115 protein-coding genes and 9 tRNA genes (1 of these 124 only partly in view) are annotated in these 110,799 nt (G+C 61.1%); 40 read left to right on the forward strand and 84 right to left on the reverse strand.

All coding sequences use genetic code 11. From position 1 onward, the window contains the following. The first annotated feature begins 260 nt into the window (after window positions 1-260). Window positions 261-2,021, forward strand: coding sequence for a hypothetical protein (locus ASD01_RS16295; protein ID WP_034791011.1), 1,761 nt, complete (start codon window positions 261-263; stop codon window positions 2,019-2,021). A gap of 11 nt (window positions 2,022-2,032) precedes the next feature. Here the strand turns inward: ASD01_RS16295 and ASD01_RS16300 are convergent, their stop codons facing one another. Further along, the gene (locus ASD01_RS16300) at window positions 2,033-3,679 is read right to left on the reverse strand and encodes a Na/Pi cotransporter family protein (RefSeq protein WP_034791009.1); all 1,647 of its coding nucleotides are present in this window, start codon (window positions 3,677-3,679) and stop codon (window positions 2,033-2,035) included. A 350-nt stretch (window positions 3,680-4,029) separates the two neighbouring features. Between ASD01_RS16300 and ASD01_RS16305 the strand changes: the two genes are divergently transcribed. From ASD01_RS16305 to ASD01_RS16325, 5 genes are read left to right on the forward strand one after another with little or no spacing between them, the layout of a single operon-like run. Beyond that, complete coding sequence (locus ASD01_RS16305; RefSeq protein ID WP_060530031.1) at window positions 4,030-5,919, forward strand: peptidylprolyl isomerase; 1,890 nt, start codon at window positions 4,030-4,032, stop codon at window positions 5,917-5,919. Window positions 5,920-5,936: 17 nt separating this feature from the next. Beyond that, window positions 5,937-6,950: an anthranilate phosphoribosyltransferase gene (gene trpD, locus ASD01_RS16310; protein ID WP_034791006.1), complete on the forward strand. Its 1,014-nt coding sequence runs from the start codon at window positions 5,937-5,939 to the stop codon at window positions 6,948-6,950. A 14-nt stretch (window positions 6,951-6,964) separates the two neighbouring features. After that, the gene (gene trpC, locus ASD01_RS16315; protein WP_034791003.1) at window positions 6,965-7,780 is read left to right on the forward strand and encodes an indole-3-glycerol phosphate synthase TrpC; all 816 of its coding nucleotides are present in this window, start codon (window positions 6,965-6,967) and stop codon (window positions 7,778-7,780) included. Beyond that, complete coding sequence (moaC, locus tag ASD01_RS16320) at window positions 7,780-8,268, forward strand: cyclic pyranopterin monophosphate synthase MoaC (protein ID WP_034791001.1); 489 nt, start codon at window positions 7,780-7,782, stop codon at window positions 8,266-8,268. Before trpC ends, moaC begins: the two co-directional genes overlap by 1 nt. A 4-nt stretch (window positions 8,269-8,272) precedes the next feature. Beyond that, entirely contained in the window at window positions 8,273-9,484 is a 1,212-nt protein-coding gene (locus ASD01_RS16325; RefSeq protein ID WP_034790999.1) for a molybdopterin molybdotransferase MoeA, read from the forward strand. 269 nt (window positions 9,485-9,753) lie between these two features. Here the strand turns inward: ASD01_RS16325 and ASD01_RS16330 are convergent, their stop codons facing one another. From ASD01_RS16330 to pcsA, 8 genes are all read right to left on the reverse strand, one after another. Continuing rightward, window positions 9,754-11,046 (reverse strand): hemolysin family protein, encoded by a 1,293-nt coding sequence (locus ASD01_RS16330; protein WP_034790998.1) that lies wholly within the window; start codon window positions 11,044-11,046, stop codon window positions 9,754-9,756. A gap of 166 nt (window positions 11,047-11,212) precedes the next feature. After that, complete coding sequence (locus tag ASD01_RS16335) at window positions 11,213-11,992, reverse strand: FadR/GntR family transcriptional regulator (protein ID WP_051659212.1); 780 nt, start codon at window positions 11,990-11,992, stop codon at window positions 11,213-11,215. Window positions 11,993-12,210: 218 nt separating this feature from the next. Beyond that, the gene (locus tag ASD01_RS16340; protein WP_034791380.1) at window positions 12,211-13,281 is read right to left on the reverse strand and encodes a BMP family ABC transporter substrate-binding protein; all 1,071 of its coding nucleotides are present in this window, start codon (window positions 13,279-13,281) and stop codon (window positions 12,211-12,213) included. Between the two features lie 49 nt (window positions 13,282-13,330). Next, window positions 13,331-14,251: an ABC transporter permease gene (locus ASD01_RS16345; RefSeq protein ID WP_034790993.1), complete on the reverse strand. Its 921-nt coding sequence runs from the start codon at window positions 14,249-14,251 to the stop codon at window positions 13,331-13,333. Beyond that, entirely contained in the window at window positions 14,251-15,345 is a 1,095-nt protein-coding gene (locus ASD01_RS16350) for an ABC transporter permease (RefSeq protein WP_034790990.1), read from the reverse strand. The genes ASD01_RS16345 and ASD01_RS16350 overlap by 1 nt, the downstream gene beginning before the upstream one ends. Beyond that, on the reverse strand, window positions 15,335-16,909 hold the full coding sequence (locus ASD01_RS16355; RefSeq protein WP_060530030.1) for an ABC transporter ATP-binding protein: 1,575 nt from the start codon (window positions 16,907-16,909) through the stop codon (window positions 15,335-15,337). Before ASD01_RS16355 ends, ASD01_RS16350 begins: the two co-directional genes overlap by 11 nt. 48 nt (window positions 16,910-16,957) lie before the next feature. Beyond that, a complete protein-coding gene (locus tag ASD01_RS16360) occupies window positions 16,958-17,929 on the reverse strand; it encodes a quinone oxidoreductase family protein (RefSeq protein WP_034790985.1) in 972 nt (323 codons plus the stop codon). Between the two features lie 9 nt (window positions 17,930-17,938). After that, window positions 17,939-18,664: a phosphatidylcholine synthase gene (pcsA, locus tag ASD01_RS16365; protein ID WP_034790952.1), complete on the reverse strand. Its 726-nt coding sequence runs from the start codon at window positions 18,662-18,664 to the stop codon at window positions 17,939-17,941. 273 nt (window positions 18,665-18,937) lie between these two features. On the opposite strand from pcsA, the gene ASD01_RS16370 reads away from it, so the two are divergent. Beyond that, window positions 18,938-20,149, forward strand: coding sequence for a UbiH/UbiF family hydroxylase (locus ASD01_RS16370; protein WP_034790950.1), 1,212 nt, complete (start codon window positions 18,938-18,940; stop codon window positions 20,147-20,149). On the opposite strand, the gene ASD01_RS16375 is transcribed toward ASD01_RS16370, so the two are convergent. Beyond that, window positions 20,117-21,079: an AEC family transporter gene (locus ASD01_RS16375; RefSeq protein WP_060517046.1), complete on the reverse strand. Its 963-nt coding sequence runs from the start codon at window positions 21,077-21,079 to the stop codon at window positions 20,117-20,119. The genes ASD01_RS16370 and ASD01_RS16375 overlap by 33 nt on opposite strands. A 116-nt stretch (window positions 21,080-21,195) precedes the next feature. Beyond that, window positions 21,196-21,942: a cytochrome c biogenesis CcdA family protein gene (locus ASD01_RS16380; protein ID WP_034790946.1), complete on the reverse strand. Its 747-nt coding sequence runs from the start codon at window positions 21,940-21,942 to the stop codon at window positions 21,196-21,198. Window positions 21,943-22,133: 191 nt separating this feature from the next. On the opposite strand from ASD01_RS16380, the gene ASD01_RS16385 reads away from it, so the two are divergent. Then, window positions 22,134-22,209, forward strand: a tRNA-Lys gene (locus ASD01_RS16385). 124 nt (window positions 22,210-22,333) lie between these two features. Here ASD01_RS16385 and ASD01_RS16390 read toward each other — a convergent pair. Then, a complete protein-coding gene (locus ASD01_RS16390; protein WP_060644144.1) occupies window positions 22,334-23,092 on the reverse strand; it encodes a hypothetical protein in 759 nt (252 codons plus the stop codon). 123 nt (window positions 23,093-23,215) lie between these two features. Here ASD01_RS16390 and ASD01_RS16395 point away from each other — a divergent pair, with 123 nt between their 5' ends. Further along, window positions 23,216-23,461 carry a helix-turn-helix transcriptional regulator gene (locus tag ASD01_RS16395; protein ID WP_060644145.1) on the forward strand — a complete coding sequence of 82 codons (246 nt, stop codon included), beginning with the start codon at window positions 23,216-23,218 and terminating at the stop codon, window positions 23,459-23,461. Between the two features lie 748 nt (window positions 23,462-24,209). Here ASD01_RS16395 and ASD01_RS16400 read toward each other — a convergent pair. The 8 genes from ASD01_RS16400 to ASD01_RS16430 all read right to left on the reverse strand — a co-directional run bounded on the left by ASD01_RS16400 (window position 24,210) and on the right by ASD01_RS16430 (window position 29,321). Then, entirely contained in the window at window positions 24,210-24,629 is a 420-nt protein-coding gene (locus tag ASD01_RS16400) for a hypothetical protein (RefSeq protein WP_060644146.1), read from the reverse strand. 91 nt (window positions 24,630-24,720) lie between these two features. Beyond that, window positions 24,721-25,635 (reverse strand): non-homologous end-joining DNA ligase, encoded by a 915-nt coding sequence (ligD, locus tag ASD01_RS16405; protein WP_458574499.1) that lies wholly within the window; start codon window positions 25,633-25,635, stop codon window positions 24,721-24,723. Window positions 25,636-25,829: 194 nt separating this feature from the next. Further along, complete coding sequence (locus ASD01_RS16410) at window positions 25,830-26,018, reverse strand: hypothetical protein (RefSeq protein WP_060644148.1); 189 nt, start codon at window positions 26,016-26,018, stop codon at window positions 25,830-25,832. A gap of 4 nt (window positions 26,019-26,022) precedes the next feature. Continuing rightward, window positions 26,023-26,316 carry a hypothetical protein gene (locus ASD01_RS16415; RefSeq protein ID WP_060644149.1) on the reverse strand — a complete coding sequence of 98 codons (294 nt, stop codon included), beginning with the start codon at window positions 26,314-26,316 and terminating at the stop codon, window positions 26,023-26,025. Window positions 26,317-27,693: 1,377 nt separating this feature from the next. After that, complete coding sequence (locus ASD01_RS35610) at window positions 27,694-28,059, reverse strand: DUF1515 family protein (RefSeq protein WP_244495246.1); 366 nt, start codon at window positions 28,057-28,059, stop codon at window positions 27,694-27,696. Between the two features lie 12 nt (window positions 28,060-28,071). After that, on the reverse strand, window positions 28,072-28,305 hold the full coding sequence (locus ASD01_RS36765; RefSeq protein ID WP_156623657.1) for a hypothetical protein: 234 nt from the start codon (window positions 28,303-28,305) through the stop codon (window positions 28,072-28,074). Next, window positions 28,196-28,432, reverse strand: a complete 237-nt coding sequence (locus tag ASD01_RS16425; RefSeq protein WP_060644150.1) for a hypothetical protein — start codon at window positions 28,430-28,432, stop codon at window positions 28,196-28,198. Before ASD01_RS16425 ends, ASD01_RS36765 begins: the two co-directional genes overlap by 110 nt. 1 nt (window position 28,433) lies before the next feature. Next, the gene (locus ASD01_RS16430; RefSeq protein ID WP_063979517.1) at window positions 28,434-29,321 is read right to left on the reverse strand and encodes a hypothetical protein; all 888 of its coding nucleotides are present in this window, start codon (window positions 29,319-29,321) and stop codon (window positions 28,434-28,436) included. Window positions 29,322-29,572: 251 nt separating this feature from the next. Here ASD01_RS16430 and ASD01_RS16440 point away from each other — a divergent pair, with 251 nt between their 5' ends. Beyond that, complete coding sequence (locus tag ASD01_RS16440; protein WP_060518410.1) at window positions 29,573-29,827, forward strand: hypothetical protein; 255 nt, start codon at window positions 29,573-29,575, stop codon at window positions 29,825-29,827. A 6-nt stretch (window positions 29,828-29,833) separates the two neighbouring features. Here the strand turns inward: ASD01_RS16440 and ASD01_RS16445 are convergent, their stop codons facing one another. Beyond that, window positions 29,834-30,244, reverse strand: coding sequence for an NUDIX hydrolase (locus tag ASD01_RS16445; RefSeq protein ID WP_244495247.1), 411 nt, complete (start codon window positions 30,242-30,244; stop codon window positions 29,834-29,836). A gap of 431 nt (window positions 30,245-30,675) precedes the next feature. Between ASD01_RS16445 and ASD01_RS16450 the strand changes: the two genes are divergently transcribed. Continuing rightward, the gene (locus ASD01_RS16450) at window positions 30,676-31,146 is read left to right on the forward strand and encodes a hypothetical protein (RefSeq protein ID WP_156623658.1); all 471 of its coding nucleotides are present in this window, start codon (window positions 30,676-30,678) and stop codon (window positions 31,144-31,146) included. A gap of 240 nt (window positions 31,147-31,386) precedes the next feature. On the opposite strand, the gene ASD01_RS36770 is transcribed toward ASD01_RS16450, so the two are convergent. The 32 genes from ASD01_RS36770 to ASD01_RS16610 form a co-directional block, all read right to left on the reverse strand. Continuing rightward, complete coding sequence (locus ASD01_RS36770) at window positions 31,387-31,830, reverse strand: hypothetical protein (protein WP_244495248.1); 444 nt, start codon at window positions 31,828-31,830, stop codon at window positions 31,387-31,389. Beyond that, window positions 31,830-33,269, reverse strand: a complete 1,440-nt coding sequence (locus tag ASD01_RS36775) for a hypothetical protein (protein ID WP_244495249.1) — start codon at window positions 33,267-33,269, stop codon at window positions 31,830-31,832. Before ASD01_RS36775 ends, ASD01_RS36770 begins: the two co-directional genes overlap by 1 nt. A 212-nt stretch (window positions 33,270-33,481) precedes the next feature. Further along, on the reverse strand, window positions 33,482-33,847 hold the full coding sequence (locus ASD01_RS36015; protein WP_162251002.1) for a hypothetical protein: 366 nt from the start codon (window positions 33,845-33,847) through the stop codon (window positions 33,482-33,484). 497 nt (window positions 33,848-34,344) lie between these two features. After that, on the reverse strand, window positions 34,345-36,393 hold the full coding sequence (locus tag ASD01_RS16480; protein WP_060644158.1) for a hypothetical protein: 2,049 nt from the start codon (window positions 36,391-36,393) through the stop codon (window positions 34,345-34,347). Then, on the reverse strand, window positions 36,393-38,717 hold the full coding sequence (locus ASD01_RS36020) for a hypothetical protein (protein WP_060644159.1): 2,325 nt from the start codon (window positions 38,715-38,717) through the stop codon (window positions 36,393-36,395). Before ASD01_RS36020 ends, ASD01_RS16480 begins: the two co-directional genes overlap by 1 nt. Then, complete coding sequence (locus tag ASD01_RS16490; RefSeq protein WP_244495250.1) at window positions 38,717-38,989, reverse strand: hypothetical protein; 273 nt, start codon at window positions 38,987-38,989, stop codon at window positions 38,717-38,719. Before ASD01_RS16490 ends, ASD01_RS36020 begins: the two co-directional genes overlap by 1 nt. After that, window positions 38,986-40,578: a tail fiber domain-containing protein gene (locus tag ASD01_RS16495; RefSeq protein WP_060644160.1), complete on the reverse strand. Its 1,593-nt coding sequence runs from the start codon at window positions 40,576-40,578 to the stop codon at window positions 38,986-38,988. The genes ASD01_RS16490 and ASD01_RS16495 overlap by 4 nt, the downstream gene beginning before the upstream one ends. A 3-nt stretch (window positions 40,579-40,581) precedes the next feature. Then, window positions 40,582-41,031, reverse strand: coding sequence for a GNAT family N-acetyltransferase (locus ASD01_RS16500; protein WP_060644161.1), 450 nt, complete (start codon window positions 41,029-41,031; stop codon window positions 40,582-40,584). Continuing rightward, window positions 41,028-42,638 carry a hypothetical protein gene (locus tag ASD01_RS16505; RefSeq protein ID WP_458574501.1) on the reverse strand — a complete coding sequence of 537 codons (1,611 nt, stop codon included), beginning with the start codon at window positions 42,636-42,638 and terminating at the stop codon, window positions 41,028-41,030. Before ASD01_RS16505 ends, ASD01_RS16500 begins: the two co-directional genes overlap by 4 nt. Before the next feature lie 2 nt (window positions 42,639-42,640). Further along, complete coding sequence (locus tag ASD01_RS16510) at window positions 42,641-43,243, reverse strand: phage adaptor protein (protein WP_060644163.1); 603 nt, start codon at window positions 43,241-43,243, stop codon at window positions 42,641-42,643. Continuing rightward, on the reverse strand, window positions 43,240-43,842 hold the full coding sequence (locus ASD01_RS16515; protein WP_060644164.1) for a phage adaptor protein: 603 nt from the start codon (window positions 43,840-43,842) through the stop codon (window positions 43,240-43,242). Before ASD01_RS16515 ends, ASD01_RS16510 begins: the two co-directional genes overlap by 4 nt. Further along, complete coding sequence (locus tag ASD01_RS35630) at window positions 43,839-44,012, reverse strand: hypothetical protein (protein WP_156623660.1); 174 nt, start codon at window positions 44,010-44,012, stop codon at window positions 43,839-43,841. Before ASD01_RS35630 ends, ASD01_RS16515 begins: the two co-directional genes overlap by 4 nt. Then, window positions 44,009-44,332 carry a hypothetical protein gene (locus tag ASD01_RS16520; RefSeq protein ID WP_060644165.1) on the reverse strand — a complete coding sequence of 108 codons (324 nt, stop codon included), beginning with the start codon at window positions 44,330-44,332 and terminating at the stop codon, window positions 44,009-44,011. Before ASD01_RS16520 ends, ASD01_RS35630 begins: the two co-directional genes overlap by 4 nt. Beyond that, entirely contained in the window at window positions 44,329-44,529 is a 201-nt protein-coding gene (locus ASD01_RS16525) for a hypothetical protein (protein ID WP_060644166.1), read from the reverse strand. Before ASD01_RS16525 ends, ASD01_RS16520 begins: the two co-directional genes overlap by 4 nt. A 78-nt stretch (window positions 44,530-44,607) precedes the next feature. Further along, window positions 44,608-45,603 carry a DUF5309 domain-containing protein gene (locus ASD01_RS16530; RefSeq protein WP_060644167.1) on the reverse strand — a complete coding sequence of 332 codons (996 nt, stop codon included), beginning with the start codon at window positions 45,601-45,603 and terminating at the stop codon, window positions 44,608-44,610. 24 nt (window positions 45,604-45,627) lie between these two features. Further along, window positions 45,628-46,599: a hypothetical protein gene (locus tag ASD01_RS16535; protein ID WP_060644168.1), complete on the reverse strand. Its 972-nt coding sequence runs from the start codon at window positions 46,597-46,599 to the stop codon at window positions 45,628-45,630. Window positions 46,600-46,631: 32 nt separating this feature from the next. After that, window positions 46,632-46,874 (reverse strand): hypothetical protein, encoded by a 243-nt coding sequence (locus ASD01_RS16540; protein WP_060644169.1) that lies wholly within the window; start codon window positions 46,872-46,874, stop codon window positions 46,632-46,634. After that, the gene (locus ASD01_RS16545; protein ID WP_060644170.1) at window positions 46,871-48,928 is read right to left on the reverse strand and encodes a portal protein; all 2,058 of its coding nucleotides are present in this window, start codon (window positions 48,926-48,928) and stop codon (window positions 46,871-46,873) included. Before ASD01_RS16545 ends, ASD01_RS16540 begins: the two co-directional genes overlap by 4 nt. Continuing rightward, window positions 48,928-50,346: a terminase large subunit domain-containing protein gene (locus ASD01_RS16550; protein WP_060644171.1), complete on the reverse strand. Its 1,419-nt coding sequence runs from the start codon at window positions 50,344-50,346 to the stop codon at window positions 48,928-48,930. Before ASD01_RS16550 ends, ASD01_RS16545 begins: the two co-directional genes overlap by 1 nt. Next, window positions 50,249-50,800, reverse strand: a complete 552-nt coding sequence (locus tag ASD01_RS16555) for a terminase small subunit-like protein (RefSeq protein ID WP_063979518.1) — start codon at window positions 50,798-50,800, stop codon at window positions 50,249-50,251. The genes ASD01_RS16550 and ASD01_RS16555 overlap by 98 nt, the downstream gene beginning before the upstream one ends. A gap of 326 nt (window positions 50,801-51,126) precedes the next feature. Next, window positions 51,127-52,092 (reverse strand): hypothetical protein, encoded by a 966-nt coding sequence (locus tag ASD01_RS16560; RefSeq protein WP_060644172.1) that lies wholly within the window; start codon window positions 52,090-52,092, stop codon window positions 51,127-51,129. Then, window positions 52,092-52,697, reverse strand: coding sequence for a DUF6932 family protein (locus ASD01_RS16565; protein ID WP_244495253.1), 606 nt, complete (start codon window positions 52,695-52,697; stop codon window positions 52,092-52,094). The genes ASD01_RS16560 and ASD01_RS16565 overlap by 1 nt, the downstream gene beginning before the upstream one ends. 406 nt (window positions 52,698-53,103) lie before the next feature. After that, a complete protein-coding gene (locus ASD01_RS16570; protein ID WP_156623661.1) occupies window positions 53,104-53,424 on the reverse strand; it encodes a hypothetical protein in 321 nt (106 codons plus the stop codon). Window positions 53,425-53,579: 155 nt separating this feature from the next. Continuing rightward, window positions 53,580-54,008 carry a hypothetical protein gene (locus tag ASD01_RS16575; RefSeq protein ID WP_060644174.1) on the reverse strand — a complete coding sequence of 143 codons (429 nt, stop codon included), beginning with the start codon at window positions 54,006-54,008 and terminating at the stop codon, window positions 53,580-53,582. Window positions 54,009-54,010: 2 nt separating this feature from the next. After that, on the reverse strand, window positions 54,011-54,283 hold the full coding sequence (locus ASD01_RS36780; RefSeq protein ID WP_348272350.1) for an RNase H family protein: 273 nt from the start codon (window positions 54,281-54,283) through the stop codon (window positions 54,011-54,013). Further along, window positions 54,169-54,600 (reverse strand): ribonuclease H family protein, encoded by a 432-nt coding sequence (locus ASD01_RS16580; protein ID WP_060644175.1) that lies wholly within the window; start codon window positions 54,598-54,600, stop codon window positions 54,169-54,171. Before ASD01_RS16580 ends, ASD01_RS36780 begins: the two co-directional genes overlap by 115 nt. Next, window positions 54,593-54,886: a hypothetical protein gene (locus ASD01_RS16585; RefSeq protein WP_060644176.1), complete on the reverse strand. Its 294-nt coding sequence runs from the start codon at window positions 54,884-54,886 to the stop codon at window positions 54,593-54,595. The genes ASD01_RS16580 and ASD01_RS16585 overlap by 8 nt, the downstream gene beginning before the upstream one ends. Continuing rightward, window positions 54,883-55,173, reverse strand: coding sequence for a winged helix domain-containing protein (locus ASD01_RS36785; protein ID WP_244495254.1), 291 nt, complete (start codon window positions 55,171-55,173; stop codon window positions 54,883-54,885). The genes ASD01_RS16585 and ASD01_RS36785 overlap by 4 nt, the downstream gene beginning before the upstream one ends. Before the next feature lie 144 nt (window positions 55,174-55,317). Further along, a complete protein-coding gene (locus ASD01_RS16595; RefSeq protein WP_060644178.1) occupies window positions 55,318-55,500 on the reverse strand; it encodes a hypothetical protein in 183 nt (60 codons plus the stop codon). Between the two features lie 506 nt (window positions 55,501-56,006). Further along, a complete protein-coding gene (locus tag ASD01_RS16600; RefSeq protein WP_060644179.1) occupies window positions 56,007-57,035 on the reverse strand; it encodes a hypothetical protein in 1,029 nt (342 codons plus the stop codon). Window positions 57,036-57,130: 95 nt separating this feature from the next. Then, complete coding sequence (locus tag ASD01_RS16605; RefSeq protein WP_060644180.1) at window positions 57,131-57,355, reverse strand: helix-turn-helix transcriptional regulator; 225 nt, start codon at window positions 57,353-57,355, stop codon at window positions 57,131-57,133. A gap of 122 nt (window positions 57,356-57,477) precedes the next feature. Then, the gene (locus ASD01_RS16610) at window positions 57,478-58,662 is read right to left on the reverse strand and encodes a tyrosine-type recombinase/integrase (protein WP_060644181.1); all 1,185 of its coding nucleotides are present in this window, start codon (window positions 58,660-58,662) and stop codon (window positions 57,478-57,480) included. A 443-nt stretch (window positions 58,663-59,105) separates the two neighbouring features. Between ASD01_RS16610 and ASD01_RS16615 the strand changes: the two genes are divergently transcribed. Further along, complete coding sequence (locus tag ASD01_RS16615; protein ID WP_034790944.1) at window positions 59,106-59,360, forward strand: YMGG-like glycine zipper-containing protein; 255 nt, start codon at window positions 59,106-59,108, stop codon at window positions 59,358-59,360. A 155-nt stretch (window positions 59,361-59,515) separates the two neighbouring features. Further along, window positions 59,516-59,779 (forward strand): hypothetical protein, encoded by a 264-nt coding sequence (locus ASD01_RS16620; RefSeq protein WP_034790942.1) that lies wholly within the window; start codon window positions 59,516-59,518, stop codon window positions 59,777-59,779. Between the two features lie 217 nt (window positions 59,780-59,996). On the opposite strand, the gene ASD01_RS16625 is transcribed toward ASD01_RS16620, so the two are convergent. After that, window positions 59,997-60,977, reverse strand: a complete 981-nt coding sequence (locus tag ASD01_RS16625; protein ID WP_034790940.1) for a GlxA family transcriptional regulator — start codon at window positions 60,975-60,977, stop codon at window positions 59,997-59,999. Between ASD01_RS16625 and ASD01_RS36025 the strand changes: the two genes are divergently transcribed. From ASD01_RS36025 to ASD01_RS16640, 4 genes are all read left to right on the forward strand, one after another. Then, on the forward strand, window positions 60,907-61,173 hold the full coding sequence (locus tag ASD01_RS36025; RefSeq protein WP_162250998.1) for a hypothetical protein: 267 nt from the start codon (window positions 60,907-60,909) through the stop codon (window positions 61,171-61,173). The genes ASD01_RS16625 and ASD01_RS36025 overlap by 71 nt on opposite strands. Before the next feature lie 193 nt (window positions 61,174-61,366). Further along, on the forward strand, window positions 61,367-62,071 hold the full coding sequence (locus tag ASD01_RS16630) for a class I SAM-dependent methyltransferase (protein ID WP_064816993.1): 705 nt from the start codon (window positions 61,367-61,369) through the stop codon (window positions 62,069-62,071). Between the two features lie 64 nt (window positions 62,072-62,135). Then, window positions 62,136-62,885 (forward strand): FkbM family methyltransferase, encoded by a 750-nt coding sequence (locus ASD01_RS16635; RefSeq protein ID WP_034790938.1) that lies wholly within the window; start codon window positions 62,136-62,138, stop codon window positions 62,883-62,885. A 75-nt stretch (window positions 62,886-62,960) separates the two neighbouring features. After that, a complete protein-coding gene (locus ASD01_RS16640) occupies window positions 62,961-63,809 on the forward strand; it encodes a glycosyltransferase family 2 protein (protein WP_034790936.1) in 849 nt (282 codons plus the stop codon). 233 nt (window positions 63,810-64,042) lie between these two features. Here the strand turns inward: ASD01_RS16640 and ASD01_RS16645 are convergent. Together ASD01_RS16645 and ASD01_RS16650 are read right to left on the reverse strand one after the other, a co-directional pair. Next, window positions 64,043-64,119 (reverse strand) — tRNA-Arg (locus tag ASD01_RS16645). A gap of 37 nt (window positions 64,120-64,156) precedes the next feature. After that, window positions 64,157-64,462 carry an ETC complex I subunit gene (locus ASD01_RS16650; protein ID WP_034791376.1) on the reverse strand — a complete coding sequence of 102 codons (306 nt, stop codon included), beginning with the start codon at window positions 64,460-64,462 and terminating at the stop codon, window positions 64,157-64,159. 225 nt (window positions 64,463-64,687) lie between these two features. Between ASD01_RS16650 and ASD01_RS16655 the strand changes: the two genes are divergently transcribed. The 3 genes from ASD01_RS16655 to ASD01_RS16665 all read left to right on the forward strand — a co-directional run bounded on the left by ASD01_RS16655 (window position 64,688) and on the right by ASD01_RS16665 (window position 67,276). Beyond that, window positions 64,688-64,764: transfer RNA gene (locus ASD01_RS16655), tRNA-Pro, on the forward strand. Between the two features lie 235 nt (window positions 64,765-64,999). Next, window positions 65,000-66,181 (forward strand): GGDEF domain-containing protein, encoded by a 1,182-nt coding sequence (locus tag ASD01_RS16660; protein WP_063979519.1) that lies wholly within the window; start codon window positions 65,000-65,002, stop codon window positions 66,179-66,181. A gap of 582 nt (window positions 66,182-66,763) precedes the next feature. Continuing rightward, entirely contained in the window at window positions 66,764-67,276 is a 513-nt protein-coding gene (locus tag ASD01_RS16665) for a DUF1062 domain-containing protein (protein ID WP_234852466.1), read from the forward strand. Window positions 67,277-67,341: 65 nt separating this feature from the next. Here ASD01_RS16665 and ASD01_RS16670 read toward each other — a convergent pair whose 3' ends face one another. From ASD01_RS16670 to ASD01_RS16680, 3 genes are all read right to left on the reverse strand, one after another. Further along, the gene (locus ASD01_RS16670; protein ID WP_034790908.1) at window positions 67,342-67,995 is read right to left on the reverse strand and encodes an outer membrane protein; all 654 of its coding nucleotides are present in this window, start codon (window positions 67,993-67,995) and stop codon (window positions 67,342-67,344) included. Between the two features lie 163 nt (window positions 67,996-68,158). Further along, window positions 68,159-68,644, reverse strand: a complete 486-nt coding sequence (locus ASD01_RS16675; RefSeq protein ID WP_034790906.1) for a DUF192 domain-containing protein — start codon at window positions 68,642-68,644, stop codon at window positions 68,159-68,161. Continuing rightward, entirely contained in the window at window positions 68,644-69,222 is a 579-nt protein-coding gene (locus ASD01_RS16680; RefSeq protein ID WP_034790903.1) for a cold-shock protein, read from the reverse strand. The genes ASD01_RS16675 and ASD01_RS16680 overlap by 1 nt, the downstream gene beginning before the upstream one ends. A 196-nt stretch (window positions 69,223-69,418) precedes the next feature. Between ASD01_RS16680 and ASD01_RS16685 the strand changes: the two genes are divergently transcribed. From ASD01_RS16685 to ASD01_RS36385, 10 genes are all read left to right on the forward strand, one after another. Next, complete coding sequence (locus ASD01_RS16685) at window positions 69,419-69,859, forward strand: VOC family protein (protein WP_034790901.1); 441 nt, start codon at window positions 69,419-69,421, stop codon at window positions 69,857-69,859. Window positions 69,860-70,257: 398 nt separating this feature from the next. Further along, window positions 70,258-71,601 carry a YcbK family protein gene (locus tag ASD01_RS16690; protein ID WP_034790899.1) on the forward strand — a complete coding sequence of 448 codons (1,344 nt, stop codon included), beginning with the start codon at window positions 70,258-70,260 and terminating at the stop codon, window positions 71,599-71,601. 136 nt (window positions 71,602-71,737) lie between these two features. Then, window positions 71,738-71,812, forward strand: a tRNA-Glu gene (locus ASD01_RS16695). Window positions 71,813-71,844: 32 nt separating this feature from the next. Next, a tRNA-Glu gene (locus tag ASD01_RS16700) sits at window positions 71,845-71,919 on the forward strand. Window positions 71,920-72,193: 274 nt separating this feature from the next. Beyond that, window positions 72,194-72,268: transfer RNA gene (locus ASD01_RS16705), tRNA-Glu, on the forward strand. Window positions 72,269-72,567: 299 nt separating this feature from the next. After that, window positions 72,568-72,642: transfer RNA gene (locus ASD01_RS16710), tRNA-Glu, on the forward strand. A 138-nt stretch (window positions 72,643-72,780) separates the two neighbouring features. Further along, window positions 72,781-72,855, forward strand: a tRNA-Glu gene (locus ASD01_RS16715). Between the two features lie 379 nt (window positions 72,856-73,234). After that, on the forward strand, window positions 73,235-73,570 hold the full coding sequence (locus ASD01_RS16720; protein ID WP_127889031.1) for a hypothetical protein: 336 nt from the start codon (window positions 73,235-73,237) through the stop codon (window positions 73,568-73,570). Between the two features lie 14 nt (window positions 73,571-73,584). Then, complete coding sequence (locus tag ASD01_RS16725) at window positions 73,585-74,025, forward strand: hypothetical protein (protein WP_064816991.1); 441 nt, start codon at window positions 73,585-73,587, stop codon at window positions 74,023-74,025. A 12-nt stretch (window positions 74,026-74,037) separates the two neighbouring features. Continuing rightward, on the forward strand, window positions 74,038-74,364 hold the full coding sequence (locus ASD01_RS36385) for a hypothetical protein (protein ID WP_034796549.1): 327 nt from the start codon (window positions 74,038-74,040) through the stop codon (window positions 74,362-74,364). A 43-nt stretch (window positions 74,365-74,407) separates the two neighbouring features. On the opposite strand, the gene recJ is transcribed toward ASD01_RS36385, so the two are convergent. The 4 genes from recJ to ASD01_RS16750 all read right to left on the reverse strand — a co-directional run bounded on the left by recJ (window position 74,408) and on the right by ASD01_RS16750 (window position 79,507). Beyond that, window positions 74,408-76,210 carry a single-stranded-DNA-specific exonuclease RecJ gene (gene recJ / locus ASD01_RS16735; protein ID WP_060530028.1) on the reverse strand — a complete coding sequence of 601 codons (1,803 nt, stop codon included), beginning with the start codon at window positions 76,208-76,210 and terminating at the stop codon, window positions 74,408-74,410. 233 nt (window positions 76,211-76,443) lie between these two features. Beyond that, a complete protein-coding gene (locus tag ASD01_RS16740; RefSeq protein WP_034796566.1) occupies window positions 76,444-77,766 on the reverse strand; it encodes a homoserine dehydrogenase in 1,323 nt (440 codons plus the stop codon). Between the two features lie 88 nt (window positions 77,767-77,854). Beyond that, window positions 77,855-79,072, reverse strand: a complete 1,218-nt coding sequence (locus ASD01_RS16745; protein WP_034796568.1) for an LL-diaminopimelate aminotransferase — start codon at window positions 79,070-79,072, stop codon at window positions 77,855-77,857. Window positions 79,073-79,198: 126 nt separating this feature from the next. Then, window positions 79,199-79,507, reverse strand: coding sequence for a hypothetical protein (locus ASD01_RS16750; RefSeq protein ID WP_034796570.1), 309 nt, complete (start codon window positions 79,505-79,507; stop codon window positions 79,199-79,201). Between the two features lie 109 nt (window positions 79,508-79,616). Here ASD01_RS16750 and phaC point away from each other — a divergent pair, with 109 nt between their 5' ends. The 4 genes from phaC to radC are packed head-to-tail and all read left to right on the forward strand — an operon-like array spanning window position 79,617 to window position 83,849. Further along, complete coding sequence (phaC, locus tag ASD01_RS16755; protein ID WP_034796579.1) at window positions 79,617-81,455, forward strand: poly(3-hydroxyalkanoate) polymerase subunit PhaC; 1,839 nt, start codon at window positions 79,617-79,619, stop codon at window positions 81,453-81,455. A 19-nt stretch (window positions 81,456-81,474) separates the two neighbouring features. Then, a complete protein-coding gene (gene sfsA, locus ASD01_RS16760; RefSeq protein ID WP_034796581.1) occupies window positions 81,475-82,194 on the forward strand; it encodes a DNA/RNA nuclease SfsA in 720 nt (239 codons plus the stop codon). 30 nt (window positions 82,195-82,224) lie between these two features. Next, complete coding sequence (map, locus tag ASD01_RS16765) at window positions 82,225-83,064, forward strand: type I methionyl aminopeptidase (RefSeq protein WP_034796583.1); 840 nt, start codon at window positions 82,225-82,227, stop codon at window positions 83,062-83,064. Beyond that, on the forward strand, window positions 83,061-83,849 hold the full coding sequence (gene radC, locus ASD01_RS16770) for a RadC family protein (RefSeq protein WP_034796585.1): 789 nt from the start codon (window positions 83,061-83,063) through the stop codon (window positions 83,847-83,849). Before map ends, radC begins: the two co-directional genes overlap by 4 nt. Window positions 83,850-83,933: 84 nt before the next feature. On the opposite strand, the gene ASD01_RS16775 is transcribed toward radC, so the two are convergent. Then, on the reverse strand, window positions 83,934-85,112 hold the full coding sequence (locus ASD01_RS16775) for a zinc-binding metallopeptidase family protein (protein ID WP_034796587.1): 1,179 nt from the start codon (window positions 85,110-85,112) through the stop codon (window positions 83,934-83,936). 51 nt (window positions 85,113-85,163) lie between these two features. Then, window positions 85,164-86,153: a magnesium and cobalt transport protein CorA gene (locus tag ASD01_RS16780; RefSeq protein ID WP_226020709.1), complete on the reverse strand. Its 990-nt coding sequence runs from the start codon at window positions 86,151-86,153 to the stop codon at window positions 85,164-85,166. Window positions 86,154-86,410: 257 nt separating this feature from the next. Here ASD01_RS16780 and sthA point away from each other — a divergent pair, with 257 nt between their 5' ends. Then, window positions 86,411-87,826 (forward strand): Si-specific NAD(P)(+) transhydrogenase, encoded by a 1,416-nt coding sequence (sthA, locus tag ASD01_RS16785; protein ID WP_034796590.1) that lies wholly within the window; start codon window positions 86,411-86,413, stop codon window positions 87,824-87,826. A 190-nt stretch (window positions 87,827-88,016) separates the two neighbouring features. After that, window positions 88,017-88,817 carry an endonuclease/exonuclease/phosphatase family protein gene (locus tag ASD01_RS16790; RefSeq protein WP_060530026.1) on the forward strand — a complete coding sequence of 267 codons (801 nt, stop codon included), beginning with the start codon at window positions 88,017-88,019 and terminating at the stop codon, window positions 88,815-88,817. 152 nt (window positions 88,818-88,969) lie between these two features. On the opposite strand, the gene tig is transcribed toward ASD01_RS16790, so the two are convergent. The 4 genes from tig to ASD01_RS16810 all read right to left on the reverse strand — a co-directional run bounded on the left by tig (window position 88,970) and on the right by ASD01_RS16810 (window position 92,583). Beyond that, window positions 88,970-90,448, reverse strand: coding sequence for a trigger factor (tig, locus tag ASD01_RS16795; protein WP_034796594.1), 1,479 nt, complete (start codon window positions 90,446-90,448; stop codon window positions 88,970-88,972). A gap of 179 nt (window positions 90,449-90,627) precedes the next feature. Continuing rightward, window positions 90,628-90,712, reverse strand: a tRNA-Leu gene (locus ASD01_RS16800). A gap of 183 nt (window positions 90,713-90,895) precedes the next feature. Beyond that, complete coding sequence (locus ASD01_RS16805; protein WP_034796596.1) at window positions 90,896-91,477, reverse strand: GDYXXLXY domain-containing protein; 582 nt, start codon at window positions 91,475-91,477, stop codon at window positions 90,896-90,898. Next, complete coding sequence (locus ASD01_RS16810) at window positions 91,474-92,583, reverse strand: DUF2157 domain-containing protein (protein WP_034796598.1); 1,110 nt, start codon at window positions 92,581-92,583, stop codon at window positions 91,474-91,476. The genes ASD01_RS16805 and ASD01_RS16810 overlap by 4 nt, the downstream gene beginning before the upstream one ends. Window positions 92,584-93,515: 932 nt before the next feature. Between ASD01_RS16810 and ASD01_RS34760 the strand changes: the two genes are divergently transcribed. The 3 genes from ASD01_RS34760 to trmFO all read left to right on the forward strand — a co-directional run bounded on the left by ASD01_RS34760 (window position 93,516) and on the right by trmFO (window position 95,755). Then, entirely contained in the window at window positions 93,516-93,659 is a 144-nt protein-coding gene (locus ASD01_RS34760) for a DUF1127 domain-containing protein (protein WP_064816990.1), read from the forward strand. A gap of 433 nt (window positions 93,660-94,092) precedes the next feature. Continuing rightward, window positions 94,093-94,236, forward strand: a complete 144-nt coding sequence (locus ASD01_RS34765) for a DUF1127 domain-containing protein (RefSeq protein ID WP_064816989.1) — start codon at window positions 94,093-94,095, stop codon at window positions 94,234-94,236. A gap of 100 nt (window positions 94,237-94,336) precedes the next feature. Beyond that, window positions 94,337-95,755: a methylenetetrahydrofolate--tRNA-(uracil(54)-C(5))-methyltransferase (FADH(2)-oxidizing) TrmFO gene (trmFO, locus tag ASD01_RS16815; RefSeq protein ID WP_034796601.1), complete on the forward strand. Its 1,419-nt coding sequence runs from the start codon at window positions 94,337-94,339 to the stop codon at window positions 95,753-95,755. An 86-nt stretch (window positions 95,756-95,841) separates the two neighbouring features. Here trmFO and ASD01_RS16820 read toward each other — a convergent pair whose 3' ends face one another. The 5 genes from ASD01_RS16820 to yajC form a co-directional block, all read right to left on the reverse strand. Next, complete coding sequence (locus ASD01_RS16820; RefSeq protein ID WP_034796603.1) at window positions 95,842-96,309, reverse strand: hypothetical protein; 468 nt, start codon at window positions 96,307-96,309, stop codon at window positions 95,842-95,844. A 130-nt stretch (window positions 96,310-96,439) separates the two neighbouring features. Continuing rightward, window positions 96,440-97,282: a phytoene/squalene synthase family protein gene (locus tag ASD01_RS16825; protein WP_060644184.1), complete on the reverse strand. Its 843-nt coding sequence runs from the start codon at window positions 97,280-97,282 to the stop codon at window positions 96,440-96,442. 20 nt (window positions 97,283-97,302) lie between these two features. Beyond that, window positions 97,303-97,689: an Mth938-like domain-containing protein gene (locus tag ASD01_RS16830; RefSeq protein WP_034796607.1), complete on the reverse strand. Its 387-nt coding sequence runs from the start codon at window positions 97,687-97,689 to the stop codon at window positions 97,303-97,305. Window position 97,690: 1 nt separating this feature from the next. After that, complete coding sequence (gene secDF, locus ASD01_RS16835) at window positions 97,691-100,261, reverse strand: protein translocase subunit SecDF (protein WP_034796609.1); 2,571 nt, start codon at window positions 100,259-100,261, stop codon at window positions 97,691-97,693. Between the two features lie 45 nt (window positions 100,262-100,306). Continuing rightward, window positions 100,307-100,642 (reverse strand): preprotein translocase subunit YajC, encoded by a 336-nt coding sequence (gene yajC, locus ASD01_RS16840; protein ID WP_034796611.1) that lies wholly within the window; start codon window positions 100,640-100,642, stop codon window positions 100,307-100,309. Window positions 100,643-100,944: 302 nt separating this feature from the next. On the opposite strand from yajC, the gene ASD01_RS16845 reads away from it, so the two are divergent. Beyond that, entirely contained in the window at window positions 100,945-101,814 is an 870-nt protein-coding gene (locus ASD01_RS16845) for an ATP-binding protein (RefSeq protein WP_034796613.1), read from the forward strand. A 116-nt stretch (window positions 101,815-101,930) separates the two neighbouring features. Here ASD01_RS16845 and ASD01_RS16850 read toward each other — a convergent pair whose 3' ends face one another. From ASD01_RS16850 to scpB, 10 genes are all read right to left on the reverse strand, one after another. Then, window positions 101,931-103,484 carry a LysM peptidoglycan-binding domain-containing M23 family metallopeptidase gene (locus ASD01_RS16850; protein ID WP_034796615.1) on the reverse strand — a complete coding sequence of 518 codons (1,554 nt, stop codon included), beginning with the start codon at window positions 103,482-103,484 and terminating at the stop codon, window positions 101,931-101,933. Window positions 103,485-103,671: 187 nt separating this feature from the next. Further along, complete coding sequence (locus ASD01_RS16855) at window positions 103,672-104,316, reverse strand: hypothetical protein (protein WP_034796617.1); 645 nt, start codon at window positions 104,314-104,316, stop codon at window positions 103,672-103,674. Between the two features lie 216 nt (window positions 104,317-104,532). Then, window positions 104,533-105,186: a protein-L-isoaspartate(D-aspartate) O-methyltransferase gene (locus tag ASD01_RS16860; RefSeq protein ID WP_034796623.1), complete on the reverse strand. Its 654-nt coding sequence runs from the start codon at window positions 105,184-105,186 to the stop codon at window positions 104,533-104,535. Further along, window positions 105,183-105,953, reverse strand: a complete 771-nt coding sequence (surE, locus tag ASD01_RS16865) for a 5'/3'-nucleotidase SurE (protein ID WP_034796625.1) — start codon at window positions 105,951-105,953, stop codon at window positions 105,183-105,185. The genes ASD01_RS16860 and surE overlap by 4 nt, the downstream gene beginning before the upstream one ends. A gap of 26 nt (window positions 105,954-105,979) precedes the next feature. Continuing rightward, a complete protein-coding gene (serS, locus tag ASD01_RS16870; protein WP_034796627.1) occupies window positions 105,980-107,263 on the reverse strand; it encodes a serine--tRNA ligase in 1,284 nt (427 codons plus the stop codon). 46 nt (window positions 107,264-107,309) lie between these two features. Then, a complete protein-coding gene (tatC, locus tag ASD01_RS16875; RefSeq protein WP_034796629.1) occupies window positions 107,310-108,152 on the reverse strand; it encodes a twin-arginine translocase subunit TatC in 843 nt (280 codons plus the stop codon). After that, window positions 108,149-108,865 carry a Sec-independent protein translocase protein TatB gene (gene tatB / locus ASD01_RS16880; protein ID WP_034796640.1) on the reverse strand — a complete coding sequence of 239 codons (717 nt, stop codon included), beginning with the start codon at window positions 108,863-108,865 and terminating at the stop codon, window positions 108,149-108,151. The genes tatC and tatB overlap by 4 nt, the downstream gene beginning before the upstream one ends. A gap of 74 nt (window positions 108,866-108,939) precedes the next feature. Then, entirely contained in the window at window positions 108,940-109,146 is a 207-nt protein-coding gene (locus ASD01_RS16885; protein WP_034796642.1) for a twin-arginine translocase TatA/TatE family subunit, read from the reverse strand. Window positions 109,147-109,237: 91 nt separating this feature from the next. Beyond that, a complete protein-coding gene (locus ASD01_RS16890; RefSeq protein WP_060644185.1) occupies window positions 109,238-110,350 on the reverse strand; it encodes an ABC transporter ATP-binding protein in 1,113 nt (370 codons plus the stop codon). 82 nt (window positions 110,351-110,432) lie between these two features. Further along, window positions 110,433-110,799: the 3' portion of an SMC-Scp complex subunit ScpB gene (gene scpB / locus ASD01_RS16895; protein ID WP_034796646.1), read on the reverse strand. Its footprint extends 362 nt past the window's final position; the window shows 367 of its 729 coding nt (coding positions 363-729); the start codon falls outside the window, past its right edge; its stop codon occupies window positions 110,433-110,435.

The raw sequence follows: 110,799 nt of genomic DNA on the forward strand, positions 1-110,799 counted from the left end.
AGGCACGTCCGTTCCATATATCTCTCCTTGGTCTCTTCCAGGCTCACGCCCACTGCACAATTCCTTAGATCGGAATCGGCTCAAGTACAAAATCGCCTTTCGATTCGGCGCGGTGCTAGCAGCAACATATTGCGAGAAGCATAATTCTCACAATCACGTCGCATTAACCGGCTTAAAACCGGATGATGGCATAAGAAGGCGCGGAGCCTGTGTCAGCAAAACCGTGCGGGTGCATCGCTCCTTCGGGGGATCAAGCCGCAATGCACAGCCGCACTGACATCGACACACCGGCAAAGTCTACCGGCGCGGTCATTCCTCTCGCGCGATCTCCGCTTCTGTTGCTTGCCCTTGTGCTCGGTGTGCTCGCGGTTCTGCTCAGCTTCACGATCCCGCAGCCGATCGGTCCGATGTTCTGGGACCACTATCTCTATCTCGATGCCGCCAATCGTATCCGCGACGGCCAGATCCCGTCGGTCGATTTCTTCACCCCCGTCGGCGCCCTCGGCTACTATCTCTTCGCCGCCCTGCAGGGCATCTTTCCGAACGGCCAGCCGCTGCTCCTGGCGAGCTGGTGCCTGCTTCTCGTCAGTGGGCCGCTGATCGCGCTGGTGGTCACCGATGTCCAGAAGCGTTCGACGGCAGTCGCCTATGCGATCCTGCTGCCGTTCCTGGTGTTTTCGGTGCTGCCGTTCAACACCGGCGACTTCTACCCCTATCCCGGGTCCGACGGTTTCGGCATCTACAACCGCCAGGTCTGCCAGCTTCTCTATGTACTCGCAGCCGCACTTGTCCACGTACGCGATCGTCGGCTGCTCGTCGCGACGGTCGCCGGCGCCATGGCGGCACTGTTCTTCGTCAAGATCACCGGCGCGGTTGCCGGCACGCTCATGTGCCTCATGGCCTTTGCTGCGGGGCGCCTGCCGTTCCGGTCGGCTATCATGGCGGGGCTCGTGGTCATCGCCATCCTTGCGAGCGTCGAACTCGCCCGCGGCGGCGTCTCTGCCTATCTTGCCGATATCCTGGCGCTGCTTTCCGTCAATGACGGCAGCTTGCTGCCGCGGCTGCTGCAGGCCGCCTCCCTCAATGCCGGTCTGCTGATCCCGGCGGGATTGCTGTGCCTGGTGCTCCTCGGCACGCAGCTTGCGCCCTTCGCCCAGTCGCTGCGCCAGCTTGGAAAAGGCCCGTCAATGGCGGCTCTCTGCCGAAGTTTCGACCAGCCGTTTTTCTGGCTTGCAGCCTTCGTTCTTGCCGGTATCGTCTTTGAGAGCCAGAACACCGGCAGTCAGGCGTTCATCTTCCTGCTGCCGCTGCTCTTCAAGCTCGCGATCGATGAGGTCGCAGCCGCCAAAACACGGCCTGTCGCAGTTGCCGTCGCTGTTCTCGCCCTCGCGGCAGCCCTGCCGCCGGCCACAGCCGTCGTGCAAAAAAGCACCCGCGCATGGATCGGGGCTGTCAACAACGTGCCGTTGGAAAGCCGCAACCTCAAAACCATGGGCGCCGTCAATGTACGGCCCATCCTGGCACTGCGCGCCGAGCGTCTGCGCATCCTCTACGCGACCGAGCGTCCCGCATTCGACGCCTTCGCCAAAACTGGCGAGTTGCCGTCGTTCCTGCTCTACAGCGACTTCGATTTTCAGACGGGATGGCTGATGAATGTCGACGAAGCGATCGACGCGTTGACGGCCTACGAGGCTTCGAGCGGCGTACGCTTCCGGACGATCTTCAACGTCGACTTCACCAATCCCTTTCCGTGGCTGATGGACCGCAGCGCCCCGCTGCATGTCGCGATCGGCGCAGATCCCTTCCGCGCCATTCCGCCGCCGGATGAAAATGTTCGCGCCGCCCTCGATGCGGTCGACGTCGCGCTGGTGCCGACCTGCCCGGTGACCAATGTCAACCAGACGCTGCTGTCGCTTTATCTGCCGAGCCTTGAAACGGCTCACAGCCGGATCACGCTGACAAGCTGCTACGACGCCTTTGTCCGAAACAGCCTGAAGCCCGCTGCCAACACCGGCGGCTGATCGACGCGACGCTAGGCGCCCGGCCGCAAGCGGCTCTCGCTCAACAGCCCATTTTCCTCAAGGATGGGATAGGCGACGGAAGCGATATGCGCGTTGACGCGCTTCAGATCCCGGAGCATGTCGAGATGCAGGGAGCTCGTCTGCAGGCTCTGGACCAGCCCGTCGCGCAGCCGCTCGATATGGCGCTCCGCCGAGCGTTTCTCCATGTGACGCACGTTGACCTTCACCTCGATGAGCTGCTTGGCGAGATCGGCATTGCGGGTGACGAAGATGGTCTGGGCGACTCGCAGATTGTCGATCGTCAGGTTGAAGAGGCTCTTGAGCTCCTGATAGCCCTCCTCCGAGAACTTCAGGCCGTTACTGACCTTCTTGGTGATCTGCTCGCACAGCCCCTTCTCGATGATGTCGCCCATATGCTCGAGATTGATGGCGTAGTCGATGATGACGATCGAGCGGCGGCCGTCTTCGGCGCTCAGGCCATCGCGGCCCAAGCGCGACAGGAAGATCTTGACCTCCTGCTGCAGCTGATCGACCTGTTTTTCGAACTTGCCGATATCGCGAATATCCGAGAGGTCATTGTTGTTGAAGGCGTTCGCGGCACGCATCAGCATCGCCTCGACCAGATCGCCGACGCGCAAGACCTCGCGGGTGGCTCCCGAAAGCGCCATGACCGGCGTATTCAGCGTCGTCTCATCGAGATAACGCGGGCCGGTCTCCTCGGCCTCTCCATCCGGAATGAACCGGGCCATCAGCTGCGACAGCAAACCGGCAAAGGGCCAGGCAAGAATGGCGACCGCGAGGTTGAAGGCCAGATGAATGTCGACCGGCAGGTTCTGGCGCGGCAGCGGCAGGCTCTGCAGAAACTCCACGCTCATGCCTGTCAGCGGAAGCGCGATCAGGCAGCCAATGGCGCGAACGACAAGGTTGCCTATGGTGACGCGGCGCGCCGACGGGGCGGAACCGAGCGTTGCCATGACAGGCGGAACGGCGCCACCGAGATTGGCGCCAAGCACGAGTGCCACCGTCAACCCGACGCTGAGGATGCCCGTCGTCGAGAGTGACAGCACCAGCATCACCACAGCCAGACTGGACGACGACGCAAAGGCAAGTCCCGCGGCAATGAGAAGCGCTACGGGCCAGGCGCTGTCGAGCATCGAGAGGAAGGCCCCAAGGGCCGGACTGTCACGCATCGGCTCCGTCGCCGCGCCCAAAAGATGTAACGACAGGAGCATGAGGCCGATGCCAACGAAAGCAGCACCCAGACCCTGGCGCGCGTTCGACCGGCTTGCGCGGTGCAAGACCACGCCGATGAGAATGACGAGCGGCGACAGCCATTCTATTCCGGTCGCCACGATCCAGGCCGTCATCGCCGTGCCGAGATTGGCGCCAAGCAGCACGATCTGCGCCATGCGCGAGCGGATGAGCCCCTTTTCCACGAAGGATGCGGTCATCAATGCGGTGGCCGTGGAACTTTGCAGCGCAAGCGTCGCGACAAGTCCGGTCACGAAGGAGCGGAGAGAGCCGTCGGTTCCCTGGGCAAGGCCGGCGCGCAGCCGAGCCCCGAAGGCACGGGTCACCCCGTCCTTGACGAGGGACAGGCCGAAGAGAAGCAGTGCCACTGCTCCAAACAGGTTTACCATCACGATTGTCGACTGCATGGAATCTTTCCCGCGGAAGCTCCAAAGAATCGCTCCGCCCCTGCAACAGAACCACAGAACCGCGGCATGTTCGAGCCAATGTGACAGATAATTTTCGGTTGCCGGCTAACGAATCCGACATCGAGTTGATCACCCGCGCCGGTCCGATCGACGGACGCCGCCCGCCTCATCCAGGCAGCTCGCGCAGCTGTCGCGGCAGCCATTGAAAACCAGACGGTTGCTCCGGGCGGTCGATCCCGTTGCATGGGCGCAATTTGCGGCAAACAACCCTTCATTTCCTGTTTCGTTTGTTTTAAGGAACGAATTCGTTTGGCCGATGGCCACCGCATTGCAACGAGGTTTCTGCCCCCATGCTCGAATTTCTGAGAAGCGCCGCCCAGACCTGGGTCGTCAAAGGCCTGCTAATCGTTCTCGTTCTGTCGTTCATGGTGTGGGGCGGCTCATCGTTGACGATGACGAACCAGTCGGATGCGGTGGTGGTCGTCGGTGACGTCAAGGTCAAGCCACCGGAATTCCGGCTCGCCTACGAGACGATGCTGGCACAGGCTTCCCGCCAGCTCGGCACGCGGCTGACGCCGCAGCAGGCGCGCGCCTTCGGCATCGAGCAGCGGGTCTACTCGCAGATCGTCGCCGGCGCGGCTCTCGACCAGCTCGCCAACGACATGAATCTCGGCCTGTCGCAGGATCGGCTCGCAAAACTGATCGCCGACGATCCGGCATTCCACAGCGTCAACGGCCAGTTCGACCGACTGACGTTCTCGAGCGTGCTGCGCAATGCGGGCCTGCGCGAACAGGATTACATCAACAGCCAGAGCCAGACGGCGATCCGCTCGCAGATCGTCGACGCGCTGTCTGATGGCTATGTCGCTCCGAAGGTTCTCACCGACGCGATCGGCGCCTACCGGCACGAGAAGCGCACGATCGATTACCTGCTGCTCTCGAACGCAAATATCGATCCGGTCAAGGTGCCGGGCGACGACGTGCTTTCTCCCTGGTACGACAGCCGCAAGGCAAACTACCGTGCGCCGGAATATCGCAAGGTCACCTATGTGAAGCTCGAGCCGACTGACGTTGCAGACCCGACCGTTGTCACCGACGACGAAATCCGCGCCGAATACGAACGCCGCAAGGAAAGCTTCCGCAGCGCTGCTGCGCGGACAATCGAACAGCTCTCCTTCACGTCGCGTGAAGCGGCTGACGCTGCGTCGGCAAAGCTTGCTGCCGGCACCAGCTTCGACGATCTCGTAAAGGCCGAAGGCAAGTCTTCTGCCGACGTACTTCTCGGCGAGTTCACGAGGGATCGCGTTCCCGACGCCAAGATCGGCGAAGCAGCATTCGCACTTCAGGCCGACGGCGTGACGCCGGTTGTCGACGGTGCCTTCGGGCCGGTCATCCTGCGCGTGACGAACATCCGCCCGGAAACCGTCCGCAGCCTCGACGAAGTGAAGGAAGAACTGCGCAAGGACATCGCCCTTTCCACAGCGGGCGAAGAAGTCATGCGCCTGCACGACAAGATCGAAGACGAGCGCGCTTCCGGCGCGCCGATCAAGGAAGTCGCCGACCAGCTCAAGCTGAAGCTCGTAACCGTCGATGCGGTGGACGCGACCGGCAAGGACAAGAACGGCGATGACGTCGCCGGCCTGCCGGAACAGGCAGCCCTTCTCCAGGAAGTCTTCAAGGCCGACGTCGGTGCTGAAACCCTGCCGGTGAACGTCGGCCGTGAAGGCTATGTCTGGTTCGACCTCGATGAAGTCATCCCGGCGCGCGATCGCACGCTGGACGAAGCCCGCGACGAAATCGGCGCCGACTGGATGGCTGAGCAGCAGCGCGCAGCACTTGCCACGAAGGCCGGCGAACTGAAGCAGCGCGTCGAGCAGGGCGCAAAGCTTGCCGACGTCGCGACAGAACTTGGCCTCGTCGTCGAAACCAAGGCCGGCCTGACGCGCGCGACCGCAGATGCTGCCCTTAGCCCGGCAGCCGTCGCTGCCGCCTTCTCCGGCGCGAACGGCCACGTCACCAACGCTCCCGGAATCGGCGGCGAAGGGCAGATCCTCCTGCAGGTCACCTCGGTTGACACCGCCGGCCCGGCAGACGTGCTGCAGGACGACAGCCGCCAGATCGAGGCCCTCGCCCGTGTCAGCGGCGAGGACATCCTGGACCAGATGGTCGCCACGCTGCAGGCCGCCTACGGCGTTTCGATCAACCAGACGCTCGCTGAAACCGCCATTGCGCAACGATAGGCCCAAGGAAACCATCGATGAGTGATCTGAAGCCATTCGTCGCCAAGGTCGCCGCCCGCGAGGCGCTGAACCGCGAAGACGCACGTGCCGCCTTCGAAATCATCATGTCGGGTGCCGCAACGCCGTCGCAGATCGGCGGCTTCCTGATGGCATTGCGGGTGCGCGGCGAAACCGTCGATGAAATCGTCGGCGCGGTGGGCGCGATGCGTGCCCGCATGCTGCCGGTCGATGCGCCAGCGGATGCGGTCGATATCGTTGGAACCGGTGGCGACGGCGCCGGCACCTACAACATCTCGACTCTTGCCTCGCTGATCGTCGCCGGCGCCGGCGTGCCTGTTGCCAAGCACGGCAACCGCGCGCTGAGCTCGAAGTCAGGCACGGCCGACGCGCTCTCCTGCCTCGGCGTCAAGCTCGACATCGGTCCGGACGCCATATCGAAATGCATCCGCGAGGCCGGTGTCGGCTTCATGTTCGCCCAGCAGCACCATTCCGCCATGCGCCATGTCGGCCCGACGCGGGTGGAGCTCGGAACGCGCACGATCTTCAACCTGCTCGGTCCGCTTTCCAACCCCGCAGGCGTCAAGCGCCAGCTCGTCGGCGTCTACGCGCCGCAATGGGTGCAGCCGCTGGCCGAAGTGCTGCGTGATCTCGGCTCGGACAATGTCTGGGTCGTTCACGGCGATGGCCTCGACGAGATCACGACGACCGGCACGACCGAGGTCGCAGCACTCAAGGACGGCAAGATTTCCACCTTCACCCTGACGCCCGCCGATTTCGGCCTTCAGACGGTGACGATCGATGCGCTCAAGGGCGGCGACGGCGCGTACAATGCGGTCGCGCTCCAGGCAGTGCTCGATGGTGCCGAGAACCCCTACCGGGACATTTCCCTTGCCAATGCGGCCGCATCGCTGATGATAGCCGGACGGGCAAAGGACCTCACCGAAGGCATGGCGCTTGGGCGCCAGTCGCTTTCAAGCGGCAGCGCCAAGACCGCGCTGCAGCGCCTGATCAGCGTATCGAACGCGGCCTGAGGAAGGATCAGCACATGACGGATATCCTGCGCAAGATCGAAGCCTACAAGCGCGACGAGATCGCCGCTGCCAAGTCGAACGTTTCGCTCGACGAACTCAAGGCGCGTATCGCTGATCTGGCCACCCCGCGCGGCTTTCATGCGGCGCTCGCCGCACGCAAGGCCGCCGGCACGTTCGGACTGATCGCCGAAATCAAGAAGGCAAGCCCGTCGAAGGGACTGATCCGCCCGGATTTCGATCCGCCGGCGCTCGCCAAGGCCTATGAAGCCGGTGGAGCGGCCTGTCTGTCGGTGCTGACGGACGCCCCGAGCTTTCAGGGTGCGCCTGCCTTTCTCGAAGCGGCGCGTGCGGCCTGCGCCCTGCCGGCGCTGCGCAAGGACTTCATGTTCGACACCTACCAGGTGTTCGAGGCGCGCGCCTGGGGCGCCGACTGCATCCTTCTCATCATGGCTTCGCTCAGCGACGACGACGCCCGCCGACTCGAAGACGCATCCCTCGAGCTTGGCATGGACGTGCTGATCGAGGTGCACGACGCCGAAGAGATGGAACGGGCACTGAAGCTCACCTCGCCGCTCGTCGGCATCAACAACCGCAACCTCAGGACCTTCGAGGTTGATCTCTCGGTTTCCGAGCAGCTTGCGGGAATGGTGCCTGCCGACCGTCTGCTCGTCGGCGAAAGCGGCATCTTCACGCATGCGGATTGCCAGCGGCTGGAAAAGAGCGGCATCACCACCTTCCTCGTCGGCGAGAGCCTGATGCGCAAGAGCGACGTCGAATCGGCAACGCGCACGCTCCTGACCGGCGCTACGACCACGCTGGCGGCCGAGTGATGAGCAAGCCGACGCTCACGCATATCGGTGGCAGCGGCGAAGCGAACATGGTGGATGTCGGCGACAAGGCCGAGACGATACGCATCGCTGTCGCCGAAGGCCATGTGCGCATGAAGGCCGAAACGCTGACACTCATTCTCGAAGGCGACGCCAAGAAGGGCGATGTCATCGGTACGGCGCGGCTTGCCGGCATCATGGCCGCCAAGCAGACGGCCAACCTCATTCCACTCTGCCACCCGTTGATGCTGACCAAGGTAACCGTCGATATCACGCCGGACCCGGCGCTTCCCGGCCTCCGGGTCGAGGCGCTTGCCAAGCTGACGGGACGCACCGGCGTCGAGATGGAGGCGCTGACGGCCGTGAGCGTCGCCTGCCTTACGATCTACGACATGGCGAAGGCGGCCGATCGCGAGATGGAAATCGGTGGCATCCAGCTGGTCAGCAAGTCCGGCGGGCGATCCGGCGACTATCGACGCGAAGGGAACTGAGGCCATGGCGTTGCTGTCCGTCGAAGACGCGCTCGAGCGGATCCTATATGGCGCCACGCCACCGCAATTGACAGAGCTCGTCGGTCTCCATGACGGGCCCGGCCGCGTGCTGTCTCAGGATATTCCGGCTCGCGTCACCCATCCGGCCTTCGACAATTCGGCGATGGATGGCTACGCTGTGCGCCACCGGGACATTGAGACCATCGGCGCCGAACTGACCGTGATCGGCCAGTCGGCTGCGGGCCATGGCTTCAAGGGCGAGATGAAAGCGGGCGAAGCCGTGCGCATCTTCACCGGTGCGCCGGTGCCATTGGGCGCCGATACGGTGATCATCCAGGAGGATACCGAGCGGTTGCCGGGCAACCGGATCCGCACCAAATTCGTGCCCGGCAAGGGGCGGCATATTCGAACAGCCGGCCAGGATTTTATCGCCGGCGAAGCGGCACTTTCGGCGGGCGACGTGCTCGACGCCGGACGCTTGACGCTCGCTGCGGGGATGAACCATGCGAGCCTGCCGGTCTTCAAGCGCCCGCGGATCGCAATCCTCGCCACGGGCGACGAGCTGGTGGCTCCGGGCAACAAGCCGGGCGACGATCAGATCATCGCCTCCAACAGCTTCGGCGTCGCGGCGATCGCGCGCGACAACGGCGCCGAGGTCATCGATCTCGGCATCGTCCGCGACGATCGGGACGCCATCAGTGCCGAGGTCAGACGGGCGCAGGGCGCCGATGTCGACGTGATCGTCACGCTCGGCGGCGCTTCGGTCGGTGACCATGACCTGGTGCAATCGACGCTCATTGCCTGCGGCATGACGCTCGACTTCTGGCGCATCGCCATGCGGCCGGGAAAGCCGCTCATGGTGGGCCAGCTCGGAACGGCCACGGTGCTGGGCCTGCCGGGCAATCCGGTCTCCAGCCTCGTCTGCGCCCTGCTCTTCCTCGAGCCGCTGACCCGTAAGCTCGCCCGCTTACCATCGCGCGACCGCATAACGACCGCGCGGCTTGCAGGCCAGCTTCCGGGCAACGACGTCAGGCAGGACTATGTGCGCGCGCGCCTTACGCGGGACAGCGACGGCACGTTGGTCGCCCATCCCTTCTCGCGGCAGGATTCGTCGATGATGAAGGTTTTCGCGCAGTCGGATTGCCTGATCGTGCGGCCGCCGCACGCGGCCGAAGCCCCCGCGGGCACAACCTGCCACATTCTCAGGCTTCGCTGAACGAACCAAGCGCGAGCCACCTTCGAGCGCAAAAGCAGGCCGGGCAGAACCCGACCTTTTTCCCGTTCATGGCGGGGCCTCTCGATAATCCGTAGTCGGGCGACCTCAGCGATGATCACGTGGCCTCGTCATAGAGCGCCACCAATTCGGCGCCGTGACACGGACCCTCAAGTTTTGTGACGAAGCACTTTGTGACGATGTAAGCGGCCGCATGCGCAGTCACCGCTCTTGCCGCATCAGGCCGGGGTGCGCACCTGGCCGCGCATGGATCAGTTGCCCGTCTCGTCCGAGCGGCTGACGAGGATCTTGTCGATGCGGCGTGCGTCCATGTCGACCACTTCGAAGCGGTAGCCATGGGCAATCGCGACATCGCCCTCCTCCGGCGTCTTGCGCAACTGCTGCACCAGGAAGCCGGCGATGGTCTCGAAGTTGCCGTCGGCGTCGATTCCCTCGATGCCGATCGTCAGGTGGATTTCGTCGATCGGCGTGCGGCCGTCGACAAGGTAGCTTCCGTCTTCGCGCTGGCGGATCAACGCATGCTCGATGTCGTCGTAGTTCGACGGCAGCACGCCGACGATCGCCTCGAGAATGTCGGCGATGGTGATAATGCCCTCAGTGCTTCCATATTCGTCGACGATCATCGCCATGTTGATGCTTGACGACTTGAAGGCTTCCAGTGCCTTTAGGCACGACGCCGTCTCCGGCAAGGTGTGGATTTCCTTGATGTATCTACGCACGTCGAACGGACCGGAGGTCGGCGCGTTCAGGATTTCCTTGGCGAGAACCGCGCCGAGAACGTCGCCGCTCGGGCCATCGACCACCGGATAGCGGGAATGGCCGAACTGATCGATCTTACGACCGACCGTTTCCAGGCTGTCATTGACGTCGATGAAGCTCACCTCGGTCCTGTGGGTCATGATCGACTTCACGTTGCGGTCGCCGAGGCGGATGATTCGCCGAAGCATCTCGTGCTCGGACTTTTCGATGGCGCCGCTTTCGACGCCTTCGGCCATGATCGCGTGGACTTCCTCTTCCGTCACATGATCAGGATCGTCAGGACGGATGCCGAGGAGACGCATGGCAAGCGACGCCGCGGTCTCGAAGAGATAGACGACCGGCGCGGTGATCCGCGACAAGAAGTGCATCGGGCGCGCGACGAACATCGCCAGCGCCTCGGAATTTTTCAGCGCCAGCTGCTTCGGAATGAGCTCGCCGATAACCACGGACAGGAAGGTGATGAGGGTAACGACGAGTACGAGGGCAACCGTGTTGCCGTAAGGATTGATCCAAGCGACCTCATCGAGCAGCGGTGCAAATTTCGCAGCGATTGTCGCGCCACCGTATGCGCCGGCTAAGGTGCCGACGAGCGTGATGCCGACCTGTACGGTGGAAAGAAACTTGCCGGGATCTTCAGCGAGCCTCAGCGCCACTTCGGCGCGGGCATTTCCCTGTTTTGCCATCTGGCGAAGCATTGGCTTGCTTGCCGAGACGATTGCCATTTCCGAGAGAGCAAAAAATGCATTGATCAAAAGCAGGACGAAAATGACAAAAAACTCGGACATGGTCTCCAGATCACCGTTGACGAAAGCCGCTCCACAAGGAGCGAGCCCTCACCAAATAAGGCCAGCGCGCGATCCGAGCAAGCACAAGCAATGAAATCGCTGCAATCTTCTGAACATTGGAAGGGCCGAGCGCTGTTTTGTTGAACAATCTCGACCGGTGGCAGCCTCAACTGCGACTTTGCAGCGCGCTGCGAACGCGCTCGCGCCCGATCTTGATCACGTTTTCCATGGCAAGACGTGCGCCGACCTCGTCGCGCCTGCCGATCTCCTCAACGATACGGATGTGGTTGCGGGCAACCTCGTCTATGCCGCCCTTTTCGGCGACCGGAGAGCTCAGCTTGAAGACACCGACCAGCGCCGCTTCGATCAGCCCGCCGACCGTGCGCATGAATGGGTTGCCGGAGGCCTCGGCGACAGCCAGGTGGAACTTCAGGTCGGCGCTTGCGAGGCTCTCGGCGCTATGCCCCTCCTCGCCCATCGCAACCGCGAGCCGCATCATGCGGCTGATTTCGGCCTCCGACGCGTTTCGCGCCGCAAGTGCTGCCGCATGCGGCTCGAAGGCCAGGCGCACTTCGCTGAGGTGATAGAGGAAGTCCTCGTCGACACCGCATTCGAAGTGCCAAGTCAGGATGTCGTTGTCGAACAGGTTCCAGTCGTTGCGCGGCGTCACGCGGGTGCCGATGCGGGCACGCGGCACGACCAGCCCCTTGGCGGCCAGCGTCTTCATGGCTTCGCGCAGAACAGTTCGGGATACCTTGAAGCGTGCCGCAAGTTCCGGATCACCCGGAAGAATGGAGCCGACCGGAAATTCGCCGGATATGATTGCCTTGCCTAGTTGATCGACAACATGTGCGTGGCTCGTGCGCTTGCGCGAGCCGGACACGACGGTTTCCAGCAAACTCCTGTTCAATCCATCTCCTCCAGGCACTCCCCTGCCTGATTTCATACGGCGCGACGCGCCACAAGGCCTTCGTGCGGAGCACGGGGGGCCCCCTAAACCTGCGCAAATGAATGTAGTTTGAACAGTCGATTCCGAAAAGCCCCAGGGTGGCCGCAAAACCGTAAACCGCGCACCGCCGAACGATGAAACAACCCTTACGCGTTTTCCAAACGACAAACCCCGCCGAAATGGCGGGGTTTGCATTCTGTTTCGTAGGCTCCTGCTTACTTCGGCAGCTGGTCGTCGACACCTTCGACGTAGAAGTTCATGCCAAGCAGCGTGCCGTCGTCAGACGTCGCCCCTGCAGCAAGCCACTCGCTGCCGTCCTGCTTTTTCAGCGGGCCGGTGAAGGGCTTCAGTTCGCCCGACTTGATCTTGGCTTCGGCGTCCTCAGCGAGCTTCTTCACGTCGTCAGGCATGTTGGTGTAGGGCGCCATCGTCAAGATGCCGTCCTTCAGGCCGTCCCAGCTCGACGTCGTTTCCCACTTGCCATCGAGGAAGGCCTGCGTGCGCTTGATGTAGTAGGCGCCCCAGGTATCGACGATCGCCGTCAGCTGCGTTTCCGGGCCGGCCTTGATCATGTCGGAGGCCTGGCCGAAGGCCTTGATGCCACGCTCGGCGGCAACCTGCATCGGTGCCGTCGTGTCGGTGTGCTGCGTCAGGATATCGACGCCCTGGTCGACCAATGCCTTGGCAGCATCGGCTTCCTTGCCGGGGTCGAACCAGGTGTTTGCCCAAACGACCTTGATCTTGAAGTCCGGGTTGACCGAGCGCGCGCCGATGATGAAGGAGTTGATGCCCATCACCACTTCCGGGATCGGGAAGGAGGCGATGTAGCCGGCGACGCCCTTTTGCGACATCTTGGCGGCGATCACGCCCTGGATGTAGCGGCCTTCATAGAAGCGGCTGTTGTAGGTCGCGACGTTCGGCGCGGTCTTGTAGCCGGTCGCATGCTCGAACTTCACGTCCGGGAACTTCTGCGCGATCTTGATCGTCGCGTCCATGAAGCCGAAGGACGTCGTGAAGATCAGGCCGCAGCCCGAGCGTGCGAGACGCTCGATCGCGCGCTCGGCATCCGGGCCCTCCGGCACGCTTTCGAGATACTGCGTCTCGATCTTGTCGCCGAGCGCCTTTTCCAGCTCCTGGCGGCCGATGTCGTGCGCCTGGGTCCAGCCGCCGTCGGTCTTGGCACCGACGTAGACGAAGCAGACCTTGGCCTTCTCCTGGGCGCTTGCACCGGTGGCAAAGCCGATCGCTGCCGCGGAGCTTGCGAGAACGAGCAGTAGTTTTTTCATTTTCTTGACCTCTGTCGGTTTGAGAAACGTCAGTATGAAATGCTTGCAATCATCGGTCCGGCACAAACGGTTTGCCGAGCGATGCCGGCGTATTGATCAGGGTCATGCGCCGGTTATGCGAAATGAGAATGAGGACGACGATCGTCGCGACATAGGGGAGCGACGAAAGGAGCTGCGAGGGAATGCCGAGGCCGAAGGCCTGCGCATGCAACTGGCTGATCGATACGGCACCGAAGAGATAGCCACCGGCCACCAGCCGCCAGGGGCGCCAGGACGAAAAGACCACCAGCGCCAGTGCGATCCAGCCGCGACCGGCCGACATGTTTTCCACCCATTGCGGCGTGTAGACGAGCGACAGCTGCGCGCCGGCAAGCCCGGCACAGGCGCCGCCGAACATCACGGCGAGATAGCGGGTGCGAATGACGTTGACGCCAAGCGCGTGCGCGGAGGCGTGGCTATCGCCGACGGCGCGAAGCTTGAGGCCAGCACGGCTCTTGAACAGGAACCAATGCACGCCCGCGACGATCGCGATCGAAAGATAGAAAATGATATCCTGCCGAAAGAGCAGCGGCCCGATATAGGGGATATCCGCGAGAAGCGGTATCGCGATCGGCTGCAGCTTGACGCCCTGCATGCCGAGGAAACTCTCGCCCATCATGCCGGAGACGCCGATGCCGAGCAGGGTCAAAGCCAGGCCCGTCGCCACCTGGTTTGCTACCAGGCTCAGCGTGAGGAAGGCAAAGAGCTGCGAGAACAGTGCGCCGCAGGCGATGCCGGCAAGCATGCCCAGATAGGGCGAACCGGTAATCTGGGTAATCGCGAAGGCGGAGACCGACCCCATGATCATCATGCCCTCGACGCCGAGGTTCAGCACGCCGGACCGTTCGGTCACCAGTTCGCCGATCGCGGCCAACACCAGGGGCGTTGCGGCAGTGATGACGCTCAGAAGGATCGCTTCGACGATACCCATCAGCGGCTCCCCTCGCTATTGGTCGCGGTCAACCGGTCGAAGACCAGCTTGATGCGATAGTGGATGAGCGTGTCACAGGAGAGCACGAAGAAGAGCAGGAGACCCTGGAAGACGCGCGTCACCTTCTCGGAAACGCCGATCGACAGCTGCGCCGCCTCACCGCCGAGATAGGTGAGCGCCAGCACCAGGCCGGCGGCGACGATGCCAAGCGGATTGAGGCGGCCGAGGAACGCAACGATGATGGCGGTGAAGCCGTAGCCGGGCGAGATGACCGGGCGCAGCTGCTGGATCGCGCCACTGACTTCGGAGATGCCGGCCAGACCGGCAAAAGCGCCCGAAAGCAGCATCGAAAACCAGATCATCTTGCGCGAGGAGAAACCGGCGAAGCGCCCTGCCCGCTCCGATTGGCCAAGCACGGAAATCTCGAAGCCCTTCAGCGTGTAACGCATCATGAACCAGACGAGGATCGCCGCTATGATGGCGAAGGCGAAGCCCCAGTGGGTGCGTCCCGAGGCAAGCATTTCCGGCAGGATCGCATCGACGGCGAAGGTGCGCGTCTCCGGAAAGTTCATGCCGCCTGGATTGCGCCAGGGTCCACGCACCAGCCAATCGAGGAAGAGCTGGGCGACATAGACCAGCATCAGGCTCGTCAGGATCTCGTTGGTGTTCATATGCGCCTTTAGGAAGGCGGGGATGGCGGCAAACAGCGCACCACCGAGCATGCCCATCAGCATCATTAGCGGCAGCACCAGCGGCGACTGCCAGTCATAACAGACCACCGGCAGGATCGAGCCGGCGATCGCGCCCATGATAAACTGGCCCTCGGCGCCGATGTTCCAGTTGTTGGAGCGGAAACAGACCGAAAGCCCGACGGCAATCAGGATCAGGGGCGCTGCCTTGATTGCCAGCTCGTGCAGCGACCAGACCTCGCTCAAGGGCTCGACGAAAAAGCTGTAGAGCGCCATGACCGGATTCTTGCCGAGAAGCGCAAACATGATGCCGCCGAAGACGATCGTCAGCAGGAAGGCGATGAACGGCGACAGGATCGAAAACAGCGTCGAGACCTTGGCGCGCTTTTCCAGTTCAATGCGCATGTGCGGCCTCCGTGCCTTCCGTCTTGCCGTACATGCCGCCCATCAGCAGGCCGATCTTTTCGCGTGAAAGCTCTTTTGCCGGATAGGGATCGGATAGCTTTCCGTCGCTGATGACGGCGATCTCCGTCGCCACTTCGAAGATTTCGTCGAGGTCCTGGCTGATGACGAGAACGGCAGAGCCGGCCTTGGCGAGGTCGACGAGCGCCTGGCGGATGCGGCTCGCAGCACCCGCATCGACGCCCCAAGTGGGCTGATTGACGACGAGCACGCTCGGCTGACGGTCGAGCTCACGCCCGACGATGAACTTCTGCAGGTTGCCGCCGGAAAGCGAGCCGGCCGGCGGATCCTCACCACTCTTGCGCACGTCCATCGCCTCGGAGATGCGCTTCGTGGCGCTCGTCACCGCATCGCGACGGATGATCTTGAGGAAGCCGCCGCCGAGAAACGCCTTGGCGTCCGAGCGGCTGCGGGCAAGCACGAGATTGTCCGAAAGCGGCAACGCCGATACCGCGGCATGGCCGTGGCGCTCCTCGGGAACGAAGCCCGCGCCCATCAGGCGGCGCGCATTGATGTTGCGGTTGCCGACCGGCTTCTGGCGGATCTGCACCGCATTATCGTCGGCAACCGGGTACTCGCCCGAGAGCGCATCGAACAGTTCGCCCTGGCCGTTGCCGGCAACACCGGCAATCGCCAGCACCTCGCCGGCATGCACCTTGAGACAGATGTTCTTCAGCGAAACGGCAAAGGGCGTGCGCGCCGGCACGGTCAAGTGCCGCGCTTCCAGATGCACCTGGCCCTTGGCGCTGGTGCCTTCGGCCGTCACCGCCGCGACGTCACCGCCAACCATCATGCGCGCCAGCGACGACGGGGTTTCCGCCTTCGGGTCGCAGGCGCCCGTTACCTTGCCGTGACGCAACACCGTGGCGCGGTCGCAGATGCGCTGCACCTCTTCCAGTCGGTGGCTGATATAGAGAACCGAGCGCCCCTCCGCCTTCAACTTGTAGAGCGTTTCGAACAGGCGGTCGGCTTCCTGCGGCATCAACACCGAGGTCGGCTCGTCGAGGATGATGAGGCGCGGGTTCTGCAAGAGCGCGCGCACGATCTCGATGCGCTGGCGCTCGCCGACCGAGAGATCCGCCACATGCGCCTTGGGGTCGAGCGGAAGGCCGTACGCATGCGACAGGCGCGACGCCTCTTCCGCTACCCTCGCCAGCGAGATGTTCGCATCCATGGAAAGCGCGATGTTCTCGGCGACCGTCAGCGCCTCGAACAGCGAAAAATGCTGGAAAACCATGCCGATGCCGAGCCTGCGTGCAGCCGCGGGATTGGCGATGCGCACGCTCTGGCCCTGCCAGAGGATCTCGCCGGCCGTCGGCGCCAATACGCCGAACAGCATCTTCACCAAGGTCGATTTTCCGGCGCCGTTTTCGCCGAGAAGGGCGTGAATTTCGCCCGGTTCAATCTGCAGATTGATCCCATTGCAGGCCGCGAAGCTGCCAAACAATTTCGTCAGGTTGCTCACAGCCAATAGATGACCGTTCGCCGCTACTCCCTCAACAGGCACGCTGCCCTCTTTCCCCTCTGTTGATCCGCGTCCGCCTTAAGGCTTCGATCACGGAATCAGCAGTGTTGTTCCACTTGTTTTTCTTGTCTCGAGATCCGTATGCGCTCGCCCCGCATCGGCAAGCGGATAAGTCTGATTTATATTGATACGCACTTTGTTGCTTTGCACAATATCAAACAGGGAATTTGCACACGCTTCCAGCGCAGGCCGCGTGGCAACGTAACCAAAGAGTGTCGGACGCGTCGCAAACAGCGACCCCTTCTGCGCCAGGATGCCGATGCTAAAAGCCTCCACTGGACCGGACGAATTGCCGAAGCTGACCCAGAGGCCGCGCGGCTTGATGCAATCCAACGACGCCGGATAGGTGTCGCGCCCGACGGAATCGTAGACGACATCAACGCCCCGGCCGTCGGTCAATTCCTTGACCCGCGCGACGAAATTGTCGCTGCGGTAGTTGATCACGTGGTCGTAGCCATGCGCCAGCGCCAGATCCATCTTGTCCTGCGAGCCCGCTGTGCCAATAACGGTCGCGCCAAGCGCCTTCGCCCATTGGCCGGCAATCAGCCCGACGCCGCCGGCTGCGGCATGGAAGAGAATCGTCGTGCCCGGACCGACCTGATAGGTCTGGTTGAGCAAGTATTGTGCCGTCATGCCTTTCAGCATCATCGCAGCCGCAGTCTCGAGGCTGATGCCGTCGGGCACCTTCACCAACTGCGCAGCATCGACGTTGCGCTCGCTCGCATAGGCACCATCGGCCGAGGCATAGGCGACGCGATCACCGACGGAAAACAGGCTGACTCCGTCGCCAACCGCAGTGACGATGCCGGCACCTTCCTTGCCCGGCACGAAGGGCAAAGCCGACTTGTAGAGGCCGGTGCGGAAGTAGACGTCGATGAAATTGAGGCCGACGGCCACCTGCCGGATCTGTACCTCACCCGGCCCCGGCGGCGAGAGTGTCACGCCTTCGAGCTTCAGGACCTCCGGTCCTCCGAGTTCGCGTACCACAATCGCCTGTGCCATTGCCTGCTCCTATTTCCGGCCGAGACTTGGGAAAATCTGCAGCACGAAGCCAATCACGTAGAGATAGATGCCTGTGACGACGAAGCCGGTCACGACCCATGCCGGCGTCGCAAAATGCAGGAGCAGCGCATAGATGCCGAGCGCCGACCACAAGAGGAAGATGCCGAGGTTCAGCGGTCGCAAGCGCTGGACGCGAACCGGATGAAGGAAGTTGATCGGCAGGAAGGTCAAGACCACCGACACGAAAACGACGATCGACGCGGTCAGCTCGCTCGCCTGAATGACGAACAATGTGAAGACGACCATGTTCCAGACGACGGGGAAACCGGAGAAAAAGTATTCGTCCGTCTTCATGCCCATATCGGCATAGTAGATCGCGCTCGAAACCACGATCGCGCCGGCCGCCACGAAGGACCAGGGCTCGCCGATCATGCCGCTCTGGTAGAGCGCAAAGGCAGGCAACAGCACATAGGTCACATAGTCGATGACGTTGTCGAGCGTATCGCCCGACCAGTTGGGCAGCACTTCCTTGACGCGCACCTTGCGCGCGATCGGCCCGTCGATGCCGTCGACGAGCAGCGCCAGCCCCAGCCACCAGAACATGTCGACGAAGCGATGCTCGGCCGCAGCCACGACACCCAGGAAGGCGAGAAACGACCCCGAGGCGGTCAAGATATGCACGGAAAAGGCGCGAATCTCGGCGTAGGGAACTCGTCTATAGTTAAAGAACTTCATCTGCGGATGCCGCCCACCCCTGCTGTTTTCCCCGTGCGGGCCTTGACCCGCCTCGACCGCTGTGCGGCGCGTTGCCCGTAATATGCACCCTTTGCAACGCATCGCCACTAAAATTCAAGTATTACAGCCTCCCCTCGCCCCATTGTCCTGTGGACACCTGCAAATTGCTTCTGCGCTGATTCTACCCATTTATTTCGCATGCGCCGGCGACTAGAGGTATGATCGAGGCTGGGCCAAGACGCCTCACAGCTTGCGCGAAAGGGCTTTTGCATCATGGACCACTTCGACATCGCCATTATCGGTGCGGGCCTTGCCGGATCGCTTGCGGCCATCGCGCTTGCCGATGCGGGCTACCGCGTGGCCTTGATCGGACCGGAGCCGGCGGTTGCCGACGGACGCACCACCGCGCTGATGGACCAATCGATCGAGTATCTGAAGACGCTCAACCTTTGGGAAAAGGTCGAGCCGCTGACGGCTCCGCTTTCGACCATGCGTATCCTCGACGGCACCAACCGGTTGCTGCGGGCGCCACCGGTCAACTTCCGTGCCTCGGAAGTCGGGCTCGACGCCTTCGGCTACAATATCCCCAACGCGCCCTTCATCGATATTCTCTGCCACCGCGCCGAAGAGAGCCCGACGCTGACACGCATCACCACGTCGGCGATCGGCTTTGAACTTTCGGACGCTGTCGCAACGATCGAGCTTGCAAACGGCAGCCAATGCAGCGCCTATCTCCTCGTCGGCGCCGATGGTCGTCGGTCGCCGGTGCGCGAAGCGGCGAAGATCTCCGTCAGCACCTGGTCCTATCCGCAGACGGCGGTCGTCTTGAACTTTGCGCACGAGCTGCCGCACCAGAACATCTCGACCGAATTCCACACCGAAAGCGGTCCCTTCACGCAAGTGCCCCTGCCGGGCAACCGCTCCAGCCTGGTCTGGGTCCGCAAACCCGAGGATGCCGCACAAACGCTGACGCTGGATCTTGCGGCACTCTCCCGCGCCGTCGAAGACCGGATGCAATCAATCCTCGGCAAGGTAACCGTCGAGGGCACGCCGCAATCCTTCCCGCTCTCGGGCATGACCGCCCAGCGCTTCGGCAAGGGCCGCGTCGTGCTCCTCGGCGAAGCAGCGCACGCCTTCCCGCCGATCGGCGCTCAGGGGCTCAACCTTAGCCTCCGCGATGTGATGACGCTCGTCGATATCATCGGCGTATCCAGCGGCGAGCCGCTTGCCGGCGATATCGGTGACCGCTTCGACAGCCGCCGCCGGCCGGACATCATCAGCCGCACGGCAAGTGTGGATCTGCTCAACCGCTCGCTGCTCTCCGGCTTCCTGCCAGTGCAGGCGCTGCGCGCACTGGGGCTGCACGTACTTTCCGCCGTTGGGCCGCTCCGCAGCCTGCTGATGCGCGAAGGCGTGCACCCCGGCAGCGCGCTCAATGCCTTCAAGGAAGGCTTAAGGGAAAAGATCGGGCGGAAGAGCGCCTGAACGGATCAGGTAAAGCAGGCCGGTCACCGTTGCGACTGACAGTGTCGTAGTGATGAGGATCGTGGCCGAGGCTCGCTCCTGCCACACACCATATTGATGGCCGATAACGAAAACGTTCGTCGCCGTCGGAAGCGCTGCGAGCAGTACCGCCGTCTGCACCCAGACCGGATCATAGTTCCCCGTCAGGCTCATTGCCGTGAACATGACGAGCGGATGCAAGAGCAGTTTCGCCGGGACGATGTAGCCGATCTCGACGGGAATGCGCTTGATTGGGCGCAGCGCCAGCGTCACCCCCATGGCAAAGAGCGCGCAGGGCGCCGCACACTGGGCGAGATAATCGATCAGCCGCTGAACCGGAACTGGCGGCTGCACGGCGAAAAAGGCGGCGACCACACCGGCAAGTGTGGCCAGGATGAACGGGTGCAGAATGATCTTGCGCGCGACGCTGGCTGCAAGCGCCAGCGGCTTTTCCTGCCGGCCGCCTGATATCGCCATCATCGCCGGTGCGACCGCGAAATGCGCGGCGTTTTCGAAGCTGAAGATCAGCGCCACCGGTACGGCAGCGGCATCGCCCAACGCCAGGAGCGCAAGGCCAGGCCCCATGTAGCCGATATTGCCATAAGCAGCGCCAAAACCCTGGATCGTCGCCTCGGCAATGGAGTTGCGCCTGACATAGACCCCGATGAGGAAGATCAGCGAAAAGACGATGTAGGTCGCACCGACGGTGGTCAGGATGAAGTCGGCACGCGCCAGCTGTTCAATCGGCGTGCGCGAGACGAGCTTGAAGAACAGCGCCGGCAGCGCGAGGTAGATGATGAAGGTGTTCAGCCACCCCATCGCCTCGCCCGGATGGTGGACGAAGCGCGCCGTCAGATAACCGAGGAAGATCAGGCCGAAGAACGGCAGCACCAGGCCCGCGATTTCCGTCATCTTGTCCCTCGCATCCTTCACCTTCCCGCGCCGACGCCCGCACGCCTAGCGCACGAACCGGCCTGACGATTAGGCCGGTTAAGCCGAAAAGTGATTCTAAAATACGAGGGTATGCCCTAGCCGATTTTCATCAGGATCGGGAAGGTCGTCTGGAACCAGATGGCGACGGAACTGATGAAGCCGAAGAGAAAAGCCAGGCCCGCCAGCACCAGAAGGCCGCCCATCAGCTTCTCGACCAGACCGAGATGGCGACGGAAGCGGAAGAGGAAGCGCATGAAGGAGCCGGAAAACGCAGCCGCGATCCAGAACGGCACGGCAAGGCCCAGCGAATAGATCGCCAGCAACATTGCGCCGTCGGACACGGTGTCACGTGCGGCAGCAACGCCGAGGATCGTGCCGAGTACCGGGCCGATGCAGGGCGTCCAGCCGAAGGCAAAGGCAAGACCCATGATGTAGGCGCCCGAGAGCGTCGCCGGCTTGCCGCCGCCCTGGAATCGCGCTTCCCGCGCGAGCAGCCCGATCTTGAACACGCCAAGGAAATGCAGGCCCATGATGATGATGATCACGCCGCCGACGCGCGACAGCAGGTCCATATGCTGCCGAAGCAGCATGCCGATCGACGAGGCCCCCGCCCCGAGCGCCACGAAGACGGTGGCAAAACCGAGCGTGAACAACAGGGCTGCCGGCAAGACAGCGCGTCTCGTGCTGCCGATGGTCGCCGCATCACCGCTGCGGAACTGATCGACCGAGACGCCCGCCATATAGCAGAGATAGGGCGGTACGAGCGGCAGAACGCAGGGAGAAAGGAACGAAAGGGCGCCGGCAAGGACGGCGGTCCAGATGGAAATATCGGCGATCGACAACGGCAACAACTCCGGCACGCGGCATTTGGGCCATTCCTTAGCCGCAGGATCATGATGATACCAATCACCTTTTGGCGATCATTGCGCCATGCACCGTTTCTTCACAAAACCCGCAATTTTTCGGTTGACCGGGGGGAAACACGCGTGCATATGTCCGGCCACTTCCGCCGGGCTTCACCGCCGCGGCCAGGGAGCGCGTAGCTCAGCCGGTAGAGCAACTGACTTTTAATCAGTAGGTCCAGGGTTCGAATCCCTGCGCGCTCACCAAATCCATGAGAAAAATCAAACACTTAATCTCCACCGCTACTGACGTTGCGGCTTTTGCGAGGTAAGGGTTCCGCATGGGTACTGCGGGGAAGTGAATGGCGTTGCCGCACTAGCCGGCCCTTGCTCATGCGCCCGCATAGTCTCCCGCCTCGCGAATGATTCGAAACGTGCTTGGTTTCAGGCGCAATTTGTACGCTACCCTGCCCTTCCAACGGCTCTCGGCACGGTAATAGAAGCCAGGTACGGTCTTGTAGTCATGCCGCTCAAGCCAAAGTATCGGTCGGCGCCCCTTAGCATCCTCGATCTCGTAAAACCCTGGTCCGGTATATCCGACAGCCTCCAACGGAGCACGCACATAGACGCAAACCAACCGGTCATTATGCATCGCTGCTGAAACTCCGCCATGTTTGGCTTCAAGGCAGGCAATGAGTTCCGCCTTGGCTGCCTCGATCCGGTGCTCCAAGTTTTCGCTAGGCAAGGGCTCGATTTCCGCAGGCAATCCAGTCCGCGCCCGCAATGCATTCACGTTCGCCTCTGCGAGCCGCCAGTGCGCAATCACCTCCTCGCGTGTCTCGTCTCGAAACTCGGCAGGGCAATTGTCGTAGGAGCGTAGAATGTCTTCCAGAGTGGTGTCGTGGAATCGACGATAGCTGCCTCGGCCAGTGGGCACGACCGGATTTGCTGTGCGGCCTAGCCCGTCGAAAGCAAACCCGCAGCAGTACTCCATCTTCTCCGACGGGTAGATCACCGCATGGCAGTTCAGGTCGTAGTCGTTCAAGGCACGAGAAAGCTCATGGGCGAGGCGGTTCACAATTGCGGCGGGCAGTTCGTCTTGGAATTTGGGCAAGCCTTCGACGGCTGCCTGAACGGGAGTGTTCGGCATGTCAGATCCTAATTTAGGTTTCAGAACTAGGTAACTATGTTTAGTAACCTAAACCTTCCTTGCACCTTGTCAACACCTATCTAGTTCTGATACCTAATTATATGGTTTCAGAGAGGATTTCAGATGCTTACAACGGGGAATCAGCTCAAGGCTGCGAGGGCTTTAGCGGGGCTTGAGCAAAAGGATGTGGCCGAGAAAGCGGGAGTGAACGTGAACACCATCCGCAATATGGAGGCTGCCGGCGCCGGGCAGATAGCCGGGCGTGCGCAGAACGTGCAGAATGTCCAGCGGGTCCTAGAGCAGGAAGGGATTGAGTTTCTAAACCACGGTCAGCCCGGTGTGAGGCTGGTGGGAAAACGGAACGGCTGAAACTGGCTAGCGGGTGAGGAACGAATTTTTATATCTCGTCAAGCCACTCAATTGATACTCGTCCCTGCAGGACATTCAACGCCCGACCGATCGCCTTGTAATTAGGCCCATTACACTGCCTGCACCCATGTGCGAAATATCCTCTGGTCTTGGCTTCTCGATCGAGGTCAACGAGGGACCATCCTATGGAGAAGCATTTTTCAAGAATTTGATCGACCGCCGGGTGGCCAGTAGGTTTGTACGGTGGCTTCTCGCGTCGAAAATTGTGACGCCAGGCCGCATGCTGAATGCTGCTCCACGTCGCATGCGGAAATGTCGCGCAGATTTCTTCCTTTGAACATCGCGGGTACATGCGACGAAGTTTCGAAATCTCTGCCGCTGTCCACCAGTGAAGCTGCCTAGTAAGTCTCTGTTTACGGCGCTGATTCTCAATGGCCTTGATGGTGCGATGCGGCAACCTCTCGTGTGCCTGTTGGTTGCTAGGGAATTGGCGAAGGATTTGTATCTCCGCTTCAGTCCACAGGATGCTTCCGCTCATTGTAACGCCCTCTCGCCTCATCCTGCGTCGGGCACGTTCAGCGCTTGCTGCATTCCGGGCGTAGTAGGCTAGCGACATCCCGCACCTCCGAGCGGGGATTTCAGTCGAGACTGCCGACGGGCGCCAATCACAACTTTACTTTTCCAAGGTTTCCACAGCGCGAGAACGCAGCGAGGCTTTTCCTGGCTTCCGGCTAACTACGTCGCGGACTCACTGTTTCGCAGGAGGATGCGCCCGGACGTTTTCTTCTGCGGCCAAAACTTCCTTCATGAGGCGGTATTCATGGGCGCCGCCATACAGCAAGCTTATTGCTCCTATTCCAGGGACGAGGCACAGAACGTAGCAAAGCCATGACATGTTTGGTGACAAATTAAGCGTTGTGGGAGCTATGGCGAGTAACACCCCGAAAACGATGCACGCTATTCCCGTTGCCACGGTCATTGGGAGCCAATCGTTCTTCATAATTAATCTGCGGTGCCTGATGCTCAACGCCTGGTCACCGCTGCGCCCGAGCAAGACCGCATCGCGTCGCTCATTAATGGCTTGAGATGCAGAAACAGTGACATTCGTGGCGACCCACAAGGCCGCAACAAGTGCAAATAAGGGTTGCGCATCCAAAACCGACGTCATGTTTCTCACCCCACCATGACTACAAAGGTGGAGAAGGATAACACAACAACTGCGGCTCACAATTGAGGCTTAGAGCAGCATGATGCCCTGGCTAACGTTCAGGCGTCGCGATTGATTCATAGACTTGGAACGGTCCTTCCATTTCGCGTATGCCTTTGAACGAGGGATGCCGCAGCTTGCCGTCCTGTGTCCATGTTCGGTATTCGACCTCGGCAACGAAAATAGGTTCCGAGAACACAGCGCCCTTCCGCTTCAGCGCCACCGGCGGACGGCTAGCCGGCATCGTGTCGAGCAGTTGGCGTAGCTGCACCGATTCCTTGTTGCTCCACCCGGTCCCGCACCCGCCAACATAGACGAGACCGTCGCCCTTCCTCGCAGCCAGCAGTAGCCGGCCGATCGCGCCAGGCATCGTGGACGGCTCATATCCGACGATCACAAACCAGTCGCGCCGCGCGCATTTGATCTTCAGCCATTCCGGACGGCGGCCCGATCGATATGGCGCGTCCCGCCGCTTGGCGATGATGCCTTCGAGGCCGTGTTCGCATGCGACCCGGAAGAACTCGGCGCCGTCGGCGTGCACCTCCTCGGAGAAGCGGATCGCACCAGTCCTGCCGGCGACGATCGGTTCGAGCAGTTGCCGGCGTTCGACAAGCGGCATCATCCGGAGGTCTTGGCCGTCGAGGTAGAGAAGGTCAAAGGCATAGAAGATGATCTCGCCGGCATCGTGCAGGCTTGGCTTTCTCCCGACCGCGCGCTGTAGAAGCCCGAAATCAGAGCGGCCCTGGTCGTCGAGAACGACCGCCTCGCCGTCGATGATCATGGTGGCATGGCCGAGCTCGCGCGCCTCAGCGACGATGGAGCCGAACTTCTTGGACCAGTCATAACCGCCGCGCGTGATTGCCCTCACCTCGCCGGGCTCGACATGGACAGCCAGGCGGTACCCGTCCCACTTTACCTCAAAGGCCCATTCCGGACCTTTCGGCGGCTTGTCGACCAGGGTTGCCACGCAAGGATCGACGCGCCGCGGCATCGGCTCGGACAGTGTCGCGGGAACAGATTTCTTTCTGAGCGTTTTAGCCATGACGAATTAACGCATGAAACAGCGAAAACGTCTAAGCTGGGGTACCGGAGGAAGATAATGCCGAAGTCATCGATTTTTGCGTCGCCGAAGCGGGAAGGCTCATACCCTTGGATTGCCAGTTAGCGCTTGAGGAAATCTTCCAGGCGGTGGTCGAGGAAGCTGAGGACGCCGGCTGGTCTGAGCGAGAAGTCTGCGACGCTGTAATCGAACTCGCGCACAACCACTGGCTCGCGCTCGACGCCAAAGATACGATGTTCGAAGATGCCGTCGGCGTGATCCTTCGAAAGCCGAAGGCACCCCCGCTTCATTGACCTATTCGCCCTGCATCCGTCGCAGGCACCAATCCCAATAGGTCTCGACCATCTCGGTGGCCTCTCGCGCAGTATCGCAATACCCTTGGTTCGGCGTGGGTGGCGATCCTCTAAAGGTCCGGGGGACAGACCCCGCCCAGTTCCAGCGCCCAGCCGTCGGACCGCCGGTCTCTTTCCGGATGCGGCCTATGTAGCCGATACCGTCGAAGCCCAGCCAATCGAAATCGGTCGGCGGGTCGTTGGCGTCCAGTTCGGTGCGGCGCCACTGGTAGCGGGGCTGGTAGAATTCGGTCATGGTTTCCTGCGCGGCGTGCTAGGAAATGGTGCCCTCCGTGACGCTTTGCAGATTTTTCGCCAGGATGCGCCGCCCATTCCCATTATTCGCAGGGCGTCTATCGTGGGAACGCCTTTCATGTCCTCGACGGTCGTATACCCTCGCCGATGGAGCTCATCGAGGAGCCTAGGCCTCAGCCCGATATCTGAAAGCTTCGTGGTCATGCCCGTATAAAAGCAGGCTTCTGCACGCCGCGCAATTTGTAGGATTCGCCATAAAAGCGCGGAACCGTCACCTCGATGGCGGGTTTACAGAACGAGCCCAGCTATCCACCCCTGCGAGGGCTCGTTGGACAGTGAACTCTCTTGGCCCCGCTGGTTGCACTTTGGGGCCAATTTTTTTGAGGAAAAGCGTCTTTCCCGCCCACCCACAATCTGGCATTTTGCGCGGCCGAGAGGGGGAAGCTCATGTCCTACGATTGGGAACGCGCCAGACGGCAACGGTTTAGGCACGCTCGGGTTTGGCTTCTGATTGCTTTGACAGCTTGGCTTATCGCCCTCGCGTTAACGCCATAGCTGGAGCGAACCTATGTTCCCATCGCCTGCATTGTGGCTAATGGATTAGCTCCGGTGAGCTGTGCGGGTCGCTCCTGCCGGGATTGGCCGGGCACCCGCATTATTCAGTGATGGTGTTCCGAAAGATAGGATCCCCCGCGGCGGCATCAAAGCCGTTTGCGCCCCCAAATTGATTACGCGAGACTAACCCTTTCGCATGATTGCGATCGATCAGCATTTTTGCGACGATACAACCGTGATCGCGCAACAGAAATAATCCATGGTTGTATTCTCATTGCCGCGCGATCACTGAATAATGTACGCATTGCGTTTTTTATGGTTTGACGACCTTCCACGATGAGGCCCCGCATCCCCTGCGGGGCTTCATTCGTTTGAGCGCGTGCGAGTAGATGACGCACACACTTTTTCGTGGCTCGTTGGTTGCAATTTGCGGCCATTTTTTTGCAGAGACGGAACTCAGAACCGCCGCTTGCGTTTCTGGCTTTGTGAAACCCTTTCCCCGATCAGGGTGACACCTTCACAATCCCTCCGGAAGTGAAGCCTGCTCAGTGCCGATGGCCTCGTCGCCGCCCGACGGGGCCATTTCTTTTACGGTAGAGACGGAACTTAATTTAGCATCGGCAGTTTTTTAGCAATGATCCTCCCCGGGATCATAGCCGGGCTTCACAGGGAAGTCAGTTTCTCGCGTGAAGCTTCTCTTGATGATGACGCATACTCATTGGCCCCGACGCCCCATCGGGGCCATTCTTTTGTCTGGCACCAAATCCAGCGAAGCACCTTCGTCCTGTGGGAACCCCTCGCTCTAGCTAGCAGCCCAGCGCCGCTATCCCTTCCCGATAATCACGAACACAATTCGCCTGATAGCCTCAGCGAAGCTCACGCCCAGCGCCATCGCGGCTATCCCCGTGACGCCGAGCGCGCCGATGCCCATCAGCTTCCACCGCTTCACGTCGTCGGTCACCGGCTTCATTTCGGCAACGTTCGAATCGATGGTCGATACCGATGCCTCCAGGTCGCCGACGCGGTCGACGAGCTGATCCATGCGTTGATGCACGGCGGCCCGGCTCGTCGCCGCCTTATCCTCTGCCCGCACAGACCCCTCCTCCAATCGCCGGATCGATTCCTGCAGACCCCGCATGCCCGCGACCAATTCCCCAAGCTGGCGGTGAACCGCCGCATCGATTTCCATTGGTGCCATACCCTAGCGCCCTTCCCCGTGCCGTTCGCATTCCGCCTTCGTCCAGATCGCCGCCGCGCAGATGCCGACGGCGGTTCGGTCTATTTTCCGCTGATCTTCGGTCGTCGCCCCTCGCGCGCCGATCAGATCAGTTCCAACGACCCGCCTGAGACCGTCGACACTTGCCGGCGCCGTAATCCCACACGCCGCCCCGATCGAGGCATAGGTCAAAATCGCTGCGAGCATTGCTCGCTGCATCACCGCTCGCATTGTTCTGCCTTTCAATCTTGGTGGTGAGGGACCGCGCGCCGTCCTCGCGGATCTCGGCGACCAGCCACACGATGCCGGCGAGCACGAGCCCGCCGGCGATGATACGCGGCCACATGTCAGCGGGCCGGCGCGCGGTTCACCGACCAGCGGCCGGTGAGGAACATGACAGCCGCGATCGAGCCGATAACGATCAGGAGCGCAGCGATACCGAAGGCATAGGGATTGTTGACGCCGAGCACCGCCGAAAGGCCGGCGCCACCGAAGAGCCCGCCAACAGTCGTGACCGCCGTGCCACTCCTCTCGGCCGGCACATCGTCCGCCTTCGCCGCTTCCGTCTTCACGTCGGGCAGCTCGGCCGGCGTTCGCGCCGCCTCGAGCGCGTCGAGGAAGTTGCGATAATAGCCCGCGATCAGCTTCGCCTTGTCGGTTCCGTTGACGATCTTGCGGGCGCCGACGGGATCGTTGTCGACTTGGTTGAAATAGTCGGCGAGCTTCATGCCGGTGAACATGCCGCCGATCATGCCGTCAAACAGGATGCGGATGGCGGTTACCATCTCGGCCGCCTTCTCCGGCGTCTTGGCGAGGCCGAACTTGTCATAGTTCTCCTTGCCGGTGATCTGCGGCAGGCCCCGGCCGCGATAGCGCCAGCCGTCGTCAGGCCCGGTATTGCCCATCCGGCCGCCATAGACCTTGTTGGCCAGCTTGCGCGGGTTTCGGGCGAAGGGCTTGGCGCCGGCGACGGTCGGGAACCGGGACGGCCAGACCTCGGCCAGGCGCGCGGCCGAATAATTGAGGTTCTCGGTCACCGGCTGCATGGTGCCCCCGGTCTCGTGAAAGACGGTCGCCAGCATGTAGGCAAGCCACCGGTTGTCGATCACCTTGCCGGTCGACTGGCGCCGATCCCACTCGTCGAGGATGGCATTCATGCCGTCGATCTGGGATTGCATAAGGCGGCCGCCAAAAGGCGCGCGCCTCGCATAGGCGAGGAACGTCGTTCTGTTCATCGGGTTTTCCTTCGGTTGGGGGAGTGATAGATAGTTGTGATGTGCGCGCGGAGGGAGCCGTGGATTGCTCAAACAGCTTCGAAATTCAGTGCCTGACGTGCAGCGGGCGCGAGAGGGTTACTTTCGCTCAGATGGAGACCAGGGAGCTGGTTCAGTGCCCCCATTGCGGCACTACCCGCAGCATGCAAAAAGAAGACATTCTGGAAATCTGTCATGACGCGACAAAAATGACGCGACAAAGGCTGTGACAAATGTCGTTGGTCAAGCTCGGACGGGCGCGGCTCTCCCTGGTCTTGCCTCATCACCGTGAACAGTTGCGAGCCGCCAGGAACCCGACGCTTTACGATCTGTTCGAGTCCTACGCGTTGGCCGCGCAGACCCTCGACAATCTGCTGAAGGAGCACCCCCGCCGCGAGGAATTGATCAACGAGTATCAGGCGCTGTGCCTGGACATGCAGTCCGAAGTCGTATCACTCCTGGACCGGATTGAATTGCAAAGTCACTAAGGAACTCTACCGCGCGAGGCCGGCCACGCGGCTCAACAATCCCTTGAGTTCGGGCTCAGCAACCATCGATGCCGCCTCCGCCGGCGCCATCCAGGCAAGCTTCCGCTGCCGGCGCTCGGGAAATCGCTTCTTGGTCCGCTTCACTTGCACGAGATGAACTTCGACCACGGACGGCAGCTTACTGCCATCATCCAGCGCTTTGATGTAGGTGTAGTAGCCAAAGGCACTCTTCTTGGCGCGGCCCTTGACGCCAGCCTCTTCCCAAGCCTCGCGCTCCGCGACCTCGTGAGGTGAAAGCCCCTTGATCGGCCACCCTTTGGGGATGGTCCAGCGTCCGGTCTCTCGGGTTGTGATCAATAGGACTTCATATTCATCAGGATGTTCCCCACGCACACAAAGCGCACCGAACTGCTCCACGGCACCCCCGCTAAGGATGGTCTGCACGTGGCGCGTGAGGCGTGAGAGATGGGACAGCGCTCTCTTCATTCGCAGAAATTTGGAGCGAAGTTCGATTCCCGGCAAGTGGGTGAGACATCGATAGCGTAAGGAAATGCTAAATTATCAAGGTTTGCCGCTGTCGCTACCTCAACCTTGGCACTCAACACCCTGATCCTGATGGGTCTCGGTTTACTTAAGCATCCACCTGCGCATTTACCCTTCCTCAGACATCCTCGCTCGGCATAGTGCCGGCTGGGACCGACGGCCGCCAAGGGATCGCGCGCCTCGCATAGGGAAAAGCGCATTGGCCGAATACGGCAGGTTGCGGAAAAGATTCGCCAAGCGTGCCTTAGCGGCGCATAATCCGTCCATCGCTGGACGGTAGCGCCGCGAGTGGAGAGGTTGGCGCCTTGCTTGATCAAACTCGATCCGGATGCATTCTTCCTGAAGGCTTGGCAGCCATCGCCACGGCCTTTGAAAAGGTCGTCAACGCGCGCAACATCGGTCGCGATAGCGACGAGGCAGACTACCTCGCGCGTCGTGCCATCAGCCTCTACATGGACGGCACTCGGAACGAATGGGAGCTCGAATTCCGCCTAAGAAATTCCTGCCGGCAGTTTTCCGAGTACACGACGCGGCATACCGCTAGCAGCACCCAGGTTGTGGATCTGCTACCCCACTTGTCGACCTGGGCGAGAAGCCTCACGTCATCCCCAGAGGATGCAATCAAGCTGACCGAACGAACGCTTCAACATGCGATCGACCATATGGCCGAGTTTGTTGAAACCTCGGATGTGCGGGGATGGCTGGTTCGGATTATGGTGCAGCTTCGCCTGGGTCACAGCGGACGCCACCAACGAAGGTCACCTGATGGGCTATGACTGGAATGGCGCTCGCGGGCGCCGTATGAAGATTGCGCGGATCGGAACGGCCGTCGCGCTAGCGGCTCTCCTGGTATCGGTCGCGACCCAGATCGTGACGCAATCGATCTAGAAAAGGCTCCGGATCGAAACCAGTAACGATCCAGAGCCTTCCGTCTGAGCGTTCGACTTCTACAGACGCCGGAATCCAAAGCGTATTTGATCACAGATTGCAACCAAACCATCGCTTCGAGCCACAGGTTAGAGCGTGATGGCAGCCGTCCACATGGCGTCGATCTGGACGTCTGTGAGGCCGAGCGCGCCGCCAACGGTCGCGATCAGCGGGTGTGTCCGGTCAAAGGTGGTGGCGTATTCCCATTCGATCTGGGCTTTATCCTTGTCGGCACCGGCCGGCAAAGCATCGATGACTGCGGAGACTTGTGAAAGTGAAAAACCGCTGGTGACGAGTCCCAGACGTAGCTGACGGGCTGTCAGCGGAGCCATTGCCCCCCTGATCGACTCGATCGAAGGGGGCGTGTAAGGTGCAACCACCCCTTCACTGGCGATTGAGAAGAGTTGGCAACCATGCTCCTCAGGATCAGTAGGGGCGGCGGTGAATGGCTGCCACCCAAATTCGGGGTGGTTGATCTCCATATCAATCGCAGAGTTATCGGGGCGGCTGTAATAAGCGTCACGAAATTCCATCACGAAATCCTCAACCAAATAGCAAATGAACCAGTGCTGGTCGCACCAGCGCTGATGGCACCCATGCACCTCCAAGTCCCCGACAGAGCGACACCGTTGGTAGCGGAAATGCCACTCGCAGGTTCAAGGTTAGCGCCGGAGATGGTTGCTCCGAAAGCGTACCCGTTGGTGTTGCCGACGCGTTGTGCCCACACATACGTACCGATCCCGCCGGCCCCGAGGGAAGCCGCGCCGCCGCCCCAATCGACATCATGAGTGTGCGACGTGGTCGTGACCGCATTGGCAGAGGTAGCGGTTAGCGTTCCAGGCGTCCCAAGCGTCAACGTCCTATCGGCGGCCAGGGTGCCACCGCCCGTGAGGCCGTTACCGGCGATAACCTGCCGAGTTGGATTGACCGGGGTATACCCATAGATGCCATTAAGATCGGCAGCCGTCAGGACCAGTTCGTGAGTATGGCTAGTGGCGGTGACGCTGTTCGTCGAGGCGTTGGTGACCGAAGTCGGCGTTCCGAGGGTGAGCGTGCGGCTGGCGGCCAGTGTACCACCTCCCGTAATCCCGTTGCCGGCAACGATGCTGATCCCGTTGTTTGCCGGCGTGTAGCCGTAGAGCGCGGTGATGTCGGCGGCCGCAAGGTTCCCGGTGTGCCAAACAGCGTAGTTGCTGGCGCCGACGATGTAGCGAAAGGCGTCTACACCACCGTTGTTGGACAGGACGACAGAGAGCGCGCCACCCGTGGCAACATCGTTCTGCATCCGCATACCCAGGGTGAGCCCGGCACCGTCCGTATGCTGAACGTATCCCTGCCTGGCATTGATCGTGCCCCCCTTCCAAAATGAGAGGTACGGGTCGTCTGTGTCGCTCGCTGACACGAGCCGGATCTCTTCGCCGCCGCCGGTCAAGGTCAGGCGGCCAGACATATTCACGGCGCCAAGGTTGTAAGTTGCCGCGTTCATGATGGCGTCGGCAACGGTCCCGGTAGTCAGGTTCGAAGCGTTGTTCGCGCCGAGGGTTGCCCGCGCGGTGGCCGCATCAGCATCGTCGAGCAGAGTCTTGATGAACGTCGACACTCCGAGTGTCGTCAGCGCCGTCGAAGCGTTCGCGTCGTCCAGAAGCGTGCGGGCAAAGGGGGTCAACGCCGTGGTCGCATATGTGTCCAGCGCCGTCGTATAGAGCATCTGATCTGCGGCCGTCGTCAGACCAGAGATCGACTGAAGACCGGCATCATACGCCTGGACGTTCGTCCCGATCGCAACGCCGAGCGCCGTGCGCGCGCCGCTTGCCGTGGTCGAGCCGGTACCGCCAGCGGTGATCGGACGCGCCGCATTAGCATCTGCCGTCAGGTCGTCGATGAACGTATTGTAAGGCACGCTCTGGATGGTCGTGTTCGGCGTGCCTTTGGTGCCGGCGGGAGGGCTGTAGACGCCACCTGTTCTAGGCATGAGCATTCTCCATAGAAAAAGGCTCCCGGAGAGGGAGCCTTGCAAGTTCTGGGGATTTCGGTTTCATTCCCTTGGGCTAATAAAAGGGGCAAAGTGTCGATGGACCTGGGTGATGAGATTGAGCGGGGCGTTCAAATGGTCATGGCCGAATACGCTGTGACACGCGAGGAAGCGATAAAGCGCATCCTTCGCGACTGGCTTGTCGGCGGAGGCTATATCCCTCTCGACTCCACCGCAGATTGATCCAATGATGCCGCGTATCGGGCGTAGTGCTCGGTCAAGAGGGGGGAATTCTTTTGAGAAAAACCGGCACAATCCTTTTGGGCACCGATCAGATCGAGGTTTTTGACGATGGCGAGCCCGCAGTCTTTGTTGACCTGATCTCCGAATGTTCCATTCACAACGGCATAGCGCGCATAGGCCTGGTTCAGGTCGCCAACGACTTGGGCGGAGTTGCCGAAGCCAAGGTGTGCGCTCGTTTTAGAATGAATCTCGCCACGGCCGCCGACTTGCGCAATTTTCTGACCAATCTTCTCGACGGCAACGCCGAGGCGAAAGAGAAGGCGAACTGAGCCCATCTTCATTTCCTCCGGTTCTCGTGTATGTTGTGGGGATGCCCCGGGTTGCTTTCCAATTGGCCTGCGTCGCCGCAACTGCGCTGGTGTACTTCGCCTTTCACGAGGCCTTCCGCGCGCTAAAAGCTTGGTTCGGCCCCGGCTTTCCGGTCGGGTTTATCTGTGGCGCGGTTCTGGTTGTCGTCCTGTGGGCAATAAGCGGGCGCTTCGACGGCTGAACGGGGCCCGATCGAGCTTCATGCATCCGAGGATTGAGGAACGCGCGTTCTCGTGTATTTTAGGGCTATGCAGATCGACCACAACCCGAACGAACCGTCCCATGCCGCGCTGAAAATCATCGGCGTGCTTACGGCTGTGATCGTCCTGGCTGTGGCTGTTCCGGTAACCTTCGGGGTTCGCTGGGTTGCCGAATTGCTTCCCGCTGAAGCGGTTGGAGCTTTCGGGATAGCGTTTATGGTCTTTGCGGCTGGTTTTTTCGCTGGCCGTTGGGACGCTGCCCGTCAGTTCCGCACCCCTGGTAGAGACGAATAGCCCGCCAAACCACCAGCTTTTGCCAAGGCTCGCACGGTCGAAGCCCGCTGCTGGTCGATCACGTTCTTCTCCCCGCGCCGAAGGATCGCCTCGACGATCTGGTCTCGGGTCGAGCCGGTGGCGACGCTGAGGCGGCCAATATCTTCGGCCAGCTTGCCGGCGTTCGTCTCTGCATTCCCCTGCACCACCCTTTTCATGATCGACTTGAACAGCTTCGCCGCCGTCCCCGACAGGGTGGCATCCGAGGGGATCTCCTGCCCCTTAGAGACCTCGTCGAGGAACTGATTGAAGCGTGAGCCCATGGCAGTGTCTGAGCCGCGCGTGACGCGGTTTGCGGTATCAGCGAAGACGTTTTCACGATCGATCGCGTTCAGAACATTGTCGGCTCGGTCCTGGCCGAACAGCATGCCCAGCTTCTCCCGGTTCCAGTCCCCCTCGCCTCGAACCGTCTTGCGCAGCGCGTTGAGGTCATTGGCCTCCGTACCGATTGCCCGATAAACCTCGCCGAGGGAGCTTTGCTGCATGCGAAGCGGTACGCCCGACGGCCCGACCATTTCGCCTTGAGGCACGGCACCCTGACGAAGCGCGTCGTCGAGTTCCGACGGGCGCATCGCGGTGGCGCCGTTGTTCAGGATCGAGCGCCCCTCGCCCAACGCGTCGCGCTGGCGTGCGATTTCCGCAAACTGACCATCAACCTCCTTGATCCGTGGCACCGACGCGCGCAGACCATCGTCGATCATCTGGCGGGCCTCGGTCAGGGCCGAAATCACCTTCGGGTTTTGCTCGGTTTCGAGGATGCCGTCGATCGCCTGCCGGGTTTCGAAGGCGATTGCGGGATCAGTTGTGACCATGTCCTGCCCATTGACGTTGAGCATCTGCCGCACGTTTCGCAACTGACGCTGTGCCGGCCCGCGCAGGCGCTGAATTTCGTCATCGAGCGTGTCGGTGATCGGCGTAAAATCATAGTTCGACCGTTCCGCCATCGCGGGGCCGTAGCGACGACGCACCTGGTTCTGTTCGCTGGCAAGTGAGCGATCGACGCGCGACGGAATCGGATCGGGACCGAGATTGTCGGTGACATCTCCCCGCAAACGCGTATTCGCCATGGCGCTACGCTCGTTGAGAGGGTCGACGATCAAGCCACGGGTGCCCGGGCGAGCGGCGGCACCGCGGGCGACACCAAGCCATTCTGGCGAAACGTCGGCCAGCATCGCTTGTGGGCCGAGCTGTTCGAGGGAATCGCGGTACCGCGCGACCTTCGTCGGATCTGACAATTCGTCGACGACATAGCGCCGCGCCTGGTCGGTGACAGTCGAAAGCGCGTCGTTGCTTTCACCGAGGATCTTGCTGGCGATCGAGGACGCGAGCTTGTTGGCGCCAGCTGCGAGAGGCAACATGGCAACGCCTGTCCCCACACCCACACCGGTTTCAAAGGCTGCCTGTTTGGCCCTTTCTTTCATCCCACCTTCGCCCGCGCCGAAGCCTTGCACCGCGCCAGTGCCGCCACCGGCAACGCCAGCAGAGACAACACGCGAGCCAACAGACGCACCGGTATTGCCGAGCGCGTAGTTGCCTATGACGGGAGCCGCCCGGAGCAGCGCACCGGCAGACCCGACGCCCCCCGCGATCTGCAGGCCGGTCGAGAGCTTCGGGTTATCGGTGTCGTACTCGTCGTCTTTGCGGCGCTGGATGTCGAGCGCCTGATCGTAGCGTTCCCCCCACGACTTCCCCGGCAGCTTTTCGTAACTATCGGGCAAGAAGGGATCGACCAGGGGCGCTAGCGTGGCGTTCGTCGCGGCGTCGAGCTCGTCGAGATAGGAGCCGATACCGAGCGTGCCGCGCGCCATGGCTCGCATGGCACCATCAACGCCGCCAGATCGCGCGGGAGCGTTGCCCTTGCCACCGGCTGCGATCTGCGCCGCGATTTCGTTGACGGTGGCCTCCTGCTCCTCCGGCGACAGCGTCTTAAAGCTATCGTCGACCTTGACCTTGACGCCATTCACCGTAAGCGTACCCATTATTCTTCGTAGCCCCAGTTGACGCCGGTCCGGGTTTTCTTCGTCCCCTCGTTTGGAGTCGGTCCGTCCGGAATTTTGTAGTTTTCGAGCGGGTTATTCAGCTCGCGGATGCGCTTGCGGCCTTCCGCCGGCTCGATCTCCCGATCGGCTACGGCATCGGCAATAGCGCCCATCTGCTGCTCATACTCGGCGATACCGCGCATGGTCTGGAAAATCAGCTCGTTGCCGCCTGGCTGATTGAGGACGCGAGGAAGCGATGCCCGAAACATCCGGATATCAGCATCGGACATCGGGCCGGAGCCGGGTGCGCGTTGCTCTGGAACCATTTTCTCAAGCAGCGCCGAGGCTGCCTGAATATCGCTGGTTCCTTCACCAATCGCGACGCCCCAATCGCCAGCAAGCTTCTTGAACCCGCCCTCGATGCCCTGCGGCATGTTGGCGAACAGCCCTTCCAGCCGGTTGATCTGCCCTATGCGAGCCCGTGCCTGCATACCGGTCTCGGATAGTGCCGCGAAGGTTTCGGCGTTCTTCTTATCCAGGTTCTCATAGAACTTGTCGCTTTCGCCGACGGTGACGTTGGTGGTCCCGGCACCGGCCTTGCGCTGCGCCTGCTCCCATTCGAGCGGACCCAGGGGTGTGCGCCCGTTCTTGACCTCGAAATCGCGATAGTACTCGTAGTTCTGCCGGTCCGCCGTCGGCTTCTGCGCGTCAGGATATTCGGCAATGACCTGCCCGGTCTGGTTGTCGACGAGCCGACCGTTGACGACAGAGGTTTCGCGTTTGTGGGGGGCATCCAGGTCTCGCTGAAGCTTGCGCATTTCGAGCTGCCGCATCGGATCGTTGGCCAGCATCTGCTGCTCGATCATCGAACGGGCCACGGCCTTCATTTCCGGGGTCGCGAAGTCATTCGTCAGCAGCTCGTAGAGGCGCGGATCGACGCCATTACCCGACTGGGCGACTTGCGTCGGCTGCTGGCCTGCCGCCTGCGCCTGGGCGATCTGCTGCGGCGTCGCTGGTGCACCTGCGTTCAGAGCGTCCATGATGCCCCCTTGTGCGCTGGCAAGCTGCTGTGAGCCTGCGAACTGGGGCGGGATCTGCATGTTGTCGATGGGTTGAGAGTTCGGAGGGACCGGGTTTGCCCCAACGTTGACCGGCTGGGGCAGAGCCGCAACGCCCATGTCGTCGGCTTCCTTGCCCGGGAACGAGGCGCTGACCTGGCGCCCCGGGAAGCGCGCGGCGTATTCGGGCGTCTGTTCGAAGGCCGCGACCTCATCGGAGAGCGACGCCCCGGCCTGGTTGGCGGCCGCAGCGGACTGCATCGCAGGGTCCACAAAGGGGGAAACGAACGGATTTGCCGCCGGCATGTTGCCGCCTGCCATCGCCGTCACTGCCTCGGCGGCATTCCGCGGCGCATTCGCCTCTACCGTCGAACGAGCGCCACCAGCCGACCGCGCATCCGGAGAGAACGTCGGCTTACGGGTTTCGACCGACAGGCCCTTATCGTCGTAGTAGGCCATCGGTTCGCCAACGGTCGCGCCGCCGCCCTGGCCGAGCAAGGCAAGCGCCTTCTGACGATGTCCCGCCATCTGATTGTTGACTTTGTCGGCCACCGTACCGGGAGCCCCGCCATTGTTGGCGTCCGAAGCACCATAGCGGCCGACGCCGCCGGCATTGATGGCGGAATAGATGTCCAGCATGCCCATGCCTGGCTTCACACCAGCGTTGCGCAGGTAGCTGACAACGGCACCGTTCTCGCCGAGTTGCGAACCAACGGGGTTGTTCCAGTCGACGCCGTTTTCGACAGCCTGCGTCTCGCCGAACTGGATGAGGCCGCGGTGCTGGCCGTGCTGCGTGGTCGGGCCACGCTTCAGAGGGTCGAAGGTGCCGGCGGTCTCGTAGGAGATGGCCGTCGCCAGGTCGACCGGATCGATGCCGAGCGCGTTGGCCGACGAAATGATGCCGCTGCGGATCTCGTCATTGCCGACGGTGGCAACGGGCATACTCCCCTTGCTGTCCACCTTCGGCATGTTGCCGCCCATGGCGCCAGGCTTGACGCTGGGTGCGCTCGCCGTCGATCGGGTGGGCGTACCGAGGATCGAGTTGTAGAGGGTCGAGGCGGCGTCGCTGCCAGCCTTCTGCGCCTTGTCGGTGCGATAGCGGCCGATACCCACGCCGATGCCGCTCAACAGCGCGCCGATGCCCTCGGCGGCCGTCTTCGGCTGCTGCCCCATGATCTGACGCGCCAGCATGTCCTGAATATCGCGTTTGCGAGCGAGAGACTGCGCAGTCTCGCCGGTGTCGCCACCGAACAAAAATCCGACCATTACGAGAGCCCTCCATTTCGGCCCATGGTGAAGAAGTTAGCGAGGCCAGTCAGCGGCGAGGTTTTGCCGCCGCCCGGGGCCACCGGAAAGGCCGCATTACGCTTTGCGGCGCCCGCAGCAATCCCGGTCATGAGCGCGCCGACGCCCTCGGCGGTGTTCTGGGGCATCGGCTGCCCCATGATCTTCGCTTGCAGTTGCTCGGCAAGCTGCTGCCGGTTCTGGGTGGTGTCAGGCCTGCGCATGCCGGCGTAGAAGGAAAACGGATTGTTCATGCGAGTTTCCTTTTTCCCGCCGAGAAAAGGGCGCCGTAGTCGACACGGCGGAGACCGTCGTCACCTCGGATGACGACCTCGGGGCGGATCTTTTCGACCTCCTGCGCCATGACACCGATGCGCTTCGGAGCGTTCTTGCCTTCGCCTTTGTAGCGGTACTCATAGAGGCCGCCGACCTTCTTGATGTCCTTCTTGGCCCGCTCGTCCGATAGCGCCGCGAAGCCTGCAAGCCCGCCGAGGATCGACCCGATACCGGCCTGCTTCTGATTGTAGGCGCCCATCTTGTTGGCGTAGTCCTGCTGCACCAGGCCGGCGTAATCGACGTTGGGGATGCTCACGCCCTGCGTCGGCACGAAATTCGGCTGGCTGACCTGGGCACCGGAAAGCAGGCTCGAAATCTCGTTAATCGGCTGATTTCGGGCGGCGTAGAGCTCGTTCAGATATTGCGATCGAGCATTGTTCTGCGCCGTCATCTGCGCCTGCTGGGCGTTGAACGTCTGGTCCTTCAGCGCATTGTTCGCCGCCGTCGTCGTGTTCTGGTTCTGGTACATCTGCTGCTTTGCATCGTTGCCGAAACCAGCCGCCGCCAGGCCCTGCTGAAAGTTCTGGTTCTGGGCGGCGTTGTTCGCTTCCAGCTGTGCCGCGTTCTGTCCGAACTGCTGCTGCTGCGCGGCATTCGACAACTGCATGTTGCTGGCATTCTGGCCGTACTGCTGGGCCTGTGCCTGGTTGGTGAACCCCGCGGCCGCGAGCGCCTGGTTGAAGTTCTGCTGTTGCGCCGAGTTCTGAAACGTCGCCTGATCCCGAGCGAGGCCGGCAAGGCGGGATTGCTCCTGACCGGCGTTCAGGATGGCGCCAAGGCGGGCGTCGTTCTCCTGCCTCGTCGCGGAGTCGATCGCGCGGTTATAGGCCTCAGAGCCCGGCTGAAGCCCCTGGTTCGCCAACTGCGTTTCGAGCGCCGAACGGCTCTGCGCAAGCTGTGGGTTCATCCGCTCCATCAGCGCGTTTTCATAGCGCGAGGTGTCGGCGCTATAATCGTAGCTGTTGGTGATGTTGCCGGTGTCTCCGATCGAGGTCTTGATCGGGCCGGCGTTGGCGACATCCCTCTGAATGTTTCCTGCGCCAGCAATCGACGATTGGACGTTTCCAGCGTTCGGCAGCGTCGTCTGCAGCATTGGGCCGGCCCCGTAGCCGGCGTATTGCGGCAGCCCGATCTTCGACGGATCGCCGGCCGCCGGCGCCTTGGAGGTATCGACGGGCTTGCCGAGCAGATCGTTCAGCTTCGCAGACTGACCAGAGGCCAAGGTCGCAAGGTTCAGTTCTGCCTTGTCGGTCTGGTTTTTGATTGCCTGCTGACCCGCAGACAGCGTTTGCGTCGCCGTATAGGTCGGAAGATCATAGACCTTACCGCTCGTGGGATCGGTCCACTGTTTCGTGCCGGTCTGGTTGTAGGTCAGGGCGCCGTCGGGCGTCACCTGGTTGACGTTGCCGAGCGTCTGGTTCGCAATCGCCGTGCCGATGTTCGTGCCGGTCTGCGCGGCCGCGGTCTGTGCCGGATCAGGTGCCTTCGGTGCTTTGGGCTTGCCCATGATTTACCTCCGATTGACGGGATGTGCCCGCCAGTCTTCATCTGTGAAAGTGAACAGGATTTCCGCCTCGTCCCGGCCGCGCAGCCGGGGAATCCGGTGAGATGCGAATCCGAAGCGCTCGGCAATTTCGATCATGACCGCGTTGCGCTCAGACACCCGCAAAACGACCATCTGGCAGCCGAGCTGATCGAACGGATAGCCAAACATCCCTTTCAGCATCGGTCGGGTCAGCCAGCGCCGGCAGATCGAAGCAGCCGATAGCTCGATGACACCAGCCTCCGGATTGTAGTTATGGAAAACGACACCGGCCGCGAGCCGATCGGCGTCGATGAGCCCGAGCGATGTGAAATTCTCCCATCCACGTTCGCAGCCGGGAATGTTGGCGGCCACAAACGACCCGATCGCCCGGTTTATCTCCGGCGCGCTTTCGCCTCCCCAGAGAAGGAATGTCATGCGCTGGCCTCGCCTGCGGTCACCTGCAGCGTCGCGAGGTCGATTTCAAGGTCGAGTTTCACCGCACCGCCCGAAGTGATGACACAGCCGACGGCAAGCATGTCGCCAGTGGCGCGGACGTTCTGGCGGGAATCGTATCTGATGAGTTCAGACACGCCGTCCCATACCGCCACGTCCCAAAGACCGACGTCCCATTCCGAAGAGTTTATGTTCCCTTCGGTGACGTCCGAGAACGACGGCGTGGACCGGTCCAGATCGCCGCGTGCGAACAGCCTCACCTTCGGCTTCGACTTACCTCGGAAATACATGTGCGCCATCGAAGCCGCTGCGCGCTGCCCGAACTGACCTGCCGGCGAGAACTGCGAAAGATAGGTGGCGCTGAAGGTGAGCCCGTCATCCGTCCCGGTGATATCGCCTTGCCAGAAATAGCCGTCGAGGGCGCCGAAGAAGATGCCGCCCTGAAGCGTTGCATAGCAGAGCGCTTTCCAGTTGCTGATGGTCGACCAACGCCCCGTCAGGACGTTGAGAACGAATGTAGTATCGCTGACGACTGTGTTTTCCGGAAAGCTGACAAAGACGAGGTTCTGCTCCGGCCACTGGGTGAGCGTCCAGCCACCGCCTGTCGCGTTCGCCGCCTTCTTCCACTCGTCCTCGATCGGGCGCGAGACCGAGACAAGGCTCAGGGCCTGCCGATCGCGCTGGAATACCTGCGATATCGGCGTGAGGCCGTCGCTGGTCGCAACGAGCACGTCACCTCCTGCGCGGATCCACGCATTCTTTCCGAGCGGCTTCCCGATCTGGTACACGCCTCTGAGACCGAACGTCGACGCGCTAGCTGGATCTTCGCCAGCATAAACCGCAACCTCACCCTCGGTCGAGATGAACGCGCACATATCCGAAAGGCCGTCGCCACTTTCTAGCGACCATGAGAAGCCCATCAGTAGCGAGCCACCCTTTTTCATGACGCCGCCGAGCGGAAACACGACTGCGGCGCCGCCGATCGCGTTGACCGGCAGATAATAGGCGTCGAGCGTTGCATTCTTCAGCAAGAACTGGCGATTCTTGAACAGCCAGCCGTAATTGAGCTGCGCCATCGTTGTCGCGTCCGAGAACGTGATCGCCGGCGACGTCGACCAGGTGCTCCCGTTGTAGACCTGTCGATCATTCACCCCGTTGAAGCAGATGAGGTTCGAGGTGCCGGCGTTGGTATGCTGGAAGGTGCACCAATCCCCGCCTGCGAACCCGCTCACTGCTGCGGCCGTCGTGGCCGGAGGTACAGCAGGCGAGGACATGTCGTAGATGGCGCTATTCGTAGCAACGAACAGCTTTTCGGTCGTGCCGTACTTATACTTGAAGGCGCTCTTGATATCGCCCAGGTCAGCCGCAAGCCCCTTCTTAACCGAGCCGCCCCGGATCTTGCACCCGGTAAGCGTCGGCAAGAAATTGCGCATGACCAGTGCAGAGCCGGGTTGCTGGCTTGCAACGTCAGCGGTCGTCACCAAGCCGAGCTTGGGCGCTGGATAGGTGATCGGCGCGGAGGCCTGCTGCTTGCCGATCGAAACAGCGCCCCTATTGCTCTGTCCGATGCGGGCAGGACGAAGGGCCATCTTCATGCGACACCTCGATCGGCGTTGATTTCCTGCAGAAGGTCGGCCTCGAACTCAGCGAGGTTATCCTCGTAGGGAAGGCCTTTCTGTCGTTTCCAGCGCCAGATGATGCCTTTGACGAGCAGACGCTCCGGAAACAGAGGCGTGTCATCGTCGGCCGTCAGGGTGGCCTGGGGGCCTTCCGGATCGTGCATCACCCAGAATTTCGACAGGTACTCAATCACGGCACCCACGGCCAATGCGGCCGGCGAAAACAGGATCTGCTGGCCTCGAATGAAGAAATACGGCTGCGCGGACGGGATGCCGGCGATGACAGCCCATTGCGAGCTGTTGGTGATCGGCCGGAAGAATTCACCTGCGGCGGTGCGGACGGCACCACCGGGCGTCATGCGCTGATAATCCTCGGGCAGGTTCTCCGGAGAGGCCGCGGCCGTGTGCGTCGAAATCATGCGCTGCCAATCAGCGCGGCGTGCAATCTCATCACCGGCTTCCTGGGCGAGCGCGACCATCGTTTGCGCGTTCGGATCGACCGAACCATAGACGCTTTCGAACTGGTCGAGCGCGACGACGTCGCAAACTTCGTTAATGGCGGAAAGCAGGGTCATGGGGTCGGGCCTCCGACGACGACTTGGGCATTGCCCCAGCGAGAGCGCTCATCGCCGATCTTGAGACCGGAGAGAGCCTGCATTTTCAGTTGCAGCGCTGCTCCTGCCTTGTCGGCGTCCCGCTCCCAGATCGCGATTTCCTCAACCAGCGAATAGAGGTAGGCGTCGGGTGCGTTCTCAAGCAGCCAGTTCGTTGGATTCGCGGGCGTGAGCGGCGGGATCTTGCCGTAATAGGTGACGGTGAGACTGCCATCGCCGACAGGCCGAACATTGATCGTGCTCCCGACGATGGCGTACTCAGTCGGGATGCCGGCGCGTCCCATATAGCTGTCGGTGAGTTGCTGCAGGGCCACGGCGCGGATCGGAACACCGTTTGCGTTTTTGACTTCCCGCGCCTCAAGAAAGTCGGTCGGCAACGGGCCGGCTCCGTTCGTCAGAGCGACAGTATCGACCAGTTCCATACCGGCCACGCGAAGGAAGCGGTTTAGCTTCAGCTCTGCGAGGCCCAGGAACCGCGGAAACAGATGCGCGACGTCATTGCGGCCGCTGTACTCGCCGGCATCGACGAGCAGCGAGGCATAGTCTGCGATGGCGTTCATAGGGGAACCTTTCGGTACCGCTCGGCAGCGGCGAACAGACGTGAGCGGTCGATGATGCGCGCAATCTGCTCATTCGCCTCCCGGTGCGCCTCCGGGCTTTCCTCAGCGCTGGGCCGGCTCGCCTCGATGGCTTTCACCTGCCCTTTCACCCGATCGTATTCGACGCTCATAGGTGGCCTTCCTTCGTCCGCCAGGCGCGGTTGTCGGAACTGTTGAGGAACCGCTTCACATAGCGGTCGTCCCCCTCGCTGTGGGCCTGCACGAGACCGCTATCGTGGGCGATGTTCAGCGGGATGGACGCGACCCGGTGCCAGTCGCCGCGCCAAGCTTTTTCGGCGCTGTTGCGGACGTCCTGATTTTCGCTGATCAGGTTGTCGACGGGGTAGTCGACGCGAAAAACGTCTTTCTCCCCGTCGAACAGATGCCAGGTCGAGCGGCCCGTCATCGCGTCGTGATGGTAGAGCGTCCACGCTCCGTCACGAACGATCATTTGGAATCACCGGGGAGCGGGTCATTCCGCTTTGCCTTGCCCTCCGCGATGAGCTGCTTGGCGAAATCGAGGGGAAGTTCGATCTCGTCGCCCTTCGGCAGGCGCTGGCCTTCTTCGTCCCAGACGTCGCGCAACAGCTTGAGGGGGACGAGCTTCTTGTCTTTCGCGGCGTCGGCCGCCTTGTTCTGGTCGGTCATTTCCGTTTTGCTCCTGGAACGCGAAAAGGCGAGCCGAAGCCCGCCCTTTCGCAGATGACGATGATGGTGACGACGCGATTAGCTCGCGGCGGTCAGGCCGAAGAGGTCTGCAGCAACGCCGAGGCCCTTCTCGTTGTGCACCTTGAGGGTGCCCTCACCGATGATCACGCCCTTGTCGGCGTCACCGGTTTTCGCGACGTCCTTGTCTTCCTGGATCTTGCGAAGCCAGAGGAAGGACAGCATGTCCGGATCGATGAAGAAGGCATTGCGCGCCTGAGCGGCCGCACCTGCCTGCACTCGGTTCGGATGGATCATCACCGTGCCGAACGGCCCCTCATAATAGTCAGCCGTCGCAACGATGGTGTTGCGCTCGCCGCCCTTGGAGACAGCGTAGCGGAACGGGGCAACGTTGGCGTCCGACATGAACGTGACGAACACGCTCTTGACGTAGGGCGAGGCAGAGACGTGACGGAAGTTCGCCCCATTCTGGTAGCCCTGCTGCATGACGCTGTCCAAGATGGCCTTGGTAAACGCACGCTGCGTGCCGTTGGTCGGCGCGACCGTGAGGCCGGTCGGAGTATCGAAACCGCCGTTGGCGCCACCGGCACCGCGGGAGACGTTCGATTCGATCCAGGTGTTCAGAGAGCCGAACTCGCGCGTCGCACCGCCAACAGAGGCGTTGGTGTCGACGATGGCGAACTCGACGTCCTTGCGGATCTCGACGCCCTTCTTCAGCTTCTGGTACTTGCGCTTCTGGACGTTCCCGGCCTCGGAAACGACTTCCTGGGTGGCCGAAATGATCCAGTCCTTGCGCAGGATCTGGGTGTAGTTGCCCAGACGCTCCGGCGGGGTGATCGCGCCGAAGGTGTATTCGTCACCTTCGGTCTTGATGTTGGCGCCCGGAGTAGCAAGCTCGTCCGTCTCCCATTCAGGGTGCACCGATTTGGTGGTGCCCTTTTCGATCAGGGAGTAGATCGGCGTATCTTCCGGCGTGATGCGCGACACCACATCGGACAGTTCTTCGCGGTTGCCCACGGCCTGGTTGGTCGTGAACGTGTTGGCTACTGCGGCCATGTTCGTATTCCTTCGATTTCGGGGTTAATCGAAGTCGATCGACATTGCGTCCTTGATCGACCCGGTTTTCGACAACCGCTGCATCGCTTCCTTGCTCTTGCGCACCTGCTGGCCGGCCCCACCACTCGGACGAGGGGTCGCCGTGGCGGGAGGGGCTGCCGTGACCTTCGTCAGCGCCTTGGCGCGGGCCTGCTCTGCCTGCATCCCGATCCGGGCATAGTAGGCAAGCCCGAACAGCCGGTGATCCGAAACGCTCTTCAGCTCGGTGTCTGAGAAACCAAGCTCTCGGGCCGCCGAAAACGCCTGATCGAAGAAAGCCTTACGGCCGTCGTCTTTCGCCGTCTGCGGGAACAGCCCTGCGAGCTTTTCACTCTCAGCTTGAAGCGTCTCCTCGGTCATGGACAACGAAAGCTCGCCGGCAACCGCCGTCGAATCGTTCGCCAGCTCGATGATCTGGTTGATGTTTGCCAATCCGTCTTCATACGCCGCTCTCTGGCGGGTGTATTCGGCGGGGTTCTGATACGCCAACTGACGCGGCGGCTCAGGCGGCAAACGGTCCGCAAGATAGGAAGCGATACCCTTGACCGTGTTGGTCACGCGGGTCGTCATTGCATCAAGAGCCCGGCCCTTGTTGGCGGTCTCCTGTGTTTTGTAACGGTAATCGCGCTCCCGCATGTACCCGAGCTTGAGCTCGGAAAACGGCACCTGCTCGCCACCTTTCAGGGTCACGATCTGGTTGTCGGCTACGTTGGCCGCATCGCCATTCTCGGCATCGGCTGGCTCGTCACCTTCAGCGTTCTCTGCGGTCTCGCCGGCCTCTTGACCTTCGATGGTCTCAGCCGTCTCGCCTTCGATCCCTTCCGTTCCTTGTCCCGGGTTGGCCGGCTTGTCGTCTTCGCCAGGCTCCCAGAAGTCCAGATTGTCGGGGTTGTCGATGTCGGTCGAGGGTTGCACGGTTTCGTTCCCGGCCGCGGCCAGGTTGACGCTCTCGCTCATGTTGGGGTGCTTTCTAAGGTTTGGCCCGGGCCCTATGCCATGGCGCCTCTTCCGTCAGCCTTGGCTTGATCCTCGGCGGCGAGGAACTTGAGCTTGCTACGGAAATTTCGGATGGCCCGCGCTTCGGCCGCAAAGGCGGCGCGGGTCTCGTGATCGATGACCGGGGCGTTGATGCACCCGTTGATAGCTGCGGCTTCCAGATCGCCCATCAGGACATGGAAGAGCGGATTGGCGAGCATTTCGCGGGCTGCTGCCTGCTTCTCTTCCTGCTTCATCCTGGTTGCCCTCCGATCTGGGCGCTCGGGACGCGTTGCCCGAGCATTGCCTGCGCCATCGCCTGGTCACGCTTCAGCTTGATCTCCTGATCGATCTGGTAGCGCTTGATGTCGCTGTCGGCCTGGATCTTCGCCATGTCGACTTGCGTTTGTGCAGCCAGCTTCTGCCGATCGGTCTCGGCCTGAAGCTTCGCCTTCTCCATGTCGGCCTGCGCCTGAGCCTGAACCTTCTGCATCTCCGGGTCAGGCTTCGCCGCATCGGCAGCCAGGCGCTTCTGAAGCTCTTCCGGGTCTGGTTTCGTGAAATAGAGATCCGGCGACTTGAGACCGGCAGCCTCTACCGTCTTCGAGATCGAGTTATAGAGATTGTCGGGCGACACATAAGGGTTGTTGACCGGGCCCAGCGTCGAAAGCAGCTTCTCCTGCAACTGCTGGATCATCTGAACCATCAGCATGTCGCGCTCTCGCGTGCCGGCGCCGAGGCCGGTGTTCACGGTGGCGTCCATGGCCGCATTCCAATGGCAAGGATCGAAGGTCACCCACTGACCGCGGAGACGCACCGTGCGCGGTCGGTCCTGGTGCTTGATGGTGAGCCGCAATAGGCCCTGAAACACCCGCTTCAGTCCCTGCGCGAAGGTGCGCACCATCAGTTCGGTCTGGCCGATGCCGGCAGCCTCGATCATTGACGAGGCCTTGGCGGTCATGTTCTGCAGCGCATCGGGGGCCATCCCACTCGACGCGTCGGAAATGCCGGTGCGGTCGGTCGCCTCCTGGTCGAGATAGCCGAGCATGTTGAACGACTTGTCGGCGACCACCGGCACCGTGTTGTAACCTATGGCGTTCCCGACGGCAGTACCCTGGCTGACGCGGATGGGCTGGCCAAATTTCGGGTTCAGCACCGCTTCTGGGTTCTCGATCGTGCCTTCCTGGACGATCGGCTGAAGGTTGTTCTGCCAATAGAGATTATCGAGCGTCTGACGGAGCAACACCGTCTTGATGCGCTGGATTTCGGCCATGTCGTCGGTGACCGAGTTGCCCTCGCGCTGATGCGGCCGGCGCTCAGTGATCAGGTCAGCGAACGGGATTTCGTCCCACTCCTCATTCTCGAGAAGGTTCTTCTCAGCGGTACCGCCGGCGAAGACCATGCGCCGCAGTTCGGCTATGCCGTCGTCGTCGGCGTCGATCCGGACATAGAGCTCGTAATAGTCGACCTCCTGAGAGGCCTTGTCCGCCTGGTCGTCAGCGTCCACGACATCACGGCGGCGCGCAAACTCCTCGGTTTCCTTCTCGTTGTCCTTGGTCGTCGTTGGCAGATCGTCGATGATCGCCCGGTCGTAACCCATGGCGACAAGGTCGGACCGGCGCATTTTCATGCTGATACCGGTGCAAAGACTGTCGTCGATCGACATGGCGTCGGGGTGGACCAAGAACTCCTCAAGTGGCACCGCGGCGAGCCGGGTGCATCCCTTCTCAACGGTTCTCCGGATCTTCAAATCATAGAGGGTGGTCGGAACCGGGCCTTCCGGCGTCTCGATCACCTCTACCTTCTGCCCCTGCTCCAAGACATCGACGTCATCGCCGCTTACGAGTTGCACCATCGAAGCCTCATCAAGGCCGGTGTGCCGTGAGACCTCGACCATCCGCTTCTTCTCGTACCACCAGCGGATCACGCCGTTGCGCAGCTTCAGCGCGTCGTGCGCTGCATCCTGCACTGCGACGTAGCCGTTGCTCTCCGGGAAGACGATGTAATTGATGTAGTCGGTTGCCTGTTCGGCGCCGGCCTCGTCGCCCTGATTCACCGGCTCATATTCAACGACCTTGTCATTGCCGAGGATCGTGCGGGTCAGCGACGGCAACACCTTCTTGATCGCAGATCGCACGTCGCGCGAGACGACTTTCGATCGATTTGCATCGGCCGGAACGTCTTTCATGACGCCATCATAATATTCCATCGCCTTGATGCGGTCGCCCGACAGTTGGTCGCGGAAGCTCTCGCAATCCTTGACCAGTTGGGAGACTTGAGAGGCGATTTGCCCGTCTGTGAGTGCAGCCATCAAACAACCTTCCGATCAGTGAATGCCCAGCCGGTGTTCGACGGTTTCACCTTGGCAAAGCGCTTCATCATCAGCGCGTAACGAGACGCTGAAATCACGTCGTCGCGCTCTTTCACGATTTTCCCGTCTCTCCGGTGGTAGAGCCGGAACTCCTCGAAGAACTCGCTACAGGTCGAAAACACCTTGAAGCGGCCCGTCTGCATCCGCTGCAGCATGTCCGAGATGCCGGCCTCAACGCCGTTCGTGCCGTCCTCGAAGGTGGCCCGGTCCGGCAGCATCTTGAGGCCCTGCCCCCGATACTGGACGGCTAGTTGCTCGCCACTGCCCTTGTCGTGTTGCAATCCATCGTGCGGCCACGACCACGGCAACCAATCGCCCCACGGCTTCAGGGCAGCCGCATGAATGATAGGCGTTGCTTCCCGCTCCCGGTAAACCTTGGTCACATAGAACACGTCGGCGTCGCGGTCCCATGCGCAGCCAGCACCGGCAAAGGGGTGATCCCACCCGAAATCGAGGCCACCGATCTGTACCCAGTGCTTCGGGATCTCGAACGGCGCGACGGTGATGCTCTCCTCCGAAACTGGGAAGATGCGGCCTGAGCCGAGCGACGGGACACCCTTTGTGCGAGCCTCGCGTTCGTGCGCCGGATAGCTGGCAATGATGCGGGCCCGCTCCTCCGGGCTGTAGTGCTCCGCGTCGTCGATCGTCATGGTGATGACGGTGCGGTATTTGGCGCCCTCGTCGTCACCTGGCATGATGAACCTCGCAACAACCGTGCTCATGCCCTTGAGAGGCGTGAATGTGACGGCGACAGAGCCGCCTGTCGCATTGGTTCGGGTGATGCCCTCTAGATAAACGTCCTCGGGCGGCTCCTCGTCGAACCAGACATAATCAACGGTGTTGGCCTGCCACTTGCTGCGGCCCTGGTCATAGCCTTTGAGCAAGAGCGTCGATGCTCCGCCTGATGCATGCCGAACTGTGACGCTATCGAGCGTGCCAGAGACGCCAGCGCGGCGCGTGGTGTCCAGAATTGCGGCCGTCGGAATATACCCAGTGCCCCAATCCTCTTCATTAAGCGGCGGCCCGATCAGAAGGCGCTGAACGCCGTCGCGCGTCAGTTCATAGGATTCAGAACCGGCGAGCATCGTGATGGGGCTGTCCCATCGACGACCAGGCCACCAGTCGGGGTATTGACCGGTGAGGTGCATCGCCGCCTCGGCCGCGCCTGACAGCGTCTTACCGAGCTGGTTGCCTGCCATGAACAGACGCTCGCGGTAGGCGGCGCCGGACTTGTGGAACTCGATCTGTTTCGAATACGGCCTATACGTCTTCAGGCGATTCTGACGGGTCCGCCGGTCCTGTTCCGCCAGCAGCGCCGCCAGCTCCTGCTTTTCCGAGTAGCTGAGCGATTCGAGCATTCAACCTTTCCTCGGGCATCGCTTCGAGGCTGCCAGACACATTCAGGTCGAGCTTTTCGCCGTACTTCTTCGGCCGTAGCTTGCCCGCCATCCACTTCCGAGCCTCGATACGGAGCTGTGAACGCCTGACGGCCTCCCCGTTCTCTCGCCAACCGATGTTCCCGCCCTCGCTGTCGAGCTTCTCCATCCAGTCGTTTCGAGCGTCATCGGCGATCGAGAGAATGTCGTCGAAGATGGCATCGGCCTGAGCCTCGCGCGCGCGGGCGTATTGGTCCGAGAATGCTTCGTTCTCGCTCAACCACTTGAAGACCGTTGACTTCGAGGGGAATCCATCATCGTCGCAGATCGACCGAAGGCTCTCACCGTTGGAGATTCGGTCGCAAATCAGGCCTGCCATTTCATCGGTGAAGAGGCTGGGCCTGCCTACCGCGGCTGGCGTGGTAGCGTTGGCCATCTAACCTTGCTTTCTTTATTGGGATGCGCGAGCTTTGGCGCAAATTCACAAGTGAGGGATTTATGGACGAACGCGAGCATTATGCCCTGGGCTTGATTTGTCCGAAATGTGGGGCGGCTGGAGTAGCGCAGTGCTCAGAGAGCGAAGCCGAAGATAGTGGTCCTGATTTCAAGGTGCATACGTTGCCCGCCGGCTTTGCCTACTCGAAGGAATCGTCATTCCCACAGACGGCCGAAATCTCTTGCTGCGTCTGCAAAGCGGTCGTGAATCGGCCGTCCGCGTAACAACCGCTTAGCGCCATCCGGGCGGGTGTCGTCTCACGAGATCTAGAAGCGACCGAACATCTCGTTTTCAATTCGAGGTTCGAGGTTTTCCAGCATCACCTGCTCGCGCAGGAGCTTGCTGTTCCGGAAAGTGCGAGTGTAACGAAGGAACGCCGTCACCGGCTTCAGCAGAAGCTGCTCCTTAAACGCTTGGTCAGCGACGTATTTCGCAACGAGATCATCTGTTGCAGATCCCTTTAAAACGCCATCCTGCCCATCCACTTCGAGTTCGAAATCGTGGGAATCCGGAAGTACACCCAATAGAACGCCGTCAAGCGTGACGCTCTCCTCTTGAACGTCCACTTCAGTGAACCGATCGGACAGACGATTGACGTCCTCAAGACCCAGCGCGAGCTTATGTTCCGACCCGACAATTTTTGCCGTCGCACCGGCATCCTTCAGGACCTTAGCGAACTTCTGCACGGCACTCACGAGTCTGGGCGCTGCGGTGTCAATGGCGGAATTGAAGTCTTCATCCGAGGCTGTGTTCAAGCTTGCCAAAAACTCCGTCGCGCGTTCAACGGCGTTCTTGAGCGGCGTGTTGAACATGTCCGTTTGAGGCGGTGACAGTTCTTCAAGGATGAAACCCATAGAGCCACGAACGATATCGCGGATATAGAGCTTCGACCGCCCCGCGCCCTTGATCTTGCCCTTCGTAGCAATCTGCTGATCGCTCAGCGTTGCCATCGAGGCGGCGATGATTTTTTGATAGATTGCGAGGACATCTGTGGAGAAGTCGAGCCGGATATCCCCTTGGCCGACCACCGGAAGACCATCGAATATCAGGGCAACGCTTGCGCTTGTCGCGGCGCTTACTCGCATCTCCTCGATTTGCCGGCTAATTTCCGCAAGCCTTTGTTCCCACATGAGGCGTGCAGTACCCCACGGACTGGCCGGCAAGCTTTCAAGCTGCCGCTGCGCAAAAACCCTGTCAGCTTCAAGCGCCTCAATCGACAATAGGTTTGGCATCACTGCTCCCCTAGCAAAGTGAGAGCGCTCGCGTCCTGGATTGGGTCTAGCACGACCGCGACAAATCCCTTCCACGCATATGTATCGCGCTGATGGGAGAACAAACTATACCAGTACATGACGTTTTTGAGCAGACCGAGAAGCTGGAACTCTTCGACCAGAGCGGCATAGGTATCCAGACGGAAGCGGTCTTTGTTTCGCGGCTGGTTCTGAATTTCGTCTGCCCAAAACTGAAAGCCACCCTGCTGCCACGATGGCGGATCCTGCATGTACTGCGCCGGCACATGGAGGAGCGAGAAAACATCAATGTCGCCCGGTTCGCGGCGGCTATGCCTCTCCACATCCTCTACAAAACTGCCGTCAAGAAACTGCAGCCCGGATGTGTAGCCTCCGGCCGATATCAACTGTCGGTAAGCGATGAGATTTCTCAGCAATTGCCTCCGATGAGGCGTGGTGCCGAATGCCTGGACCAACTCTGTCATACTGACGATATAGGGCGAGCGATCCATATCGGTCGGATCGGTGCCAGCGACCGGCGGCAAGATGCCGTTTGAGTTAAAAGAAGGTAAAGGCATCATTCCCCCGTTGCCCGCGCATCCTAGCATCGCGTTCACGGGTAAATTTTCCACTTACGCAGAGTTGCGAAACAGTTAACTTTCTACTCTGCGCCTCAAAGCATCCGGGAAAACCAGCACGAGTGGCCGCGATGGTTGGCGGGCTAGTTCGATCGACATCCAACAAAAAAGGCCGGGGCGAAACCGCACCGACCTTCCTCATCATCACCTTCTCACCAGTGCCAGTACATCCGTGGTCAATGGCATCGGGTCATGGCGGCTTTCGCGAGCGGCAGAAGTTTTCCAGCGCTCATCAGCGAAGCCGATGCCCGTCCTATACGGACCGATTGTGTCCGAAACAAGTTGCCGGAGAAAATAGCAGCAGGCGCAACTCTGACGTTGGAAAGACTCTACCGGGGTTTCGCGTCGAAAGTCAATTCGTTTCGGTATCGAAACATTACTTGTACCCAAAGCACTTCGCACAGGCGACCAAATCCTGCTCCAGGACCGGTGCGACGTCCCGTTCGCTAATCTCGAACTTCAGTCCGATCTGCTTGGCGGTGAGGCCCTGAGCGCAATAGGCGGTCAAACGCGCAGAAACGAGCGCGCCGAGAACTGCAGCGGCTCCCTTTAGCTCCTCCATCGCTTCGAGACGCTTCTCAGGGATGCCCTTCCAGCCGGCGCCGATGGTCCCGTTAAGGTCCGGAGACGACGCCGAGGCGGTTCCCGCCTGCTCCCAGAGCCGCGCGTAGTGCGAGCCAGCGTGGTAGAGATACATTCCCGGCCCTCCTCGCCCATAACGCCACTCGAACGTACCTGGCATCGCTCGGACGCTCTGCTTCGTCGTGCGGTTCGACGACACGCGCACGGAGACCTTGCAGACCTTCGCGCCATCGAAACCGGGTTTCGTGAACTTCTTTGCCGCTGACTGCTTCAAATCTTGAAATCCTTCAACCTGTCCATGATCTCGGTTTTTGCCGGTCGCTGGCGGGCGTTGCCTTTACCGTCCGAGCGATTTGCGTAACGTGAGTGTGCGCCGAACGTCAGTTCCCGGCAGGTAAAGCCCTTCGCCCGCAAACTCTTCACCTCGGCGCGGCACTCACTCTCATCGAGGCGATTCTTGAACAGCTCGCATCGGCCGTTTTCGAGCCGGTTGATCCGCCAGTTGAGGTGGATCATGTCCGGAATGCGATAGAACTCGTAGCTGACTATTACGGGCTTGGGCCGGAAGTTGAGCTTGATTTGCGGGGCCGCCTTCTGACGTTCGGTCTGCTTCTCCAGCCGTTCTACGTTGTCCCTGCCGAGCAGGTTTTGCATCCAGCGTCGTTGCGTGGCCTCGTCGGCCTCTTCGAATTGCGTCATCGTCACCTCGCCATGATGCTGCGATATTGAGCGTCGAGGTCTCCCGCTGAATGCGGGAGTGCATTCTTCACGTCGAGCAGTCTCTGACGTCCAACGAGCGACAGTTCGTCCGCCCTCTCATTACCGACGATGCCGGCATGCCCTTTGCACCAACGGATGGTTATCTGTTCTGAGTCCGAGAGAGCTGCGTCTCGGCATTGAGGAGTATTCGGTTTTTCGGGTCGGCATTCGGTCCGCCGCGCTGCCACCCGTTCTTTTTCCAGCCGTGGCGCCACTCGTTCGCGCCTTTGACGCAATACATGCTGTCGCACCAAATCGTCACCGGCCCATTCAGGGCCTTCGCGGCCCCGATACCCCTCAGGAGCCCTGTAAGCTCCATCCGGTTATTTGTAGTGTCGGCGTCCCCGCCGTGTTCCGAAGACAACTCCACGCCGTCCCTGAAGACGGCCACGCCCCAGCCACCGGGGCCGGGATTAGGCTCACATGCGCCATCGGCGAACACGTGCAGACCTGAGGCGAAGGCAGTGTGGTCAATCTCATAGGCCGGCGCGACTGCTGAGCGCGATTTCTTGAACTTTCGCCATTTAGTCATCGGAGACCTCGCTACGCTTCCTGATGATGGCTCTCCGCTCCGGAGTCATCCGGACGTATGCGGGCCGCCAGTTCATCGGCTTTTCGAAAATTCGCGCTGGAGGGTCTTCGCGATACCAATGCCCATCAGGGTCGAGGAAGTATTTCGTGTCTTCTGGCGAGTGATGGCCGCCGAGGTCGTTAAAAAGCAGATTGCAGATGAGCCCGTCTGGCTTGGCCTCACGCATCGGCCGCCACGGGTTCTCGCGGTCATGCGCTTCGCGCGCTTTGCGTTCAGCTACTGTCATGCGGCTACTCTCTCGCTTGCATCGAGGACAGTCAGATCTGACCGCAAAATGTAGCGAGCATGGATTCCAGGGAATGGCCCGTCGTGCCGTTCGTCGGTCGTTTCGATCGCGATCCCGTAGCCGCGGAGCTTCCAAATATAGTGGGACCAGCGTGGCCCGGGCTGGTCGATCGGAGTGCAGCCTCGTTCACCCGCATCAATAAGATTCTTCAGAGCCCAATACTCTCGGCCGACCACAGTGATTGGGAGCCCGTGCGGTTGCCCCTTATCAAGTAGCTGGACACGCATAGAAAGGCATGGTTTAGCTGACTTCGTCATCGACGGTCTCTTTGCTGTTGATGATTGGAGGAGATGCGAAAGCGTCTTCAAATCGGGCAGCGGGAACTTCTGAGTTTGGCGACCGGAGTTCCTGCTGCTGTTTTTCGTTCCCGCTCATGCTGACCCAGCCGCGCGTTCGCGCTCCCAGTCCATGAGCTTTTGTTCGTCGAACAGCTTTCGCCTCTTCACGATCAAAGGTTTTGGGAAGTTCAGTTTTTTATCTTGCTGATAACGCCACAAAGTCATTTCGCTTATCTTGTAACGCTCACGCACTTGTACGGCAGTTAAGTAGCTCATCTCGCTTACTATCCTTTGTGGTTGGCAACCAAATCAATAAGTTAGACTATCACAAGTCTTCAGATTGATGAATCCCGGTCAAGCCCAAAAAGCGAAAAATCCCTAAGATTCCAACGGCTTTGTCGGTTATGTCCCGGTTTTTTCGGGCAAGGGCCGGTTGTGATCTCATTCAAAGTAGCTGTGCCGCGTCTCGGCGGCGAAAGTGATAGGGGCTGCGCGCCATAGCTGCTCACCAAAAATCACCGCGGCGATGGTCGTTCAGTTCCGCGGGGGCGGCTGCAAGGTTACCCCTTCTCTTCCTTCCTCCTCTTCCTTCCTCCCTCGACTTCGCCAAAAAATTTTTTTTCTGGCTTCGCCAAAAATTTTTTCCACCCCCTTTATCAGTAGATTCTGACCTCCAAACGAGATGAGGGAGACAGGGCAGAGGCAGGAAGGAAGAGGAGGGGAATAGCATATGTAAGTCGTTATTGCGTTATCCCTTTGATATAACAAGGCAATTTCGGCCATTATGCGTGCTGCACCCGAAGGCTTTCGTAACCGGCTTCGTAGGCCACCCGAAGCATGACCTCTTCGAGCATTCCTGCCTTTGATTCCTGCACTAAGAAGCTGTCGTGGACGGGCAGGACGACCACACCTGCCATCATCATTACATGCATGACTGTCTCGGCCAGATCACTGTCCAGCCGCATTAACTCTGCGCCCTTGTCACTGTGAAATGCAGGAGCAATTCCGACGTGTCTCGCCTTGATAGCAGCCGTCAGATCTGATGCCAGCGAGAAAGCCTCTTGTGAGCCTGGTCGTGTAAGCAACGCCATCTGATCGTGCCGCGCTATCGCCGCCCTCGCATCGTGCTCTTTTTTCGCGTTGATGAGGATGAGGAAGGCAACCTTCACAAGCGATCGGGGCCACCCATTCATAGAGTAGCAGTCCTCTGGCATCTGAGCGCCAGCCTGCGCGTAAAGGAGGGCTGGGTGGAGCGTCTTGTAGTCGATCTCGACGACCGGCTCTCCGCCAATTCGTATCTGTTTTCTTGCGTCTTTGCTCATGGACTGCCAGCTGCCTCCGAGTGCATAAAACCTACCGCCCCTGTTGAAGCTCTTGTTGAAGATTCTGACCATGGCATCAGGGATGATGCCGGTGAACATCGTGGCCCGAATGGCCTCATTCATAGCCGCCAATTTGAGGCGCATCTTCCGGATCTCACAGCTCTCCCGGTAGTCGGTCGATCTGCCGTCAGCATCTCTTAGTATGATGATCTCTGGAGGTGGGAGGGCTTCAAGATTTGTGCCCTTATTGAGGATGGCGGATACACGCTCGACCGTCTCTGGTGTTGCGGTAAGGGAGCTCTGCCAGCCCATATGGCCCGGCTGCACCTTGTGATGGAGGGCGAGGCCTTGACCCGCAATGTAGTCCGCGGCCTGCGTCACCTTGGCGTATGTGAATATCTTGGAGCGATATCGTGCCGTGGTGTTGTAGTGGTTTTTATTCCGAGAATAAGAGACCGGCCCCCGGGCGGTCGTAAGTGACAGTAGCATTGAGGCTACTGTTTCGCTCCCCCCAAACTCGTCGCGAAGCGCCGCCCAGTGCGGACGGTGATCCCAATTTAGGAAAAGCGGAGAATGAAGGCCGCTCAGGCGACGGCCTCCCGATCACGAATCGAAATCCTTTGATTGATCCACTCGTCGATTTCGTTGGATACGAAGGCCTTCCGAACACCATCGTCGCTAAGCTTGACAGGTTTGGGAAAGTCACCCGCTTTCACTTTCAGCCAAAGGGTTGAGCGGGACAGTGACGTCAACGAACACACGTCACGGATACTGATTAGACGCCTACCAGTGATAACCTGCTGCTTCATTTTGCCCACTTTTAGGTAAAATTAACCATGCTTCAAAATATACTAGAAAGCGAATCACAATGCCACGTGTCAATCGCGTTTATTGTAACTTACTGCGTCTTATTCACAGCAAGGATGTTCCTTTACGTTCCCGATATGAGCTTATTTAGTTCTTTTGCCCAAAGAGCTAACGCGGCCCGCTTTTCCGGCTCGTAGGTGGCCCGATTGTAGACCCCTGCAACACCCGCCTTGAACCCACTGATGTGGTTCAAAACCGCCTCAACGATGTGTGGCGCCACCCCAGCGCCTGCCATTCCAGTAGCGACTGTTCGGCGTATGTCGTGCGGCGTCCAATGCCCCTTCGCGACTTGCAGCTTTAAGCGAACTGCCTGCGCTATCGCATTGCTCTGAATTGGTTCTCCCGTCCGCGTGAATAGCGCTGCCTTGGGATCGTCGTCATCTGCAGCGTCAAATGCCGGCCTCACGACATCCATTGCTGCTGGAGATAATGGAACAAGATGTGTGAGCCCATTCTTGGTGCGTTCGCCCGGGATGGTCCAAGTGGCCGCATCGACATCAAGTTCTGATTTTCGAATGCCGCATACCTCACCTGAGCGTTGACCCGTTAAGAAGAGCAAACGTACTACATCCGCAGTGGCCGGGTTCAGCGTTGCGACTTGAAGCGCACTCCAGATGGATCTGATCTCTTGAGTGTCCAGCACGCGGTCACGCCGGACAGCCTTCGATCGAGGCTTAATGCCGGCAGCAGGAGACGTTTCGAGGTAGTCACCGTCCACAGCCCAGTTGAACATTTTCCGCACAACCGCAAGGATATTCGTTGACTGAGCGCCATGCCCCTCTTCTGCCTTGGCTTCGACGATATCCAGGATATCCCGGCGCTTAACAGCCACGGCTTTCATCTTACCGATCGAGGGATACACTTCCGCCTTCAGCAGCCGCTCATCCTGTTCCCACGTCTTCTTCTGTCGCTTGGCATACTTATCAAGATAGGCTTTACCTAACTCCTCGACTGTAATCGCTTCCCTTAGGGCGTGCCGTTTGTTTGCCGGGTCGATGCCATCAGAAGCGCCAGCCATCGCCTTTAGCGCCTTGCTACGCGCTGCCTCCAGATCGACTGCAGGATAACGACCGATCTTCACACGTTGCTTGGCCCCGTCGCTTTGGCGCGTGTATAGAAGGTTCCAAGTTTTGGTACCCGTGGGAGACGCGCGAAGCGACAGCCCCTGAACTAGCGTATCGTGGAAGTCTGTGCGCTCCTCGACTTTGATGGTATCAATAAACCGGGTAGTGAGCTTGACCTTCGCCATACGAAACCTACTGAGAAAATCATTGAGACTTTCATTTGGGTACCGTATGGGTACTGCTAAGTCAAAACTCGTTGAGACATCTGCATACGATATGAAACAACGAGGCCCAACAAACTCAAGGATTTCGCGCTTCTGATATTGTCCATACTGTTCGATAATGTCTTACGAGAACCCACTTTTAATCAGTAGGTCCAGGGTTCGAATCCCTGCGCGCTCACCACGCAAACCCCATTGAAATCAATCGCTTGCTGGTGTCCTTGGACATCAAAATGCATCGCCATGCGAGCCCATTCTCTACACTTTTTGGAGCGAACCCCGCCGTATCTTCGCCTGTTGCATTCCGTGCTATCGACAATTCGACGCGTTGAGTAGATGCTGAGGCTCACGCTGAGGATGCAAGGCGGTGAACTGCCCAGTTTGGTATCGAGCAAAGGGGTGAAGGCATGAGAAAGCTTGTCATTGCGGTTTTGATGATTGGTACGCTTGCTTCCTGCACGCAGACCGAGAAAGGCACGGCGATCGGCGCCGGCACCGGTGCGATCATTGGTGGCGCGGTCAGCGACAGCTGGGGCGGCGCGGCAATCGGCGCGGTCGCCGGTGGCGTTATCGGCAACCTGATCGGACGCTCCCAGGAGCGCCAGGGCTATTGCATCTATCGCGACCGCTATGGCCGCCGCTACGAAGCCCGCTGCCGGTAACAGCAAGACCATTGGCCAAGGTGACAGGCGCATCCCCGGTCCAAACCTTCGTGGAGGCCGGCGAATGCGCCTGTGTGCCCGGCTGAAGCTGCGAGCAATATCGTCGAGGCCGAACATGGCAGGACGTCCTCAAGCAAGCGTGTTACACTTCAGACATGACTGACGAAGAACAGAACTACGAGTTTTCGGAATTATCCGGCCAATTCAGTGACGATGGCGTCGTCGTGGAATTGCGGATCTACCGGGAGGCGGGCACGAATCGCGACTGGACCCTCGAGGTCATTGACGAGGAGGGCTTCTCTACGACATGGGAGGAGCCCTTCCCGACCGACAGGGAAGCTTTCGAGGAGTTTATCGCAACGGTCCAGCGCGACGGCATCCAAGCCTTTACCGACGAGCCGCCACAAACGGTTCATTAGGGCATAATGACCCCGCGACTGCGCCCGGCCGGATGCGGCCCGGCGACGCCGGGCGTGCGGAACGACGTCGCACTCCATGCATGATGGGGACGCATCAGCGGGTGCCGTCTGCGCGGTTGCCTCAAAACACGCGAACAATCCGGATCGGCTATGCCGTGAGCAATTCGCGGGCCCCTCACCCCGGCCTTCCCAATAGTCGCGTGCCTGACGGCGCTGCCTATGCTTCCGCTCCTCTGCGGGCCAGTCGCATCTTCAGCGGGCTCATTCCATACTCGCGGCTATAGGCGCGCGAAAATGCAGACAGGCTGTCGAAACCGCATCGAAGGGCAATCTCGCGGATCGGGCTAGCGGAGTCGCGCACCAGCCGATGGGCGAACTGAAGACGCAGGCGTAGGTAATAGGCGCCGGGACTCGTCGATAGTCCGCGCACAAACAGCAACTCCAGCTTGCGCTGCGAGATCGACAGCCGCTTCGTCAACGCGGCGATCGTCAAGGGACGCTCCAGCGTGCGTTCCATCAGGCGGATGGCCTCGGCGAGCTTCGGGTCGCGCGTCTCGATCCTCCCGAGCGAAACATAGGGCTGCACGTCGGCTGCACTATGCGTCTGGTCGTAGACGAAGATGCTGGCGACATCGAGCGCCAGTGCAGACCCTAGCCGCTGGGTGATCCAGTGCAGCATCATGTCGAAGGTCGGCGAAGCGCCGCCCGAGGTCCAGAACTTGCCGTCGATGACGAACCGGTCGCCAAGCACCGTCAACTCCGGAAAGGCCTGGCTGAAATCCTCAAGCTCCTCCCAATGCGCTGTCGCCTTGCGGCCATTGAGCAGACCGCTGCGGCCGAGCAACCAGCAGCCCGATTCGATGCCGGCGACGATATCGAAATGGCGCGAGCACTCCTGCAATGCACCGATGAATTTCTTGCCGGCGTGACGATCAAGGTTGAAGCCGCCGATCACCAGCAGCGCGTCGCCGGCAAGCGGCGGGCGAAGCGTGCCCTCGACCGCAATCGGCACGCCGCAGGTCAGGACCACCGGCTTGCCATCGGCCGAGAGCAGCCGCCAACGAAACACCTCGCGCCCCGAGATACGGTTTGCGGCGCGCATCGGGTCCAGCACGGAGGCAAGCGACATGATCGACGACTCCGGCAGGATAACGACGGAAACTTCGATCACAGATTGTAGACGTCCATCGGAAGGCATGCGGGAAATGTCAAATTTCAAGCGGGAAATGTCAATTCCAATGCTGCCTTTCGGGCATTATCAGACCGTATCGATCTCCCTACGCGCGGCGCTGCAGCCCCGCGCAGAGACGTTCCCCTTTCCGCCTTTTGCCGGAACGGGCCGGTCGGAAACCATCCGCCGGCCCGTTTTTTTATGTGATTTTGCGGAATCGTAAGCGCCACTGCCCCGGCGTCTAGCGCTTCGGCAAGCCGACGAAGGGACGCGTTGCTCGGGAGGAAACGGCGTTACACCTGCAGCTCAGGCTGTGCGCCTGCCGAACTTCGACGCTCGCCGGATCCGCGTTTCAACCGCTTGCGCTAACAAAACATATAAGCCATTAAGCATGTCCGCAACTGAGGGAGACTATGATGCTGGGCGCGATGAAGAACTTCGTAAAAGCGACAAAGCTCATCGGCCGCATTCCAAAGATCGAGCAGAAACTCGACCTGCTTCTTTGGGAAACTCCGGATATCCCGCGCGACTTCTTCCCGAAGTTCGTCGAAAGCGCGAGGCAGATGGGCTGGTTGGAGAGTGCAAAACAGCACAAGCCGATGACCGCCGACGGAGAACCATGCCCCTGGTACACCTACCCGATGTTGCATTTTCTCGGCACCCGGCAACTGACTGACTTACGCGTTTTCGAGTATGGCAGCGGCAACTCCACGCTTTGGTGGAGCCGCAAGGCGAAGTCGGTGGTCAGCGTCGAACATGACCGCGACTGGTTCGAGCTGATCTCCAAGCAATCGCCGGCCAATGTAACTTACAACTATCGCGAATTGGTAGAGGGGGGCGACTACTCCACCGAGGTGACGCGCCACCAGGACACCGCGTTCGACGTTGTTGTCATAGACGGCCGCGATCGCGTGAATTGTGCCAAGGCGACGATGAACCTGAAGCAGAGGCCGTCCGCAATCATCTGGGACAACAGCGAACGCGAGAGGTACCAGGAGGGATACGACCTGCTGATCAACAACGGCTATCGCCGCCTCGACTTCGACGGCTTCGGACCGGTGAACGGCCGGCCATGGCGGACGTCCGTGTTCTACATGCCGGACAACTGCCTCAAAATCTAAGCCAGTACGACATCAACTTGGCCAGGCGTTTCGTCTGGAGAAAATTGCAATTGCCGAGGGGACTATGACCAAGGGAAAGCTGTTCAATCGGGTGCTTCGCTCAGCCGCCTCGATGCTAACGCGACAAGGTTTCCATGTTTCCGAGGAGCGTTACTCTGCTGCATACCTGAAGCGCTACGGGTTCGATATCAATACATTCATCGACGTCGGCGTTTATCAAGGCAGCCCGGTGTTCTACGAACTGTTCAAGGACAAAAAGTTCGTCCTGGTCGATCCGCAGCCAGATACGATGGAGAAGGCCGCAGACAGCGTAAAGGGCCTGAATTTTGACTACATTCAATCGGGCGCAGGCTCTGCCAAGGGCGTAGCAACCCTTTCCCTGGAAGGCCCCTCCTCAAGCCTGATGAAACGCAGGGACTGGAAGCGGCAGCCGGAAAAGACGGTCGAGATACAGATTTCACCCCTCGACGAACTTCTGGAAAACAAGGGCTACAAAGGCCCATTCGGATTGAAGGTGGACACCGAAGGCTTTGACCTTGATGTTCTGAAGGGAGCCGAGAAAACGCTTCGGGAGACGCAGTTCGTCTTCACAGAGGCAAGCCTTCGTCGCCGGTTTGAAGGTAGCTATCGGTTTTCGGAACTTGTCGCATACATGGCAGAGCAAGGCTTCGAAGTCGCCGATGTCATCCCCCACCGATCGCACAATCGCCTTGTCGACGTGCTCTTCGTGCGCTCAGACAGTTCATATCTGGAACCGAATGCCGTTCCTGTCCGCATGGTCGGTTCGTCGGGCAAAACAAACAATCAGAGTTAGCCTTCATCCGGAAACATGCCGGCGATGACGGGACTGCCGCTGAACCAGCACAGATCGCAATAGGAACAGGCATCGATGCGCGTAACACTTGCGATATGTTGCTACAACGCCGAAGAGACGATCGAGCGGACGCTCTTATCCGCCAGGCAACTGGACTGGGATGACCTGGAGATCCTGGTCTGTGACGACCTCTCCACCGATCGCTCCGCTGCCATCGTGCAGACCGTCAGCCAGCAGGATTCGCGGGTAAGACTGGTTAGCCATAGTAACAACAAGGGCAACGCTGGCGCGCGCAATACGCTCGCACGCGAAGCAACCGGCGAAATCCTAGCGTTCCTCGATTCGGACGACGAAAATGCACCAGAGCGTTTGAAGGTCCAGATCGCAAAGCTGCTTGCGGCGGAAGAACGGCATGCGGCTCCTATCTCGGTCTATTGCAGGAGGCGCGTGATCTCCGACGGCAAGACGAGGAGCCTCAGCGCCATGGGCACCGCGCAGCCAGTGGGTGGCGACGCGGTCGCGCTCCATCTCCTCTGCGACGATCCCCTCCCCGGCGACGGAAGGGTCGGCACCTGCACCATGCTCACCCGCGTGTCGACCTTGCGCAAGTTCGCCTTCGACGAGGATTTCCGCAGGGCCGTCGATCGCGAATGGGCTATTCGCTTTGCCTTGGAAGGCGGACTGATCGTTGGTTGCGAAGAAAGCCTGGTCACGCAACATCTCAGTCTCACAGACGCAAAGCGGGCTCGACAGAACGATGCACGACGTCAAGTGGTGCAGAAATTCCGGTCCTACCTGCAAGGAAAGCGCTCGTATCTCTACGCACTGACGATCCATCGTCCGGGCCGCATGTTCACCAAGGGCCACAGGCTCTTGTTCAAGCCTGTTACCGCGCTTCTTTCCTGCTTCCGGAAACGAGCGTAGCTTTCCTCGAGTGGTGCGGCGCGAATCGCCGGACTTATCCGCCGAGTGGTGGCGTACTAGAGATCTGCCGCTCATGGCGGACGAACAGATCTACCGGGAGACAATGGGCCAGCGACGGCGCCGTTTCGCGGATGGAGAGATCACCTGGCCGACGAATTCTGCTGTCGGCAAAGGGAAGCTGTAATCGAGCTTCTTTCAAGCCCCCAAAACAGCTGCTAAGTTCTTGAAATTATTGGCGACCCCTGCAGGATTCGAACCTGCGACAACCTGCTTAGAAGGCAGGTGCTCTATCCAACTGAGCTAAGGGGCCGTCCCGGGCTGTGCCCGTCGAATGCGGCTGAAGGACCTTAGTGGGTCCAGGGCTGCATCCGGTTGAAACGGAAGTTGTCCGGATAGGACACGCTCTTGCGGGTCGCTTCCTTCGGCGCGATGACGCGGTATTCGATGCCGTTTCGCTCGGCGTATGCGATCGCCTGCTCGGCGTTTTCGAAGGTCAGCCGCAGCTGCTGCTTCATGTCGCCCGAGCTGGTGTAGCCCATGATCGGGTCGATGGTGCGCGGCTTTTCCTGATCGAACTCCAGCACCCACAGATTCGTCTTGGCCTTGCCAGACTGCATGGCGGTCTTTGCTGGACGATAGATCTTTGCGGACATGGTTTCGAACGGCTCCATACTTTCGCTGGCAACATTCACGGGCGCCAGCATTCCGTCTTCCCATAACGCAGAATGATTTAAAACGGAATGACTTTTGGCCGGATAAATTTGGCTTTCAGTAGGAGATGAGCGAACTTGTGGGTTTGTCCCAGTCTAAGATGAGGCATTGGGAAATTTTGCTGTTGCAGCCCTGCTGCGAAGCGTGTATCTCCGGCGCCGTTGGCACGGAGTGTAGCGCAGTCTGGTAGCGCATCTGGTTTGGGACCAGAGGGTCGGGAGTTCGAATCTCTCCACTCCGACCATTCATTGAGGCGGAAGCGTCATTCTCCTTTTTTTCAATCTGTTCGTGATCGCAGATCTGCAGGCTAACATCGCCGTAGATCACTCGATTGCGTTGGCAAACGATCGAATCGTCCCGAGTTGGGACAAGAATGCCTATTTGTCATACGAATTTAGGAATCGCTAAATCCATTGTGGATAGAGCGAACCGGCGCGCTTTCGTGCCCTGCGCGCCCCCAAGCCCGCCCGAGCGATCCAATGACTGCCCGACTCGACCTTGCCACCGTTCTGTTGCTTCACAAGTCGTCTTTCCTGATCGGCGCCTTCTGCTTCCTCTATGCGCGCTGGCAATCGCCGCGGGACGAAGGGCTTGGTATCCTGGCGAGCGGCTTCCTCTTCCTGGCGCTCGCCTCGACGCTCGCGGGCTATGGCGAGCAAAAGCTGTTGCCGCCCACTCTGTGGAGGCTTTCCAGCTTCACGCTCGGGATCGGCGGATATGCCCTGTTCTGGATCGGCGTGCGCCGCCTCAGCGGCGGCCGGCGCCGTCTGGCGGACTGGCTGGCGCTACTTGTGCCGCTTGCCGGCGCGCTCATCGGTCTCGCCACGGATTTCCATGTCGTCAACGTCGTCAGGGCCAGCGTCTTCAACGCCGCCGCCTTTCTTTTCCTCGCGGCTTCGGCTGTCGCCGTCATCGCCGATCGCTCGAACGAGTCGCTGCCGGCACGCGCCATGCTGGCGGCCGCCATGGCCGTCGGGGCCGGCCTTTGCCTTGCGGTGGTCATTGGCCTCCTCAAGCCCGGCATCGTGCCGATCACCACGACCTACCCCTTCTTTCTCTCGATCATCTGCCATTTCGCCATCGCACTCTTCGCCCTCGTGCTCGTCAAGGAGCGGGCGGAAGCGGAGCTGCGCCGGTCTGCCGATACCGATGCGCTGACCGGCGTCGGCAACCGGCGCTGGTTTCTGGCGCAACTGCCTCAGGCGAGCTGGCAGGGCGATTGCCTCCTCGTCATGGACCTGGACCATTTCAAGCGTATCAACGACCGCTACGGTCATCATACGGGTGATCAGGTGCTCGTCGCCTTCGCCGATCTGGTCAGGAAGAACCTGCGCAGGGGCGACAGCTTCGCGCGTCTCGGAGGCGAGGAATTCGGGCTCTATCTCCCGCGGACAAGCGAGACACAGGCGTTTGCAATCGCCGAAAGGCTACGCCGCGCCGTGGAAGAACTGCGGGTCGTGAGCAACGGGCAAAGCGTAGCAGTCAGCATCAGCATCGGGGTTGCCACCGCCAGCGGCACGGAGCGTTCCTGGGAGGAATTGTTCAATAGGGCAGATGCGGCGCTCTACGCGGCCAAACGAGGCGGGCGTAACCGTGTCGCGTCCGATGCGGAGCTTGCGGATTCGAAGCCGCTTGCGGTGAGCCTTCACCGCGCCGGCTAATCAGGCGATGCTTCGCCGCAGACCACCTTCAAAAAAGAGAAGCGGATCCAAGCATTTCCGATCCGCTTCAGATTGGAGGTGTAAGGCGTATTTTACCGCAATGCGCCGAATTCGCTTGTGGCCAAATTTCGCCTAGCGCGCCATCGCACGCCACCTTGACGCGAGCCTGTGGCAGCGTTGCACTTTTCGCCATCCGCGCAAGCGTGTAGGACGTTCAGGCAGCCACTATTGCGCTGGCTCTCCTGGAGTTTCGCTTTGCCTTTGTAAAATCCGGTCTCGCTAGTTTCACCCCGTACGCCCGATAGCACTCCAGCTGTCGGATAGAATTCTCATGCGTTCGTTGAGGTGGCGGTTCGAGACCGGAATGGCATTGCCGATCTCAAGCCCGACGTAACTTCGTCAGGCGGAACCATCACGTCCAACAGCTGCCAGACCGCGTCCCCGGAACGGGTACTCAAACCGTCGTCTCGATGGACTTCCAATTGGAAGAACCACATCGAACCCCAATCCGCCCCCCGCCCCTGGCTTGCCTGCAACCGCTGCGGCGGCCACCGCCCCTTCGTATGCAGCGGCAAGACACGGTTGAACGCCAACGGGCGGCGGCTCGACGCCTGGCTGATCTATCGCTGCGCCGTCTGCGAAGACACCTGGAACCGTCCGATCTTCGAGCGGCGGAATGTCGCCAGCGTCGCCCCGGATGTGCTCGCAGCGCTTCAAAGCAACGATCCCGTCTGGGTCCGACAGGCGGCGTTCGACATCGAAGGTCTTCGCCAATGCACGGACCGGATCGAGGATTTGGCCGATTCTAACGTGGAACGGCACGTATTGGGTGGGAGTGCGGGTTGCGCACGGCTTGAGATTGTCCTTGTCGTGCGCCAGGCAAGCAGCCTGCGCGTCGACCGCCTGCTATCGGCGGAACTCGCGCTTTCACGCGCCAGACTGAGCAAGCTCGAAACCAAAGGGCGACTCACGCTTCTGCCCGAGTCGCGGAAGGCCCTGCAACGCCCGATCAGAGACGGCAGCCGCATCGTCCTCGATCTTACGGCGGAAGATGACCGGGCCGAGATTGCCCGGCGTGCCCGCGGCGGCCCGTAGTTGAAAGGATACCGCGGAGCGTCCGGCAGCATGCCGGCGCGCTCCGCGATGCCAATGGTTGCTGGTCAGAACTTTACGCCGACACCAACGGTGAACTGGTGCTGGTCGAGATCGACATTGACGCCGCCGAAGTCCTTGTCGCCGTAGTCGTTGTAGCGGTACTCGGCGCGGCCGAAGACGCTGTCGGTGAACGAATAGTCGACACCGGCACCGATCGTCCAACCGTTGAAGGTTTCCTTTTCCTTCGATGCGCCGGGCACATCGACGAAGCCGCGGGTCACCGCCCAGCCGCCGGCGCCATAGAGCAGCGCCTTGTCATTCAGCAGGTAGCCGACCCGGCCGCGTATTGCGCCGGAAACGTCGGTACCAACTTCGGTCGAGGTTCCGCCGACGTCGAACGTCTTGTCGTTCCAATTGTAGTTGACGTCACCCTCGATGCCGTAAACCCAGTCGCCCTGCTGAAAGTTGAAACCGGCAAAGGCGCCGAGCAATCCGCCATTGAAGTCTTCTGAAGCGCTGCCGCCAGGCGCACTGAAATCGCCATTGAGCCACCCGCCGCCGCCCTGGAGGCCGACATAACCGCCGGTCCAGACGAATCCCGGCGATGGTTGCGCGACCGGTGCCGGCGGCTGGCTCAGATCGGCTGCCAAGTCCGCTGCCATCGCTGTTTGCGCAACGGCGCAGGCCGCTACCATTGCAACAAGCACACTCCGGATCATCACGGCTGCCTCCTGTTGTCGCCAGAAGAATATTAGCAACTCGTTAACGCGCAGTCTGCCCGAAAGGCTCCATGATCTCAACCATGAAACCCGTGGGGTTCAGACACATAATTTAGGAAATGATCGGGCAAGGACAAGGCGGACCGCGAAGTGGCCCCGGCGTCTACGGCTTCGAAGACGGCATGCGGGCACCTTCCAGCCGGTCTCCGGGCCGGATATTCAGCCGCTTGACCGCGCCGGCATTGAGCTCAAGCACGAAAGCCACCGGTTCTTTCGAATCAATGATCGCTTCCGAAAAAGGCACGGCGCCTTCATGGATCGTGCGCACAACGCCCTTGTTGTCGATGAACAGCATATCGAGCGACAAATGGGTGTTCTTCATCCACATCATCACGCGGCGTGTCTCGCCAAAATCGAACAGCATGCCGTGATCCGGCGCCATGGAGGTACGAAACATCAGGCCCTGCTCACGCTGGGCCGGATCGAGGGCCAGTTCGACCGTCAGTTCGTGCACAGCCTTGTCCGCGGTGACCAGGCGCATCTTGTCCGTTGTGAACTGAACGTCGGCGAAAGACGATACCGTCAGGGCAAGCAACAAAAAAAGCGCCAGGAAGGCGCTTTTTCCGACAAGGTTTCGAGCCGCGACCATCAGTGCGCCCGGCTCGTCGGCGACGGTCCATCCGGATGTATCTCAGCGGCCATCAGGCCCTTTTCGCCATCGCCGAACCGGACGAGCACCACCTGGCCTGGCCGCAGTTCCGTCAGGCCGAAACGCCTGAGCGTTTCCATATGGACGAAGATATCTTCGGTTCCCTCGCCGCGGGTCAGGAAGCCGAAGCCCTTGGTGCGGTTAAACCACTTGACGAGAACGCGCTCAAGGCCGCTGGTCGGCGTTACCTGCACGTGGGTTCGGACCGGCGGCAGCTGCGACGGATGCACCGCCGTGGATTGGTCCATCGATAGGATACGGAACGCCTGGTAACCGCGGTCCCGCTTCTGGATGAGAGCAACGACCCGCGCACCCTCAAGAACCGTCTGGTAGCCGTCGCGGCGCAGGCAGGTCACGTGCACCAGCACATCCTGCATGCCGTTGTCGGGAACGATGAAGCCGAAGCCCTTGGCGACGTCGAACCACTTGATCACGCCGGTGATTTCGATGAGGTCGAGAGCGTCGCTGCCAAAGTCGTCACCATGCATGACGTCTTTTGAAGATGTCCTATCCGCCATTCTCTCCCAGCCCCTCGTTTACGCGCGACTACCGATACGGTTAACTGATTCTTATTGACCAGAATAACATCGTCCCGCCGCGGATACGCAAGACCCTCGGCATATTTTGGCCGAGAACTAATATGGGGACGCAGCCTTGCCTCTGGCTTGCTGACGGACCAGTATACGCCATCTTCTGCAAAACAGGGACATTGCAATGCGCTATCTGCACACGATGGTTCGCGTCAAGAATCTGGACGAGGCCTTGAACTTCTACGGCAAGATTTTCGGCCTGACGGAGATCCGCCGCTACGAAAATGAAAAGGGCCGGTTCACGCTGGTGTTTCTGGCCGCTCCCGGCGACATCGATCGCGCCCGCGGCGAACTCTCTCCCTGCCTCGAGCTCACCTACAACTGGGATACGGAAGATTATACGGGCGGGCGCAACTTCGGGCACCTCGCCTACGAAGTCGACGACATCTACGGTTTCTGCCAGCACCTGATGGAGAACGGCGTGACCATCAACCGGCCGCCGCGCGACGGCCACATGGCGTTCGTGCGCTCTCCCGACGGCATTTCGATCGAGATCCTGCAGAAAGGCGAAAACCGGCCGCCGCAGGAACCTTGGGCGTCGATGGCCAATACGGGCGTCTGGTAAGCTCCGCACAATTCTCGCCAACGAAGATGGCCCCGTGCTGTCGGTGAAATCCGGCGGGCATGGCCGAGCCGTCGATCAGCAGCAGCTATGAATGATCCAGGGCCCGGTCTATCCGGGCCTTTGCATGTTGGAAACATGCGGGCTCAAGGTTAGCGCCGGTTTACAAATCGCGTATCGTTGAGTACTTTTTCGCGCGAAACGTTGATGCCGGGTCCTATCCGCGATGTCTCGTGGCGGCGACCCCCTTTTGTACTTGGCCTGATCTTTTCCCGTGGCGCTCATTCCGATCGCCGCGAGAAGCATGAGTTTGTTTGTTCTGAGCGATGTTTCGGAACTGAGACTTAATGCATGACAAGGCGAGGCTTCGTCGGTCATGCACGGAGAGCGGGGATAGGACGTTGCAACATCCGGACACGAAGGGCGCGGTGCTCGTCACCATAGCGCGGGCGGCAGCGTTATCCGTATCGCTGCTGGCCTTGAGCGGCTGCATGTCGGCGGTCGGGGAAAACGATGCCGCGACCGCGCTGAAGGCCGAGGGGCAGGCAGCCCCTGTGCAAACCGCCGAATCGGAGGCCACAGTCCAGGATGGACAGGTGGTCGCGCTCGGCAGCAATCCGCAGGCGCAACAGGCAGCCGGCAATGCCACAGTTCCCCACGATGGCGGACAGCCGCAATCGCTGACGATGCAGGGCACCGGCCTGCGCGCCGCCTCCTCAAGCATCTATGGCCAGGCACCTGCCGCACAGGCAACGACGACCGTCCAGCCGCAGACGACGGGAACTGTTCCGCTCCCCGCCGGCCAGCCCGGCATGAACGCAACCAACAACAGTCTTTTCAGCGGCACCCAGCGACAGCCGCTGCCGGTAATAGCGCCGCAACAGGGGGCCGCCAACACGGCCAACGACGTCGTGACGGACGCCGCTGTCGCCGCCTATGCTCCCTCTCCCGCGCAGGACGCCACCCTTCCTGTTGCCGTTCCGGTGCCGCTGAGCGCCGAGGCTGCCGCCAGCGGCCAGACCTCTTCGACGCCACAGGCGGTGGCCAATGCCGACGCCACACCAGCAGCGACCGAGGTCGCCGCCGCGCAGCAGGCAGCACCAGAAGCCACGCCAGCAGACGATAACAAGGACACGTCCAAAACCTGGACGCTCGCGGCCCTTTTTGCCGGCAAGCGCAAGGAGAAGCCGCAGCAGGCGGCACTTCGCTCGGCTCCGCCGGCGGAAAAGAAGACGATTACCACCAGCAATGCGAGCCAGCCGCAAACGGCCTCCCTCGCCTACACGCTTCCGGGCGTCAAACTGAACTCGCTCTACAACTACGAGCACGAAGAGCACCTCGGCGATGACGACGACGGCGCACCGGTTCAGGTCGCCTCGCTCTCGGGGCTCGCTCGACTGGCGCCGAGCGGGCTCATTCTGCAGACCGAGAAAGTCGATGCCGGCTGTTTCAAGCCCGAGCTCATGCAGATGCTGAAGAAGGTGGAAACGCATTACGGCAAGCAGGTCATGGTGACCTCGGGCCTCAGGCCGATCAAGGTCAACCGCGCCAAGCAATCGCTGCATACACGCTGCGAGGCGGCTGACATTCAGGTTCAGGGCGTCAGCAAGTGGGATCTCGCCGAATTCCTGCGTAGCGTCCCCGGCCGCGGCGGCGTCGGCACCTATTGCCACACGGAGTCGGTCCATATCGATATCGGCGCACAGCGGGACTGGAACTGGCGCTGCCGGCGCGCCAAGGGCTGAAGGCAAGCATTTGTTTCCATGGAGGATTCGACGAGAAGCCTCCTTTGCTTCCGGCCTGTGGAATTTTTACAGAAATATGAAGATTGCCGCTTGCGGTTCTGAAATCCTCTGGCTATAAGGCGCCCACACAGCGAGTGCGCCCTTCGTCTATCGGTTAGGACACCAGATTTTCATTCTGGGAAGAGGGGTTCGACTCCCCTAGGGCGTGCCACTGTGTTGATCTTCTTCTCCNACACAGCGAGTGCGCCCTTCGTCTATCGGTTAGGACACCAGATTTTCATTCTGGGAAGAGGGGTTCGACTCCCCTAGGGCGTGCCACTGTGTTGATCTCCTTCTCCCGAAAAATCGACGTTTTAAGCATCTGAAGCAGCAACTCCGCTGCACCGTACGCATCTCCGATTCCAGCTCTTTGACCGCCGAATTTTTCTCACCGATTTTAACAGGGAAAGCACAAAAAAACTGAGATTGGCGCTTGCGGTATCCAGAGTCGCTGGCTATAAGGCGCCCACACAGCGAGTGCGCCCTTCGTCTATCGGTTAGGACACCAGATTTTCATTCTGGGAAGAGGGGTTCGACTCCCCACACAGCGAGTGCGCCCTTCGTCTATCGGTTAGGACACCAGATTTTCATTCTGGGAAGAGGGGTTCGACTCCCCTAGGGCGTGCCACTGTGTTGATCTTCTCCCCAAATGAAAATCGATTTTCTGTTGTTGGAACAGCGATTTACCGCGCGTTTCGACACCTAAATTTCCGCCTCGTGCCGCCATGAATCTTTCTTGGTATTTTGAACAGGAAAATCACAACATTCCTGAGATTGGCGCTTGCTCTATTCAGAGTCGCTGGCTATAAGGCGCCCACACAGCGAGTGCGCCCTTCGTCTATCGGTTAGGACACCAGATTTTCATTCTGGGAAGAGGGGTTCGACTCCCNCCAGAGTCGCTGGCTATAAGGCGCCCACACAGCGAGTGCGCCCTTCGTCTATCGGTTAGGACACCAGATTTTCATTCTGGGAAGAGGGGTTCGACTCCCCTAGGGCGTGCCACTGTGTTGAACCTCCCCTACATCGAAAGCCTTGTTCCATCGGCTGACGGATCGCCTTCGATTCTTCTCGTCGTTTTCGTCGAACAGGACTAGGATAGCGCGTTGCGCAGCAACCGCTTGCGCTCAATCGAATAGAGATGCGCCCATCGTCTAGCGGTCAGGACGCCGCCCTCTCACGGCGGCAACACGGGTTCGATTCCCGTTGGGCGTGCCAAGGCCGGTTCGGCAAATTCCCGATTGCTATTGCTGGCGAATGCGGGTGCCCACACTGATGCACGTCTCACGTAATTCCCAAGCGCATACTGGTGTTTCGCAGATATCCTTTGGAAGAGACAGCGACGTGAGCGGCAACAGGATCGTGGCCGGTTTCCGCACACCAGGGGTATGTGCGTAGCTTTCCAAAGCAGGGACTCCTGCAACGGCGCGGTCGCAGGGGCCGTTCTGTTGCATCGGTGGCGACTCGCGTTCTCGACCACGCGCGGCAGCCTTCACCGCCTGATTTCTGATGCGGCTACAGATGTCAAAACCCGGACTCGACGAAATATTGCAGTTCTGCTTTGAGTTTACAGCTCAACAGAATGAGGCGCACTCGGGTGTCGGAAAATCAGTTTGACGTCGTATTGGAGAGACTGACGGATCAAGCAGTCGGCCGGCTTCTCAAGTCCGATACCTTCGATGCGTCGGCATTTGACGCTCTGGAAGACCATATCTGGCAAAAGGCAGAAGGACTGCAGAGCGAATACGCAATCTCTAAACAGATTCTGCTCAGCCTTCGATCTGCTGGCGACGCCATCCGAAGCCGTGCGAAATATCTTCCTGCTCTTCAGGAGCAACTTCAACGCGCCGACGATTTCGACCTGATTCTTGATCGTTTGATCGCTGGGGAAACACGCTCCGATCGCAAGTCGGGCGTTCCTCGAATCAGTTGAACGGGAATCTAGTTTTGTTTCGCGTCATTGCTGCGGGGCTCGCCGCAATCACAATTTCGTCCTATCCCGGATCGCCTGCGGCCGCTCGTTCCAACGTGATTTCTGGCGAGCAGACGCTGACGCCTGCAGACTTGGTACCGAGTCCGGTGTTCAAGCTGGGGATGCCAATTGAAGAGTTAGAAACGTTGCTCGCGCGGGATTTCAAAGACTGGGAACGCTCCGAAACGACGCGAAGCCTGAACAATCGCAAAGACCCGAAGCTCCCAGCTTATGCCAAAGCACGCTATCTGCAGCGCATACACATTACCCGACTGGACCAGCAGCAGGGTTTCCGTCGTACCTACTCGCTCACACTGAATTCACCACTCAGCGGCAGTCGCCTCTACTCCGTGGTTTACAATGTTGAAGCCTTGCGACCGTTCAATGATCTCGGATCTTTGAGCGCTGTGGTTTAGTACCTAAGTGCCATGTGGGGCAGCGCCCATCGCGGCTCGCACAAGGGAGAGTTCGCACCCCTCAGCTATCTATTTGATCGACAAGGAGAACTTGTTCGCGACGGCGGTGCAAGTTGCGCCCCCCTTTATCCTGCCCTTGTCAGGCTGGACGAAAAGACGCCCGACGAGGTCGAAAGAGTTATCGCGATGATCGACGCAACGAACTGTGGCGGCAACAAGAGCGTGCATTTTCGCCTGCAAGCCGATGGCGACACCGTCGTCGAAACGACGTTGTTCAACACCATCCTCGCTGTGAATCCTCGAGATGTTTTGAAGCGTGTGCGGTACGGTCAGCCATAACACGGCCCAGCGAAATATCTGTCAGCACACTTCGCGACGGGTGCTACAGCGCCTTTGCCGCGTCCGTGACGCGCAGCTGTACCCGTCGCTGGCCCTGCCACAGATCGGCGGACACCGATCCCGCGACGTGGATGGATGTTCCGCGGCTCGACAGCAGGAAGTCGCCGAGCGGTGTCTCGGTCGCCCGGAAAGCAATACCGTCAAGGCGGCTGCCGTCCTGCCCCTCCAGCGTCACCTTGATGTGGTTGGCGCCGACCTGCCTGCTATCGCGCAGGCGATGCTGCGGGAAGGCGAAGACCGGTTGCGGGTGGGCCGAGCCGTAGGGGCCGGCCTGCTCCAGGAGATCGATGAGTTCCAGGGTCGCGCCAGAGGCTGCAAGCGCGCCGTCGACCTTGAGCGTCTGGATGGCGACGAGTTCGCGCACCGCCGCTTCCGCGCGTCCCTCGAAAAACTGCCTGAGCTTGCCGAGTTTCGCGCGCTCGACGGTGAGACCGGCAGCCATGGCATGGCCGCCACCCTTTACCAGCAGGCCACCATCGACGGCGGCCCGAACCATCTTGCCCATGTCGAAGCCGTTGATCGAGCGGCCGGAGCCGGTGCCGCGGCCGTTCGGATCGAAAGCGATGGCAAAAGTCGGTCGGCGGAATTTTTCCTTGATGCGGGCGGCGAGCAGTCCGACGATGCCCGGGTGCCAGTTTTCGCGCGCGGTAACGATCACCGAAGCGCCCTCGCCCGTGCCGTATTCGGCCAGAACCTCAGCCTCCGCCTCGGCCAGCATGATGGCTTCCATCGCCTGCCGCTCGCGATTGAGCTCATCGAGCTGCGCGGCGATCTTCTCTGCCTCGGCCGCATCCTCCATCGCCAGCAGGCGGCTGCCGAGCGCAGCATCGCCAATGCGTCCGCCGGCATTGATTCTCGGGCCGACGAGAAAGCCCAGGTGATAGGGCGTGACCGGGCCGCCGATCGCAGCTTTCCGCAGCAGTGCCGAAAGCCCGACATTGCCCATGTGACGCGCCGCGATCAGTCCCTTGACGACATAGGCGCGGTTGAGCCCTTTGAGCGGCACCACGTCACAGACCGTCGCCAGAGCCACCAGATCGAGCTGGGACAGCAGGTCGAACGAAGAAACGCGGCTGTCGCCGGCGTTGCGCAAAACGCGCAAGGTATTGACGAGAACCAGATAAACGACACCGGCAGCACAAAGATGCCCCTGCCCCGAAAGATCGTCCTCCCGATTGGGATTGACGAGCGCATGGCAGGGCGGCAGCGCCGAGCCGACCTGATGGTGGTCGATGACGACGACATCGACGCCGCGTTTATCGGCAACGGCGAGCGCCTCATGGCTGGTCGAGCCGCAGTCGACGGTGACGATGAGATCGGCGCCCTTGTCGATCAGCTGCTCGATTGCCGTCGGGTTCGGGCCATACCCCTCGAAGATCCGATCGGGAATGTAGATTTCCGCGTCGACGCCGAAATGGCGCAGGAAACGCGCCATCAAAGCCGAAGACGCGGCACCGTCGACGTCATAGTCACCGAAGATCACCGTCTTTTCACGGCGCTTGATGGCGGCCGCCAGACGCTCTGCAGCCTTGCGGCAATCGGTAAGCGTGTCCGGGTCCGGCATAAGCGAGCGAAGCGTCGGATCAAGGAAGCTTGCGGCATCGTCGAGTACGACGCCGCGGCCGGCAAGGACGCGACCGAGCAGATCGGAGTAGCCGTGAACCTGGCTAATGGCGAGCGCGCGGTTCTGGCCCGCCTGGTCGAGGCGCGACACCCATCGCTGGCCGCTGACCGACTGCTCGACATTCAGAAAGGCCCGCTGTACCGGATCCACCAATTCTTCCATGCTCGTCCATCCGCTTGGCGCTTCATTCCTCTTAGCGCATAACCCTGGAAATCGTGACCGTTTTTGGAACGGCATACACAGAGATCCACGTTTCGTAGGGGGTTGGGCCGCCGCAGGCGCCCAATTCCCAAAAAAGAAGCCTCGCCGGCTTGCTTGCGCGGCGAGGCTTCTAATTTGTTGGCGACAAACGGCACTGCGCACCGTCATGCCGAACGGCCCGAGGTCCTTCGCCGTCAGTTTGCCTTCGGGCGTTCGATGCGAATGACCTGCGGCTCGCCGACGAGGTAGCCCTCGCCCTTGATCGCCTTGATCGCATCGCGAACGGAGTGCTCCGATGTCGCGTGCGTGACCAAGATGATCGTCTGCGGCTCGCCCGTGTCCATCAGATGCTTCGAATGCTGCATGATCGATTCCAGCGAGATGCCGTTGTCGGCCATGCGGGTCGCGATGCTGGCGAAGACGCCGGTGCGGTCAACGACCTTCAGGCGGATGAAGTAGCCGCCCTCGTGGCTCTGGATCTGCGCGCGCTTATAGGGCAGCAGCGCATTGGTCGGACGGCCGAAGGCCGGAACGTGCTGGGCGCCCGGGCGGCTCTTGGCAATGTCAGCGATATCGCCGAGCACGGCCGACGCCGTCGCGTTGCCGCCGGCACCCGGGCCGACCATCAGGAGCTCGCCGAGAATGTCGGATTCGATCGCAACGGCATTGGTCACGCCATCGACCTGGGCGATGACGGAATCGTAAGGCACCATCGTCGGGTGGACGCGCTGCTCGATGCCGCTTTCGGTGCGCTGGGCGACACCGAGGAGCTTGATGCGGTAACCGAGATCGGCGGCTGCATGAATGTCGTCGATCGAGATATTGGTGATGCCTTCGAGGTAGATGTCGTCGGCAGCGATCGCCGTACCGAATGCAAGGCTCGTCAGGATCGACAGCTTGTGCGCCGTGTCGTTGCCCTCAATGTCGAAGGCCGGATCGGCTTCGGCATAGCCGAGGCGCTGCGCCTCCTTGAGGCAGGCTTCGAAGGAAAGCTGTTCCTTCTCCATCTTCGTCAGGATGTAGTTGCAGGTGCCGTTCATGATCCCATAGACGCGCGAGATCGTATTGCCGGTCATGGATTCGCGCAGCGCCTTGATGACGGGGATACCGCCGGCAACAGCCGCTTCGTAGTTGAGCAGCGCGCCCTTCTCCTCGGCGATCTTTGCAAGTTCGATGCCATGGGCAGCCAGCAGCGCCTTGTTGGCGGTCACCACATGAATGCCGCGCTGCAGCGCCGCCTTGACGGCCGAATAGGCGGGATCGCCGGCACCGCCCATCAGTTCGACGAAAACGTCGATATCGGCGTCACGCGCAAGCGAAATGGCATCGTCGAACCAGGCGGTCTTCGAAAGATCGACGCCGCGGTCCCTGTTGCGGTCGCGCGCCGTTACGGCCGTGGTCTCGATTGCCCGTCCGCACGTTGTCGCAAGCATCTCGTGACGATCCTGGAGGATTCGCACGAGCGAGGCACCGACGGTACCCAAGCCCGCAATGCCGATTTTGAGGGCATCTGCCATAGCCATTTCCTAACATGTAGAGGGCGCGCCGCGAGAACAGCGGGGCCAGTGTGGAAGGAGGCGCGCGTCAAGCACGCCTCCCGACTTCTTACCTATGAGCGTTGAGCGAGATGACGTTGTGCATCGTCTCGTCGGCGGTCGACAGGAATTTCTTGATGTTGCGCGCCGCCTGGCGGATGCGGTGCTCGTTCTCGACGAGAGCGAGGCGCACATAGTCGTCGCCCTGTTCGCCGAAGCCGATGCCCGGAGCGACCGCGACATCCGCCTTCTCGACGAGGAGCTTGGAGAATTCGAGCGAGCCCAGATGACGGAACTTCTCCGGGATCTTTGCCCAGGCAAACATCGTCGCTGCCGGCGGCGGCACTTCGAAGCCGGCCTTGCCGAAGCTGTCGACCATGACGTCGCGGCGGCGCTTGTAGATATTGCGCACTTCGGCGATGTCGCTGCCGTCGCCGTTCAGCGCCTGGGTGGCGGCCACCTGGATCGGCGTGAAGGCGCCATAGTCGAGGTAGGATTTCACGCGTGTCAGGGCTGCGATCAGCCGCTCGTTGCCGACGGCAAAGCCCATGCGCCAGCCCGGCATTGAGAAGGTCTTCGACATCGAGGTGAACTCGACCGTGCAGTCGATCGCGCCCGGAACTTCCAGCACCGACGGCGGCGGCGCGTCGTTGAAGTAGATCTCCGAATAGGCAAGGTCCGAAAGCACGATGATGTCGTGCTTTTTCGCAAACGCGATCACGTCCTTATAGAAGTCGAGCGTCGCAACCTGCGCCGTCGGGTTCGACGGATAGTTGAGGATCAGCGCCAGTGGCTTGGGGATTGAATGGCGAACGGCGCGTTCCAGCGGTCCGAAGAAGGTTTCGTCCGGCTCGACCGAGATCGAGCGGATGACGCCGCCGGCCATCAGGAAGCCGAAGGCGTGGATCGGATAGGTGGGGTTCGGGCACAGAATGACGTCGCCAGGTGCGGTGATCGCCTGCGCCATGTTGGCGAAGCCTTCCTTGGAGCCAAGGGTAGCGACGACCTGGGTATCCGGGTTGAGCTTGACGCCGAAGCGGCGGGCGTAATAGGCGGCCTGGGCACGACGCAGCCCGGGAATGCCCTTCGACGACGAATAACGATGCGTGCGCGGGTCCTGAACGGCCTCGCAGAGCTTGTCGACAATCGACTGTGGTGTGGGTAGATCCGGATTGCCCATGCCGAGGTCGATGATGTCAGCACCGGCCGCTCGCGCGCTTGCTTTCAAACGGTTGACCTGTTCGAAAACATAGGGCGGCAAACGCCGGACTTTGTGAAACTCTTCCATCTCCAAACCTCGTTTGGCGCACGCTCCCGCCAGCGGCTCAAGCCTTTGCGAAACCGTGCGCTGTGGTGAACGGCCGTCCATGCGGCCATTGAACGCTTTGCGTCCAAATCACCGGAAAGGCAAGCGCTAATTCTGGATCTCTTTCAGCGCGTCGGCGCCGTGCTGTTCGGCCAGCGCGCGCATTTCTTTCAGGCGACGCTGATACTCGGCTTCGGAGATCGCGCCGGACTTGCGTGCAGCGCCGAGAGAGCTCAGGCGCGCCTGCATGCTTGCAGCTTCATCGTTGGTCATCTGCGACGTTGCGGCCGGCTTCTGGCCGTAAACCGACGGATAGTTCTCGAAGTTGGTCCCCTGGCTGTTGCAGCCTGCAAGCGTGCCTAGCAGAACGATCCCGGCAACCCAGGTGATGGAACGCTGTTTTCCGACGGCAAGCATACTGGAGACGACCTCTATTTTGATGGCGCGACGATGCGCTAGCCCTTGTAATCATTTTCGGGCAGAATGTAAAAATACAAAACAAACAAGATGCTGTGGAGGACGCCGGGTGACAGCAGAGAGGAATGCGGAAGGCAAGGACGGCTACGCAGGCTTCGATCCCAAATCCGTCGAACCTTATATCGTCAAGGATCCGGAAAGCCTCGCAGTCAACCTCGCCCGCGCCATGGAACAGCTTGGCAAAGCGGCTTCCGCCTGGCTGGCGCCGCGGGAATCGGGCCAGAAGTCCGATACCTTCGCCGAACCCGTCACCGACATGGTTAAGACGCTGTCCAAGGTCTCGGAGTACTGGCTTTCCGATCCGCGCCGCACGCTCGAAGCGCAGACTCACCTGATGGGCAGCTTCTTCGAGATCTGGTCGCGCACGCTGCACCGGATGTCCGGCGAAGAGACGGCGGAGCCGGCCGCCCTCCAGCGCAACGACAAGAGATTTACCGACGAGGACTGGGTGAAGAACCCGTTCTTCGACTTCATTCGCCAGGCCTATTTCGTAACGTCGGACTGGGCCGAGCGCATGGTCGAGGACGCCGAGGGGCTCGACGACCACACGAAACACAAGGCTGCTTTCTACGTTCGCCAGGTTTCCAGCGCGCTGTCTCCGACCAACTTCGTCACCACCAATCCGCAGCTCTACCGCGAGACGGTTGCCTCAAGCGGCGCCAATCTGGTCAAGGGCATGCAGATGTTTGCCGAGGACATCGCCGCCGGTCGCGGCGACCTCAAGCTCCGGCAGACGGACACCAGCAAGTTTGCGATCGGCGAGAATATCGCGATGACGCCGGGCAAGGTCATCGCCCAGAGCGACGTCTGCCAGGTGCTGCAATATGAGGCGACGACGGAAACCGTGCTGAAGCGGCCGTTGCTGATCTGCCCGCCCTGGATCAACAAATTCTACGTGCTCGATCTCAACCCGCAGAAATCCTTCATCAAATGGGCGGTCGATCAGGGACACACGGTCTTCGTCATCTCCTGGGTGAACCCGGACGAACGGCACGCGACCAAGGACTGGGAAGCCTATGCCCGCGAAGGCATCGGCTTTGCGCTCGATATCGTCGAGCAGGCCACCGGTGAGCGGGAAGTCAACGCCATCGGCTATTGCGTCGGCGGCACCCTGCTTGCCGCGACGCTCGCATTGCATGCGGCCGAGGGCGACGATCGCATCCGCTCGGCGACACTGTTCACGACGCAGGTCGATTTCACTCACGCTGGCGACCTCAAGGTCTTCGTCGACGAGGACCAGATAAGCCAGATCGAACAGAACATGAGCGTGACCGGCTATCTCGACGGCTCGAAGATGGCGACCGCCTTCAACATGCTGCGCGCCTCGGAGCTGATCTGGCCCTACTTCGTCAACAACTACCTCAAGGGCCAGGAACCCCTGCCCTTCGACCTGCTCTACTGGAACTCCGATTCGACGCGGATGCCGGCCGCCAACCATTCCTTCTATCTGCGCAACTGCTACCTCGATAACAAGCTTTCGAAGGGCGAGATGGTTCTTGCCGGCAAGCAGGTATCGCTCGGCGACGTGAAGATCCCGATCTACAATCTCGCGACCAAGGAAGACCACATCGCCCCGCCGCGCTCTGTATTTCTCGGCAGCGCTTCGTTCGGCGGCAAGGTCACCTATGTTCTCTCGGGTTCGGGCCACATTGCTGGCGTCGTCAATCCGCCGGACAAGGGCAAGTATCAGTTCTGGACCGGAGGCGCCCCCACGGGTGACTTCGACGATTGGTTCAAGGCCGCCAAGGAAACACCGGGATCCTGGTGGCCGCATTGGCACCAATGGATCGAGAAACTCGACAAGCGACGCGTTGCGCCCCGCAAGCCGGGCGGTCCGCTGAACTCGCTCGAGGAAGCGCCGGGCTCCTACGTACGCGCCCGCGCCTGAATCATTCGCAGGACCTGCCTTGATCTTCGATCCTCCGCTGACGACCGCAACCCTTGTGCAGCGCTACAAGCGCTTTCTCTTCGACGCCCTGTTGCCTGATGGCACGGCCATGACCGGATCCTGCCCCAACACGGGATCGATGCGCGGGCTGACGACACCCGGTTCACGCATCTGGATGTCAGAACACGACAGCCCGACGCGGAAGTACCGCCAGATGCTGGAAATCGTCGAAGCCGACGGAACGATGGTCGGCATCAATACCGGCCTGCCCAACCGGCTTGCGGAAGAAGCCATCCGGCTGGGGCTCGTTTCCGACCTGCATACCTATGAGCATAGTGCACGCGAGCAGAAATACGGACGCAACTCGCGCATCGACATTCTCCTCAGCGATCCCGAGCGCGGCCGTGCCTATGTCGAGGTCAAGAACGTGCATTTCAGCCGCTCGCCCGGTCTTTCCGAATTTCCTGACAGTCCGACCACGCGGGGGGCGAAACATCTCGACGAACTCGGTGATATGGTTGAGGCCGGTCACCGCGCGGTGATGATCTATCTCGTGCAGCGCGACGATTGTGACCGGTTGAGGATCTGCCGCGAGTTCGATCCCGCCTATGCGCGCGCATTCGACCGCGCGATGTCACGTGGGGTTGAGGCCTATGCGGTCAAATGTCAGGTTTCGCCAACGCAAATCCGCCCAACTGGATTGATGACAGTGGACGAAGCGGCCCTCGCTGCTCTATGAAATCCGACTGGAACAACTGAAAGCTTTGGAATGGTGACTTACATCGAGGCAGGGTCTGCGCCCTACAAGAACACCGGCGTAATCCGGCTCTATGGACCGGAAGGTTTCGAGGGCATGCGAAAGGCCTGCCAGGTGACTGCGCGTTGTCTGGACGAGCTCGTCTCGCGGGTACAGCCGGGCGTCACCACCGACGAGATCGACCGGTTCGTCTTCGAGTTCGGCATGGACAATGGCGCGCTGCCGGCGACGCTCAACTATCGCGGCTACACGAAATCGTCCTGCACCTCGATCAACCACGTCGTCTGCCACGGCATCCCGAACGACAAGCCGCTGCGCGAGGGCGATATCGTCAACATCGACGTCACCTACGTCGTCGATGGCTGGCATGGCGATTCGAGCCGGATGTATCCGGTCGGCGAGATCAAGCGCGCGGCCGAGCGACTGCTCGACGTCACCCACGAGAGCCTGATGCGCGGCATAGCCGCCGTGCGCCCCGGCGCCCGCACCGGCGCCATCGGTGAAGCGATCCAGGTCTATGCCGAAGCGGAGCGCTGCTCCGTCGTGCGCGATTTCTGCGGCCACGGCGTCGGCAAGCTCTTCCACGACGCGCCGAACATCCTGCACTACGGCCGCGCCAATGAAGGGCCGGAACTGCGCGAGGGCATGATCTTCACCATCGAGCCGATGATCAATCTCGGCCGCCCGCATGTGAAGGTGCTCTCGGACGGCTGGACCGCCGTGACCCGCGACCGGTCGCTGTCGGCGCAATACGAGCACACGGTCGGCGTCACCGCCGATGGCTGCGAGATCTTCACGCTTTCGCCCGCCGGGCTGTTCAAGCCCGGCGTCAGCACGCTCGGCGCCGCATGACGAAACGCTCGATCTCCCCTGACGGCGATTTTGTGCCATCGGCGGACGAGAGGACGTTTTTTCCGCAATTGCAGTTAGATAACTCGCCGGCCGCCAAGAAGGCGCCGGCACTCGAGGCGCACTATCACGGTCATCGCGATCGCCTCAGGGCGCGCTACCGCGAAAGCGGCGATGCCGCACTCGCCGACTACGAAATCCTGGAAATGTTGCTGTTTCGGCTGATCCCACGCAAGGATACCAAGCCGATCGCCAAGGCTCTGCTCGCGCGCTTCGGCACGCTCGCCGGTGTCTTCGGCGCCCCGATCGCGCTGTTGCAGGAGGTGAGCGGTATCGGCGAGGCCGTCGCCCTCGACCTCAAGCTGATCTCCACAATTGGTCACCGCACGCTGAAGAGCGAACTTCGCCAGAAGCAGCTTCTCTCGTCCTGGAGCGCCGTCATCGACTATTGCCACGCGGCGATGGCCTACGAGACGAAGGAACAGTTCCGCATCCTGTTCCTCGACAAGCGCAACACGCTGATTGCCGACGAGGTGCAGCAGAAAGGTACGATCGACCACACGCCGGTCTACCCGCGTGAAGTGGTCAAGCGCGCGCTGGAACTCTCGGCCACCGCGATCATCCTGGTCCACAACCATCCATCCGGCGATCCGACCCCGTCGCGCGCCGATATCGACATGACGAAGCTGATCGTCGAAACGGCGAAACCGCTGGGGATCGCCGTGCACGACCACATCATCATCGGCAAGGACGGCCACGTGAGCCTGAAAGGGCTGCGGCTGTTCTGAGCGCGCTGGCACCCAGCCGTTTCGCGCGGCGGAGGTAGCAGCCCGGTGGTGACGCCGCCCTGCCGCAAACAGTGGCGAAGGCGTTTACCCCAAAAAGCCGGCTTCGACAGACTCCGTCCCCGCCGAGCGTGAAGCCTCGACGACCATATGCACGAACTGCAGTTTCGCCACTGACGGTTTCGACATTACGAAGGGGTAGAAGTCCGGCTGGCCCATGCTGCGCGCCAACTCGTTAAGCACCATCGTCATTTCGATCCAGGAGTTCAACAGCGACAGAAACCCGTCGGCGCCGGTGTCGTCGGGCGCATACAAGGCGTCGCGCTCGAATGGCTCGACAATCGCTTCAAGATCCTCTGCATCGAGCCCAAAGCCGAGTGCCGTGCCCAGGCTATCGATCATATGCAGGTAATGCGCCCAAGTTTCGGCCCAGTCTTCCCAGGGATGTGTGGAAGCATAGGAACTGATGTACCGATCGGCCCAGTCTGGGGGTGCGCCATTGTCATAGTTCGCCTTCAATGCCGCCGCGTAATCGGCCCGCTCATCGCCGAACAGCGTGCGAAACGGCTCCAGCCAGGGTCCGTTGAAAACGAGCCGGTTCCAGTAGTAGTGACCGACCTCATGTCGAAGATGGCCCAGCAGCGTCCGATAGGGCTCGTAGAATTCGAGCCGCATCTTCTCACGCTGGACCGAATCCGCCTCCTCGATGTTGACCGTAATCAAACCGTCGGCATGCCCGGTCAGCACGCGCGGCCCGTTCGGTGGCGAACGCAGGAAATCGAACATCAGACCGTGTTTCTCGTCCTCGTCGACCTTGGACTTCACGGGCAAGCCGAGTGCCAGCAACTGCGACACGAGCCGTCGCTTCGCCACCTCAAGCAGACCCCAGTAGCTGGCATTGTCCTCGCGATCGAGATTCGGAATTGTCCGGTTCAGCCGGCAGGCGATGCAAAGTTCCCCCGGCTCGCTGGCCATCAGCATCCAGTTGCACTGCGCCGGCGTGTCACGGTTGCCGCAATACTTCAGCAACGGCCGTTCCTCGCCTGCGGCCCAGATACCTGGCTGTGGGCCGGGGTCGAGCGGCAGCAGCGCATCTTCACCTGGCAGATATCCGAGTGGCGCCTGGCAGCTGTTACAAAACATGTTGCCGAAAAACACGTGACTGCCACAGCGACACACAAAGGTGCGCGAGTACCGCTTGGGTACGTCGCGGTGTTTCCAGTTCGTACCGATCAGGTCGCCGAGCGTTTGCAGAAGGGTTGCCACCACATCCTCCGAGTTCGGGAATTGGTAAGGTCTGCCGGTCAGTGCTCCGGCCTAAAGCCATTTCGCGCGGCGGAAGAACCGGTAGAGCGTGCCGCAAAGACCGATGATCACTGCCAGGACGACGAAGTAGCCGTAGCGGAACTTCAGTTCCGGCATGTCGTCGAAGTTCATGCCGTAAATGCCGGCGATCGCCGTTGGCACCGCGAGGATCGCGGCCCAGGACGCGAGCTTGCGCGAGATTTCCGTCTGCTCGGATTGACCGACCATCAGGCTCGCCTCGAAGGTGAAGGCAAGAACCTCACGCAAAGCGTCGATATCCTCCTGAACGCGGCGCACGTGGTCCGTAACGTCGCGGAAGAGCGGCTGCAGTGCTGCATCCATGCCCGGTAGATCGATGTGCTCATGCCGTCGGCAGACGTCGACCAGCGGCACGACCGCGTTTCGCAGGCGCAAGAGATTGCGCCGCAGCAGATAGAGGCGTTCGATGTCGCCCTTGACCAGCCGCTCGCGCAGCAGCCGGTCTTCCAGTTCCTCGACCTCTTCGTGGATCGCCTCGATCACCGGCATGTAGTTGTCGACGATGAAATCGAGGATCGAATAGAGGATGTAGTTTTCGCCGTGGGCCAAGGCTGCAGGAGATGCTTCGCAGCGTTGGCGCACGGCCATGTAGGAGGTCGACGCGCCGTGCCGGACCGAGATGACGTAACCGCGCCCAACGAACAGATGCGTCTCGCCGAAGGCGATCTCGTCGCCAACCATATGCGCGGTGCGGGCGACGACGAAGATCGAGTCGCCATAGATCTCCAGTTTCGGCCGCTGGTGCGCCTTGCAGGCGTCCTCGATCGCCAGGTCATGCAGATCGAATTCCTGCTGGATCTGCCGCAAGAGTTCGGCATCGGGCTCATGCAGGCCGATCCAGATCACTGTGCCCGGGCGATCGCGCCACTTGCCTGCGTCTTCGATGCGGATATCGCGGACGCGCACGCCGTTCTCGTAGACCGCGGCCGCTACGACGCCCGGCTGCGGCTGCGAATGCGGCATGACGCCCTCAGCGCCAGACTGTGGCAAAGCCCTGTTCGTCAGCTCCAATCCCATCGTCAGCCTCCCAGGCAAATACGACACCGACGGGCTCCGCATGTCGTAACGAAGCCAAGCATACGCGCGCTCCCTTATATATTCTCATCCGACTGTTTCGGCTATGAAAACCACTTCATCAAACCGTGCCATTGACGGTATAGAGGCTTGCGAGCGAGAGTTTTCGCAACGCACAACGATTCCACCTTCTAACGGAAACGCCTATGAACCAGTTCGATCTCATCGTTGTCGGAAGCGGACCTGCCGGCCGCCGCGGCGCCATCCAGGCAGCCAAGCTCGGCAAGAAGGTCCTCGTCATCGAACAGGGAAAACGCGTTGGCGGCGTTTCGGTTCACACCGGTACGATTCCCTCCAAGACGCTGCGCGAAACGGCGCTCAATCTTTCGGGCTGGCGCGAGCGCGGCTTTTACGGGCGCTCCTATCGCGTCAAGCAGGAGATCAGCGCCGATGACCTCCGGCAGCGGCTGATCATCACCCTCAATCATGAAGTCGAGGTTCTCGAACATCAGTTCGCGCGCAACCGCGTGCAGCAGATGCGCGGGAAAGCCAGCTTCGTCAATCCGACCACGCTCGAAGTCGTCAAGGACGACGGCGAGACCATGCTCGTGTCCGGCACCAGCATCATGCTTGCCGTCGGTACCAAGCCCTTCCGCCCGGATTACATGCCGTTCGACGGCAAGACTGTGCTCGACAGCGATGAACTGCTCGATATCGAGACCCTGCCGCGCTCCATGGTGGTGATCGGCGCCGGCGTCGTCGGCATCGAATACGCGACGATCTTCAGCGCGCTCGACACCCAGGTGACGGTGATCGATCCGAAGACGACGATGCTCGATTTCATCGACAAGGAAATCGTCGAAGACTTCATCTACCAGTTGCGCGACCGCAACATGAAACTGCACCTCGGGCAGAAGGCCGACACGGTGGAGCGGCTCGACGATGGTAAGGTGCTGCTGACGCTCGACAACGGCCGCAAGATCACAACCGACATGGTGCTCTTTGCCGCGGGCCGCATGGGCGCCACCGATACGCTGAACCTGCCCGCAGCCGGGCTCGAAGCCGACAACCGAGGGCGCCTCAAGGTCAATCCCGAGACGTTCCAGACCTCCGTGCCCAACATCTATGCCGCCGGCGACGTCGTCGGCTTCCCGAGCCTCGCCTCAACCTCGATGGAACAGGGGCGCATCGCCGCCCGGGTCGCCATCGGCGCGATCGCGATGGAGCCGCAGAAATACTTCCCCTACGGCATCTACGCCGTGCCTGAGATCTCCACCTGCGGTCTCTCGGAAGAAGAGGTCAAGGAACGCGGCATCCCCTACGAATGCGGCATCGCCCGCTTCCGCGAGACCTCGCGCGGCCACATCATGGGGCTCGATTCCGGCCTGTTGAAGATGATCTTCTCGCTGAAGACCCGCCGCCTGCTCGGCGTGCATATCATCGGCGAAGGCGCGACAGAACTAGTGCATATCGGCCAGGCCGTGCTGAACCTCAAGGGCACGGTCGAGTACTTCGTCGAAAACACCTTCAACTACCCGACGCTGGCCGAGGCCTACAAGATCGCCGGCCTCGACGCCTGGAACCGTATGGGCGAGATCAAGCAGGAAGCGCCGAAAGCGTAAGCATCCAGCGACAGAGCTGACCGCCGTCAACGCTGACGGCGGCGGCCACGTGCCTGGAGGGCAACGATTTTGGTTCCGCGTTGCCGAACCGATCTCTCCGGGTTTGCCATCCCGCAGACCGCATCCGAAGTGCGCAGGACGCCGGCGAATCGGCTAGCTTCACCTCTCCCGATCAAGAGAGCCGAACACCATGCGCATCCTTTCGCTCAATGCCTGGGGCGGCAAGCTCCATTCGCCCTTGATGAAATATCTCGCCGATGTCGACGCCGATGTCCTGTGCCTGCAGGAGGTCGCACGATCACCGACGACCGAGGCCGAATGGCTGAGCTATCGCGATGCGGATGTGGAACTGCCGCAACGCGCCAACCTCTTCGACGAGATCGCCGCAGTACTACCGGGACATGATGGATTCTTCTGCCCGACCGCGCGAGGGACGCTCTTTTCTGGAGACACGCCCGTGGCATCGGAATTCGGTCTGGCAACATTCGTTCGGCGGGGCTATTCCGTCATCGGCCAGGCCCTCGGTTTTGTGCATGGCAGTTTTTCGCCCGACAGCTGGGGGCCGCATCCGCGTGCGCGCAACGCCCATTGCATTCGCCTGTTCGATCACGACGCCGGCACTCCCATCACCATCGCGCAGATGCACGGCCTGCGGGAGGTCGGCGGCAAGAACGACAGTCCAGCACGCCGCGCGCAGGCGGAGGCGCTGGTAGGTCTCGTCCACCAGGTCTGGCCCGGAGACGAGCGGCTTGTCGTGTGCGGTGATTTCAATGTGCTCCCCGACAGCCAAACGTTTCAGACGCTCGGCCAGTTGGGGCTCGTCGACCTCGTCGTTTCCCGCGGCCACACGGACACGCGCACGTCGCACTATCTAAAGAGCGGCCGCTTTGCCGATTACATGCTGGCAAACGGTGCAGTCAGCGTCGCTCGCTTCGATGTCGTCGCAGAGCCCGAAGTCTCCGACCATCGCGCCCTCCTCCTCGACGCTTAGCGCGCCGCGGGTTTCACTGAGCCACGAAGTCCGCTCTGGCTGAATCAAGCAGCATGCTCTCGGCCAGCGCTGGACGAAGAGCTCGCCTCCCGCAACGAAAAAGGCCCTGCCGCAAGCGGCAGGGCCTTTCGATTCCTAAGGCTTCGATCCGATTACTCGGCGCTGTCGTCAGCGGCCTTCTTCTTGGCCGGAGCCTTCTTCTTCGGAGCAGCGGCTTCTTCGCCTTCCGTGGCTTCAGCCTTGGCGGCGGCCTTCTTCTTGGCCGGAGCCTTCTTGGCAGCCTTGCCTTCAGTCTCTTCGTCGTCAGCCGTCAGCTCTTCCTTGGAAACCGTCTTGTCGGTTACCGAGATTTCGCCGAGCAGGTGGTCGACGACCTTTTCTTCGAACAGCGGAGCGCGCAGCGAAGCAGCAGCGCCGGGGGTGTTCTTGAAGTAGTCGAGGATCTGCTTCTCCTGGCCCGGGAACTGGCGGAGCTGTTCGAACAGCGAACGCTGCAGTTCGTCGTCGCTGACCTGAACGCCGGCCTTTTCACCGATTTCCGAGAGAACGAGGCCGAGGCGAACGCGACGCTCAGCGAGCTTGCGGTATTCAGCGCGGGCTTCTTCTTCGGTGGTTTCTTCGTCAGCGAAGGTCTTGCCGGCCTGCTGCAGGTCGGTGTTGATCTGGCGCCAGATGTTTTCGAATTCGGCCTCGACGAGGCGCTCCGGCGTTTCGAACTGGTAGAGTTCGTCGAGCTGGTCGAGGATCTGACGCTTGACCTTCTGACGGGTCAGGTTGCCGTACTGGCTTTCGATCTGGCCGCGGACGATTTCCTTCAGCTTGTCAGCCGATTCGAGGCCGAGCTTGGTGGCCAGTTCGTCGTTGATTTCGATGTCCTGGGCGCCAGCCACGTCCTTGACGGTGATGTCGAAGGTGGCTTCCTTGCCAGCAAGGTTTGCAGCCGGGTATTCAGCCGGGAAAGTCACGGTGATGACCTTCTCGTCGCCAGCCTTCAGGCCAACGAGCTGCTCTTCGAAGCCCGGGATGAAACGGTTGGAACCGAGAACCAGCTCAGCGTCCTCGTCCTTGCCGCCGTCGAAGGCGACGCCGTCGACCTTGCCGAGGTAATCGATGGTGACGCGGTCGCCGTTGGCGGCCTTGCCCTTCTTCGATTCGTAGCTGCGGGCGCTTTCGGCGATCTTCAGGATCTGCTCGTTGACTTCGTCTTCAGCGATCTCGACGACTTCGCGGGTCACCTTGATGCCGCTGACGTCCTTGAGTTCGATCGCCGGGATGATTTCGTAGGCAACGGTGAACTCGAGGTCGGCCTGAGCGTTGAGGATCTTGTCGGCTTCGGCCTCGTCCTCGGTCATCGCGATTTCCGGCTGGGTGGCCGACTTTTCGCCACGGCCCGACAGGATCTCGGTCGGCTTGTCGCGAACGATCTCGTTGACCAGGTCAGCCATGATCGACTTGCCGTAGACCTTCTTCAGATGCGCAACCGGCACCTTGCCGGGACGGAAGCCGTTGATCTTCACACGGTCCTTCACTTCGGCCAGACGCTCGTTCATCCGAGCTTCCATGTCCTTGGCCGGGATAACGACCTTGAGTTCGCGCTTCAGCCCTTGAGCGAGCGTTTCGATAACCTGCATGTTCAAACCTTCATTTCACGTTGACTGTGCTCTTCCCCTTCGAAAGGTCTGGCGAGCACGTGAGCCGATCCATTTGCCGGGAGTGGCTTTACGCAGTTCTGCAACCGTTTTGCAAGCAAAATGGCACTCCAGCCCCCCTCATCCTCGCAGAATCCGGACTTTGGGCGCGATCGCTGATCTGGTGCGGGTAGAGAGACTTGAACTCCCACGCCTTACGGCACCAGAACCTAAATCTGGCGTGTCTACCAATTTCACCATACCCGCGTTCAGACAATCGCACCGCCTGACCGTATTCCCGCAAGACCAACCAGCGGAATACCGCGGATAGAATGGGCATGCTGAAAGTTCAGGGCTTTCCCGAGCGCGGCGTCTCTATATCACTCGTTTTCGCGGGATCAAAGGGAAAATGCGGGAATTCCACGACCAAGCCGGTTGGCACGGCGTGCCTCAATAGAGAGGCTCCTCGTAGACCGGGCTGCCATTGACTGCGATCTCGCGGATCTGGGCCTTTCCCTTGGCGTCCACGCGGATATTGACGGAGAGCGCCTCGGCGTTGCGCGCCTCCTCCAGCGTCCGCCCCTCGCCTTCCGGCACATAGAAACGCTCGATCCCGTATTCTACATTGACGGACGAGAGCGCAGACGAGGGATAGTAGGTAAATGGCAGAGAGCGAAGGACGACGCTGTCGCCGGCAGGGCTAAGCGGCGCGAAGGACGCTTCGGTCGCCGCCCAAAAGCCGTCGAGCTGCCTTTCCAGCCGAACGTAGACCTTAGCCTCTTCCGACTGCTTCGGTGTATCGCCCTTGAACAATTCCGGCTGGAGCCTTGAAATGTCGTAGCTCAAGATCACGTAGTCGCCCCGAAGCAGATCGCGGGGATCGACAGGCACGGTCTTCAACAGCACGTCACGGCCGCTTCTGAGGATCGAGGCCCTGCTCTCGATCATATAGCCAAGTGCCGCCGTCTGTACGCCCGCAACCAGCAGGGCCGCCAGCAATGGGTTCAACCAACGGGTCTTTGCGGTGGTCATCGTGGCGCCTCCGTCCCGCGCGCATTCGCCAAGTGCCCCTCGATGCGGATGACGAGCCAGGCGATGCCGGCAACCACCAATCCGGAGATCAGGAAGAAACCGGAGGTGCCGAGCATGGAGCCGAGGGTTTCGAAGGCGAGATAGAGAAGCTCACCGGCAAAGGCGACGTAGCCGAGATAGCGCACGGCGCCGTTCTGCGCCCCGGCAAGCGCGATCCCAAGGAGGGCCACCAGCAGCGTGCCCGCCCCGGTCGCGACCTCCGTTGTCACTCCGACGGCTTCGAATTGAAGAGCGGTAAAACCGAGCAAGGCGAGCGCGAAGGAATAGAAAGCGGGTGCCGAACCGGCATCGACCGCCAGGGCGCGAAGCGGAGAGCCTGGCAGCGTCGCCGCCAGAAAGGCCACGAGGCCGAACGCCGCAAGGCCACCTGCAAAGGCAAGCGACGCGTTGTCGAGGTAAAGCCAGGCCAGCCACGACAGGACCAGCAGATAGGCGAGATGACGGGCCCGGTCGGCGGCCGTGAAGCGCACCAGCAGAACGACGATCACCGCGAGCGCCGGAACGGACCACACGCGCCAGTCCGGCGTGGCGCCGAACCCATTGTCCTGCAGCACCGTTCCGAAATAGAACCAGGCAAGCCCACCCGCAACTGCGGTCATTGCTGCTGAGCGAAATGCCAGGGCAGTGAGGACGGCGCCGGCAAACCACAGCAACGCGGCATCGGCCGCGTCACCCGACAGGTGATACATCTGCCCGATCAGCGCGATGCCGCCCCCAAAGGCGGCCACCCCCAGAACGAGGGCCGCTGCGGCAAGCGTCGTGCGGCCGGTCTGGGTCAGCCAGGCAGCGGCGAAATGAAAGCCCCAGACCAGAGCGACGATGCCGGCCACCCGCGCAAGGCGTGGCAGCGCCTCCCAGTTGGCGGCGACAAGCAGCAGGATTGAGGCGGACAACAGGAGTGCGGCGAGAATGAGCAGGACGCGCCCTGCCCGGAACGTGGACTCGCGACCGTCATATTCGGCCAGCATTGCGCGTGCTGCATTCTCCTGCAGCAGCCCCTTATCCATCCAGTGCTTGAAGTCTCGTTCGAGACGCGCGCGGTACATCCTGCCCCCAGCCTAGAATCCGATGCTTGAAATGGTCCGGTTCAGCTCCCAACTAATCACGTATCGGCGCGGAAACACAATCGCTCACTCGCGACTGCGCACCAAACCGATGAGGACGAACGAACGGCTTGCGCAATGCGCATATCTTCCATGCAGATATTGCACTGCACAAATCGATTTAAAGGTCCTATATTCAAAACATCAAAGGCGAACGAAGGCATGAAGCCAGACGGTCGCCAGCGGAAATGGCCAGCCGCCTCAGTTTGCTGAGAAAGGCCCGGGTAAAACCGACGGAATTCGGACGAGCGCACTCCTCCTCCCAGCGCTCTTCCGATCAGATTGGCAACACTCCTCCTCCCAGTTGCCAATCACCCCTAATGACGCTCGCTGGACCTCCTCCCCCAGCGGGCGTTATTCTTTTCAGCCTCCTCTCCACAAAGAAGCCTGCGTCTGCGCACCTGCACAATATTCGTGCATAAATTCGCTGCGCTCGCCCCGCGCCATGCACTGGATGCATAGGTGCCATTCTGGAACAGCGCTACCCTTCCACCCGCCTGCGTACTATCTTCAACTCATCGATCGGGGCGGCGCACTCCTCCTCCCAGCGCCCCTCGATTTGGATCGGCGACACTCCTCCTCCCGGTTGCCGATCGGAACAAAGCGACGCTCGCTGGATCTCCTCCCCCAGCGGGCGTTGTTTGTTTTTGGCCCTCACATTTCGGGCAGCTTTCCAGCCACGACAACTCGATTGCGCCGCGCGTTTTAGGCGCCAGCCGCGAACACGCCATCGCGTAGAGGCTTGCACGGCCTGCATGGGTGCGATGCAGCATTGTCTCTGTAACTTCTGCTCAAAAAGATTATATTTCAGAGCATCAGATGACGGCCAGCAAGAGAGATGAGCGCTGGCACACGACCCTAGAAAGGATAGGATCATGAACCTCGCACGTTCTTTCAACAATTGGCGCAAGTATCGTCAGACCTGCAACGAACTCGGCCGTATGACCGACCGCGAACTGTCTGACCTCGGCATCGGCCGTGGCGACATCCCGTACGTTGCTCGCCAGGCGATCAAGTAATTCAGGCAGCGCGTCAAGCGCAACCGACCTCCAAGTAAGACGCCCTCCGGTTCATTCCGGGGGGCGTTTTCTTTTGTCGCAGCGAGTACGATCCAGGTGACGCCTTCGCACTTGCGAGAGGCACCGGATGCTTCGCCATCTGCGACTGCCCATGCGGCCGAACCGCGTCCATCGACAGACGCTGCGTCCTTGCTCAGCATCGGCTCGTAAGTCCCTTTGAAAACAATCGCTTATCAACGGGCAATTAAGATTTTAATCAATCATTAATCGATGCCGCCTTTTGAAGCGGTGCCCATCTATGCGGCGATGCACTGCACAAATGCATAGCAGCTGCATTTTCTTTGCACTCCACCTTCTAATTAGACAAGCGTATAAGAACCTCAACGACGCAGACAGATGGCTGTCGCGACAACCTGATTTTGAGGAAATGACCATGAACCCGATTCGTATCGCAAAAAGCTGGATCAACTACCGCCGCACCGTCAGCGAGCTCGGCAACCTGTCGAACCACGCTCTCAATGACATCGGCATCACCCGTTACGACATCCGCAACATTGCGGCCCGTTCCTTCCGTTAATCGGAACGAACGACCAGGACTTCCAAGACGGCGCCTTCAGGGCGCCGTTTTCGTTTATAGGCGTTGGAACGAAAGGCCGAGCCGTGATAGGAAGCCGGCCATGAGCAAAGACACTTCTTCCCACTCCCCCATCCACGTCATCGGCGGCGGCCTTGCCGGATCGGAAGCCGCCTGGCAGATCGCCGAAGCCGGCGTACCGGTCATCCTGCATGAGATGCGCGGCGTGCGCGGCACTGACGCGCACAAGACCGACGGCCTTGCCGAACTCGTCTGTTCCAATTCCTTCCGCTCGGATGACGCGACCAGCAACGCGGTTGGCGTGCTGCATGCGGAAATGCGCCTTGCCGGCTCGCTGATCATGAAATCCGCCGACGCCAACCAGGTGCCTGCGGGCGGTGCGCTTGCGGTCGACCGTGACGGCTTCTCCGACGCGGTCAGCGCGGCGATCGCCGCTCATCCGCTGATCACGGTGGTGCGCGAAGAAGTCACCGGTCTGCCGCCGAAAGATTGGGATCTCGCCGTCATCGCGACCGGCCCGCTGACCGCACCCGGTCTTGCCGAAGCGATCCGCGCGGAAACGGGCGCCGATGCGCTCGCCTTCTTCGACGCCATCGCGCCGATCGTCTATACCGAGACGATCGACATGGACATCTGCTGGTTTCAGTCGCGCTACGACAAGGTCGGCCCCGGCGGAACCGGTAAGGACTATATCAACTGCCCGATGACCGAGGAGCAGTACAATGCCTTCGTCGATGCGTTGATCGCCGGCGACAAGACCGGCTTCAAGGAATGGGAAGGCACGCCCTATTTCGACGGCTGCCTGCCGATCGAGGTGATGGCGGAACGCGGCCGCGAGACGCTGCGCCACGGGCCTATGAAGCCGATGGGCCTCACCAATGCCCATAACCCCACCGTCAAGCCCTATGCCGTCGTACAGCTGCGCCAGGACAATGCGCTCGGCACGCTCTACAACATGGTCGGCTTCCAGACGAAGCTGAAGTATGGCGCTCAGGCCGAAGTCTTCCGCATGATTCCCGGCCTCGAGAATGCCGAATTCGCCCGTCTCGGCGGCCTGCACCGCAACACCTACATCAACTCGCCGACACTGCTCGACGGAACGCTGACGCTGAAGTCGCGGCCGGGCCTGCGCTTTGCCGGACAGATCACCGGCTGCGAAGGTTATGTCGAAAGCGCCAGCATTGGCCTGCTCGCTGGCCGCTTCGCCGCTGCCGAACGCAAGGGCGAGACTTTGGCGACCCCGCCGGCGACCACCGCCTTCGGCGCATTGCTCAACCACATCACCGGCGGCCACATCGTTTCCGACGATGAACCGGGCAAGCGCTCTTTCCAGCCGATGAACGTCAATTTCGGCCTGTTCCCGCCGCTCGATCCGGGCGCGATCACCAAGCCGGAAGGCGTCAAGCGCTTCCGTGGTAAGGAAAAGGCAGTCGCCAAGAAGCAGGCGACGGCGTCGCGCGCGCTCGCTGATTGCGCCGCCTGGCTCGGCAAGTCCGCCTGACAGGCGGACGCGCATTTGTTCCACGACAAAAGGCCCGCCTGCAGTGATGCAAGCGGGCCTTTTCTTATGGAAGAACGCGGTGAGAGCTACTCGGTCGCCTGTGCCGTATGCGGCGGCTCGGCGGCGGGCTGCTCGAACTCCGATTTCGGACTGAAGCTGCCGAGCAGCCAGAGCGAAACCTCGGCCGCCTCGCCGGCGCTCTGAAACTCGAAGTCGTTGTCGAGATAAGCAAAATCGGGGAAATGCACGATGAGGCCGCGGCCGGTCTCGGAGCTATTGACCCGAACCTTTCCGGGCTGGATCACGTGGCAGACATAGTGGGTGCCGTGCGACTGGATGAAGCCCGCCTTGCCGTCATGCAGCCGCAGGAAGATCGCCGTGCGGTCCGCCGTCGAGTGCAGCGCCCGGATCGCCTCGTCCGGAAAGGCACGCCCGAACTCCACCATCGCAGAGCCGGCATCGGGATTGTCCCAGTCCCGCTCGGCGCGGGCGTTCATCCACATGTAGAATGCGCCGACCAAGACGATGACGGCGATGAGCAATAACCAAAGCATCCGCGGGCGCTCCCCTTCGCTCGGCATGACGCCGATAAAGCGCTTCTATACGCTGCGAGGCTTGCGCCAATTTGTCGTCACGGCGTGTGCGTCCGCGCCAAAGCCCCGAGCAGACCGAACCTCTGACGTATCAGAAGCGGCGGCGCCGTGCCGCACGCCACATCCACCATTGCCGTTGCCATTGGGCCGGGCGGATGGGCTTCTGCAGAAGCCCGGCGCCCGCAGCCTCCGCGCGGTTGAGGATAGGCTCGACAAGCGCAAGCGGTATGAAGGCGGGGAAATTCGACGGCGCGATCGCTGCCATCTGCGCACGCGCCCTGGCGAGATGATCTCGCCCGAAGCCCGCGAAGGCCCGGATCGCCTGGCTGATCGCGGCGCTGTCTTGGCCGGCGATCAGCGTTTCGCGATCGAGACCGGTGGCGCGCAGCAGTTCGGCCGGCAGGTAGACCTGGCCACGGCGCAAATGCAGCGGCAACAGCATGAGGAGGCCCGCGACCGTCTGCGCGACACCGCCGTGACCGGCGACTTCGGCCGATTTCGCGGCATTCTCTGGATCAAGGACCAGGGATGAGAGCTGGATCAGCGCCGAGGCGGTCTCGCCGGCATAGCCCTCGAGCGCCGAACGGTCTTCCATCGGATCGTCGTAGAGATCGAAGATCCGGGCATCGATCATGTTCTCGAACACGGAGACCGGCAGCCGATGCGCGCGAATGCAGCCAAGGAGCGCTTCAGCGAGCGGATGCCCTTCTCCGGTCGACGCGTCGTTGCCGATGAGGTCCCGCCACCATTGCATGCGGATCTCACCGGGGATCGGCTCGTGCACGAGATCGCGGATGCGGGCGATCTCCCCACTGAAGGCATAGAGTGCGGCAAGCGCGGGCTGCTTGTCGGCAGGCGCAAGCAGGCAGGCGAGATAGCGGTCGCGGTCCGTGTCCCGCAGGTCAGCCAGAATCTGGGCAGAATTGTCGTGCACGTCGTCTTCCCCAAGCCCGATCAGACCGCGATCAGTGCGACGGCGACTGCGCGCGATTCGGCCAGCATCACATTGTAGGTGCGGACAGCGGCCCCGGTGCTCATGGGATCCGACGATATGTTGGCGGCGCGTAAAGCTGTCTTCACATCGGCCGGCAGCGGGCGAATGTCCTTGCCGGTGCCGACCAGCAGCACCTCAATGTCCTTCGCCTCATCAACGACCTTGTAGAACTTCTCGACCGTCAGCGCATCGCCCTCCGCGACGTCCCATGCATAGACGCCCGAGGGCAGCATCAGGATCGAGCCACGATGCGACATGTCTGCGAAGCGAAAGCCACCATTGCCGTAGGCATCGATGGGCGCACGTCCCGGAAAATGGGCTTCGCGAATTTCAATTCCCTTTGGCATTTCAAACAGCACCCTTTGCCGCGCCCGCCGCACCCGTATCCGCGCCGGAGGCGTTCTCGTCCCCCGGAATGTGGTCGGTGCGCTTTCTGAAGAGGATGAGGATCGGCCCGGCGATGTAAATGGACGAGATCGTTCCGACGATAACGCCAAACAGCATTGTAACACTGAAGGCGCGGATAAGGCCGCCACCGAAGAGATAAAGCGCTGTCAGTGCCAGAACGGTCGTCAGCGCTGTCAGGATGGTGCGCGACAGTGTCTGGTTGATCGACGTATCGATCAGCACCGACAACGGCATGCGCTTGTAGCGTGCAAGGTTTTCGCGGATGCGATCGTAGATGACGACCGTGTCGTTCAGCGAGTAGCCGACGATCGTCAGAACCGCGGCAATGCTGCCGAGATTGAACTCGATGCCGGTCAGCACGAGGAAACCGATCGTCAGCAGGACGTCGTGCGTCGTGGCAATGATCGCGCCGACGGCGAAGCGCCACTCGAAGCGCAGCCACACATAGAGCAGGATAGCCAGGAACGAAACAGCAAGCCCGATAGTGCCGGCGCGTGTGAGTTCGCCGGATACGACGGGGCCGACCACCTCGACGCGGCGGAAATCATACTCGTCCGAAAGTTCCGACCGGATGACGCCGGCGGCCGTCTGCTCGGCGTTGTCTCCCGCCTCCTGCGACGGTACCCGCACCAGAACGTCCTCGCCCGAGCCGAGCTGCTGCACCTGGACCTCGCCGAAATTCAGCTCGTCGAGGCGCGCCCGAAGATCGGCGACATCGACCGGTCCGCCTTTGGAATGCAGCTCGATGATCGAGCCGCCCTTGAAGTCGACGCCGAGATTGAGCCCGATGCCGGCAAGCAGCAGGACGGAGGCGAGCGACAGCGCCGCCATCAGGATGAAGACCGGGTTGCGGATCCGCATGAAGCGGATATCCAGGTCGCTGAAGCGGCCGGTCCGAATACCCTTCGGCAAGCGTTCCGACTTCCATTGGCGCAGCCAGCGCTTCACGATCAGGCGGGTGACCGTGTAAGCGGTGAAGAGCGTCGTCACGCTACCGATCGCAAGCGTAACGGCAAAGCCGCGCACCGATCCGGAGCCAAGATAAAAGAGGATGGCGCTCGCAATCAGCATCGTCAGGTTGGCATCGAAGATGCTGCTGAAGACACGCGAAAAGGCGTTGTTGATGGTGCGCCGCAGCGGCTCGGCGCCGCGAACCTCTTCACGCAGGCGCTCGTAGATCAGCACGTTCGAATCCACGGCCACGCCGATCGTCAGAATGATGCCGGCAATGCCCGGAAGGGTCAGCGTCGCGCCCGAAAGGGAAAGCGCCGCGATAATCAGGACAATGTTCAGGGCGAGCGCAATGACCGCAAAGACGCCGAAGACGCCGTAGAAAAAGATCATCGATGCGGCGACTGCGACAGCCGCAACCAGACCCGCCTTCAGGCCGTCTGCGATGGCGTCGCCACCGACGCCGGGGCCGACCGTTCGCTCTTCGACGAAGGTCAGGGGCGTCGCGAGCGGCCCTGTGCGCACGAGAGCGGCAAGGTCGGTCGCACCTTCGGTCGGCAGGTCTGCGGAGATGCGCAAGGTGTCGCTGTTGACAGCCTCCGACAGCTTGAGCGTCGCGATGACCTGTCCATCGAGAACGATCGCTGCATCCTTTGGCGGCTGCTGCGCCGCAAGGGCGGCAACACGCTGCTGCGAAGCGGTATCGATCTTGATGGCGACCGACGCGCTTTCGCCGGAAGCATCAGGTTCCGGCTGGGCTGCAACAAAATTCGCCGCTGCAAGCAGCGGTGCCTTTTCGACGAGATAGGGCACTGGCGGGTCGTCGAAGGAATATAGGACTTCCGTGCCGGACGGAGGCTGGCCCTCCACGGCGCGTTGCACGGGCACGGAGGTATCCAGCATCCGCAGGGCCAGGTTGGCCCTTTGGCTGAGCAGATCCTTCAACCGCTGCGGATCGCCGAGGCCAGGCACCTGCACGATCAGCCGGTCATCGCCACGGCGCTGGATCAGCGGCTCGATGGCGCCAACTTCGGCGACGCGGCGGCGCACGACGTCGATGGACTGCGCCACGGCCAGCGAGAGCCGGTAGTCGATGCCTTCGTCCGTGAGGCGCAGGCGAACCAGTTCATCCGGTTCTGCACTGTCGAACACGACCTCGGAAATCGGCTCGGAGCCGAACCCCCCGATATCGACGGGCGCCGTCAGCGGCCTCAGCCGCTCGCGAGCGGCAGAGAGTTGCGACCGGTCGCGAACGCGGAAGGCGATCGACTGGCCTTCGCCGGAAAGGCCGATATAGGCGATGTCGGCATCGCGCAGCGATTTGCCGACCTCGTTGGCGATCGTCTCGAGCCGTTCAGCGACGATGTCGCTGCGCGCCGCCCGCAGCATGAAATGGGAGCCACCCTGGAGATCGAGCCCGAGCGCCACCTGGCGATGGGGCAGCCAAGACGGAAGTTCGGCTGCCTCTTCCCGGCTTAGAACGTTCGGCAGCGCAAAGGCGATGCCGGCAAGTGCCACCAACCAGACGAGGATACGTTTCAACGGCGGTAATCTGCGCATGCCTCAAACGCTCCAGTTGCTCGGCTGGTGGTGGCTGTTCCTGCCTTATTCCTTGACAGGCTCGCCCTTGACGCGAACTTCCGACACGCCGCTGCGGACGACGCGGATCTTCACGCCATCGGCGATTTCGACTTCGAGTTCGCTGTCGTCAACGACCTTGGTGACCTTGCCGACGATGCCGCCACCGGTCACGACCTGGTCACCGCGACGGATGTTCTTCAGGAGTTCCTCGCGGCGCTTCATCTGAGCGCGCTGCGGACGGATGATCAGGAAATACATAACGACGAAAATCAGCAGGAACGGCAGGATGGACATGAGAATGTCCGCGCCGCCGGCGGAAGGGGCGCCGGCAGTCTGCGCAAAAGCTTCGGTAATGAACATCGATCACTCCTTGAGTTCAAATATCGGCGGTTCCTCCGCGCCAAATCGGCCGGAATATAGGGACGCCCCGCCGCTCTGCAAAGCCGCGGGCACCCGTACCCGTTCCTGTGCCTCTGACACAATTTACACAAGAGGAGAACCCCTCGCGCGGGCCTCGGTGACCTTTTCCAGCGTAAACCTGCGTGCTACCGGGTTTCTGGTGGGACCTGGCCGCGACGCGGTTACGGTAAACACCAGGGCCACGCCGCCTCGAATCATGACGGCACGGCCAAACACCTGATTCAGCGAGTGGAGAGAGACATATGCCGGAAGCCAAGATCGACGTTCTCATCAGGGAAATGCAGAAGCTTTCCGCGGCGATCGAGCGCATGGCCGGACCCGCCGCTGCAGCCAACGACTGGACCGCTGCCGAGTGCTTCGTCTGGGCCCCGGCGACACACCATCTGCAGCCGGTCGCCAAGCCGAACCGCATCGAACTGTCCCTGATCACCGGGGTCGACCATGTCCGTGACATCCTGCTCGACAACACGCTGCGTTTTGCCGAGGGCTACACGGCCAATAACGTGCTTCTCTGGGGCGCACGCGGCATGGGCAAATCCTCGCTGGTAAAATCGGTTCATGCGCAGGTTGCGCGCGACACCGGTGTTGCGGTCAAGCTGGTCGAGGTGCATCGCGAAGATATTGCCACACTTCCGGCGCTGATGGACATTCTGAAGTCGGCACCGGTCCCGGTTATCGTCTTCTGCGATGACCTGTCCTTCGATCACGACGATACGTCCTACAAGTCGCTGAAGGCCGTGCTCGACGGCGGCGTCGAGGGACGTCCTTCCAACGTGCTCCTTTACGCCACCTCGAACCGGCGCCACCTGCTGCCGCGGCATATGATGGAGAACGAGCAGTCGACCGCGATCAACCCGTCGGAAGCGGTCGAGGAGAAGGTTTCGCTGTCCGACCGTTTCGGCCTGTGGCTCGGCTTCCACAAGTGCAGCCAGGACGACTATCTGGCGATGATCGACGGCTATGCCGCGCACTATGGCTTCAAGCTCGATCGCGACACCTTGCACGCCGAAGCGCTGGAATGGGCAACGACCCGTGGCGCAAGGTCCGGCCGCGTCGCCTGGCAGTTCATCCAGGATCTCGCCGGCCGCCTGCGCCACAGGCTCGACGGGTAACCGGGCGCGTCGCGAACCGCACGCCTTACCGACATCCTGAAATAGAAAGCACCGCCTGCCCGAGAGGGCAAGCGGTGCAAACACCGGATCCGGATCGGCTTTGCGACCGATCGAGACTATTCGAGGAAGGTCGCCGGGTTTACCGCGGTGGCGTTCTTGCGCACCTCGAAGTGAACCTGCGGCTGGCTTGCCCGGCCGGTCATGCCCGAAGCAGCGAGCGTCTGGCCGCGCTGAACCTTCTGGCCGCGCTGAACCTTGAGTTCGGAAGCGTTACCATAAACCGTGACCGTGCCGTCGTCGTGGCGCACCAGGACGGCGTTGCCGAGTTCCTTCAGGCTGCTGCCCGAATAAATAACGACACCGTTTTCAGCCGCCTTGATCGGCGTGCCCTCGGGCACCGAGATGTTGATACCGTCGTTGCGGTTGCCGTCGACATTGGCGCCGTAGCCGGCGACGACTGCGCCGCGCACAGGCCAGCGGTACTTGCTGATGCCGGTCGACTTCGGAGAATCGTCGTCGATATCCGTCGTCTTGCTGGCGACTTCGCTGACGCTCTGCTTAGCAACCGGCGCCTGGTATTCAGCCGGCTTGTTCTTGTCGAGCGAGGCAACCTGCGGCTGCTCGGCCTTCTTGGGAACCGAGGCCGTCTTGAGCTGATCCGGAGCGGCACCATTTGCGCCCGGCAGCTGCAGCGTCTGGCCGACGCGGATCGATTCGGCCGTCAGGCCGTTTGCCTGCTTGAGGGCGGCAACGGATACGCCCGTCGTCTTGGCGATTCGGTTGAGCGAGTCGCCCGGCTTGACGGTGTAGGATCCACCGCCGGCGCCCTCGCCGTTCGTTGCCGGCTTGCCTGCAACGACGTCAGACTTGCCTTCACCCTTTTCGCGGGACTGGGCCGAACCCGGCAGGATCGCAACGTCGCGCTGGTTGACCGGCAGCGGCGACGGCTGGCGGCTGTTGCCATCGAGATCGGCGATCGAGTTCGTGGCTGCCGCCTTGGCAGCGCTACCTGCGACGCCGAAGGTCGGGATGACGAGACGCTGACCGGTCTCGACCTGCGCCGCGGACTGCAGACCGTTGGCCTTCAGGATTTCCTTTTCCGGGACACCAAAACGCTTGGAGAGAACGGCGACATTGTCACCCGGGCGAACCATGATCGTCGGAGCGTTCTGCGTCGTCCAGCCGCTCTTGCTTGCGGTTTCCTTGACCGTTGCGGGAAGCGTCTGCTGCGTGGCGAGTGCGGCCTGCTGGCGTGCTGCCGGGAACGGCTGGGCTTCAGCGCGCTGGTTTCCAGCAGCGCTCGGGTCAGCCAGAGTGGTGCGCTGAACGGAGATCGGGGTCGAGGCGACGCGGGCGTTGGATACGGGCGTGGAGGCCGTGTTTACCGGATCGTAGGCACCCTGCCCAGCTGCCGCCGGATAGGGCTGACCGAGGACTGAACCACGGTTATCAACCGGCGCTGCCGCCATCTGACCGACGGACACATCGCCGCGCGGGACCGGCGTTGCGTCTCGGGGGATGGAATTTGTGGTGATGTTGTCGGACCGGGAGAACAGGCCGTCAAACCGGCTTGCATCCGAACTGCAGCCTGTTGCGACGCCTGCCAGCAGGACCGCCACGCAAAGGCGGATCGTCGACTTTCCAACCCCGGGAGATACAAACTTACGCATGACGCTTACCCACTCCGAACGCAACTCGATGTGGATTGATTAAAGCGTATTAGAGTTACCGCGTGGTTAAGGCAGACCCCACCAAAGGACTAATTTGACCAAATGCTAACCATAGGTCGACCGTCGCCCGTCAAGGGCATGCTAGAGGCAGCGTCACAGCTGCCGCCCGAGCACGAGGAGCCTAGCGCTAGATCAGTTCGGAATAGAGGCGCTCGATCTCGGACACGGATCGCCGCTCCGTCTGGTCCTCTTCGTAGCTGATGCTCGTCAGGTCCCAGGCAAAAATCTGGCGACCGGCCGGCTGCGCCAGGGTTTCGGACTGCGCCGTCTTGTCTTCGTCGAGCAGGACGCTCACCAAAGTCTGGAACGCCGCGTCTCCGTCCGCACCGCTTGCTTCTTCATATTCGAGCGACCGCAGACCGGCCACCGCCGCCTCGCGTGTCCCGAAATAGCGCAAACTGTTCTGGTCCTCCGGACGAAGGCCGTCGTAGTAGTCGATGAAGTTCTTGTAATAGGCTTGGTGATCGCCGGAATCGAGAAACTTGCCGAAGGCCTGGTACTCGCGCGAGGCCAGTTGCGGCGACAGGCGGTTGTTCCATTCCTCGCGGGTGAGCGCCGGCTGGCCGTCGGATCCCTTCTTCGTCTGGCCTAGATAAAGCAGGGCATCGGCCGAAAGCGAGATGCGTGGCGTCGGATCAAAGAAGGTCGCGGCAAGCGCCTGCGCCGCCTGCTCATCCTTGCCCGCGGAATTCGTCTGGCCGGCATTGCGCCCGGCAAGATTGTTCAGCCCGTCGCCGGATGCTGCCGCCGTCAACCTGTTCGCGATCTGCATGTGCCGTCTCCGTACCTCGCGACCGGTGTCCGCCGACGTCGCAAGGCAAGCGACGACTCGCACGCGGAACCCTGTCCGTGCACGGCAGGCGTATGGCCCGAAGCTTGCGCGAGGCTGGAGGAAGTTAAGGGATCGTTAACAATCGACGCAGGCGCGACCGGCGCTGCTCACCCGCGCGAACGGGAATTCAAACCCGCGCGGACGAGAATTCAACGTTTAGAGAAACGACGCCAACTGCTGCACGATCGGAAGGTAAGGCGCGTCGAACAGATCCTCGCGATCGAAGCGGCTGCCCGTGCGGCTGACGCGCACGACCCGGCAATGGGTCTCGCTCATCATGATCGGAACCAGCAGGGTGCCGCCCGAAACGAGGTGATCCGAAAACATGCGCGGCAGACTGTTGAAGGCGGCGGTGATCAGGATCCGGTCGAAGGTGCCCTCACCCGGCACGCCGGCACTGCCGTCGGCATGCCGGACGATGACATTGCGAACACCTGTTTTTTCGAGGTTCTTCTGGGCCATGCCGACGAGCGTCTGATAGCGGTCGATCGTCAGCACCCGCTCGGCAACGCGTCCCATGACCGCGGCGGTGAAGCCGCTGCCGGTGCCGACTTCGAGAACACGCTGGCCGGATTTCAGATTGAGACTGTGCAGCAGACGGACCGCAAAGTCGTATCCCTCCATGAACGAACCGCAATCGAGCGGGATCGTCCGCTGCGAATGGGCTTCGGCCTGGTACTGCGGCGGCGCGAAATGGCTTCGCGGCGTCTGCTCAACCGCCTTCAACAGATCATGGTTGGTGATGCCTTCGGCGCGCAGACGCAGCACCATCTTGGCAAAGCCTTCCTGTTCGGTCACCCGCGCACTCAAGCAACGGCTCCCTCGTTGAGCGCCCGCGCCAGGCGATCCTGGACACTGTAGTCGGTAAGGTCGAGTTTGAGCGGCGTGACCGAGATCATGTTTTCACGCAGGGCGTGAATGTCGGTTCCGGCGCGGAAATCGCCGAAGCGTTCGCCGAAACGCAGCCAGAAATAGGGAAAGCCGCGGCCATCGGTTCGCTCGTCGATCGACAGGCCGAAGTCGAGCTTGCCTTGCGACGTCACCTCCGTACCGGCAATAGCGTCCGCCGAGCAATTGGGGAAGTTGACGTTGAGCAGCGTGCCGTCAGGCAGATCCACCTTCATCAGCTTGCGGACCAAGGCCGGCGCGTGCGTTTCGACGACATCCCACGGAACGGTCTTTCCGACGGCGTGATTGTAGGCCTGGCTCAGCGCGATCGAGCGGATGCCCTGCAACGTTCCTTCGATGGCGCCGGCGACGGTACCGGAATAGGTCACGTCGTCGGCCATGTTGGCGCCGATGTTGACGCCGGACAGCACGAGATCGGGCTTGCGATCGAGCACCTTGCGGACGGCCATGATGACGCAATCGGTCGGCGTGCCGCGAAGTGCGAAGCGCTTTTCCGCGATCTGTCGCAGCCGCAATGGCTCCGACAGGGTCAGCGAATGGGCAAGGCCGCTCTGGTCCGCTTCGGGCGCAACGACCCACACATCGTCCGAAATCGTCCGGGCGACGCGTTCAAGTACCGACAGGCCCTCGGCGTGAATGCCGTCATCGTTTGTCAGCAGGATCCGCATGATGCCGCACTCCCCTCGACGTTCGCTCAGGCTACCTTTTCGATGCGCGTCTGGCCGCCCATGTAGGGGACCAGCACGTCCGGCACCGATATCGAACCATCGTCATTCAGATAGTTCTCGATGACGGCGATGAGCGCGCGGCCGACGGCAACGCCCGAACCGTTCAGCGTGTGAACGAAGCGGGTTCCCTTGTCTTCTTTGGTGCGGTAGCGGGCGTTCATGCGGCGCGCCTGGAAATCGCCGCAGACCGAGCAGGACGAAATCTCGCGGAACGTATCCTGACCCGGCAGCCAGACCTCGAGGTCGTAGGTCTTGCGGGCGCCAAAGCCCATGTCGCCGGTGCAAAGGGTCATGACGCGGTAGTGCAGGCCGAGGCGCTTCAGCACCTCCTCTGCGCAGGCGGTCATGCGCTCGTGTTCGGCAACGGACGTTTCGGCATCGGTGATCGAGACCAGTTCCACCTTGTTGAACTGGTGCTGGCGCAGCATGCCGCGGGTATCGCGACCGGCCGAACCTGCTTCCGAGCGGAAGGATGGCGTCAGCGCGGTGAAACGCAGCGGCAGCTTTTCGCCTTCCAGGATCTGCTCCCGGACGATGTTGGTCAGCGGCACTTCCGCCGTCGGAATCAGCCAACGGCCATCCGTGGTGCGGAAGAGGTCTTCGGCAAATTTCGGCAGCTGGCCGGTGCCATACATCGCATCGTCGCGCACCAGAAGCGGCGGTTGCACTTCGGTGTAACCATGTTCCTGGGTGTGCAGGTCGAGCATGAACTGGCCGAGCGCGCGCTCGAGCCGCGCCAATTGGCCCTTCAGGATCGTGAAGCGCGAACCGGAAATGCGGGCCGCACCCTCGAAATCCATCAGCCCGAGCGCTTCGCCGATTTCAAAGTGCTCGCGCGGCTGGTGGTTCCAGGTGGGCTTCTTGCCAACCACGCTCTTGACGACGTTGCCGGTCTCGTCGGCACCGACGGGTACATCGTCCAGCGGGATGTTCGGAATGCGCGAGAGGGCGTCGTTGAGCTCGGCCTCGATTCTGCGGCTGTCCTCTTCGAGCGCCGGCATGGCGTTCTTCAGGTCGGCAACCTCGGCCTTCAGCTTGTCGGCGAGCTCGGCATTCTTCTGCGCCATGGCCGCGCCGATATCCTTCGAGGCCGCATTGCGGCGCGACTGCATGTCCTGCAGCGCCTGAAGGTTCGTACGGCGGCGTTCGTCGAGCGCGATCAGAGATGCCGACAAAGGCTCCGCGCCCCGCTTCGCCAGGGCGGCGTCCAGCATCTCGGCATTCTCACGGATCCATTTGATATCAAGCATTTTCGTTCCACGCGTTGGTCAGATCACGGCGCGAAATCTCGAATGCTCAGCCCTTGGCGGGGCCGACCTCTCCGGAAGATCCTTCCTGCGACTCGGCAGCCTCGCTCTTGAGCGCGTCCGCTGCCCGCTGCCTTTCGACGAGTCGCGCCGTATAGATCGAAATTTCGTAGAGAAGGATGGCTGGCAGCGCAAGGCCGATCTGGGAAATCGGGTCCGGCGGCGTGAGCACGGCCGCGACAACGAAGGCGATTACGATCGCGTATTTGCGCTTCTCGGCAAGACCCTGCGAGCTCACGAAGCCGACGCGGGCAAGAAGCGTGGTGATGACCGGGAGCTGGAAGACAAGGCCGAAGGCGAAGACCAGCGACATGATCAGGCTGAGATACTCCGAGACCTTCGGCAGGAGCTGAATGGCCACCTGCCCTTCGCCACCGCCCTGCTCCATGGCCAGGAAGAACCACATCACCATCGGGGTGAAGAAGAAATAGACAAGCGCGCCGCCGAGCAGAAACAGGAGCGGTGACGCGACCAGGAACGGTAGAAACGCCGCGCGCTCGTTCTTATAGAGCCCCGGTGCAACGAACTTGTAGATCTGTGCCGCGATTACAGGAAAGGCGATGACCAGCGCACCGAACATTGCCACCTTAATCTGGGTGAAGAAGAACTCCTGCGGCGCCGTGTAGATGAGCTCGACATTGCGATGGTTGAGGCCCGCCCAGCTCACGGCCCATTTGAACGGCAGCACCAGAAGGTTGAACAGGCCCTTGGCGAAGTAGAAGCAGACGAGGAACGCAGCGAAGAACGCGCCGATGGCCCACATCAGGCGCCTGCGCAATTCGATCAGATGCTCGATCAGCGGCTGCGGCCGGTCCTCGATATCGCCGCTCATGCTTCACCTTTCTTGCGCGCGCTGGTGCGCGGCTTTGACGTCTTGGCAGCAGGCTCCGCCACCGTCGGCGTCACTTTTTTCTTTTCAGTGGCCGGCTTCGCGGTCGCCTTGGCAGCAGACTTTGCCGTGGCCGACTTGGATGCAGCTGTTGCCGTCTTGAGCGCTGCCGTTGTCGACTTGGGCGCGGCCTTCTTTACAGCCGGCGTCGCATCGGCCTTCGTCCTGGTCGCACGCTTCGGCTTTTCTGCCGGTACGGATGCGACCTCTGCGCGCTCGATCTGGCGATTGGCCGAACCGATTGCCGCAGCGGCAACCGCATCTGCGGGCTTGGCTTCGACCGCGGCCGGCGCAACCGCCGGTTCGACGGCGGAAACCGTGTCGACGGTGTTCGGTGTCGCAGGCTGGTCGGGTGTAGCCGCCTTCTGCAGGTCCGCCTTGATATCGTTGCCCATCTGGCGCAGCGGATTGATTGCATCGCGCAACGCATTAGCCGGATTGAGACTTTGCGCGTCGCTGATGGTCTTTCGAACCTCGTCAAGGTCCGCTTCGCGCAGCGCTTCATCGAACTGCTGACGGAATTCCGATGCCATGCCGCGCATCTTCGAGGTCATGCGGCCGAAAGCCCGCAACATTGGCGGAAGGTCTTTCGGCCCGACAACCACGATCAGAACGATTGCGATGACGACGAGCTCGGTCCAGCCGATATCAAGCATGCGATATGTCCTGCAAACCCTTGATGCCGCCAGCCCGGTATGGACACCGGACAGGCTTCACCGACACCAGACTGTTAGCGAACTTCGTCAGACTTGTGGTCAACGGTCTTGCTGTCGAGCGTCTTGTCGGTAGCAGCCGCCTCATCGTCGGACATGCCCTTCTTGAAACTCTTGATGCCCTTAGCAACGTCACCCATCAGTTCGGGGATCTTACCGCGACCGAACAAGAGCAGCACCACGACCAGAACGATCAGCCAGTGCCAAATGCTTAACGAACCCATGCTCTTACTCCTCTGAGCCTTCCCCGATTTAGGCTCTATCACATGTCAATTTTCAGGCGTGCCTCAAGCACGCGTCTCGTTGTGACAGAACCTAAGATGCCGAACTGCTTTTTTCAAACAGTAATATATCCCGCTCGTTAACTGAAAGCATTACATCACGCAATCCATGCGGCAATCGGTCCGCCCTGATGCGCGCCCGAACCACCTCCTCACAACGCGGCACGGCGAGCTCCAGAAGCTCGACCACGCCGATGAAGCGACGGGAGAGAATGCGGGCGGGAATGTCGCCATCCTCTTCGCCGACGCGCACTCCAGACAACCTGACGGCCACCGAGAGGCGCTTGCCTTCCGGATGGGGGCCGGCTGCAACGCTTCCGACCGGCGTTTCGACGCGGCCGCCACGAACCTGCGCATCGAAGACGTTGATCTCCGAGAAGAAGCCGGCGGCAAAAAGGTCCCTCGGCTCGCGGTAGAGTTCGTCGGCCGTTCCGACCTGAACGAGGCGCCCGTCCTTCAGGAGCGCGATGCGATCCGCCATGCGCATCGCCTCTTCGGCGTCATGCGTGACGACGATAGCCGTTGCCCGCGTTTCCCTGAGGATCGCCAGCGTATCGGAACGGATCGAATCCTTCAGGCGCGAGTCGAGGCCGGAAAATGGTTCGTCCATGAGCAGCACCGCCGGGCGCGGCGCGAGCGCGCGGGCAAGCGCTACGCGCTGCTGCTCGCCGCCGGAAAGCACGTGCGGATACAGATCGGCATAGTGCGACAGGCCGACACGCTCGAGCGCCGCATCCGCCTGGATCAGACCTTCCTTCTTGGGGATCGCCGTCAGACCGAAACGGACGTTGTCGCGGATCGTCATGTGCGGGAAAAGCGCAAAGTCCTGAAACATCAGCCCGACGCCACGCTTTTCCGGCGGCAGGAAGACAGAGGGGCCGGAGATTTCCTGGCCATTGAGCATCAGACGCCCAGCGCTCTGCCTCTCGATACCCGCGGCGATACGCAGCAGGGTCGTCTTGCCGGATCCCGAAGGCCCGAGCAGGCAAAGGACCTCCCCGGCCTTTGCCGCGAGGCTGACGCCCTTGATCGTTTCCTTGGCGTGATAGCTGTGGTGAATATCTTCGAAGGTCAGGCTCGCCGCGAAGGAGACGCCCGCTGTCCGTCGCGTGGTCATGACGGGAGCGTCCTGCGGATCTGAAACCATGCTCTTGCATTCCTTGACACCAATGGCGCAGGGTCAGCGGGCCCCGACGCCATGGAAAGCCGATATCTATAATCAGGTTTTTCTAATCGGCTTCTTCGCCCTTCGGTGTCAAGAGCCCCAGTTCCTCCAGGTCGAGCTGGGTGATCGGATCCTCGTTCTCGGCCAGTTCGTCGTCGCCGGTCGGAACGGGGATGTTGAGGTTCGAAGGCACGCGGCCGGAGAGCAGCCCGGCGCCCTTCAATTCCTCGATGCCCGGCAGGTCGCGCAGTTCCTCAAGCCCGAAGTGATCGAGGAAGTCGCGCGTCGTACCGAAGGTCACCGGACGCCCCGGTGTGCGCCGGCGCCCGCGGAACCGGACCCAGCCCGCCTCCATCAACACGTCGAGCGTACCCTTCGAGGTCTGCACGCCGCGGATATCCTCGATCTCGGCGCGCGTAACCGGCTGATGG

The sequence above is a fragment of the Ensifer sp. Root423 genome (genome assembly GCF_001426275.1).
GTDB classification, from domain to species: domain Bacteria; phylum Pseudomonadota; class Alphaproteobacteria; order Rhizobiales; family Rhizobiaceae; genus Ensifer; species Ensifer adhaerens.

What these genes read in the sequence shown, in the direction of transcription:
- ASD01_RS16790 (WP_060530026.1), top strand. Translation starts at nt 88,017, where the DNA reads ATGCGCATCCTTTCGCTCAATGCCTGGGGCGGCAAGCTCCATTCGCCC.
- recJ (WP_060530028.1), bottom strand. Translation starts at nt 76,210, where the DNA reads ATGGAAGAATTGGTGGATCCGGTACAGCGGGCCTTTCTGAATGTCGAG.
- ASD01_RS16575 (WP_060644174.1), bottom strand. Translation starts at nt 54,008, where the DNA reads ATGACGCAATTCGAAGAGGCCGACGAGGCCACGCAACGACGCTGGATG.
- ASD01_RS16495 (WP_060644160.1), bottom strand. Translation starts at nt 40,578, where the DNA reads ATGGGCAAGCCCAAAGCACCGAAGGCACCTGATCCGGCACAGACCGCG.
- ASD01_RS16640 (WP_034790936.1), top strand. Translation starts at nt 62,961, where the DNA reads ATGCGCGTAACACTTGCGATATGTTGCTACAACGCCGAAGAGACGATC.
- ASD01_RS36025 (WP_162250998.1), top strand. Translation starts at nt 60,907, where the DNA reads ATGATCGACGACTCCGGCAGGATAACGACGGAAACTTCGATCACAGAT.
- ASD01_RS16545 (WP_060644170.1), bottom strand. Translation starts at nt 48,928, where the DNA reads ATGGCTGCACTCACAGACGGGCAAATCGCCTCTCAAGTCTCCCAACTG.
- ASD01_RS16805 (WP_034796596.1), bottom strand. Translation starts at nt 91,477, where the DNA reads ATGACCACCGCAAAGACCCGTTGGTTGAACCCATTGCTGGCGGCCCTG.
- ASD01_RS16855 (WP_034796617.1), bottom strand. Translation starts at nt 104,316, where the DNA reads ATGCAGATCGCGAACAGGTTGACGGCGGCAGCATCCGGCGACGGGCTG.
- ASD01_RS16415 (WP_060644149.1), bottom strand. Translation starts at nt 26,316, where the DNA reads ATGACCGAATTCTACCAGCCCCGCTACCAGTGGCGCCGCACCGAACTG.
- ASD01_RS16295 (WP_034791011.1), top strand. Translation starts at nt 261, where the DNA reads ATGCACAGCCGCACTGACATCGACACACCGGCAAAGTCTACCGGCGCG.
- ASD01_RS16515 (WP_060644164.1), bottom strand. Translation starts at nt 43,842, where the DNA reads ATGAACGCCATCGCAGACTATGCCTCGCTGCTCGTCGATGCCGGCGAG.
- ASD01_RS16425 (WP_060644150.1), bottom strand. Translation starts at nt 28,432, where the DNA reads ATGTGGCCGCGTATCATCGCCGGCGGGCTCGTGCTCGCCGGCATCGTG.
- ASD01_RS36765 (WP_156623657.1), bottom strand. Translation starts at nt 28,305, where the DNA reads ATGCAGCGAGCAATGCTCGCAGCGATTTTGACCTATGCCTCGATCGGG.
- ASD01_RS16600 (WP_060644179.1), bottom strand. Translation starts at nt 57,035, where the DNA reads ATGCTACTGTCACTTACGACCGCCCGGGGGCCGGTCTCTTATTCTCGG.
- ASD01_RS16375 (WP_060517046.1), bottom strand. Translation starts at nt 21,079, where the DNA reads ATGACGGAAATCGCGGGCCTGGTGCTGCCGTTCTTCGGCCTGATCTTC.
- ASD01_RS16335 (WP_051659212.1), bottom strand. Translation starts at nt 11,992, where the DNA reads ATGAAATCAGGCAGGGGAGTGCCTGGAGGAGATGGATTGAACAGGAGT.
- ASD01_RS36785 (WP_244495254.1), bottom strand. Translation starts at nt 55,173, where the DNA reads ATGCGTGTCCAGCTACTTGATAAGGGGCAACCGCACGGGCTCCCAATC.
- tatC (WP_034796629.1), bottom strand. Translation starts at nt 108,152, where the DNA reads ATGAGCGGCGATATCGAGGACCGGCCGCAGCCGCTGATCGAGCATCTG.
- ASD01_RS35630 (WP_156623660.1), bottom strand. Translation starts at nt 44,012, where the DNA reads ATGAGCGTCGAATACGATCGGGTGAAAGGGCAGGTGAAAGCCATCGAG.
- ASD01_RS16570 (WP_156623661.1), bottom strand. Translation starts at nt 53,424, where the DNA reads ATGTATCTCTACCACGCTGGCTCGCACTACGCGCGGCTCTGGGAGCAG.
- ASD01_RS16740 (WP_034796566.1), bottom strand. Translation starts at nt 77,766, where the DNA reads ATGGCAGATGCCCTCAAAATCGGCATTGCGGGCTTGGGTACCGTCGGT.
- ASD01_RS16370 (WP_034790950.1), top strand. Translation starts at nt 18,938, where the DNA reads ATGGACCACTTCGACATCGCCATTATCGGTGCGGGCCTTGCCGGATCG.
- ASD01_RS16325 (WP_034790999.1), top strand. Translation starts at nt 8,273, where the DNA reads ATGGCGTTGCTGTCCGTCGAAGACGCGCTCGAGCGGATCCTATATGGC.
- ASD01_RS16580 (WP_060644175.1), bottom strand. Translation starts at nt 54,600, where the DNA reads ATGACTAAATGGCGAAAGTTCAAGAAATCGCGCTCAGCAGTCGCGCCG.
- ASD01_RS16350 (WP_034790990.1), bottom strand. Translation starts at nt 15,345, where the DNA reads ATGCGCATTGAACTGGAAAAGCGCGCCAAGGTCTCGACGCTGTTTTCG.
- ASD01_RS16845 (WP_034796613.1), top strand. Translation starts at nt 100,945, where the DNA reads ATGCCGGAAGCCAAGATCGACGTTCTCATCAGGGAAATGCAGAAGCTT.
- trpD (WP_034791006.1), top strand. Translation starts at nt 5,937, where the DNA reads ATGAGTGATCTGAAGCCATTCGTCGCCAAGGTCGCCGCCCGCGAGGCG.
- ASD01_RS16410 (WP_060644148.1), bottom strand. Translation starts at nt 26,018, where the DNA reads ATGAAGCGGGGGTGCCTTCGGCTTTCGAAGGATCACGCCGACGGCATC.
- ASD01_RS16395 (WP_060644145.1), top strand. Translation starts at nt 23,216, where the DNA reads ATGCTTACAACGGGGAATCAGCTCAAGGCTGCGAGGGCTTTAGCGGGG.
- ASD01_RS16305 (WP_060530031.1), top strand. Translation starts at nt 4,030, where the DNA reads ATGCTCGAATTTCTGAGAAGCGCCGCCCAGACCTGGGTCGTCAAAGGC.
- serS (WP_034796627.1), bottom strand. Translation starts at nt 107,263, where the DNA reads ATGCTTGATATCAAATGGATCCGTGAGAATGCCGAGATGCTGGACGCC.
- ASD01_RS35610 (WP_244495246.1), bottom strand. Translation starts at nt 28,059, where the DNA reads ATGGAAATCGATGCGGCGGTTCACCGCCAGCTTGGGGAATTGGTCGCG.
- ASD01_RS16625 (WP_034790940.1), bottom strand. Translation starts at nt 60,977, where the DNA reads ATGCCTTCCGATGGACGTCTACAATCTGTGATCGAAGTTTCCGTCGTT.
- ASD01_RS16520 (WP_060644165.1), bottom strand. Translation starts at nt 44,332, where the DNA reads ATGATCGTTCGTGACGGAGCGTGGACGCTCTACCATCACGACGCGATG.
- ASD01_RS34765 (WP_064816989.1), top strand. Translation starts at nt 94,093, where the DNA reads ATGAACCCGATTCGTATCGCAAAAAGCTGGATCAACTACCGCCGCACC.
- ASD01_RS16595 (WP_060644178.1), bottom strand. Translation starts at nt 55,500, where the DNA reads ATGAGCTACTTAACTGCCGTACAAGTGCGTGAGCGTTACAAGATAAGC.
- ASD01_RS16565 (WP_244495253.1), bottom strand. Translation starts at nt 52,697, where the DNA reads ATGCTAGGATGCGCGGGCAACGGGGGAATGATGCCTTTACCTTCTTTT.
- ASD01_RS36770 (WP_244495248.1), bottom strand. Translation starts at nt 31,830, where the DNA reads ATGGAATTTCGTGACGCTTATTACAGCCGCCCCGATAACTCTGCGATT.
- ASD01_RS16820 (WP_034796603.1), bottom strand. Translation starts at nt 96,309, where the DNA reads ATGCTTTGGTTATTGCTCATCGCCGTCATCGTCTTGGTCGGCGCATTC.
- ASD01_RS16615 (WP_034790944.1), top strand. Translation starts at nt 59,106, where the DNA reads ATGAGAAAGCTTGTCATTGCGGTTTTGATGATTGGTACGCTTGCTTCC.
- ASD01_RS16550 (WP_060644171.1), bottom strand. Translation starts at nt 50,346, where the DNA reads ATGCTCGAATCGCTCAGCTACTCGGAAAAGCAGGAGCTGGCGGCGCTG.
- ASD01_RS16500 (WP_060644161.1), bottom strand. Translation starts at nt 41,031, where the DNA reads ATGACATTCCTTCTCTGGGGAGGCGAAAGCGCGCCGGAGATAAACCGG.
- ASD01_RS16780 (WP_226020709.1), bottom strand. Translation starts at nt 86,153, where the DNA reads ATGCCGCATTCGCAGCCGCAGCCGGGCGTCGTAGCGGCCGCGGTCTAC.
- ASD01_RS16480 (WP_060644158.1), bottom strand. Translation starts at nt 36,393, where the DNA reads ATGGGTACGCTTACGGTGAATGGCGTCAAGGTCAAGGTCGACGATAGC.
- ASD01_RS16340 (WP_034791380.1), bottom strand. Translation starts at nt 13,281, where the DNA reads ATGAAAAAACTACTGCTCGTTCTCGCAAGCTCCGCGGCAGCGATCGGC.
- ASD01_RS16530 (WP_060644167.1), bottom strand. Translation starts at nt 45,603, where the DNA reads ATGGCCGCAGTAGCCAACACGTTCACGACCAACCAGGCCGTGGGCAAC.
- tatB (WP_034796640.1), bottom strand. Translation starts at nt 108,865, where the DNA reads ATGCTTGATATCGGCTGGACCGAGCTCGTCGTCATCGCAATCGTTCTG.
- ASD01_RS36385 (WP_034796549.1), top strand. Translation starts at nt 74,038, where the DNA reads ATGTGGGGCAGCGCCCATCGCGGCTCGCACAAGGGAGAGTTCGCACCC.
- ASD01_RS16890 (WP_060644185.1), bottom strand. Translation starts at nt 110,350, where the DNA reads ATGGTTTCAGATCCGCAGGACGCTCCCGTCATGACCACGCGACGGACA.
- sthA (WP_034796590.1), top strand. Translation starts at nt 86,411, where the DNA reads ATGAACCAGTTCGATCTCATCGTTGTCGGAAGCGGACCTGCCGGCCGC.
- trpC (WP_034791003.1), top strand. Translation starts at nt 6,965, where the DNA reads ATGACGGATATCCTGCGCAAGATCGAAGCCTACAAGCGCGACGAGATC.
- tig (WP_034796594.1), bottom strand. Translation starts at nt 90,448, where the DNA reads ATGCAGGTTATCGAAACGCTCGCTCAAGGGCTGAAGCGCGAACTCAAG.
- ASD01_RS16300 (WP_034791009.1), bottom strand. Translation starts at nt 3,679, where the DNA reads ATGCAGTCGACAATCGTGATGGTAAACCTGTTTGGAGCAGTGGCACTG.
- ASD01_RS16675 (WP_034790906.1), bottom strand. Translation starts at nt 68,644, where the DNA reads ATGGTCGCGGCTCGAAACCTTGTCGGAAAAAGCGCCTTCCTGGCGCTT.
- yajC (WP_034796611.1), bottom strand. Translation starts at nt 100,642, where the DNA reads ATGTTCATTACCGAAGCTTTTGCGCAGACTGCCGGCGCCCCTTCCGCC.
- secDF (WP_034796609.1), bottom strand. Translation starts at nt 100,261, where the DNA reads ATGCGCAGATTACCGCCGTTGAAACGTATCCTCGTCTGGTTGGTGGCA.
- ASD01_RS16390 (WP_060644144.1), bottom strand. Translation starts at nt 23,092, where the DNA reads ATGCCGAACACTCCCGTTCAGGCAGCCGTCGAAGGCTTGCCCAAATTC.
- ASD01_RS36020 (WP_060644159.1), bottom strand. Translation starts at nt 38,717, where the DNA reads ATGGTCGGATTTTTGTTCGGTGGCGACACCGGCGAGACTGCGCAGTCT.
- ASD01_RS16400 (WP_060644146.1), bottom strand. Translation starts at nt 24,629, where the DNA reads ATGACGTCGGTTTTGGATGCGCAACCCTTATTTGCACTTGTTGCGGCC.
- ASD01_RS16535 (WP_060644168.1), bottom strand. Translation starts at nt 46,599, where the DNA reads ATGAGCGAGAGCGTCAACCTGGCCGCGGCCGGGAACGAAACCGTGCAA.
- ASD01_RS16850 (WP_034796615.1), bottom strand. Translation starts at nt 103,484, where the DNA reads ATGCGTAAGTTTGTATCTCCCGGGGTTGGAAAGTCGACGATCCGCCTT.
- ASD01_RS16440 (WP_060518410.1), top strand. Translation starts at nt 29,573, where the DNA reads ATGTCGTTGGTCAAGCTCGGACGGGCGCGGCTCTCCCTGGTCTTGCCT.
- ASD01_RS16745 (WP_034796568.1), bottom strand. Translation starts at nt 79,072, where the DNA reads ATGGAAGAGTTTCACAAAGTCCGGCGTTTGCCGCCCTATGTTTTCGAA.
- ASD01_RS16635 (WP_034790938.1), top strand. Translation starts at nt 62,136, where the DNA reads ATGACCAAGGGAAAGCTGTTCAATCGGGTGCTTCGCTCAGCCGCCTCG.
- ASD01_RS16505 (WP_458574501.1), bottom strand. Translation starts at nt 42,638, where the DNA reads ATGGCCCTTCGTCCTGCCCGCATCGGACAGAGCAATAGGGGCGCTGTT.
- ASD01_RS16490 (WP_244495250.1), bottom strand. Translation starts at nt 38,989, where the DNA reads ATGAACAATCCGTTTTCCTTCTACGCCGGCATGCGCAGGCCTGACACC.
- ASD01_RS16680 (WP_034790903.1), bottom strand. Translation starts at nt 69,222, where the DNA reads ATGGCGGATAGGACATCTTCAAAAGACGTCATGCATGGTGACGACTTT.
- ASD01_RS16605 (WP_060644180.1), bottom strand. Translation starts at nt 57,355, where the DNA reads ATGAAGCAGCAGGTTATCACTGGTAGGCGTCTAATCAGTATCCGTGAC.
- map (WP_034796583.1), top strand. Translation starts at nt 82,225, where the DNA reads ATGGTGACTTACATCGAGGCAGGGTCTGCGCCCTACAAGAACACCGGC.
- ASD01_RS16810 (WP_034796598.1), bottom strand. Translation starts at nt 92,583, where the DNA reads ATGTACCGCGCGCGTCTCGAACGAGACTTCAAGCACTGGATGGATAAG.
- trmFO (WP_034796601.1), top strand. Translation starts at nt 94,337, where the DNA reads ATGAGCAAAGACACTTCTTCCCACTCCCCCATCCACGTCATCGGCGGC.
- ASD01_RS16650 (WP_034791376.1), bottom strand. Translation starts at nt 64,462, where the DNA reads ATGTCCGCAAAGATCTATCGTCCAGCAAAGACCGCCATGCAGTCTGGC.
- ASD01_RS16630 (WP_064816993.1), top strand. Translation starts at nt 61,367, where the DNA reads ATGCTGGGCGCGATGAAGAACTTCGTAAAAGCGACAAAGCTCATCGGC.
- ASD01_RS34760 (WP_064816990.1), top strand. Translation starts at nt 93,516, where the DNA reads ATGAACCTCGCACGTTCTTTCAACAATTGGCGCAAGTATCGTCAGACC.
- ASD01_RS16585 (WP_060644176.1), bottom strand. Translation starts at nt 54,886, where the DNA reads ATGACAGTAGCTGAACGCAAAGCGCGCGAAGCGCATGACCGCGAGAAC.
- ASD01_RS16360 (WP_034790985.1), bottom strand. Translation starts at nt 17,929, where the DNA reads ATGGCACAGGCGATTGTGGTACGCGAACTCGGAGGACCGGAGGTCCTG.
- moaC (WP_034791001.1), top strand. Translation starts at nt 7,780, where the DNA reads ATGAGCAAGCCGACGCTCACGCATATCGGTGGCAGCGGCGAAGCGAAC.
- ASD01_RS16430 (WP_063979517.1), bottom strand. Translation starts at nt 29,321, where the DNA reads ATGAACAGAACGACGTTCCTCGCCTATGCGAGGCGCGCGCCTTTTGGC.
- ASD01_RS16330 (WP_034790998.1), bottom strand. Translation starts at nt 11,046, where the DNA reads ATGTCCGAGTTTTTTGTCATTTTCGTCCTGCTTTTGATCAATGCATTT.
- ASD01_RS16345 (WP_034790993.1), bottom strand. Translation starts at nt 14,251, where the DNA reads ATGGGTATCGTCGAAGCGATCCTTCTGAGCGTCATCACTGCCGCAACG.
- ASD01_RS16750 (WP_034796570.1), bottom strand. Translation starts at nt 79,507, where the DNA reads ATGCTTGCCGTCGGAAAACAGCGTTCCATCACCTGGGTTGCCGGGATC.
- ASD01_RS16555 (WP_063979518.1), bottom strand. Translation starts at nt 50,800, where the DNA reads ATGGCCAACGCTACCACGCCAGCCGCGGTAGGCAGGCCCAGCCTCTTC.
- ASD01_RS16560 (WP_060644172.1), bottom strand. Translation starts at nt 52,092, where the DNA reads ATGCCAAACCTATTGTCGATTGAGGCGCTTGAAGCTGACAGGGTTTTT.
- ASD01_RS16620 (WP_034790942.1), top strand. Translation starts at nt 59,516, where the DNA reads ATGACTGACGAAGAACAGAACTACGAGTTTTCGGAATTATCCGGCCAA.
- ASD01_RS16510 (WP_060644163.1), bottom strand. Translation starts at nt 43,243, where the DNA reads ATGACCCTGCTTTCCGCCATTAACGAAGTTTGCGACGTCGTCGCGCTC.
- ASD01_RS16830 (WP_034796607.1), bottom strand. Translation starts at nt 97,689, where the DNA reads ATGCCAAAGGGAATTGAAATTCGCGAAGCCCATTTTCCGGGACGTGCG.
- ASD01_RS16685 (WP_034790901.1), top strand. Translation starts at nt 69,419, where the DNA reads ATGCGCTATCTGCACACGATGGTTCGCGTCAAGAATCTGGACGAGGCC.
- ASD01_RS16670 (WP_034790908.1), bottom strand. Translation starts at nt 67,995, where the DNA reads ATGATCCGGAGTGTGCTTGTTGCAATGGTAGCGGCCTGCGCCGTTGCG.
- ASD01_RS16540 (WP_060644169.1), bottom strand. Translation starts at nt 46,874, where the DNA reads ATGAAGCAGGAAGAGAAGCAGGCAGCAGCCCGCGAAATGCTCGCCAAT.
- radC (WP_034796585.1), top strand. Translation starts at nt 83,061, where the DNA reads ATGACGAAACGCTCGATCTCCCCTGACGGCGATTTTGTGCCATCGGCG.
- pcsA (WP_034790952.1), bottom strand. Translation starts at nt 18,664, where the DNA reads ATGAAGTTCTTTAACTATAGACGAGTTCCCTACGCCGAGATTCGCGCC.
- surE (WP_034796625.1), bottom strand. Translation starts at nt 105,953, where the DNA reads ATGCGGATCCTGCTGACAAACGATGACGGCATTCACGCCGAGGGCCTG.
- ASD01_RS16525 (WP_060644166.1), bottom strand. Translation starts at nt 44,529, where the DNA reads ATGACCGACCAGAACAAGGCGGCCGACGCCGCGAAAGACAAGAAGCTC.
- ASD01_RS36015 (WP_162251002.1), bottom strand. Translation starts at nt 33,847, where the DNA reads ATGGGCTCAGTTCGCCTTCTCTTTCGCCTCGGCGTTGCCGTCGAGAAG.
- ASD01_RS16610 (WP_060644181.1), bottom strand. Translation starts at nt 58,662, where the DNA reads ATGGCGAAGGTCAAGCTCACTACCCGGTTTATTGATACCATCAAAGTC.
- ASD01_RS36775 (WP_244495249.1), bottom strand. Translation starts at nt 33,269, where the DNA reads ATGCCTAGAACAGGTGGCGTCTACAGCCCTCCCGCCGGCACCAAAGGC.
- ASD01_RS16660 (WP_063979519.1), top strand. Translation starts at nt 65,000, where the DNA reads ATGACTGCCCGACTCGACCTTGCCACCGTTCTGTTGCTTCACAAGTCG.
- ASD01_RS16885 (WP_034796642.1), bottom strand. Translation starts at nt 109,146, where the DNA reads ATGGGTTCGTTAAGCATTTGGCACTGGCTGATCGTTCTGGTCGTGGTG.